This window comes from Rhizobium sp. CF080 (genome assembly GCF_000282095.2).
Classification (GTDB): Bacteria; Pseudomonadota; Alphaproteobacteria; order Rhizobiales; family Rhizobiaceae; genus Neorhizobium.
Window position 1 is genome coordinate 115,344 of sequence record NZ_AKKC02000014.1, and the last position, 111,571, is coordinate 226,914.

Sequence of the window (111,571 nt, forward strand, 5' to 3'; positions counted from 1 at the left end):
GCTGCAGCAGGTTTCCGAGAGCGCCATGCGCGAAGTCGTCGGCCGGCGCCCGGCGCAGGACATCTTCCGCGACAACCGCGAGGGCATTTCGACCGAGGTGCGCAACATCATCCAGGGCACGATGGATACCTACGGCTCCGGCCTGTCCATCAATGCCGTACCGATCGAGGATGCAGCTCCGCCGCGTGAAGTGGCCGACGCCTTCGAAGAAGTACAGCGTGCCGAACAGGACGAGGACCGTTTCGTCGAAGAGGCGAACCAGTATTCCAACCAGAAACTCGGCCAGGCCCGCGGTCAGGCAGCCCAGGTCCGCGAAGAGGCGTCCGCCTACAAGGACAAGGTCGTCAACGAAGCACAGGGCGAGGCGCAACGCTTCGTCTCGATCTACAACGAATATGCCAATGCGCCTGAAGTGACACGCCGGCGAATCTTCCTCGAAACCATGGAAACGGTCCTGAAGAACTCCCGCAAGGTCATTCTGGACAACAAGGACGGCGTCGTTCCCTACCTGCCGCTCAACGAGATGATCAAGCCGCAGACGAACCAGGGAGGCACACGATGAACTCCAATCGACTCCCCGCGATCCTGATCGGCCTCGCCGTTCTCCTCGTGCTCATCTATTCGTCGGTTTTTGTGGTCAACGAGCGCGAACAGGCGATCGTCGTCCGCTTCGGCGAGATCCAGGACGTCAAGCGCGCGCCGGGCATCTATTTCAAGCTGCCGTTCGCCTTCATGGACGCCGACCGCGTCCAGTATGTCGAAGACCGGGCGTTGCGCTTCGATCTCGACAATATCCGCGTCCAGGTGCGCGGCGGCGCCTTTTATGAGGTCGACGCTTTCGTCGTCTATTCGATCACCGATCCGCGCCTCTTCAGGGAAACCGTCTCGGGCGACCGCGACTCGGCCGAATCGCGGCTTCGTACCCGCCTCGATGCGGCGCTGCGCCGCGTCTATGGTTTGCGCAATTTCGATGCAGCCCTCTCCAACGAGCGCTCTTCGATGATGCAGGAGGTTCGCACGGACCTCACCGCGGCTGCGGAAACCCTCGGACTCGCCATTCGCGACGTTCGTATCCGCCGCACCGACCTCACCCAGGAAGTCTCGCAGCAGACCTTCCAGCGCATGAAGGCCGAGCGTCTTGCCGAGGCCGAGTTGATCCGCGCCCGCGGTAACGAGCAGGGCCAGCGCCGGCGGGCGATCGCCGACCGTCAGGTCGTCGAGTTCGTCTCCGAAGCCCAGCGTGATGCGGAAATCCTGCGCGGTCAGGGCGACGCCGAACGCAACAAGATCTTCGGCGAAGCCTTTCAGCGTGATCCGGCCTTCTTCGAGTTCTACCGCACCATGCGTGCCTATGTGGCAGCACTTGCCGACAACGGCACGACCCTGGTGCTGTCGCCGGATTCGGAGTTCTTCCGGTTCTTCAACTCGTCCGCAGGCCAGGCGCTTGCGCCGATCCAGACGCCTGTTCCGCGGGCACCGCCCGCCGCACCCGCAGCGCCGGCGAACTGATCCGAGAAGCTTGGGGCGGCGCAAAGCCGCCCCTTTCATTGCAAGACCATCCACAGGCGTGACCGGCAGAGGTGCAATCCTCACGAAAAGGTAATTTCCACCGTCGTCATTCCGCCTTATGCTCTGCCGAAACTCCGCCCGATTCAAAGGCTCCTATGGCCGACCCGGGTCGAGGGCCGCTCTTCCGGGGTGATGCGGACAATCCAACAGCGAGGATGCCAGATGGCTCATTCGGTTCGATCGACCTTCAAGCTCACCGTCACGCTTGCGGCAACGTTTGCCCTGCTGGCGGCGCCCTTGCAGGCGATTGCCCAGACCCCGGTGCCTGCCGCGCCGGGGCAGACCGCAAATCCACCGGCCGGCTCTCCGGGGCCGATGCTGCCCGCTCCGCCGACCCCGTCTCCGAGCATAAACCCGCCTCCGGCCCCGGGGCCGCTGGCGGGTGGCGGCCCCGCATCGATCGCCGATCTCGCCGAGGGCCTGCTCGATGCGGTCGTCAACATCTCGACCTCCCAGAGCGTCAAGGACCAGGGCGCCGGCCCGCAGCCTCAGATCCAGGAGGGTTCGCCCTTCCAGGAATTCTTCGAGGACTTTTTCGACGGCCAGGGCAACCCGAACGGCAACCAGAAGGTTTCCTCGCTCGGCTCCGGTTTCGTGATCGATCCTTCCGGCTACGTGGTCACCAACAACCATGTTATCGAAGGCGCCGACGACATCGAGGTGATCTTTCCGAACGGCACCAAGCTGAAGGCCAGGCTGGTCGGCACTGACACCAAGACCGACCTTTCGGTGCTGAAGGTGGAGCCCAAGGCGCCGCTGAAGGCCGTGCGCTTCGGCGATTCCCGCCGCATGCGGATCGGCGACTGGGTGATGGCGATCGGTAATCCGTTCGGCCTCGGCGGGTCGGTGACACTAGGCATCATCTCGGCCCGCGGCCGCAACATCAATGCCGGCCCCTATGACAATTTCATCCAGACGGATGCGGCGATCAACAAGGGCAATTCAGGCGGCCCGCTGTTCAACATGCGCGGCGAGGTGATCGGCATCAACACCGCGATCATTTCTCCGTCGGGCGGTTCGATCGGCATCGGTTTCGCGGTGCCGACGGAGCTCGCTGAGAACGTCGTGCACCAGCTCACCGAATTCGGCGAGACGCGCCGCGGCTGGCTCGGCGTGCGCATCCAGCCCGTCACCGACGACGTGGCGGCCAGCCTCGGCCTCGACAAGGCTCGCGGCGCGCTGGTGTCCGGTGTCGTCAATGGCGGCCCGATCAAGAACGGCGAGATCAAGGCCGGCGACGTGATCCTCACCTTCGACGGCCAGCCGGTCAACGAGATGCGCGACCTGCCGCGCATCGTTGCGGAAAGCCCGGTCAACAAGGAAGTCGACGTGGTGATCCTGCGCGACGGCAAGCAGCAGACCGTCAAGGTGACGCTCGGCCGCCTGGAAGACAGCGCAGAGCCTGAGGAAGACGACGACCAGCCCGCTCTGCCGGAAGGCCAGGGCGAGAACAAGACGCCGAACAACAATGCGCCCGGCGACCAAAAGGGTGAGCTGAGCCAGGATCCGGCTGCCGCCTTCGGCATGACGCTCGCCGTGCTCGACGAGGAGCGCCGCAAGAGTTTCAGCATCGTCGAAAGCGTCGAGGGTGTGCTGATCACCGCCGTCGCCCCGAACTCGCCCGCCGCCCAGAAGGGGCTGAAGGTCGGCGAGGTGGTCGTCGAAGTGGCGCAGGATTTCGTCGAAAGCCCGGCCGACGTCGTCAAGCGGATCGCCGTCCTGAAGTCCGAAGGCCGCCGCAACGCGCATGTGATGGTGTCCGATCCTTCCGGAAACCTGCGATTCGTGGCGCTGCCGCTGGAGTAGGCTGAAAGCGAACGGTCAGCGGGTGCGCCCCGCGGCCGCTCTCTGGCGCTGCCACTCGTCGCGTGTCACCGCATAGACCACATGCGGTTTCAGATGAGGGTGCGTATCCGGCACTCGCGGGTGATCGAAATCCATGCCGGTGATGCGGTGCAGGCCGAGCCGTTTCATCACGGCGGTCGATCGCCTGTTTTCACTGACCGCGAAAGACACGACCGCATCGAGATGCTTTTCGCCGAAGGCGAAGTCGAGCAGCGCGCGGGCGGCTTCCGTGGCATAACCATTGCCCCAGAACCGGGTCGCGAGCCGCCAGCCGATCTCCACCGTTTCCACCGGGAAAATATCCGGCATGTTGGCGAGCGACAGGCCGCAGAAACCCATGGGCTCCCGGGTTTTCTTCAGCTCCAGCGCGTAGAAGCCGAGCCCGGTCTCGGTGATCGCATCGTTGAGCTTTGCAAGAAAGGCATCGGCCTCTTCGTAGGTGCGGCGGAACGGGAAAAATTCCATCACCTTCGGATCGGAGTTGATCTCGCGAAAAAGATCGCGGTCGCTGTCGATCCAGCTTCTGAGGCGCAGGCGTTCGGTTTCGAGGATGATCCGTGGGGGTATGTCGCGGCGCAACATCAGGCGGATTTCTTTTCGTGCTGCGCGACGTGTTGGCGAAGCACGCTGTTTATCTCGGTCTGATAGCCGCCGTCTGCCGCGTGGTCTTTGAACCACTCGATGACATCGGCATCCAGGCGGATTGTCACGGACTTCTTCAAGGGGCGATAGAGATCGCCGCGCCTTGCCAGACGCCATTGCTCCTCGGTGATTTCCGATATGTCGCTTGTGTCGATGGCATCGTCGGAAAGTTTTTCGATGGCGTCGAGCTCCTGGTGCTGCTGGTCGCTAAGGCCTTTCTTGCTCATAGTGTCTCCTCTCGTGAGCGGTCGCTTTTCGGGCACTGATGATCCGGACGACTTCACCGAGATCATCGTCGCGATAGACATGGGCGGCAACCAGCACCGCCACCGGACCAACCGACCCGATTGCCAACCACCGTTCCTCGCCGTCGTAGACGGTATCCGGAATGATCATATGCAGCGGATCGTCCCAGATATGCTCCGCAAGTTCAAACGAGACCCCGTGTTTCGCCTTATTGATCCGCGCTTTTTGCGGATCCCATTCGAACCTCGGCATGCCTACTCCCATTGTACATACAGATATGTAAATATCAACAGGAGGAGGCGTCAGCCGGCCGTCACGAAATCCGTCTTGCGATAGCCCTGGATATAGAGGAGGGCGGTCAGGTCGCCGTGGTCGATGCGCATCTTGGCTTGGGCGGCGACGGTGGGCTTGGCGTGGAGCGCGACGCCGGAGCCGGCGATGCCGAGCATACCGAGATCGTTGGCGCCGTCGCCGACGGCGATCGTGTCTTCCGGCGAAATTCCGAGCTTTTCGGTGATGGCCAGTAGCGCGTCCACCTTGGCCTGTTTGCCGAGGATGGGTTCGGCGACTTCGCCGGTAAGGATGCCGTCATTTTCGAGAAGAATGTTGGCGCGGTTTTCGTCGAAGCCGAGGGTCGCGGCGATGCGGCTGGTGAATACGGTGAAGCCACCGGATACGAGGGCTGCGTAGTGGCCCCTGGCCTTCATGGTGGCGATCAGTTCCTGCCCGCCCGAGGTCAGCGTGATGCGCTGGGCGATAACGTCGTCGACGACGGTGATTGGCAGACCTTTCAGAAGTGCCACGCGTTCGCGAAGGGCGGGTTCGAAGGCGATCTCGCCGTTCATGGCGCGGGCGGTGATGGTCGCGACCTTGTCCTTCAGCCCGACGACATCGGCAAGCTCATCGATGCATTCCTGGCCGATCATGGTCGAATCCATATCGGCGATCAGGAATTTTTTCCGCCGCGTATCCGCGTCCTGAATGACGAGATCGATGGGGGCACTACCGATGATGGCCTTAAGATCGGCCTCGGCCGCTTCGCTATCGGAGCCATCGCGCAGCGCGATATCGCAGGCGATCCCGTCCGCCAGCCAATAGAGGCCGGAGGCTTTCACCGCCTCCGCCGCTTGTTCTCCGAGCATGTGCGTGAGAACTGGGTTTGACGGATGGGCAATGAGCGTGGCAACGAAAGCCATATGAGCGACCTTATCGACAATTTTGATGCGATCCTGATAACCGGACCGACGGCCAGCGGCAAGTCGGCGCTTGCATTGCGCCTGGCCCGCGAGAAGAACGGCGTGGTCATCAATGCCGACAGCATGCAGGTCTACGACACGCTGCGGGTTCTCACGGCGCGACCGGCCGAGGACGAGATGGAGGGCGTGCCGCATCTGCTCTATGGGCATGTGCCGGCGAAGCGCGCCTATTCGACCGGCGAATGGCTGCGCGACGTGACGGCACTTCTGCCTGATCTGAAGCGCGAGGGCCGGCTGCCGGTCTTCGTCGGCGGCACGGGGCTTTATTTCAAGGCCCTGACGGGCGGCCTGTCCGATATGCCGGAAATCTCGCAGGATATCCGCTGCGAGGTTCGGCTGCGGTTGAAGGAGGAAGGACCGGAGGCGCTGCATGCGGAGCTTTTGGCACGAGACGCGCCGGTGGCGGCAAGCCTGGAGCCTAAGGACGGACAGCGGATCGTCAGGGCGCTGGAGGTTCTGGCGGAGACTGGCCGCTCGATCGCCGAATTCCAGGGCAGGCAGGGGCCGATGGTGATCGATCCTTCGCGGGCGAAAAAGCTTGTCGTGCTGCCGGACCGAAAAATCCTTCACGAGCGTATCGACCGCCGCTTTGAGACGATGCTGGAGACCGGTGCCGTGGATGAGGTGAGGGCGCTGCTGGCACTCGATCCGGCGCCCGACCTGTCGGTCATGAAGGCGATCGGCGTCACCCAGATCGCAGAGATGCTGGGGGGACGCATGAGCCGGGACGATGTGATCGAACGTGGTTCGGCGCTGACACGGCAATATGCCAAGCGCCAGATGACCTGGTTCCGCAACCAGATGGACGAGAGCTGGGAGCGGCTGGCCTGAGGCCGGCGCTCAATCCTTGTCGTAGAGGCTGCTCAGCGGTTTTTTCAGCAGGCTTTCGCGAAGCGAACCCTCACGCCTGAGCAATGGGTTGGGGCGTGGTGCGCCTTCGGGCGTCGGCGGGCGCTGGAATGTCGGGGGCGGTGCAGGCTGGTAGCTCGGGGGCTCCGACGAACGTTCGCGGCGCAGCTCTGCGAAACGGTCGGGGCGGGGCGCTGCGGCTTGTTCCGGTGCTGCGACGCGGGGGAGCATGTCGGGCCTGTAGGGTTCCGGCTGCGGGTTGCCTGCGATGGAGGGAGCCGGATTGATCGTCACATGGCCCGTCGTGCGGATCTCTCGGTTCCAGCGTTCGAGTTCGGCATCGCTTGCCGGCGGGAAATCGTCATCCGTCTCCTCTTCGCCACCGGTTGCGCTTTCGGGAAATGGTACCGTCGTTGCGCCGTAACTCTGCTGGAAGGCGGATATATCCGGCCCGCTGACGGCGCGCATGCGGGCGACCACGGTGCGCAGATCGACGGTGTCGGGCGTATCCTCGCTGCCCTTCTCGGCGACGCCATTGGCCTTGGGCAGGTATTTTTTCTCGACCCGGGAAAACCGCATGCGCATCGGCACGGAGATCGCCTCGCCGAAGGCGATCGCCTCGCCATTGCCTATCGACGATAGAAAACTGGTCGTCGAGATCGACGAATTCGGGATCGCCGACTTGATGATTTCCTGGTCGCGGTCGTTGGAAAGCCGCATGGCGAACACCGTTGAGCACTGCGACAGGATCGTCTGGTCGAGTTCGCCGGGGCGCTGGGTGATGACACCGAGCGAGACTCCGTATTTGCGGCCTTCCTTGGCGATGCGCGAGATGGCCTGGCGGGTCGGGAAGAAGCCGAGCTCGCGGTCGGCCGGCACGTAACGGTGCGCTTCCTCGCAGACGACCAGCATGTGAATGGCGCCATTGCTCCAGAGCGCCAGTTCAAACGCCATGCGGCACAGGATCGAGGCGACGGAATTGACGACCTCCGAGGGGATACCAGCGAGCTGGAAGGTCGAGATCGGCCGGTCGTCGCCCGGAATGCGGAAGATATAGGCGATCGTCTCCATGATCGTGTCGTTGATCGTATTGTTGGAGAACATGAAGTGATAGCGCGGATCGTTGATCGCCGACATGATGCGCATCTTGAGCGCCCGCAGGAACGGTTTCTCGCCGCGGCCTTCCAGCCGGCCGATCCGTTCGTCTATCAGCGCCAGGAGGTCGGCCATGCGGTAGGGCACCGGCGTGTCGGCGGTAACCGAGCTCTTTTCGCTCGACCGACGCATCAGTGTCGTTTCATTGCCGCGGAAGGCGCGTTTCGCCTCCGGGATGAGGTCGCGCAGGATGTCGAGCTCTTCGGCCACCGCCGGACGGCCGCGAAACACCACTTCGGAAAACTCTTCGAGCCGCATCAGCCAGAAGGGCAGGTCGAGCGTATCGGTATCGATGACCACCGCGTGCTCGGGAAAGGCTGCGGCAAATTCGTTGTGCGGATCGAGAATGAGGACGCGCAGCTTCGGGTCGGTCTCGATCGCCTTGTGGAGGAGCAGGGAGACGGCGGTCGACTTGCCGACGCCGGTCGAGCCGACGATCGCGAAATGTTTCGACAGCATCGACGGGATATGGATCGTCGCGTCGATGGTTTCGTCCTGGGTCAGCTTGCCGACCACGCAGGTGTCGTTCTTGCCGGTGTCGTAGATGCGCAGCAGGTCGGCGGCGCGAATGCGGTGGGCGACGGCGCCGAGATAGGGATAACACGAGATGCCGCCGGAAAATTCGTCGCGGCCGTCAGGTCCCTTGCGCACTTCGCCGAGCAGTTCGGCCTCGATGTGGAAACTGGTGTTGCCGCCTTCGCTCCATTCCTTGCCGCCGGTCTGCATCGCATAGGCGAGCGCCACGACACGGTTTTCGCCGACGCTGATAGAGATCAGCCGGCCGACGGACCACAGTTCGGTGAGATCGGTTTCCCCGTGTTCGGCAACGGCGGAAATCGTGGCGTGCGAGCCGTTGCAGGCGACCACGCGGCCGAGCATGCGGTTGCCAGGCTTCTGGATATCGCGACGATCCTGCTCACCTGCAGACGCGGAACGGTGCAGATCGTTGTTCAACAAACTCGGGCCCCTATCATTGGGGTGGCGGATCGGGTCATGGCTCATCCGTCGGGTCGCTACCCTCCAAACACCGAGACTATATTGTGCCGGCCTTAACAACTCGTGTAAGAGATCGGGTCACCGATCGCATGGCAACGGACGAGCAAAATAAGGCTGATGGCGATTTTTGGTGCATGCCCACGTTGACGAACGACATTTATCTGGCTAACACTTCGCGCCATGAAGATCTCGATCGCTCTTATTGTGGTGGGAACGCGCATGGGCAGGACGGTGTAACCGTCCGGCGACAGCCACCCATGCGCGGAAAGACAGGCTCCTCCAGGGGGCCTTTTTTTATGCCTTCAAACCGGCTCGGAGGAGCCGCCGGTAAAAATCCAGCAGCGAATGGACCAAGACAATGACGGATACCAACAATCAGACGCCAGATAACCAGATGCCAGATAACCAGATGACCGGCGCGGAGATCGTCCTGAAGGCTCTGAAGGACAACGGCGTCGAGCATATCTTCGGATATCCGGGCGGTGCCGTCCTGCCGATCTATGACGAGATCTTCCAGCAGGACGACATCCAGCACATCCTCGTGCGCCACGAGCAGGGCGCCGGCCATGCGGCCGAAGGTTACGCCCGCTCCACCGGCAAGGTCGGCGTCATGCTGGTGACGTCCGGTCCAGGCGCCACCAATGCCGTCACCCCGCTGCAGGATGCGCTGATGGATTCGGTGCCGCTGGTCTGCCTGTCGGGTCAGGTTCCGACGACGCTGATCGGCTCGGACGCGTTCCAGGAATGCGATACCGTCGGCATCACCCGCCCGTGCACCAAGCACAACTGGCTGGTCAAGGACGTCAACGAGCTGGCCGGCATCATCCACGAGGCTTTCCGCATCGCCCAGACCGGCCGGCCAGGCCCGGTCGTCGTCGATATCCCGAAGGACATCCAGTTTGCGACCGGAACCTATACGCCGAAGCCTGAGGTCGCCCAGAACACCAGCTACCGGCCGCGGACCCAGGGCGACATCAACGCCATCCAGGCGGCCATCGAGCTGATGGCCTCGGCGCGCCGGCCGGTCCTTTATACCGGCGGCGGTGTCGTCAATTCCGGCCCGGGCGCCTCGCGGCTGCTGCGCGAGCTGGTCGAGCTCACCAATTTCCCGATCACCTCGACGCTGATGGGCCTCGGCGCCTATCCGGCGTCCGGCAAGAACTGGCTCGGCATGCTGGGCATGCACGGCTCCTACGAGGCAAACATGGCGATGCATGACTGCGATGTCATGGTCTGCATCGGCGCGCGTTTCGACGACCGCATCACCGGCCGCATCAATGCATTTTCGCCGAACTCGCGAAAGATCCATATCGATATCGATCCGTCCTCGATCAACAAAAACGTGCATGTCGATATCCCGATCCTCGGCGACGTCGGCAGCGTTCTCGAAGACATGGTTCGCCTGTGGCGTGCCCTGCCGAAGAAACCGGCCAAGGCGCAGACCGAGGAATGGTGGACCCAGGTCGACCGCTGGCGGGCGCGCAAGAGCTTTTCCTACAAGCATTCCAACGACGTCATCATGCCGCAATACGCGCTGCAGCGTCTGTTCGAGGCGACCAGGGGACACGACACCTACATCACCACGGAAGTCGGGCAGCACCAGATGTGGGCGGCGCAGTTCATCGAGTTCGAAGAGCCGAACCGCTGGATGACCTCGGGCGGCCTCGGCACGATGGGTTACGGCCTGCCGGCGGCGATCGGCGTTCAGGTGGCCCATCCGGACGCCCTCGTCATCGACGTGGCGGGTGACGCCTCGATCCAGATGTGCATCCAGGAAATGTCCTGCGCCATCCAGCATAACCTGCCAGTCAAGATCTTCATCCTGAACAACCAGTACATGGGCATGGTCCGCCAGTGGCAGCAGCTGCTGCACGGCAACCGCCTGTCGAATTCCTATACGGAAGCGATGCCGGATTTCGTGAAGCTCGCGGAAGCCTACGGCGCCGTCGGCATGTATTGCGACGATCCGAAGGAGCTCGACGGCAAGATCGAGGAGATGATCGCGGTCAAGAAGCCTGTCATTTTCGATTGCCGCGTCGCCAATCTCGCCAACTGCTTCCCGATGATCCCTTCGGGCAAGGCACATAACGAGATGCTGCTGCCGGACGAAGCCACCGACGAAGCGGTTGCCAATGCCATTGATGCCAAGGGTCGCCAGCTCGTCTGATATGAGCTGTGATCCCTTCAACAGAATTCTGAGGAAATGGACCTAAGACCATGAATGCGCATCAGCAACCGACCGGTTCCGCCTATTTCATCGCGCCCGAAACCGCCAAGGCCGAAAGCCATACGCTTTCGGTTCTCGTCGCCAACGAACCAGGCGTGCTCGCACGGGTGATCGGCCTATTTTCCGGCCGCGGCTACAATATCGAGAGCCTGACGGTTTCGGAAACGGAACACGAAGCGCACCTATCCCGCATCACGATCGTGACGCGGGGCACGCCGACGGTGCTCGAACAGATCAAGGCGCAGCTCGAGCGTATCGTGCCGGTGCACCGGGTCGTCGACCTGACGGTGCGCGCCCACGCACTCGGCCAGGAACGGCCAATCGAGCGCGAGGTGGCGCTGGTCAAGGTTGTCGGCCAGGGCGACCGCCGCGCCGAGACGCTGCGGCTTGCGGACGCTTTCCATGCCAAGGTCGTCGATGCGACGGTCGAGCATTTCATCCTGGAAATCACCGGGAAATCCTCCAAGATCGACCAGTTCGTGGCGATCATGAAGCCGCTCGGCCTGGTCGAAGTCTGCCGCACCGGGATCGCGGCGATGAATCGCGGCCCGCAGGGGATGTGACGCCCGCTTGGGCAGCAGGCGGAGGGGACGGCAATTGCAGAAGGACTGGCTCCCTCCACCCGGCACGCGCATCGGCGCCACCTTCTATGTCCGGCAGTCCCAGCCGTGGCTCAGCCATTATTTCGGCATTGACCGGCTTGAGCCGACGCTGATGCCCGGTATCGGCGGGGTGGTGTTGTGGGGCGGACGCATTCCGGCGAGGACAGCGCGTTTCATCGCCGGGATGCGCAGGTTACGTTCTTGGTTTCTGGAGGATGGTTTTCTGCGCTCCGTCGGTCTCGGCAAGGACATGACCTTGCCGATTTCCATATCGATCGACGATCTCGGCATGCCGGTGGATGCGTCGAGGCCGTCGCGGCTGGAGCGGCTGATTGCTGACGCCGCGGAGATGGACGTCGCGTGCAACGGGGCGCAGATCCGCGAGGCGATCGTCCGGCACCGGCTTTCGAAATACAACAACCTGCCGCATCGCGAACCGAAGCTCGAACCGACGAGCCGGCGGCGCGTCCTGCTGGTCGATCAGGTATTCGGCGATGTCTCCGTGCCGATGGCGGGCGGCTCGCCCGAGAGTTTTTCGCGGATGCTGGAAGATGCGGTGGCGAGCGGCGCGCAATGCGTGGTGCGCACTCATCCGGATGTGATGGCCGGGTTCCGTAAGGGATATCTGACAGAGCAGGCCGCCTGGACGCCCGGCGTGATCCTGCTGGCGGATGCGGTTTCAGTTGCCTCCGTGCTGGACGCTATCGACGAGGTGTGGACGGTATCGAGCCAGTTCGGCCTCGACGCTTTGATGCGTGGTATTCCGGTGCGCTGTTATGCGGCGCCGTTCTATGCCGGCTGGGGGTTGACGGATGACAGGCTCGGCGAGAAGTCGCGGGCGATGCTGCCGCGGCGCGCGGTGCGTCCGAAGGTCGACCAGCTCGTGGCGGCGGCGTTCAGTCTCTATCCGTCCTATCGCGATACCAAGACCTGGGAGGCGATTGATGTCTTTCGGGCGATCGACACGCTGGTCTCAGAACGCAGGACGCTCGATCTCGACTAGATCATTTCGAGCGGCTGCTTGCGCGCCGGCGGCGGGAAGGCGGCGTCGAGCGCTGTCCAGTCCTCCTCGCTCAACTCCAGTTCCACTGCTTCGGCGTTTTCCGCAACCCGGTCCGGATTGGCGGATTTCGGGATGGCGATGACGCCGTCGCGTTCCAGGAGGAAGGCAAGCGCCACCTGCGCCGGCGTCGCCTGATAGGCCTTGGCGATGCGGATCAGTTCGCTGCTCTTCGCAAGCCGGCCCTGTTCGATCGGCGAATAGGCCATGACTGGGATGCCGCGTTCCTGGCACCAGGGCAGAAGATCGTATTCGATGCCGCGGCGGGAGAGGTTGTAGAGCACCTGGTTGGCGGCGCAGTTTCCGCCATCCGGCACGTCTATCAGTTCCAGCATGTCGTCGAGGTCGAAATTCGAGACGCCCCAGGCGCCGATCTTGCCGGCGCGGCGCAGTTCCTCGAATCCGGCGACGGTTTCCGCCAGCGGATGTTCGCCGCGCCAGTGCAGGAGATAGAGATCGAGGCGGTCGGTCTTCAGCCGGGAGAGGCTGCGCTCGCAGGCTTCGATAACGCCCTTGCGGCTGGCATTCCAGGGATAGACCTTGCTGACCAGAAACACCTCGTCGCGGCGGTCGGCGATCGCTTGCGCCGTGATCTTTTCGGCGCCGCCGTCGCCATACATTTCCGCCGTGTCGATCAGCGTCAAGCCGAGGTCGAGGCCGCGCTTCAGGCTCTCGATTTCCACACCGGCCTTGCGGGTGTCCTCGCCCATCATCCAGGTGCCGAGGCCAAGCGCCGGGACCGAAATGCCGGAGGGCAGGGTGACTTTCGGGATATCGGACATGGCGGGCCTCGATCTGTCGCTTCTGGAGAAGTCCATCCTACTCACATATGGCTTTGATTAAAGCTGCCAAGTTCCGCTTGAAGATCATGTCTAACGACCTTATCACCGGAACAACAGGCCGTCCGCGAAACGAGATGGTCGAGGCAACCGGGGCGGATTGGCGCTAGGAGAAAATATGTCGCTGGAAACCTTTCTGGCCCTCGTCCTGTTCGCCTTTACCACCTCGATCACGCCGGGGCCGAACAATATGATGCTGTTCGCATCGGGCGTGAATTTCGGCTTCCTGCGGACCGTTCCGCATATGCTCGGCATCGGTACCGGCTTCCTGTCACTCTTGATCGCCGTCGGACTGGGGCTCGGCGCGCTGCTGCATTCGGTGCCGGTCGTCTACACGGCGTTGAAATTTGCCGGCGGCGCCTATCTGCTGTGGGTCGCCTGGAAGATCGGCACATCGCGCAGCCTGTCGGACGGCAAGGCCGGTGCGCAGCCGATGACATTCATCGGCGCGGCGGCCTTCCAATGGGTCAATCCGAAGGCCTGGGTGATGGCGGTCACCGCCATGGCGACCTATACCAACCCGGACTACTACCTGCCGACCGTGATGCTCGTCGGGCTCGCCTTCGCCGCCGTCAACGTGCCGAGCGTTTCGACCTGGGCCGGCTTCGGTTCGGCGCTGCGCGAATGGCTGTCGGTGCCGGCGCGGTTGAAATGGTTCAACATCACCATGGCGCTCTTGCTTGTCGCGAGCCTGTGGCCAATGTTGCGCTGATGGACGATATCGGCGATTTCCTGTCTTCCCTGGCGACCGGTGTCGGCTTCGTGGTGGCGACCGTGGCTTTGGTGCTTGCGAGCTATTTCCTGGCCCGCAAGCTGCTGCATCCGGGCGTCGAGGGCGACCGCACATGGGATGTTGCGAGCAATGTGGCGGTGCGGGTTGCAACCCTGCACGGCCTGATCCTCGGCCTCGTCTATGCGCAGGAACTCGACGACTACAAAGGCGTGCGTGCGACGCTGACCGACGAGGCGATAGCGATTTCCGACGTCTACAACGACGCACGGCGTTATGGCGGGCCGATCACCCTGCCGGTGCAGGAGCAGCTTGCGACCTATCTGAAGGTGGTCGTCGACGAGGAATGGGATAGCCTTGCCCAGCATCAAGGTCTTTCGCCGAAAGCCTGGCAGATCTGGGAAAGCGTCTACAACCAGCTTCTCGGACTGATGCCGGCGACCGATCGCGAACATTATCTCGGCAACCGGATGCGTGATCGCATTACCGCCGTCGCGCGGTATCGCCAGCTTCGCGAGGCGGCCTCGACCAGCCGCTTCTCGGGGCTGTTCTGGGGACCGGCGCTGATCGGCCTCGTGCTGGTGTCGGCGACCTTCTACATCTACCGGCCGAAGCGGACGCATCTTGCGCTGTTTTCGCTGTTCGGCGCCTATTCCGGCGTCATTCTTTTCTTTATCTTTGCCTTCGCAAACCCTTATGCGAACCCCGGCAAGCTGGAGCCGCGGCCGTTCCAGCACCTGCTGGAAGGCGATATCGGCAGAAGCCTTACCAGCCGTTGAGGATGCACAGACATGCACGACGATCATCATCACCACGATCACGACCATGATCATCACCACCACGACAATCGCTACAGCGACATGCAGGCGCGGGTGAAAGCGCTGGAAACGGTGCTGGCGGAAAAGGGATTGATCGATCCGAAAGCGATCGATGCGATCGTCGAGACATATGAGACGAAGATCGGCCCGCGCAATGGCGCCCGGGTGGTCGCCAGGGCCTGGAGCGATGCCGGCTTTGCCGAATGGCTGAAGACGGATGCGACGGCAGCGATCGCGAGCCTCGGTTACACGGGCCGGCAGGGCGAGCATATGCGGGCGGTGTTCAATACGCCCGACACCCATAATCTCGTCGTCTGCACGCTCTGCTCCTGTTACCCCTGGGCGGTGCTCGGCCTGCCGCCGGTCTGGTACAAGGCGCCGGCCTATCGCTCTCGCGCTGTCATCGATCCGCGCGGCGTGCTGTCGGAATTCGGGCTGACCCCGCCGGAGACCAAAAAGATCCGTGTCTGGGATTCGACCGCGGAACTGCGCTATCTGGTGATCCCCGAACGGCCGGAGGGCACGGACGGCTTGGGCGAGGAAGCGCTTGCCGACCTCGTCAGCCGTGATGCGATGATCGGCACGGCAGTCGCCGGAGTTAAACCATGAACGGGCCGCACGATCTCGGCGGGCAGATGGGTTTCGGGCCGGTGGCGCCGGAAAAGGATGAGCCCTATTTCCATGCGGAATGGGAAAAGCGGGCGCTGGGGCTGACACTGTCGAGCGGTGCCTTTGGCGCATGGACGATCGACGAAAGCCGGCATGCGCGAGAGAATATCCCCCCGGCGGAGTATCTGGGCGCCAGCTATTACGAGATCTGGACACGGGCGCTGGAAGTGCTGCTGGAACGCCATGGTTTCGCGACCAAGGCGGAAGTCGATGCGGGCCACAAGCAGATGGAACCGGCCACACCGAAGCGCATCCTGAAGGCGGACATGGTGGCAGGCGTGCTTGCCAAAGGCGGCCCCTGCGACCGACCGGTCGAGAGCGAACCGCGGTTCCAACCGGGCGACCGGGTGCGGACGCGCAACTTCAACCCGGAGACCCATACGCGGCTGCCGCGTTATGCCCGCGCCAAGACCGGTGTCGTCGAGGCCGTGCAAGGCTCCTTTGTGTTTCCGGACGACAATGCGCACGGCAAGGGCGAGAACCCGCAATGGGTCTATACCGTCGTGTTCGACGGGCGTGAGATCTGGGGCGAGGGTGCGGATCCGACGTTGACCGTCTCGATCGATGCCTGGGAGATCTATCTTGAGCGCGTGTGAGCCCCCCTCGGCATTGGTGCAGTCACCGGGATTGCCGAAGTCACCGGAGGGTGATCCGGTATTTCCGGAGCCCTGGGCGGCGGAAGCCTTCGCGATGACCGTGCATCTGCACGAGCGCGGACTGTTCACCTGGAGCGAATGGGCCGAGGCGCTTTCGGGCGAGGTACACAAGCCCGGCCGGGCCGAGGATGGCAGCGACTATTTCGATTGCTGGGTCGCGGCACTCTCCAGCCTGCTCGTCGGCAAAGGCGTGGCGGACAGCGAGACGATCCTCAAGCTGCAGCAGAGCTGGCAGCGGGCCGCCGAGGCGACGCCGCATGGCAAGCCCATCGAGTTGGCCAACGATCCGCTGAGCTAGAGATCTAGCTCGGAAACTGCCGGTAGCACTCTTCGGCGATCCGGCGCAGCATGTCGCGGGAGATTTCGCCGGTGACCGCATAGCCGAGTTCGCCGTCGATCCAGTAGAAGGTCTCGACAGTGTTGACAGAGGCGAAGCGGAAGCTTGTCGTGCGGTTCTCCTTGTTGCGGCCGACGAGCACCGTCAGGCGCTGGCCCGTCTGGTCCTCGTACATGAACATGGCGCCCGGCTTGCCGCCGACCGGCAGGAGGCGGCCGCCGACCAGCTTGAAGCCTTGTCCTTGCAGGTTGGGTACCTTGAGATTGGCGATCGACAAGCGCTTGCCGAGCCAGGTGGCGAGATGCGTCTCCTCGTTGGCGAACACTTCCACCGGATGGCGCACTTCGCTCGCGTAGACCAGGAAGGCAGTACGGGCTTCGCGCGGCAGAATTTCCGCATAGGCGAGCTGGATATCCGGACGCTGGAACAGAAGCGGGCCGTAGTGGCCGCCGAGCGCGCCGGCTGCGAAGATCAGCACCGCGGCTGCAGCGAACGCGTAGCGGCGCGACGACCGGGTGCTGTCGCGTGCAACGCCGCCGGACAGGAGCCGGATGTCGGAGGGCTTCGATCTTTCGTGGCCGGCGAAGGCGGCGCGCAGCGCGTCGTTCTGCTCCTGCCAGTCGGCCACCATCTGCGCGGCTTCCGGGTTCTCGGCCAGAAAATCTTGCACGCGGGCGCGATCGGCCTCGTCGAGGAAGCCATCGGCATAGGCGTGCAGTTCCGCTTCGGATACGGATCTGGCTTCGGTCATCGTGGTCTCCGCAATTGTATGACGTTTTCCTCCCGCATTTTCTCCCGCAAGGCCTGGCGCGCCCGCGACAGGCGCGACATCACCGTGCCGACCGGAATGTCCAGCATGTCGGCGACTTCCTGATAGGCGTAACCTTCGACGACCACCAGCATCAGCACCGCGCGCGCCTCCTTCGGCAGCGTCTCCAGCGCCTGGACGAGGCGGTTCTTTTCCAGGGGATCGTCGGCGCTCGTGCTTGCAGCCACGGTCTCGGCCTCCTCGATGCCGACGGAGGGACGCCGCGCGACCGACCGGCGCGCGTTCAGATGAAGATTGGTCATGATCCTGTAAGTCCAGGACTTGAAATTCGAACCGCGCCATTGGGCACGGCTCAGCAGCGCCTTTTCGACGCAATCCTGCAGCAGGTCCTCGCTCTCCGTGTCCGAGCGCGTCAGGCTGCGCGAATAGCGCCTGAGGGTGGGCAGGAGCGCGAGGATCTGTGCCTCGAAGGAAAGCGGCGCGGGGGCCTGTGCCTCACGCGCCGTTCCGGACGTGGGTTGATCAGGGCTTTGCGACATCCCACACGCCGTTCACGCCGTCACCGGTGGTGTCGCCTTCCTTGGTGTCCTTGACCCAGTAATAGAGCGGCATGCCATCCTTCGCCCACTGCTTGGCCCCGTCCTTGCGGGTCACGATGGAGTATGCACCATCGGCCTTCGCATCGGAAGCGGCCATGACCGGCGGCCAGTTCGTGGCGCACTTGTCGTAGCAGTTGGACGTGCCAGGCTTGTCGTTCTTGAAGGTGTAGAGCGTCATGCCCTTTTCACCGACAAGGACGTCGCCCTTGGTGGAGGTCTTGACGGTCTTGAACGGGCCGGCGGCAAAAGCGACCGAGGTCAGCGCTGCGAGCGCGAAAGGCACGAGAATGAAGGTCTTCATGGATCGTCTCCCTGGGTTGATGGCGGCCTGCATCGGGTCACCAACAGTCAAGACACCGGCAGGGCCGGATTTATTCCCTCGCTCCGCAAAGATTTTTCAAAATGATGATATTTATCTCTTCAGTGAAGTGTTTTGCCTCATGGGAAACTATTCTGGCGTCAGAACAACGGGATATCCGGCTTGGTCAACATCAGCCAAAAAATCGCGATGACGGCGAAGAAGGCCGGAAAACCGCAGGCGAACCAGATCCGGTAGAGCCGGAACCATTCGGGCGGCAGCGGCATGGAGTTGTCATGGGCGGTGCGGGCAATATCGCGCAGCCGTATCTGGATCCACACGACCGGCAGCCAGAACAGTCCTGTCACCACGTAGAGAACGAGCGACAGGGCAATCCAGCCATCCGTCAGCGACCAGCCGATGCTTCTCGCCAGCAGGTAGCCGGTGATCGGCTGCAGGAAAACGGCGGTGGCGGTGAAGACGGTATCGGCAAGAACGACCGTGCTGGCGGTATGGGCGATCAGTTTCGGATCTTCCGTCCGCCGGGCGACGACCATGAAAAAGGCGATGCCGGCGCCGGTTCCCAGCAGCACGGTGGCGCCGATGACATGGATGAGCCGCAGCAGGCTTTCGGCATCCATCAGCGTTCGTCCAGAATGGCGAGGGAAGCGAGGTTGAGGGCGATCGACGGCAGAACCTTCACGAAGACCCCAAGCGGATCGAGCCAGAGCTGTGGTTCCAGGAGCGTGCCGCCGGCCAGATAGGCGAGACTGGTGACGATCATCCCGAGCATCGCCCTGCGGGCATGGGGACGGATGAGGACGGCGGATCCGAGCAGGATATCGAGGAGGCAGGTCGCGACCGTCATCGCCAAGGCGAAGGAGACCGGCATGGCAGGTGGGAAATGGGCGGCCGCGGCCCCCACATCGAGCAATGGGATCAGGCCGGACAGCAGCCAGAACAGCGACAGCGTGAGGATGACCACGGGTTTCAGGAGATAGAGCCGCGCGAACCAGAGGTCCTGGACGCCGCTCGGATGGGCGGCGAGCGTCTGCGTTGCGTCTGCGAGGACGAGGCCGGGCGGTTTCGGCCTTGTGCTCCTGACGCCTTCCGACATCACCGTCATCGCGGTCGAGCGAAGCGGCGAGTGCCAGCCGAGCCGGCCGGCGAGATCGGCGGCCCAGGCAACGGGCTTGGCGAATGGCGCCGGCAGAGCGACGGTGCGGGCGGTGGGCAAGCCGAGCCAGGCGCGATGCTGCTGCACGAGGTCCGACAGCGTCAGGGGCGGTTCGGCGGCGAGATCGAGATCGCTACCGGCGGGGATAGTGCCATCGACCGTAAGGGAAACGGCGGTCGCGACGTCGTCGAGCGAGACTGTTTCGACCGGGCTTTCGGCGTGGATGAGCGGCAGCAGGCCGGGAAAGCTTGCGAGTGACCGCAGAAGCGCCGTGCCGCCATGGGCATTGAGGCCGATAACCAGCGCCGGCCGCAGGATGACAAAGGGCAGGCCGCTTGCCGCTAGCGCCTCGTCGGCACGGCGTTTGGTGGCGAGGAAGGGCAGGTCGGCCGCTGCGCCATCGGTGCGGGCGGAGATCTGCACGATGCGCCTGCCGCCCAGCGCCTGTGCCGCCTGGTAGAGCGCCAGCATGGCCTTTTCCTGGGTGGCTGCAAGATCATCGGAAAGACCGTCCTGAAGGGCGCCGGCGCAATTGACGACGACATCCTGATCCTCAATCAGAGCACGCCAGGCGGTGGCGGAGAGTTGCGAGAGATCGGCTTTGACCCATCTGGCCGACGGCCATTTCAAGCGGGCTCTGTCCGGATTTCGCCCGAGGCCGGTTATCTGATGGCCGTCGGCAGCGAGCCTTTGCAGGATCGCCGAGCCGATAAAGCCGTTTGCGCCGAGAATCAGGATTTTCATACAGCGATCATAGGGAGCGATGATGAAAACTGAACAGCGGCAATTCCCGCCGGGCGGATATGCGAGCGGGAAGGTCTCGGCGGTCCTTAGGAAGAGGGAGAGCAGCCTTCATCCCGGCCTTTGATTCATCTTTCGTTCTTTTTCGGTTGCGCTTGGCCGCAGAATCCTGCCAAGTCCCGCCATGCAATTTGCACCGCAACAGGACGAGGCCCTCAAGGCCGTTTCACAATGGCTGAAAGAGGGCCGCAGCCAGGTCTTCCGGCTGTTCGGCTATGCGGGCACCGGCAAGACGACGCTTGCCAAACATTTCGCCGAAAATGTCGATGGCGACGTGCTGTTTGCTGCCTTCACCGGCAAGGCGGCGCAGGTGCTTCGCTCGCGCGGGGCGCGCAATGCAAAAACCATTCATTCGCTGATCTACCGGCCGCGCGGCGAGGAGGCGGTCGAGGACGATGCCGGCAAGACGTCGATCGCGCCGATGTTCTCGATCAACCGCCAGAGCCCGGTCGCCAAGGCAGCGTTGATCATCATCGACGAATGTTCGATGGTGGACGAGGCGCTCGGCAAGGACCTGATGAGTTTCGGCACGCCGATCCTGGTGCTCGGCGATCCCGGCCAGCTGCCGCCGGTGACCGGCGGCGGGTTCTTCACCGAACAGGAGCCGGATTACCTGCTGACGGATATCCACCGCCAGGCCCGCGACAACCCGATCATCCAGCTCGCCATGAACGTGCGCGAGGGCAAGGAGATCATGTATGGCGACTACGGTACCGCCAAGGTGATTTCCCGCAACGAGGTGACCCAGCCGCTGGTGATGGAGGCGGACCAGGTTCTGGTCGGCACCAACAAGACCCGCAAGCGCTACAATCAGCGGCTCCGGGAGCTGAAAGGTTTTACCGCCGACTATCCGCAATCCGGCGACAAGCTGGTCTGCCTGCGCAACGACCCGGCCAAGGGCCTGCTCAACGGTTCGCTCTGGCAGGTGATGAGTTCGTCGCGCGAGACGGTGAAGCCCGGCATCAACCTGATGATCCGGCCGGAAGACGACGACATGGATCGCGGCGCGGCCAAGATCAAGCTTCTGAAACAGGCGTTCGAAGAGCAGGAAGGCGAAATCCCCTGGTCGACCCGCAAGCGCTATGACGAATTCGATTACGGCTATGCGCTAACCGTGCACAAAGCGCAGGGTTCGCAGTGGAACAATGTCGTGCTGTTCGATGAAAGCTGGGCGTTTCGCGACAGCCGGGAGCGCTGGCTTTATACCGCGATCACCCGTGCGGCCGAGACGCTGACCATCGTTCGATAGGAGTTTAGCGTCCGCTGAAAGCTCGTCGGCCGATCAATTCGGCACGAAACCGAGCAGCATTGCCTTGGCGACCGCCTGAAAGCGGTTGGTGGCCTGGAATTTCTGAATGATGCCATCCTCCATCCGGCGCAGCTCCTCGAAATCGAGATTGAGGGCGCGGGCAAGCCTTGGCGCCGAATAACCCTCGGCCATCAGTCCCAGGCACTGTTTCTCGATGTCGCTCAGCACCAGCGACATGGGTTTCGGGCTAACGAGCGCCGGGCCTTCATCCTCGGCGACCAGCAGGCTTTCGATCTGCTGCATCTGCCGGCGGATGTTGGAAATGTCGGCTGTGAGCTCGCGCTTGCGCCGCGCCAGCATGTTGTGGAACATCTCGTTGGCTTCCGTCTCCGACGTTGCGCCGGAAAGCTCTTCCATCAGTTCCTGGATGACAGCAACCGGAATGCCGATTTCGCGGCAGGCATTGATGACCGCCATGCGATGGATCTGCACCCGATCGTAGACCCGCATGCTGCCGGAGCGGCGGGCGGTGATCAGGCCCTTTTCCTCGTAGAAGTGAAGCGTGCGATGGGTGACGCCGAAGAGATCTGCCATCTCGGCGATCGCCACCGGCTGGCCGGGCATTTCAAAGGGGAGGGAAACCTGGGGAAGAGGAGGGCAATAATGGGCCGCTCCTGCCAGGGGCGAATTTTCGGTCATTGCCGGTATGGCGTCGCTTCGCATCGAGTCCCCTTGCGCCTACGTCTGGCGTCGTGGTCAGATATGCATCTTTAGATTGTAATTTCTCTGTCAAATCTAAAGATGGAGCCTCGGTACTGAAAATGCGGACCCGATTGAATTGGATGGCAGAATTCGCTGTTCAAACCGTATTCCGCCGCCTTTTGGCCTGCCCGGCGAACTCTGTTACATATAGATTAGCTAAAACTTTAGGAAATGGTAGCCCCGGTTGCCTCGTGAATTCTCGTCCATCAAAACTCTTTATAGGTGCATTTTCCTAAACCTGGTGGCCTTGTGAAGGCGCATGGCCTAAAAGCAGGTCGACTTTTCAAAGACTGGGTATTGCCATGCCGACCAAGCTTTCCGTGAACATCAATGCCATCGCCATGTTGCGCAACCGCCGCGATCTTCCCTGGCCGAGCGTCGAAGGGCTTGGGCGCATCGCGCTTCAGGCAGGAGCGGCCGGCCTCACGGTGCATCCGCGCCCCGACCAGCGCCATATCCGCTTTACCGACCTGCCGGTGATCAGGGCCTTGATCGACGACGAATTCCCGGATGCCGAGTTCAACATCGAAGGCTATCCGAGCGAGGATTTCCTGGCGTTGTGCGAGGCGACCCAGCCGGAGCAGGTGACGTTGGTCCCGGACGATCCCGCTCAGGCGACCTCCGACCATGGTTTCGATTTCCGGGCCACCGGCGAAATGCTGAAGCCGATCGTGGCGCGCCTCAAGAAGGGCGGTATGCGCGTGTCGCTGTTTGCCGATGGTGATGGCGATGTCGAGACGGTGAAGCTTGCCAAGGCGACGGGTGCCGACCGTATCGAACTCTATACCGGGCCCTATGGCGGCTGTTTCGACAATCCGGAGCGCGCCGCCGAGATCCTCGAAAAACTGGGGCAGACGGCTGATGCGGCACTCGCCGAAGGACTCGGCGTCAATGGCGGCCACGACTTGACGGTCGCCAACCTGCCGGCACTGGTGAAGCGCATTCCGAAGATGGCAGAAGTCTCGATCGGCCATGGCCTGACGGCGGATGCGCTGGAATACGGCATGGCGGAGACGGTACGCCGCTTCCGCCGGGCCTGCGGCCAGACGGTCTAGCCCGAGGAAAGCTTTGCTTCGCAGAGCGCGAGCTCCCAGGTCTGGCCGACGCATTCCGGTCCGAACAGGTTGTGCCTTTCCTCCGCGACGAGCTTGAAGCCGGCCGTCTCATAGATGCGGATCGCCGCGCTCAGGCAATCATTGGTCCAGAGCGACAGCTTTTTGTAGCCGGCGAGCGTCGAGAATTTGATGCATTGTTCGACCAGCGTCCGGCCAAGGCCTAGACCTCGGGCTGCCGGATCGAGGTAGAGGAGGCGCAGCTTGGCGGTATCGCCGCCGCCATCCGCCACGACCACCGAGCCGACCCGCTTTCCCCCACGCTCGGCGATCCAGCAGCGCTCTCGCTCGGGGTTGAAGTTGGCGATGAACTTGCCGGCAACTTCCGCGACGAGGCCCTCGAACTTGTCGTTCCAGCCGTATTCGCGCGTGTAGGCGACCGCCTGGGCTTCGATCAGCCAGCCCATGTCGCCGGTCCGGTGCGGGCGGATGACGACCGGCGGGGCGGGCGGGGCCGATTGCGGGTCGAGAATGGTGCGGATCGCCTGCATCGAACCGATCAGCCTTTCGTGGCCGAGCGCATCGACTTCCCTGAGATCGCTGGCGATCTGTTGGCGGGAGCGTTCGCCGAGCGTTTCGTATTCTGCATGTCCTTTCCCGGTGACAACGAGGATCTGGCTGCGTTTGTCGTCGGGATCCGGCTCGCTGTCGATGAAGCCCGCCTCGCGGAATTTCTTGAGGAGCCGGCTGAGATAGGCGGGGTCGAGGCCGAGATCGCGGTTGAGCTCGGTCGCCGAAACCCGTTTGCGGGCGCCCATCTCATAGAGGATGCGCGCCTCGGTCAGCGTGTAGTCGGTGTCGAGATAGCCCTTGGCGAGAATGCCGAGCTTGTTGGTGTAGAAACGGTTGAAGGCGCGGACAGCGTCGAGAACGGCAGGATCGGTCATCGGCAGAATCTCCTTTACGGAGACTCCGTCATATATTTATTGGACTGAGTCAAATAAATTTATGCTGCAACCTGCTTTGCTGCCGACTGGCCGAGGGCGAAATCGACTGCTGCCGTGGCGTGGATGGTGGTGGAATCGATGCCGGGCAGGGGCAAGCCGGCCGGATCGAGCAGAAGGCAGATTTCCGTGCAGCCGAGAATGATGCTGTCTGCGCCTTCAGCCTTCGCCTTTTCGATCATGGCGATGGCGCGCAGGCGGGAGGCATCGTTTACCGTGCCGGCGCAGAGTTCGTTGAAGATGATGTTGTGGATGTCGGTGCGGTCGTCGGCATCCGGCGTCATGACGTCGATGCCCAGCGCCTTCATGTGATCGGTATAGAAGCCATGCTCCATCGTATAGCGGGTGGCGAGCAGGAGAGGGCGCTTCAGGCCTTGCGTTTTCAACGCCTTGGCGGTCTCGTCGATGATATGGATGAGGGGAATGTCGATCGCGGCCTGCACCTGCGGCGCCACGAGATGCATGGTGTTGGTGCAGATCAGCACGCATTCCGCGCCGGCTGCCTTCAGTCCGCGAGCGCTGTTCGAGAGGTGCTCGGCCGCCAGATCCCAGCGGCCGGCCTTCTGCATGTCGACGACTTCGGCGAAATTGACCGAATGGAGCAGGAGATCGGCGGAGACAAGGCCGCCAAGGCGGTCGCGCACCATCTCGTTGATCAGCCGATAGTAGACCGAAGTGCTTTCGAAACTCATCCCACCAATCAAGCCAATACTGCGCATTTTTTCTCCAAACGAGATGGAATTTAGTAACTCCATCTCATTATCGTGAAATTTGGAGATTTGCAATCCACAAGATTCTTAGGCGGCGAGCGCTGCCTTCTGCGTCTCGAAATAGGCCGCGAGCGTCTGCGGCTTCTGGCCGGTCAGCGTCTCGTAGTCGCTCGTCAACTGTTCGAAATTGCCGGCGCGGATATTGGCATCCGCCGAGACCAGCATGGTAACGACGAAGGCGGGCAGTCCGGCGCCGGTGAGGCCATGGGTGAGCTGTTCGTCGGTGACGTCAACGACCTCAAGCGGCTTGTTGGTCGCGGCGGAGGCGCGGGTAGCGATTTCTGCGGCCGTCAGGGATTCCGGGCCGGTGAGGGTGAAGGTGCGGCTTCCGGCCGGCGGATTGGCAAGGGCTGCGGCTGCGGCACGAGCGCAGTCGTCGCGGCTGATCGTGGTGATCCTGCCCGTACCCACGGACGTGTACCATTTGCCGACCTGAAGATTGTGCGGCATGCCCATCAGATAATTGTCGTGGTACCAGGAATTGCGCAGGATCGTGTAGGGGACGCCGCTCGCCTTGATCGCCTCTTCGGTGCCGAGGTGGTCCGGCGCGAAGGTGACAAGTGAATTGTCCGGGTTCGGCATGGACGTATAGACGACGTGCTTGACGCCGGCCTTTGCCGCGGCCGAAACGGCGTTCCTATGCTGCGTGATACGCTTGCCGGGTGTGGCCAGTTCGTCGGTGGAAATGATCAGCACGCGGTCGACTCCCGTAAAGGCTTTTACGAGTCCGGCTTCGTCGTCGAAATCGGCCTTGCGGGTTTCGAAACCGCTGGCGGTGAGGTCGGCGAGTTTGTTCGGATCGCGGCTGGCCGCGATGATATCGGCCGGTGCGACCTTGGATGTCTCCACCAGGTGATGCAGGACTGCGCGGCCCAGATGGCCGGCGGCGCCGGTGACGAGAAGTTTGGTCATGAGGTCTTCTTTCCTTGCAATGGCCGGCTTGTCGGCGCGGCGATTATTGTTGGTCTCAAAAAGAGACTAGCGCTAGAATAGGAATTGACTTCGATCTGTAAAGGAGGCAGTTTCGAGGGAGATCGTTACTTCAAGGGAACCACCGTCATGGTCCTGAATGCCAATCGCAAGCCGATGCTGGACGGCCAGGAATGCGAGACCTCCGGCTGGGACATGGGCAATTGCCCGGTCCGGGACGTCCTCGACCGGATCGCCGGCAAATGGTCGACGCTGCTTCTCGAGGCCTTGGCGCGCCAGCCCTATCGCTTCGGCGAGCTTCGCCGGCTGGTGCCGGATATCTCCCAGCGGATGCTGACCCAGACTTTGCGCGACCTGCAGCGCGACGGTTATATCGAACGCGAGGTGTTTCCGACCAAGCCGCCGAGCGTCGAATACCGGATGACGGAGCTCGGTCGCTCGCTCTTCGAGCCGCTTTCCAAGGTGCTGCAATGGGCGGAAGCCAATCATCCGTCGGTCAAGGCCGCCCGGGTGAAATACGACGAGAGCGAACTGGCCTGAACGTGCCCGGACGCCAAGCCTGAAGGAGACGGCTATGGAGCAAGGCCTTTCGGGCATATTGATCGCCGGAAGCTCGCATGTCGGCAAGACCACGCTGGCGAAACGTCTGATGGAAGCACTCGGCTTGAACATGATATCGACCGACGGCCTCGCGCGGCATCCGGGCCGGCCGTGGCCAAATGTCCGGCCGCCGGTGGCCGAGTATTATTCGCGCCTCTCGCCGGAGACGATCTACTGGTTTCTGAAGGTGCATCACGAAAACATGTGGCCGGGCCTCAAGCGGATGATCGAAGACGAGATCCGGGCTCAAAGGCCGTTCGTGCTGGAAGGATCGGCGCTACGGCCGGAATTCATCGCGCCTGTCATTTCCAACACCGTCGTCGGGCTTTGCCTCCATGCCGATGCAGATGTCCTGGCGGAGAGAATGCGGGCTGAGGCGGGATATCTACAGGCCGGGGAGGCCGAACGCGGCGTGATCGACAAGTTTATCGAGCGTTCGCTCCGCGACAACTCGGAAATGCACAAGGCGGCCCAGGAACACGGCCTTAGAATTGTCGATGCCGCCGATCCGCTTGCCGTGGCCGATCTTGTCGACGAACTGGTGCAGCGTGCTTCGTCTGTGGGTTCGGCCACCTCCGTCACGTTGCGGGGCTGACGGCTGGTAACCCGCGTGGTGTCGGGGCGGCCCGTGAGCCGCCCTTCCGTTCTTCCGATCAGGCCGCCAGCGAGGCGATGTCGATGACGAAGCGGTAGCGCACGTCGCTCTTGATGACGCGTTCGTAGGCTTCGTTGATATCCTGAATGTTGATCTTCTCGATTTCGGACGTGATGCCGTGCTCGCCGCAGAAATCCAGCATTTCCTGGGTTTCCTTGATCGAGCCGATCATCGAGCCCGAAAGGCTCTTGCGGCCGCCGATGACCGAGAAGGCATGCACCGGGACCGCATGTTCCGGGACACCGACCAGCACCATCGAGCCGTCGAACTTCAGGAGGCCGAGATACGCGTTCCAGTCGATCGTCGTGCCGACCGTGCAGATGATCAGGTCGAACGTGCCGGCGAGCTTGGTGAAGGTCTCGGCGTCGCTGGTGGCATAATAATCCTTGGCGCCGAGCCTCAGGCCGTCTTCTTTTTTCGACAGCGTCTGGCTGAGCACGGTGATATCGGCGCCCATGGCCGCACCGAGCTTGACGCCCATATGGCCGAGCCCGCCCATGCCGACGATCGCGACCTTCTTGCCGGGGCCGGCCTTCCAGTGGCGCAGCGGCGAGTAGAGCGTGATACCGGCGCAGAGCAGCGGGGCGCCGGCGTCGAGCGGAATATTGTCCGGGAAGGACAGGACGTAACCTTCCTTGACGACGATCTGATCCGAATAACCGCCATAGGTCGGCGTCGTACCGTCTGCCTCGACGTCGTTATAGGTCTGGATGAGGCCCGGCAGGAAATGTTCGTAATCGAGATCGCGGGTGGCGCAGCCGACGCAGGAATTCACGAAGCAGCCGACGCCGACGCGGTCGCCGACCTTGAACTTGGTGACGCCAGAGCCGACGGCCGAAACGACGCCGGCCACTTCATGGCCGGGCACCATCGGGAAGCGCGAATTGCCCCATTCGTTGCGGGCCTGGTGGATGTCCGAGTGGCAGACGCCGCAATACTGCACGGCGATGACGACGTCGTCGTCATTCGGTTCGCGGCGCTCGAAGGTAAACGGCGTCAACGGTTTCGACGCGTCGGTAGCGGCATAGCCTTTTGCAATAGCCATGGGAGCTCCATTCATCTGTTGGGTTGGGAGGGAATTGGACGGGCGGACTATGCTCCCGGGCCTTACAACAGCGTTAGAGCGATCCTGCGAGCTTTTTGCACGATCCTGCAAAAGTGATGGCCCGCCTGTTGGTTTCAGGGGCAAGTCGGCATAGGAAAAGCACTCACTTGCTCACCCCGGAGGCTCCATGACATTGCCCTTCAATCCCTATCGCGAGGCGGCTTCGATTGCCGCTCGCCACGTTCAGAAGGATGGGGAAGTGTTCACGGTCATCGGAAATCTCGTGCTCAGCCGGCGGTCGATCCCGACCGCGCCGCTCTACATGGATTATCGGCCCTGTATCGGCCTGGTTCTGCAGGGCACCAAGAGCGTCAAGCTCGGCGACGAGGTGATCGACTACGGCGTCGGCGATTATCTTCTCACCTCGATCGAACTGCCGGTGACATCGCGCGTTACGGTCGCAAGCCCTGACGTGCCACATCTGTGCTTCGTTCTCGCCATCGATCCGGACCGGCTTTCCGCCCTCCTGGAACGGGTCGACGTTCCGCGGCCGGGTTCCGATACCGATGCCATGCGCGGCATCGTTTCCAATGTCGCGCCGCCAGAACTGCTCGATGCCGCGACAAGGCTGCTTCGCCTCCTGGATCGGCCGGCGGATATTGCCGCCATGGCGCCGCTGATCGAGCAGGAGATTCTTTACCGCGTCCTCTCCGGGCCGGATGGCGCGCGGCTCCTGCATATCGCCACATCCGAAAGCCGCAGCAACCGGATCGCCCGCGCCGTCGCCTGGCTGCGCGCCAATTTCCACCGCACGCTGCGGATCGAAGACCTGGCCGACCATGTGGGCATGAGCCCGTCTTCGCTGCACCACCATTTCAAGTCGGTGACGGCGATGACGCCGGTGCAGTTCCAGAAGAAGCTGCGCCTGCACGAGGCGCGGCGGCTGATGCTGCTGGAAGGACTCGATGTCGGCAGCGCCGGCCACCGGGTCGGCTATCAGAGCCCGTCGCAGTTCAGCCGCGAATACAGCCGGCTCTACGGCGTGTCACCGCTGCGTGACGTGGATGCGATCCTTGCCGCTGCGGAATAAGCAGACCTGACGATCAGCCGGGGAATTTCAGCGCCTTGTCGTTGCGGCACTGGGCGAGCTTGAGCTGCTTGAACGAATAGATCCTGGTGATCTGCCCGTCGTCGTCCGTATCGACCTTCATGCAGGCGCAGGCGTAACCGTAGCTGCCGTTCGTGCGGACATAATCACGTTCGGAAATATCGGTGATGAGATCCATGCCTTCCGGTCCGTCCTCGCTTCCCTGGGTGCGGATCGTCCAGGTATCCTCGGCATCATCCAGCCACCAGTTGCCAGGGGTGGGGTTCTGGATCCAGCCGCAGCGGTTTTCGGCCGCCTGTGCCAGAGCCGGAAGGAGGAGGAGAGCGAAGGCGGCAAGAGCGCCGGATATTCGGGTCATGATTGTTTCCCTCGACGAGACGGCAGCTACCATATCCGCTTTCACTGAAGGAAAAGTTGCCGTAAAAATAGACTTGACGCCCATATCCGATGCTTTATACGAGCAGAACCGTACCGTACGGTACGATAGAGGATTTGATCGTGAGAGCCGACGCCACCGACATGCCCGAATTTTCGCCGCGCCAGAACGCCGTTCTGGAACAGGCGCTTCGGCTGCTCGTGGAAGGCGGCGAGAAGGCACTGACGACGTCCGGTCTGGCGCGCGCCGCCAATTGCTCCAAGGAAAGCCTCTATAAGTGGTTCGGTGACCGCGAAGGCCTTCTGGCGGCGATGATCGCCCATCAGGCGAGCAAGGTGCGCACCTTCGAGCGTTCGGGCGAGCGGCTGACCGCTGATCTCCTGCGCGATCATCTCGAACTTTTTGCACGCGATCTGCTGGAAGTTCTGGCCGGCGACGTCTCGCTGGCGCTCAACCGGCTGGCGATCGGCCAGGCGAACCGCGAGGGCTCGAAGCTCGGCAAGCTCTTGCTCGAACACGGCCGCCGGCAGATCGACCGCCGTGCCATGGCGCTGATCGACCAGGGAAAAAGGGCCGGGCTCCTGCGTTTCGACAACGCGGATGCCGCCTATCACACGCTTTACGGCCTGATCGTTTCCGACCTGCATGTCCGCATGCTGCTCGGCGAGCTCGGCCTCAAGGACAATGTGCGCCAGGCGGAGAAGGCTGTCGCAGCCTTTCTGTCTCTGCATGGCACGCAAAAACAATCGGCGGACGCGCTCGGCGTCTCCGCTGGACGATGAAAATCATCAACAAACCTCACGCATAGGGAAGGGAAAAACGATGCGCGTTTATTATGATCGGGATGCCGATATCAACCTCATCAAGGCGAAGAACGTCGCGATCATCGGCTACGGTAGCCAGGGTCGTGCGCATGCGCTGAACCTCAAGGACTCGGGCGCCAAGAACGTCGTGATCGCGCTCAAGGCCGGTTCCGGAACCATCAAGAAGGCCGAAGCCGACGGCTTCAAGGTGATGACCGTTGCCGAAGCCGCCAAGTGGGCCGACCTGATGATGATGGCGACCCCGGACGAACTGCAGGCCGACATCTACAAGGCCGAAATCGCCGGCAACATCCGCGACGGCGCTGCAATCGCCTTCGCACACGGCCTCAACATCCATTTTGGTCTCATCGAGCCGAAGACCTCGGTCGACGTGGTCATGATCGCGCCGAAGGGCCCGGGCCATACGGTTCGCGGCGAATACCAGAAGGGCGGCGGCGTTCCCTGCCTCGTTGCCGTTCACCAGAACGCTTCGGGCAACGCGCTTGAACTGGCGCTCTCCTACGCCTGCGGCGTCGGCGGCGGCCGTTCGGGCATCATCGAAACCAATTTCCGCGAAGAATGCGAAACCGATCTCTTCGGCGAACAGGTCGTTCTCTGCGGCGGTCTCGTGGAGCTGATCCGCGCCGGTTTCGAAACCCTGACCGAAGCCGGTTACGCGCCGGAAATGGCCTATTTCGAATGCCTGCACGAAGTGAAGCTGATCGTCGACCTGATCTATGAAGGCGGCATCGCCAACATGAACTATTCGATCTCCAACACGGCCGAGTGGGGCGAATACGTCACCGGTCCGCGCATCATCACCGAAGAAACCAAGGCCGAGATGAAGCGTGTCCTCAAGGACATTCAGACCGGCAAGTTCACTTCGGACTGGATGCAGGAATACCGTGCAGGCGGTTCGCGCTTCAAGGGCATCCGCCGCATGAACGACAGCCACCAGATCGAGGAAGTCGGCGCCAAGCTGCGCGGCATGATGCCCTGGATCGGCAAGAACAAGCTGGTCGACAAGAGCGTCAACTAAGCTTTTCAGGTTCGGGGGTGGAGCTAACGTTCCGCCCCCGGCTTCTGCACGTAGATGACATGCGGCAGGTCTTCAAAATGCTTGTCGCAGGTCAGAAGGTCTGAATCGCTAAGACGGGCGGTCGCATAAATGATCGCATCGGCTGTCGACAGCTTGAATTCGACTGACAACCTTGCCGCTTCCTTGGCTATATTCGTATCCAGGACGAAGACTTGCCCGAATGTCGTATAGGCCAGGAAGCCTTGGGCCTCGCTCGTGTTGCGCTCCCGCTCCAGCCATTTGAAGACCTCCAACTGCACGATTGTCGGCACTATGCAGTCGGAAATCTGAGGAATCTGGGCGTTCATCTGAATGCCGGTAGCGGTCTTGGAAAGCCACTCGATCCACGCCGAACTGTCGATGACGCGAGCCATCAGTATCGATCGTTCCTGTCACGGTAATTCGAGGTGTCGGCGCCTTGGGCCATGCCGTAAAGTTCCTCGCGGGTCGGCACCGGCACGAGAATGACCCCTTTGCCTTGCGGGATGAAAGCAAATTGCTGCCCAGCTTGCCAATTATGCTTTTCGCGGATTTCCTTGGGTATGGAAATCTGGAATTTCGAGGATAAGGTTGCTGTCGCCATGATCTTACCTTCTTTGGATCGATAGATCATGCGTAAGATAGCGTCGTTGCAGGCAAAATCAAAGGTCAAAAAAATTGGCCGTAACCCGATAGGTCAGTCTTGCTGACCTATCGGTGTTTGTGTAAAATCGGACAAAGAAAATTGAAATAAGAGGAAACATCCCGTGCTTGATTGGGAACATATCTTCGCGACGCGCTCCAGCCGCATGCGCGCGTCTGAAATCCGTGAACTGCTGAAGCTGCTCGACCAGCCCGATATCATCTCCTTCGCCGGCGGCATTCCGGATCCGGCGCTGTTTCCTGATGTGGCGTTCAAGGAAGCCTATTCGGATATTTTTTCCGGCGCACAGGTGAACGCGGCGCTGCAATATTCCGTAAGCGAGGGTTACAAGCCGCTGCGCGAGTGGATCGCCCGCGACGTCGCCAAGATCGGCGTCGACTGCACGCCCGACAACGTCTTCATCACCTCGGGTTCGCAACAGGCGCTTGATTATCTCGGCAAGCTGTTCCTGTCGCCGAAGGATACGGCCCTGGTCACCTGGCCGACCTATCTCGGCGCGCTTTCGGCCTTCAATGCTTATGAACCGAATTACGACCAGCTTTCGCTGAACGGCAATCGCACGCCGGAGGCTTACCGCGACACTGCGGCCAAGACCGGCGGCAGCGTCAAGTTTGCCTATCTGTCTGCGGATTTCTCCAATCCGACCGGCGAGACGGTTGACCTGGCCGGCCGCGAAAAGCTGCTGGCACTTGCCGACGAGCTCGATATCGCAATCCTCGAGGACGCCGCCTATCAGCATCTTCGGTATGACGGTGAGGCCATTCCGCCGATCATGGCGCTCGACATCGCCCGCAAGGGCGGCATCGAGAACACCCGCACGATCTACAGCGGCAGCTTCTCGAAGACTCTGGCGCCCGGCCTGCGCGTCGGCTTCGTGGTCGCGGCGATGCCGGTCATCCGCAAACTGGTGCTGATGAAACAGGCCGCCGACCTGCATTCCTCGACGATCAACCAGATCGCCATCGAACATGTCGCCTCGCGCGGCTTCGACGCCCAGGTCGCCAAGATCAAGGCCGTCTACAGCAAGCGCCGCGATGCGATGCTGGCGGCACTCGACAAATACATGCCGAAGACCGCCACCTGGACGCGCCCGGAAGGCGGCATGTTCGTGTGGGTGACCCTGCCTGAGGGCATGGACGGCGCCGAACTGCTGGCAAAATCGATCGCCACGGAAAAGGTCGCCTTCGTTCCGGGCAAGGCGTTCTATGCGGACGGCAGCAATGCCAATACGCTGCGCATGAGCTTCTCCTGCGCCGACGAGGCGATGATCGACGAGGGCATCAAGCGGCTCGGTCGCCTGATCTCCAGCGCGATCAAGGCCGCTGCCTGATCCGTCGAAACGTTCGAGCATAAAAAAGCCTGCCCCAGAACGGCAGGCTTTTTGTTTGCCGGACCTGCTTGTTCGGCTGTCCGTCAGTCGGCGGCCAGGACGATAAGCATGTCGCCATCGGCATAGGTGGTCATTTCGGTGCGGGGCGGATTGACGACGACGCCGCCGAGGTTTCTGGCATCGGCATCGCCCGGGCGCTGGCGGCGGTGGCCGATGGCGATTTCGCCACGGCGAAGGGCTGCGAGCGCCACGGTGAAGAAGTTCACCGGCTTCGAGATGTCGACATAGTCGCCCATCGGCCGCATGTAGATTTCGGAACCGGCCTCATCCAGAAGCTCGTCGAAAATCGCCGCCATCGATTCGTTTTCGGAGGCCTGGGCAAGCATCAGGCTGACCAGCTTGTTGCTGACGACGAAATCCTCGGCGCGGGTGACTTCCGCAAGCTCGCGGTTACGTACGTCGATCATCTCGCTGACGACGCTGATATGCTTTCCGGCCGTCTCGCCGATCTTGCGGAGTTGCAGCAGGGTGATCAGCGTGCGGGTGTCGGCCGATTGCGCCATCATGCTGTCGCTGTAGCCGAGAACCAGGACGTGGTCGTAGGAGGGGATGTCGAGTGCGTCCAGTGCGGAGCGGCTGCTGGTGTCGATCACCCGGTGTTCGACGGCGAGCAGAGCCTTGTCGAGGTCGAGCGATGCGATTTCACCTTCGAATTCCGGCGTGTCGGCAGCAATCGTCAGCCGCGAGCCAGGCGCCACGTAGCGGGCAAGCTCGGTGGCGATGATCGGTCCGCGGCGGTTCCAGCCGAGGATCAGGGTGCGTTCTGCGGTTTTGCCGCGCTTGACGATCGCCTTGATGGCGTTCTTGTCGATGCCCATCTCACCGGACCAGGTTTTGATCGCACCATCGTCTTCGGCGATGATGACCGCGCGGTCGCTGGCGACGATCACTTGGTTCGGGTTGGGGTTGAGGTGTATGGAGCCTTCCTTGTCACAGAGGCCGATCAGCGTGCTGTTCTCGTAGGCGAGGACGGCATTGCCGAAGGATTTTCCGACGAGATCGGGCTGTTCGAGCGTGTAGATCTCGCAGCCGTCGAAATCGAGCAGTTCGGAATAGACCGCACTCAGGCCGGCCTGGCGGCTGGTGTGAACAACGATGCGGGCGATCAGGTCGTCGGCGAGCACGAGCTGCATCTCGCCGCCGCCGACGATCCTTGCCACCTCGGCATTGTCGGCGTTGCGGATTTCCGCGGCGATCATGTATTTCTCCGCCCGGCGGTTCGGATCGTTGACCAGTGCCAGCACGGTCTTGATCACCTGCGGGTCCGCGTCCTCGCCTTCCGGGGAGAGGACGATGATAGAACGGGATGTCTGCGGGTTGACGATGCCGAGATCGTAGAGATCGGTCGGATCGCCGCTGCGGCAGATGATCTTGGTGTTCTTGCGATCGACGACCTTGGTGGCGATCTCGTCTTCCATCTCCACCTTGTCCTTGTTCGCCATAATGACGATGCGGGGATTGCGGCGGCTCTGGTTGGCGATGACGAGTTCCGAGATGACGTCGAAGATCGAGGGCGACCAGTTGAGGATGATCGTATGTTCGGTTTCGAGCACCCGCGAGCGGCCCTTGCGCAGCTCGTCGAGCTTTTCCTCGAGGCCGGACGAGATGACGCCGATCAATGCCGAGAAGACGAAGATGCCGGCGAGCGTGACCAGCAGCATGATGATGCGGAAACTCCAGCCTTGGTCGGCGCCCATGGTTCCGGCGTCGAAGGTTCGCATCAGCGATTCCCATGTGCCTTCGATGAAGCCGAGCGACTCGCCGCCTTCCGGCGCAATCCCGGTGACCGCAAGGATCGCACCCGCGATCATGATCACGATCAGCGATATCAACGCCAGCCAGCCGATCAGCGCGACCGCGCCGCCCGCCATGCTCTTGTCGAACCCATAGCGCAGTCGCGCACCCAAGTTTTCCCGTTTTTTCATCTTGTGTCCCCGAACTATACCCTGGTGCAGGGGATGGCAGGATTAGGTTGCGAAACAATTGAAGAGGCGGGTTTTGCGCAGTCGTTGTGCCGGAATGATCCGAGCACAGTAAATTTAGTCTTCGAATTTTGTTTGCCGCTGTTAAAACACGCCGCAAGATCGGCCTTGCCCGCCTGCCTGTCACATGGCTGTCAAGCAGGAATGCTTATCGTCCGCAGCTTATGTTCGAACAGGGATGCTCCGATGAATAACCTTCTTTCCGCTTTCACCGCCCTCGTGGCCTTCGGCATGATTGCCGGCGCCGCTGAGGCCGCCGATCTCGTGCTCTATACCAGCCAGCCGAACGAGGACGCCCAGGCGACCGTCGATGGGTTCAAGGCTGCCAATCCGGGCCTCGACGTGCAGTGGGTGCGTGACGGGACGCCGCAGATCATGGCCAAGCTCAATGCCGAGATCCAGGCCGGCAATCCGGCGGCCGACGTTCTCCTGATCGCCGACACGGTGACGCTCGAGCGCATGAAGCAGGCCGGGCAACTGATGGCCTACAAGTCGCCGGAAGCGGCCAATTACGACAAGGCGCTCTATGACGCCGACGGCTTCTACTATTCGACCAAGCTGATCACCACCGGCATCATCTACAACACCCAGGCCGCCATGAAGCCGACCAGCTGGGCCGACCTTGCCAAGCCGGAAGCAAAGGGCCTCGTCACCATGCCGAGCCCGCTCGCTTCGGGTGCAGCGCTCATCCACGCACAGACGCTCGCCGGCGTTCCCGGCCTTGGCTGGGACTACTACAAGAACCTCAAGGCGAACGGCGCGATTGCGGCCGGCGGCAACGGCGCGATCCTGAAGTCCGTCGCTTCGGGCGAGAAGGCCTACGGTTTCGTCGTCGACTACCTGCCGATCCGCGAAAAGGCGAAGGGCGCTCCCGTCGAGTTCGTCTTCCCGAAGGAGGGCGTGTCTGCCGTGACCGAGCCGGCCGCGATCCTTGCCTCCACCAAGCACGCCGACAATGCCAAGAAGTTCATCGACTACGTCCTTTCCCAGAAGGGCCAGGAAGGCTTCCTGAAGCTCGGCTATATCCCGGCCCGCAACGGCATGGCCGTACCGCCCGGCTTCCCGGCCCGCGAGACGATCAAACTTCTGCCGATCAATGCCGCCGATGCGCTCAAGAACTCCGAGAAGGACGTCAAGGGCTTCGCGGATATCTTCGGCATCAAAGGCTGATATAAGCGCCTCATGACGCGGCCTCAGAATCGGGGAAACAGCCAGCCACGCTGGCTGTTTCCCTTTGTTGTAACGGTGATCTTCTGCCTGAGCGTGCTGCCGCTCGGCCGGCTTGCCGCAACCGGAATCATGTCCGCCTTCCGGGGCGGGGCAAGTGAACTTCTGTCCGACCCCGGCTTGTGGCGGTCGGTCTATGACACGCTGTCGACCTCCTTCTTCGGCATGATCGCGGCCGTCCTCCTGGGCGGCGGCTTTGCGCTGCTGCTGACATTGTTCGACATCCGCGGCAAGGCTCTCCTCGGTTTCCTGTTCATGCTGCCGACGATGATCCCGCCGCAGGTGACGGCGCTGTCCTGGATCGGCATGACCGGGCCGTCGAGCGCGCTCCTGAAGGCGATCGGGCTTGCCCCGCCGCTCGGCTCGCCGCAGCCGCTCTATTCGATCGGTGGCATCGCGCTGCTCTATGGCGTGCAGAATGCGGCGCTCGTCTACCTGTCGCTCCGGGCCGGACTTCTTGCGCTGCCGCGCGACGCGGTCGAGGCGGCGAGGCTTTCCGGCGCATCGTCCTTTCAGGTCCTGAAGGACGTCATCCTGCCCTTGTCACTGCCCGGTTTTGCGGCGGGTGCGGCAATCGCCTTCGTCTCCTGCGTCGGCAATTTCGGCATTCCGGCGATCCTCGGGATTCCCGCCGGGATCTATACGCTGCCGACCCTCATCTATTCGAAATTTGCGGCTTTCGGTCCCCGCACATTCGCGGATATCTCGGTCCTGTCCGGGTTGATCGCCATCCTGTCGGTCATCGGGCTGATGGTCGAGGCACGGGTGCTGCGCGGCCGCGACTATCGCGTCATCGGCCTGTCGGGGCAGGTCGCCGTCTTCCGGCTCGGCGCCTGGCGCTGGCTTGCCGAACTGCTTTTGTGGCTGACGATCTTCCTGATCCTCGCCATGCCGCTGATCGCGCTCGTCGCAAGCTCCCTGGCGCCGGCCTATGGCGTGCCGCTCAGCCCCGCGACCGTCACCATCAAGGCCTATGAGGAAATTCTCGTGCGCCAGGCGGCGACGCGCATCGCGTTCACCAATTCCCTCTCGCTGTCGCTTGCCACCGCCTTCGGTCTCCTGGTGGTGACGGTGCTGACCGGCTATTTCCTGGTGCGCAGCAAGAGCCGCTTCGTGGGCGTCATCTCGGCGCTGGCGGAAATCCCCTATGCGCTGCCGGGCATCGTGCTGGCGGTTGCCTTCATCCTGCTGTTCGCCGCACCCATTCCGGTGATCGGCATTTCGATCTACGGGACGATCTGGATCATCCTGATCGCCTATTTCTCGAGCTTCTTCGCGGTCAGCCTGAAACCGGTGGTCAGCGCCTTCCGCCAGCTCGATCCTTCGCTGGAGGAGGCGGCTCGGCTTTCGGGCGCGGGTTTTACGCGCCGGTTGGCCGATATTCTCGTGCCACTGGTTGCGCCGGCTGCCGGCGCTTCGGTGATCCTCGTGTTCCTGATCGCCTGCAACGAACTGACGGTTTCGGCACTCCTCTGGTCGGCAGGCACGCAGACGCTTGGCGTGCTGATCTACAATCTCGATGACAGCGGCAGCTTCAACATCGCAGCGGCATTGTCCGTCCTCGTGGTCATCATGGTGATCGCGATGATGGTGGCGCTGGAATTGATGGCGAAACGGCTGCCGAAAGGTGTGGTCCCGTGGCGAAGCTGATCCTCAACCGTCTTTCCAAGACGTTCGACCTGGGTGGGCGGGCGGCCGTCAACGACGTGTCCCTGACCGTGCGCGAAGGCGGCTTCCTGGCGCTGCTCGGGCCCTCGGGATGCGGCAAGACGACGGTGCTCCGGATGATCGCCGGCTTCGAACAGCCGAGCGACGGCTCGATCCTGCTCGGCGAGCGGGTGCTTGCGGATGCGAGCGAGATGGTGGGCCCGGAACATCGCAACATGGCGATGGTCTTCCAGTCCTATGCGCTCTGGCCGCATATGAGCGTGGCGGAAAATGTCGGCTACCCGTTGAAGGTGCGCGGCATTTCTGGCGAGAAGCGGGAGCGCAAGGTCAGGGAAGCGCTCGCCGCCGTGCATCTCGAAACCCATGCGGACCGCCGCCCGGCGGATCTTTCCGGCGGCCAGCGGCAGCGCGTGGCGCTCGCCCGCTGCCTCGTCACCGAACCTGACGTCGTGCTGCTCGATGAGCCGCTCGCCAATCTCGACCGGCATCTGCGCCAGGAGATGGAGGAAACGTTCCGGGAGTTTCACGCCCGGTCGGGCGCGACGATGATCTATGTCACCCACGACCAGGCGGAGGCGATGGCGCTGGCGACCGACGTCGCGGTGATGTCCGAGGGCAAGCTGCTGCAGGTGGCGACGCCGGAGGAGATCTATGCGCGGCCGGAGGGCCGGCTGGTCGGCGGCCTCGTGGGGCAGGGGGCGATCCTGTCGCTTCCGTCACCGATCGGTGACAAGCGGCTTCTCGACTGGCCGGTCGTGCAAGGGATTCTGGGCAACCGCCAAGAGGGACCGCGCACCGATATTCTCGTGCGCCCGCAGGATGTCGAGATCGCTGCCGAAGGAGCCGCTGTGACCGTCCTTTCGGTCCTGTTCGAAGGGGAGCGCTATGCGCTGCGCCTTGCCCTGCCGGATGGGCAGACACTGCGCGCGTTCAGCCGCCATCCGGTCAAGGTCGGGGATAGGCTCGCCATCGTCATCCGTTCAGCCTGGCGTCTTTGAGTGGCTACCGGGCGCCAGAACATTGCCAGCGGATGACCTGGCAGCCGTGGCTGTTCTGTCGGCAGGAGCCGATCGCCTGGTTTTCCGCTTCGCGGCGGCTGTAACCCCAGCCGGAACCCCAGCCATCGGGACCCCTGGCGACAGCGCCGCAGGCCTGGTCGAACCAGATTGCGACCCGGCAGTCGCTGGCGTCGCAATTGGACTGCGCGGCTCGCTCGGCGTTCCGGCGGCTCGTGTGATCGTAGGACCAGCCGAGCGCGCCGGTGCGCGGCGAATAGGCGATGGCCCCAAAACTGTCCGCCATCGACTGGCCCGCACCGGCGAGCAGGATGCAGAAGGACAGAGATGCCAGAATTGTGCGTTTCATGTACCGAGCCCCCGGGCGGCAGACCGTATCCCCCGATCGAAAGAATGCCGCTGGCCCGAAGGTCGCACCGGTTCCGCCTTTCTGCAACCGACTTTGCGGGTTGCCGACAACAGGGACTTAAATTTCTCGATTCATTCGTTTTTATTAAGAGCCTCGCCGGCTAAGGTGGCCGCTGCAGCAGGATGGATTTGATGTCTCTACGTCTCGGCACCTTCAATATCGAAAACCTGATGACCCGTTTCGATTTCTCCGGCTGGCGCAACCAACTCCGGCAGGACCGGGTGCTGCGGCTCTACGACGTGCAGGACAAGGCGGTTTATCAGCAGCTGGAACAGGCCCGTCTGATCGCCGAGACTGACGATACGCGCCAGCTCTCGGCACTGGCGATTGCCGATGCGGATGCCGACATCCTCTGCCTGCAGGAGGTCGACAACATGCCGGCGCTGCAGGCCTTCGAATACGGTTATCTCTACCGCATGGTCGGCAACGGCTACCGCCAGAAATATCTGGTCGAGGGCAATGATTCGCGCGGCATCGACGTCGCCGTGCTGATGCGTGAGGAGACCCGCAGCGGCGAGAAGATCGAGGTGCAGGACGTGCGCAGCCACGCCATGCTGACCTACCAGGATCTCGGCCTCTTCAACGATGAACTGGCGCTCAGCAACCAGGCGCATGACAAGATCTTCAAGCGCGACTGCCTCGAACTGGAGCTGACGATCGGGGCCAAGCCGTTCACGCTGTTCGTCGTGCATTTCAAATCCATGGGCAATGCGCGCGACGGCCAGGATGGCCGCACCGGCACGATGGCGATCCGCATGGCGGAAGCGAGGGCGGTGCGCCAGATCGTCGAGCGCCGTTTCGGCAAGGGACGGACGGCCGACAAGAACTTTGCCATCTGCGGCGACATGAACGATTACCAGGAGAAGGTGCAGGTGATCGGCTCTCGCCGCGAGGGCTACCGATTCGAGCCGCGGCGCGAGGAGGTCAGCGCGCTGAATGTCTTTACCGACGATGGCTTCGTGGTGAACCCGATCATCCGCCGAGACGTGATGGACCGCTGGACGCTCTATCACGCGCGGGGGCCGGAGGAGCAGCATCTCTGCCAGCTCGACTATATCTGGCTGTCGCCGGCGCTCGCCGGGCACAACCCGGGCAGCGTGCCGGAGATCATCCGTGGCGGCCAGCCCTATCGTACCGTCTTTCCGCCTGGGCAAGAGGTGGAACGGTTTCCGCGCATCGGCTGGGACCGGCCTAAGGCATCGGATCATTGCCCCGTCGTAATGTCATTGGAGCTCAGATGACCGTCCTGCCGACCGGCGGCTGGCCAGCCGAGAACACGGCCTTCGAGGTCGAGGCTTTCGATCTTTCAGTCCTTCCCGGACAGCATCCCATTTTCATCGCGCACCGGGAGGAGATCGAGGAGAACTGGGGGCAGGAAGCGGCAGCCAATCCGCATCTCTTCAACGGCCAGATGGTGTTGCAGCATCGGCTTTCATTCCGGGATGGGGTGATCACCGGCGAGGCGCATGTCATCCCCTATTCGACGCTCTTGTGGTGGCGCAAGCAGCCGGATCCGGCGGGCGCCTTCCATCTCTTCGGTTTCGCCGTGCCCGTCTCGTCCGACGGCGCGATCATCGCCATCCAGATGAGCGAGAGGACTGCCAATCCCGGCCAGGTCTATTGCGCCGCCGGCTCGCTCGATCTTCTCGACATCATCGACGGCAAGCTTGATCTTCCGGCCAATATGCGCCGCGAGGTGCTGGAGGAGACCGGCCTCGATCTTTCTTCCGCCAAACCCGATCCGCAGTTTTTCGCCAGCCACAGCAGGCACCGGGTCGTCGGCTTCCGCTTCTATCATTTCGACCTGACGGCGGAGGAAATGCTGACGCGCATCGCCGCCCACATGGTGCATGACGAGGAAAAGGAGATCGCTGGCGCGGTGGCGATCCACTCGGCCGATCGCGGCGCGCATCCCTACAGCCCGTTGATGTTTCCGATTCTCGACCTGTTTTTCAAAGATTCGATGCGCTGAACAGGGGTTGCTTTGAGAGGACCGGTCGGGCAGTTTGGCGCCATCGAAACACGGGGAGGTGTGGTTGGCCCGTCGCTACAGCATCTATGACGTCTTCACCGACAGACGACTTGCCGGCAATCCGCTGGCCGTAATCTTCGACGGAAACGGCCTTGACGACGACAGCATGCAGGCGATCGCCAGGGAGATGAACCTCTCCGAGACGGTGTTCGTGCAGGCCTCCGCGAATGCCGCCTACGCTGCGCGCCTGCGCATCTTCACGCCGGGCAGGGAACTGCCCTTCGCGGGCCATCCGACCGTCGGAACGGCGGTGGCGCTCGCCGAACTCAATCACGGGTCGGAAGACGCCGATAGGGATCTCGTCTGCGTGCTGGAGGAGAATGTCGGGCCGGTGCGTTGCGCCGTGCGGCTTCGCGCCGGCGAGGCTGGTTTTGCCGAATTCGACCTGCCGAGACGGCCGTTGCAGATCGAGCTTCCGCTCGACCGGCAGGGGCTCGCCGATGCGCTGAGCGTCAAGTCGACGGATATCGGCTTCGAAAACCATGTCGCTTCCATCTGGAGCGCCGGCGTACCCTTCCTGATGATTCCGCTGCATAATCTCGCGACGGTCCAGAACCTCGAATTCGACACGGCTTTGTGGGAAAAGGCGGCGCCGTTCGTGGAGGGGGCGCTCGCATCGGCTTACGTCTATTGCCGCAGCGGCGTGAACCACCAGGCGAAATTTCATGCCCGGATGTTCTCGCCGGACATGGGGATTTCCGAGGATCCGGCAACGGGTGCTGCGGTTGCCGCACTCTCCGGCGCGATCCGGCATTTCGACGCGCTGCCGGACGGCCATCATCCCGTGCTGGTGGAACAGGGAGTGGAGATGGGACGCCCGTCCTTCATCCACCTGCATATCGACGTGAAGGAGGGGGAGATCGCCAGAGCACGGATCGGCGGCCAGGCGATCAAGGTCGCCGAAGGTATGCTGCATCTCTGAATTTCGGAGCCTTGTCGAAGGTTGCGATATTGTGACGCACTAAAGTCTTGAAATTTCTGGTTTTGAGCCGTTTTCGGGATTGCCGCGATGTTTCGATTGGGTGGGAAATTTGGCCCGGATGATTTTTTGCCCGGTCAGTCGAATAATTTTGGCCAAGCCGCTAGACAAGCCGAACGATCCCCTTTATACGCCCCTCACACCGCTGGCGAGCACGCCTCGCACAGATGGTTCTTGGGTGATTAGCTCAGTTGGTAGAGCAGCTGACTCTTAATCAGCGGGTCGTAGGTTCGAGCCCTACATCACCCACCATCTCCTCCTTTGAAGAGTTGGTTTTGTCGAGGCGCATGTCGCCCTGTCATCATCCGTGATCTCCAATCCCGTTTCTTTTATTCCTCCGGCGGGAACTCCGGCACCTGATTCGGCATTTGGTGCGAAACGGAAATCGGAGCGCGGTCGTGAAGCCAATTCTTTTGCTCTTGGGGAGCCTTGTCCTGCTCGTCCTGGTGTTCCTGAGCGGTGTGATCATCACCGCCAACGTAATCGCAGAACCCGAGCCCCATAAATTCGCCCATATAGACACGCCGGATCTGTGGACCTCCCAGCCGAAGGCTGTCGATGCCGCCCGCCAGGATTATCAGCGTCTGCCCACTGTGACGCCTCCGGTTTCAGTTGCGGCCGATGCACCGAAGGCGCCCGCCGTCCAGGAGATCACCGCAGGTGCGACCGTCGATCATGCCGCGACCGCGTCCATCACTCCGCAGCTGCCGGGCGACATGCCCAAGCCGCAGGAACAGAGGAACGCCATGGTCGAGCCGGCGCAGGCCGACTGGTGCTACGCGCGATACAAGTCCTATCGTATCGAGGACAACAGCTACCAACCCTTCAGCGGCGGTCCCCGGCGGCAATGCCAGGCACCAGGCGCTTCACCGGTCGAAACTGTTTCTGCCGCACCTATGCCTGACCAGCCGCAAGCCCCGCAGATACAGAATGAATTGCAGCCGCTTTCGGAGAACCCCGCCGCGCGTGTCAATCAGCGGGCCGACGAGGGAGCGGCGGGCTATGCGCAGTCGCAGGCAGTCAGTATCGGCACGCCGGCCGGATCCCATGAGGAATGGTGCTTTGCCCGATACCGGTCCTACCAGGTCGAGGACAACAGCTATCAGCCCTTCGCCGGCGGCCCGCGCCGCCAGTGCCAGTCGCCTTTCGGCTGACCGCGGGCTTCAGGCCGCGCGGTCGACCAGGGTCTTCGCCATCATCATATGTACGCCCTTGCAGCCGTTGACGGTCTGGGTGATGCGCAGGTCGCCGGCGAGACTGCAGAGCGTATAGGCATCTTCCCGCGACAGGCCACCCTTTTCGCCAAGCAGCACGATCATATCGCGCAGTGCCATGACGGCGCATTGGTCGAGGTCCGGATCCATGCCCATGGTGATGTAGTGCGTCGGCGTCTCTGCACGGGGATAGGTGAAATCGAGGTCCTCGCGCACGGTGAGCTGGAAAGTGCCGCGCAATGCCGTTTCGATGGCGGTGATGCAGACCTCGCCGTCCCCTTGCGCGCCATGGCCGTCGCCGCAGGAAAACAGCGCGCCTTCGTTGAAGATCGGCAGATAGAGGGTGGTGCCGGCGACCAGTTCCTTGTTGTCGATATTGCCGGCATGCGAACGTGGCATGATCGAGGTGATGCGGCCCCAGTTCGGTGGCGGAGCGACACCCATGACCCCGAAAAAGGGCGCCAGCGGCAGGTCGAGACCCCAGGGCAGGCGGCCGACATTCTTCTGCTTGTCGAGCGGGATGGTGATCATCCGCGGCGTCTCGAAATCGTAGGGAAGGGTGCCTGCAAGCGGGCGGATGACGTTATAGCCCCAGTCCTGGCGCAGCTCGACATCGAGGATCTTCACCTCCAGGACCTGGCCGGGCTTGGCGCCGCGCACGGCAACCGGACCGGTCAGGATATGGCCTTGCATGATCGGCCGGCAGTTTTCGTGAATTTCGAGATGTTCGGGAAGGATGGTGAACCCTTCCTTGGGCAGAACTTCCGCCGGGCCGGAGACGGAATCGATCACCACGGTGTCGCCGCTGTCGATTGTCAGCACCGGTTCCAGGGCAGCGTCGAAATAACCCCAGGCGCAGGTTTTCGAAGACGCGGCGACGTGATGCTTCATGGTCTAGCTCCCCTTGTTTGATCAAAAAGAGACTATTCGATTCCGCAGGCTGCACCAGTCCGCAAATCCAGCCTATTCGCCTTCGCGGCGATTGATTTCATGGATGAGATCGACGAAAGCGCGCAGCTTGGCAGGCAGATGCCGGCGGCCCGGATAATAGAGGCAGAGGCCGGGATAGGGCGGTGTCCAGTCGCCGAGAACCTGAATCAACCGGCCGGCCGCGACATCGTCGGCCACCTGCCATTCGTTGAGATAGGCAAGCCCAGCGCCTTCGCGGGCCGCGCGCAGCATCAGGTCGCTTTCGTCGAGGATGAGCGGGCCGGGCACGTCGATCGTAAACGCCTCGCCGCGCTTCTCGAATTCCCAGCGATAGATCGAACCACTCGCCATGCGGGCGCGGATGCAGCGGTGGGCGTTGAGATCGGCCGGCACGAGCGGTTTCTCGCGGCCTTCGAAATAGGCAGGCGAGCCGACGATGGCGGGCCGGATCGTCCGGCCGACCGGAATGGCGATCATGTCGGGCGGCACGGTTTCGAGGATGCGAACGCCGGCATCGAAGCCTTGGGCGTTGATATCGACGAGCGCGCCTTCGGTGAGGACCTCGACATTCATCTGCGGATACCGGTGGAGGTATTCCAGCACCAGCGGTGTGAGGATCATCCGCGCCGCGCCGAGCGCGGTGTTGATGCGTAGCGTGCCGGAGGGCTCGGAACGGTGTTCGTCGGCAAGGTCGATGGCGCTGCGGATTGCCGCAAGCGCCGGCGTCACCTCGGCGACGAACTGCTCGCCGGCGGATGACAGGGTGACGCTGCGGGTGGTGCGATTGAAGAGGCGGATGCCGAGCCGGGCTTCGAGCGACGCGATCTGCTGGCTGAGGGCCGATGAGGAGACGCCGAGTTCGCGGGCGGCGGCCCGAAAGCCGCCGCGGCTCGCGACAGTCACCACCGCTTCCAGTTCGGCCAAGCTTCCCCGCATCATTGTCCGTATTTCCTTATCAGCTTGCGACGCTTTGGGCAGCTTATCAGATCAATCGCGGGGTGCCAGATAAGGCCCATCGAACACAGGAGAAAACCGATGCGCACTATTACCCAAATCTATATCGACGGCGCCTTCGTCAGCCCACATGGCGAGGAAACGGCCGACCTTTTCAACCCGTCGACCGAGGAGAAGATCGGCACGGTCCGGCTTGGCGATCGCCAGGATGCCCGGGCCGCGATCGCCGCTGCCAAGCGCGCTTTTCCGGCCTTTTCGAAGACCAGCAAGGCCGAGCGGATCGACATGCTGAAGCGGCTCAGCGCCGCAGTCTCTGCCCGCACCGAGGAACTGACGGCCGCGATGGCCGAGGAATACGGCGCGCCGCATTATTTCACCGGCTTTTCCGTGCTGCATGCCGCCTCGGCCTTCCTCAACATGGCCGAGACGTTGGAAGGCTATGATTTCACCCGGCAGATCGGCCGGGCCGAGGTGACCATGCAGCCGCTCGGCGTGGTGGCGGCCATCACGCCGTGGAACAGCAATTACGGCTTCATCTGCGGCAAGCTTGCCACTGCCATCGCCGCCGGTTCGACGATCGTCATCAAGCCGAGCGAGATGAGCGCCATCCAGACTCAGTTGCTCACCGAATGCCTGCATGCGGCGGGTCTCCCCAAGGGCGTCTTCAACATCGTCAACGGCCGCGGAGATGTGGTGGGGGCGGAATTCAGCGTCCATCCGGATATCGCCAAGGTGACCTTCACGGGCTCGACCGCTGTCGGCAGGCAAATCCTCAAAGCCGGCGCCGAGACGCTGAAGCGGGTTACCCTGGAACTCGGCGGCAAGGGGCCGAACATCATTCTTGCGGATGCCGATCTCGGTCAGGCAATCCCGACGGTGCTGATGATGGGGCTCGGCAATAGCGGCCAGGCTTGCGTAGCCGGCACGCGCATCCTGGCGCCGGCGAGCCGGTTGACGGAAATTCTCGCAGGCCTCAAGGCCGGCATCGAGGCGGTGAAGACCGGCGATCCGAAGGACCCACAGGTGCGGGTCGGGCCGATGGTCAGCCAGAAGCAGTTCGACCGGGTGCAATCCTATATCCGGCTTGGGCGGGAAGAGGGTGCCGAGATCCTTGCCGGCGGCGAGGGGCGTCCTGATGGGCTGGAGCGCGGCTGGTTCATCCGGCCGACGATCTTTACCAGCGTCACCAATGAGATGCGGATCGCCCGCGAGGAGATTTTCGGACCTGTCCTGGTGGTCATTCCCTACAAGGACGAGGAGGATGCGATCCGGATTGCCAACGACACGAGCTACGGGTTGCAGGCCTATGTCCACAGTAGCGATCTCGACCACTCCAGGAAAATCGCTGACCGGCTGGAATCCGGGCGGGTGGTGATCAACGGCGCGCCGCATGAGCCGCTGGCTCCGTTCGGCGGCTTCAAGCAATCGGGGATCGGCCGCGAATATGGTCGCTTCGGGCTCGAAGCGATGCTGGAGCCGCGTGCGGTTCTGGTCTGAGTTCGAGGATGAAGCGGAGGGTGGCAGTAACCGCCCTTCTCACGCCGTTCTGGTGGTCTCGTGGCTTGTCGCGGCGATGCGGCGTTCCGTCTGGCGCAGGCAAAGCGCCAGAACCAGGCCGAGCCCGGTTGCCGCGGCGATATAGAACGGAGCGCCCTGCCAGCCCGATGCTGCGACGATCGAGGCGAGCATCATCGGTCCGAAGACCTGGCCGATATTGGAGCCTTGCATGACGAAGCCGCTGAACGTTCCGACGAGATCGCGGCGCGGCGCATAGACGGGCAGCGAGCCCATGATGGTTGCCGGCAGCACGCCGCCCGACACGGCATAGAGCACCGAGGCCCCATAACGCACCCAGAGCGGGAAGCTATGGCCGAAGACGATAAAGGCGGTCAGTGTCAGCATCACGCAGGGACCGCCGATCAGCACCCAGCGCGGGGCGCCCCAGCGGGCGAAAACGCCGCCGAGCACGTTGCCGACGCCGTTCGCGAGCACGGCAAGCGCCGTCATGATCGAAGCTGCGGTCAGGCCGATGCCCATTTCCTCGATCAGCAGCGTCGGCAGGAAGCCGAAGACCGACATGAAGCTGGCGCTGTAGGCGACGAAAATGCCGGACAGGATCCAGGATACCGGCCGGGACGCGGTGAGTTTAACGGCCGTCAGCAGCGACGTTGCGGGATGTCCGACAGTCTGCGGCTTGGGAACGCGCATCAGCAGCAGTGCGATCATCGGGATGACACTGAGCATGGCGGCAAAGATCCAGGAGCCCTGCCAGCCGAAGCTCGGCAGCAGGAAGGGCGAGATCATCATCATCACCGAAACGCCGACCGGCATCCAGATGCCCCATATCGCGAAAGCCAGCCCCGTATCGCGCGACGCCACCGAGGCGGCGATCAGGCCGGGGGCTGCGACCGAGACCATGATGAGGCCGACGCTTTCCAGCACTCGGCTGGCGAAGATTATCGTTTCCGAATGAGTGAGGGCGCCGATCAGGCTGCCGGCGATCAGCAGTGCGAGGCCGAGAATCATGGCACGGCGGTGCGTCAGGTAGTCGGTGAAACGGCCGATCAGGACACCGCAGACCGCGCCGAGCGCGCTTGAGAGACCCATCAGCCAGCCGGCGGCGACGAGATCCATGCCGAGTTCGGAGCGCAGCGTGGGGAGGGCGGGCGGTACCTTGCCAACATGCAGGGCCGCGGCAACGCCACCCAGAACGGCGATTGTGACATGTCCCCAACGCGTCATGCTGTCTTTATTCCAGTCATCGAACAAACATCCGACCGCTTTATCACCCCCCTGCGAGTCGAGGCATAAATTCCATCGCGGAGGGCATGATTTCTTGGCCGACGCAGCAAACGGTGATGGAAGAGGGCTGGCCCTGATTGCCCTGTCGCACGGTGCAGCGTCGAGACAATGGCTCCACGGTCCCGCAAGGCACGATCGATATCAGAGCCGTCGCCACGTCACTGGCAAGCCAAGCCTAACTTGCCTTGCGCATCTGTTCGCGGCTTTCCTCGACCTTGAGGTTCTGAACGAGCTTCGCGAGCCAATCGACGAAGACCCGCACCTTGTTGGAGAGGTGGCGGGTCTGCGGATAGACGATGTAGAGGGGCAGGGATTCGCAGTGCCAGTCAGGGAGAACTTCGACCAGTTCGCCCTTCTCCACCATCTCCTTCACCATGAAGCGCGGCGATTGAACGATGCCCATGCCGGAAATTGCTGCGTTCACATAGGTCCGACTATCGTTGACCGAGACGATGTAACGCGGATTGACCTCGATCTCCTCCTCGTCTCGGCGGAAATGCATGGGCATCACGCGGCCCGATTGAGCGTTGAGGTAACCGACGCAGAAGTGCTCTTCCTCCAGATCCTTGGGACGCTCGGGGGTGCCGAAGTTGCGGATATAGAGCGGTGCGGCATAGGCATGCATGCCGATTTCGCCCACCTTGCGGGCAATCAGCGACTGGTCGGTCGGTGTGCCGGCGCGAAGCGCGCAGTCGACGTTTTCGGCGATATAGTCGACCAGCCGGTCGCCGACGCCGATGTCGAGCCTGATCTGCGGATAGCGCTTATGGAAATCGCATAAATTCGGGATGACGAGCAGGTCGGCGAAGGCGCCCGCCATTTCCACGCGCAGCCGCCCGGACGGCTGGGTCTGCGAATTCGACATGCTGCCGTCAAGCTCGTCGATCTCGGAGAGGAGCTGCATGGCCCGTTCGTAATAGAGCGCGCCGTCGGTCGTCACCATGACCTTGCGGGTCGTGCGGTTGAGCAGCGTCGTGCGCAGATGGCCTTCGAGGCTCTGGACGAGATTGGTCACCGTCGTTTTGGGCATATTGAGAGTGGCCGCAGCCCGGGTGAAATTGCCGGTTTCCACGACGCGGACGAATACGCGCATTGCCGAAAGCTGATCCATTGTCTTGATTCCTGCTGCGCCGCAACATTGTTCCGAAATATGGAATAGTGTTGTCGAATGCCGTTAGCTTGTGTGTTTTCACCCGAATAATAATATCAGGTTCAAGATAGACGGCAAGCACCCCGCTTTTACTAGGGGTTTGGCCGAGGGTTTTTCAATGATCGCGCAATGGGAAAATATCGCGTTTGACAAGTCGGCCAAGCCGGCTGTCCCGATGCGCGTCTATGAAGGAGCCGCCAAGAGCAAGGTTCCGCCGCTGGTGCTTTACCTGCGGGGCGGGGCGTTTCTCAACGAACAGCGCGACGAAAACGAACGCCCGGTCGCCAAGGCACTGGCCGAAGCCGGGGCTGTGGTGCTCGAAGCTGATTATAGCAGCGTTTCGCAGAACATGTTTCCGCAGGCGATGGAATGTGCTTTCGCGGCACTTCATTGCCTTGCCGGCCGGCGCAAGCAGTTCGGCAGCGCGAAATCGCTGCTTTTCGTGGCGGGCGACGAGGCGGGCGGCAACGTCGCGGCTGGCGTGGCGCTGAAGGCGCGCGACCTGATGCCGGGCGAGCTGAGCGGCCAGATCCTGCTGTCGCCGATGATCGACCCGATGATGACGACGCAATCCTTCCGCAAGGCGGACGCGATCGGCATGGGCGAACGCTGGGCGGAGGGCTGGAGCCATTATCTCGGTTCCCATTGCGGGTTCCAGCATCCTTATGCGGCCCCTTGCCTCTGTTCGCGGCTTTCGGGTGTCGCACCGGCACTCATCGTGACATCGGAAGACGATCCGTTGCGCGATGAAACGCTCGGTTATGCGGCTCGTTTGAGTGAGGCCGGCGTTTCGGTCAGGCAGAAGATTTTCCCGGCCAGCTGCGGCTGGACGGGCATTTACAGAGAAGGCGACGGCAAGTGGATGAAGACGCTCTGCGCCGAGTTCACCGATTTCGTCCAAGAATTAAGTTCGAAGCATAGCATATTTGAAGGTAAATAACGGCCGACTCCCAAGGCCGTAAGGAGACTACAGATGACATCGAAGATCAAAAGCTGGGCCCTGTGGGGCACTGGACTGAGCACGGCTGCGCTGATCGCCGGCGCTTCGGTCTATCTCGATCTGCCGCAGGGCGCCCAAGCCGCGCCTGCGACGGCTGCTGCAGCGGCGCCGGCCGTCCCCGTGACGGTCGCCACCATCGAGCCGCGTAATGTTTCCACCTGGCAGGAATTCTCCGGGCGGTTGGAAGCCGTCGACCGCGTCCAGATCCGGCCGCGGGTCGCCGGCACCATCCAGTCGGTGCATTTCCGCGAAGGCGGGTTGGTGAAGCAGGGCGACCTGCTCGTCAGCATCGATCCGGAGCCCTATCAGGCGGCGGTCGCTCAGGCTGAAGGCCAGGTGGCCTCGGCCCAGGCGAGGGTCGAACTTGCCAATACCGAACTCGATCGCGGCAAGAACCTCGTCTCCAAGAATACCATCTCGCAGAGCGATCTCGCCCAGCGCCAGAGCGCCCAGAGCGAGGCGCTGGCCAACCTCCAGTCGGCGAAGGCAACCTTGAAGACGGCACAGCTCAATCTCGACTATACCGAGATCCGGGCACCGATCGCCGGCCGGGCCGGCAGGCTGGAAATCACCGTCGGCAATCTGGTGGCGGCAGGTTCCGCGTCCGCCCCGCTGACGACGCTGGTTTCCGCCGATCCGATCTATGCGAGCTTCGACGCCGGCGAGGAACTGGTGTCTCGTACGCTCGCCGATCTTCCGCTCGTCGACGGTGCGCCTGATATCGAACAGGTACCGGTCGAGGTGAGCACGCTTGCCGGAAAGGACGCCCCGATCCGCGGCAAGCTGCAGCTCATCGACAACGAAGTGAATGCCTCGAGCGGCACGATCCGCGTGCGCGCCGTCTTCGACAATCCCGGTGGCAAGCTGATCCCCGGCCAGTTCGTGCGGGTCCGCATGGGCCAGCCGAAGGCGCAGGATCACCTGATGGTCAGTGAAAAGGCCGTCGGCACCGATCAGGACAAGAAGTTCGTCTTCGTGGTCGATGCGGCCAATACCGTTGCGTACCGGCAGGTGGAGCTGGGCACGGCGGTAGACGGCATGCGGATCGTCGAAAAGGGTCTCAATCCGGGCGACCGGATCGTCGTCAACGGGTTGCAGCGGATCCGTCCGGGCGCCGTTGTCCAGCCCGAGGAAGAGGCGAAAGTCGCCAACAAGTAATGCCTTGAGCGGCGGCTAGTCCGCCGACTCCTTACACTCATCCAGTTCCGGCTCCTGGAGCTTGCAGCCATTTGGCTGCGAGCCGGGACCGTTTCGCCTCTTGTTCAACCCCGGAGAGAGGGCTTTGACATGAATATTTCCAGGTTTTTCGTCGACAGGCCGGTCTTTGCGGCCGTGCTGTCGATCCTCATCGTGGTCGCAGGTCTGATCGGCATGCGGTCGCTGCCGATTTCCGAATATCCCAATGTGGTCCCGCCTTCGATCGTCGTGCGTGCCGTCTATCCTGGCGCCAACCCGACGGTCATCGCCGAAACGGTCGCGACGCCGCTCGAAGAGCAGATCAACGGCGTCGAGGACATGCTCTACATGTCCAGCCAGGCGACCTCCGACGGCGTGATGACGCTGACCGTCACCTTCAAGCTCGGCACCGATCCGGACAAGGCGCAGCAGCTCGTTCAGAACCGCGTGAGCCAGGCCGAACCCCGCCTGCCGACAGAAGTGCGTTCGATCGGTCTGACGACCGTCAAGAGCTCGCCGGACTTCATCATGGTGGTCAACCTCGTCTCCGACCGATACGACATCACCTACCTGCGCAACTATGCAACGCTCAACGTCAAGGACCGGCTGAACCGCATCCAGGGCGTCGGCCAGGTGCAGGTGTTCGGCGCCGGCGACTATTCGATGCGCGTGTGGATCGATCCGCAGAAGGCTGCCGAGCATTCATTGGCCGCAAGCGACATCTCGAACGCCATCCGCAGCCAGAACGTCCAGGCGGCGGCGGGCATTATCGGTGCCTCGCCGAACCAGCCGGGGGTCGACCTGCAGCTCAACGTCAATGCCCAGGGGCGCCTGCGCACCCCTGAAGAGTTCGGCAACATCATCGTGAAGAGCGGTCAGAACGGTGAAATCACCCGGTTGCGGGATGTTGCCCGCATTGAGCTTGGTGCTGCCGATTATACGCTGCGCTCGCTGCTCGACGGTCGTCCGGCCGTTGCCATCGCGGTTCTCCAAGCGCCGGGTTCGAACGCGATCGAGATCGCCGACAACGTCAAGGCGACCATGGACCAGCTGCAGTTGGCGATGCCGCAGGGCGTGAAATACGAGATCGTCTACGATACGACCAAATTCGTGCGCGCATCGATCGAGAAGGTCATCGACACGTTGCTCGAAGCCATCGCGCTCGTCGTGCTCGTGGTCATCATCTTCCTGCAGACCTGGCGTGCCTCGATCATTCCGCTGATCGCCGTTCCCGTCTCGATCATCGGCACGTTTGCGGTCATGTATGCGTTCGGCTTCTCGATCAACGCGCTGACGCTGTTCGGCCTCGTGCTGGCGATCGGTATCGTCGTCGACGATGCGATCGTCGTGGTGGAGAACGTCGAGCGCAATATCGAGGGCGGCTTAAGTCCGCGTGATGCGACCTACAAGGCGATGAAGGAAGTCTCCGGTCCGATTATCGCGATCGCGCTGGTTCTGGTGGCGGTCTTCGTGCCGCTCGCCTTCATCAGCGGGCTTTCCGGGCAGTTCTACCGGCAGTTCGCGCTGACGATCGCGATTTCGACCGTCATCTCGGCGATCAACTCGCTGACGCTGTCGCCGGCACTTGCTGCCTTGCTGCTCAAGGACCATCACGCCAAGAAGGATTGGCTGACCCGGTTCATGGATGCGATCTTCGGCTGGTTCTTCCGTGGTTTCAACCGCGTCTTCGGTGCGGCTTCTAACGGCTACGGCCGCACGGTCGGCGGGTTGCTCTCGCGCAAGAGCTTGGTGATGATCATCTATCTGGCTCTCGTCGGTGCGACCTACAGCATGTTCAATGCGGTGCCGGGCGGCTTCGTGCCGGCACAGGACAAGCAGTATCTGATCGGCTTTGCCCAGCTTCCGGACGGCGCCACGTTGGACCGCACCGAAGACGTGATCAAGCGGATGAGCGAGATCACCCTCGCACAGCCTGGCGTCGAACATGCCATCGCTTTCCCGGGCCTGTCGATCAACGGTTTCACGATCGGCTCGAATGCCGGCATCGTCTTCGCAGTTCTCGACGACTTCGAAAACCGCAAGACACCGGAGCTTTCGGGCGGTGCGATTGCCATGCAGCTGAACCAGAAGTTCGGCGCCATCCAGGACGCCTATATCGCCATGTTCCCGCCGCCGCCGGTCAACGGCCTCGGAACGACGGGCGGGTTCAAACTGCAGATCGAGGATCGTGCCGGCCTGGGCAACCAGACGCTCGATGAGGCCACCAAGGCGGTTATCGCCAAGGCCTACCAGACGCCGGAACTCGCCGGCATCTTCTCGAGCTTCCAGATCAACGTGCCGCAGCTCTATGCCGATCTCGATCGCGCCAAGGCCGAACAGCTTGGAGTGTCGGTGACCGACGTCTTCGAAACGCTGCAGGTCTATCTGGGTTCGCTCTATGTCAACGACTTCAACGCCTTTGGCCGCACCTACAGCGTCCGGGTTCAGGCGGATGCACAATTCCGCGCAAAGCCGGAGGATATCGGCCAGTTGAAGGTCCGTTCGCAGTCCGGCCAGATGATCCCGCTTTCGGCCCTCCTGAAGGTGGACGCGCAGACCGGCCCGGAACGCACCACGCGCTACAACGGCTTCCTCTCCGCCGATATCAACGGTGGTCCGGCACCGGGATTCTCGTCCGGCCAGGCAGAGGCTGCGATTACGAAGATCCTCGACGAGACGCTGCCTTCCGGCATCGAGTTCGAGTGGACGGACCTGACCTACCAACAGATCCTCGCCGGCAACTCCAGCATAGTGGTCTTCCCCCTGGCGCTGCTGCTCGTCTATCTCGTGCTCGCTGCCCAATATGAAAGCCTGACGCTGCCGATCGCGATCATCATGATCGTACCGATGGGTGTGCTCGCCGCCCTGACCGGCGTCTGGCTCACCGGTGGAGACAACAACATCTTCACTCAGATCGGGCTCGTGGTGCTTGTGGGTCTCTCGGCGAAGAACGCGATCCTGATCGTGGAATTCGCCCGGGAACTGGAGTTCCAGGGTAGGACGCCGTTCCAGGCGGCGGTCGAGGCAAGCCGGCTGCGCCTGCGTCCGATCCTGATGACGTCGATGGCCTTCATCATGGGTGTCGTGCCGCTGGTTGTCTCGACCGGTGCGGGTGCGGAAATGCGCTCCGCCATGGGTATCGCGGTGTTCTCCGGCATGATCGGGGTGACGTTCTTCGGCATCTTCATGACGCCGGTCTTCTACCTGCTGGCCCGTTTGCTTACCGGCAGCCGTCCTCTGCGGCAGCACGGTACGGAGGAGGCGGCTCCCGCTCTCTCTCCAGCGGAGTAAGGTCTACCTCCGGCGCCGCGCGGGTTCTTTCCACCGGGAACCCGCGCGGTATTTTTGTGTCTAGAGGGCACCGCCGTCGATGATCATCGTCTGGGCCGTCATGGCCGCGGATGCATCCGAGGCGAGGAACAGGCAGGGACCGACCAGGTCTTCGGCCACCAGCACCCGCTTGAGGGACTGGCGCGCGACCATCGCCGTGATGCTGTCGTCGTTCAGCCAGAGCTTTTTCTGCCGTTCGGTGACGATCATGCCGGGCAGGATGGCGTTGACACGGATGTTTTCCGGCCCGAGCTTTCCGGCGAGGCTCTTCGTCAGGCCGATAATCCCGGCCTTGGCCGTCGCGTAGGCGGGAAGTCCGCCCATGTTGAGCAGGTAGGCAATCGACGAGAAATTGACGATCGCGCCGCCGTCGGCCTGCCGCAGGTGAGGGACCGCCGCCTGCGATACGAAGAACATCTGCTTGATGTTGATGGCCTGGGCGTTGTCCCAGTACTCTTCGGTCACCGTCTCGAATTCGTGGCGGTCGTCCCATCCGGCATTGTTGACCAGAACCGAAAGCGTCCCGAATTCTTGCGCCGCCTTGTCGACGGCGGCTTTCGTGTCGGCCACATTGCGCAGATCGGCCTTGAGGTAGAGGACCCGATGGCGGGCGGTCTTGGACAGCCGTTCCACCAGTTCGAGGCTCGGCTCGTCCGCAATATCGATGAATGCGACCTTGGCACCCTGGGCCGCAAAGCCTTCTACCAATGCGGCGCCGATGCCGGAGCCGCCGCCGGTGATCAGCACGCCGCGATCGGCAAGATCCGCGTGCCTTACGGAAATTTCGGCCAAAACACCCTCCCTGTCCGGCTTGGTCGCCAAGTTCTATCGCTTCGATGCGGGAAGACAAGGACGCTCGACAAACTCTCGCCATCTGAAGGCGCAATGGTCGTGCCATGACCATTGCGACAGGAATAGCCGTCGGCGTCGGGCTTGGTACGCTGCTCGGAACAGCCGTTTTCGACAATATCGGCATCGGCGTTGCCGTGGGCATCGCGCTCGGCGTTGCCCTTTCCCAGTTCATGCACTCGCGAACGAAATAGCGACGGCGGGCTGCATTCGCTCACGGAGAATTGCCTTCCGGCATCAGAGCCATTACTCGGAAGGGCAACGTTTCCGGCCATATCCCTCTGAGTCGGAGCCTGACGACAAAGGAACTCTCTGTGGCCCTTCCCGATGCCGAAATCTCTCTTCCCGAAAAGACCTATGCCGCCTTCCTGTTCGATATGGACGGCACGATCCTGAATTCGATCGCGTCTGCCGAACGCGTCTGGGGCCGCTGGGCGGCGAAGATGGGGCTCGACGTGGAAAAATTCCTGCCGACCATGCACGGCAAGCGCGGCATCGACACGATCGGGGCGCTGAATCTGCCAGGCGTCGATCCCGTCATCGAGGCGGAAGGCATCCTGCGCGGCGAGATCGAGGACGTCGAAGGCGTCGTGCCGATCCCGGGCGCGGTGGAGTTTCTGTCCGCGCTGCCGCCAGAACGCTGGGCGATCGTCACGTCGTCGCCGATCGAGCTTGCCAAAGTCCGGCTTGCAGCAGCCGGCATTCCCTTGCCGCGCTATATGGTGACCGCCGAAGACGTGACCGTCGGCAAGCCCAATCCGCAGGGCTATATCCTTGGCTCGGAGCGGCTCGGCTTCAGCCCGTCTGATGTTCTGGTGTTCGAGGACGTGCCGGCCGGCATCCAGGCGGGCGAGGCGGCCGGCGCCGACGTGATGGTGATCACCGCCACCCATTCCCATCCGATCGCGACCGAGCATTCGAAAATACCCGGCTATCTCGATCTGGTGCCGCATATCGGCGAGGACGGGCGGCTTGCGGTCCGTCTCCGGGCCTGAAGCTCAGGCGGGCTGGTTCGATGTCCGCATGATGCTGACCGTTGCGACCCAGAGCACGACGCCGAGGCCGAGCAGGCAGGCGGCGATCAGATACTGGACCGGATCGCGGCCGGTCCAGGGGCCGGCGAGGAATGTGCAGGAGATGGCACCCAGCACCGGCAGGATGGTCGGTGTGCGAAAATGCTTGTGCTCGACCGTGTCCTTGCGCAGGACCAGCACTGCGACGTTGACGATCGCGAAGACGCAGAGAAGCAGCAGCGCCGTGGTGCCGCCGAGCGCCGGGACGCCACCGGCAAAAAGGATCAGGCCGACCGCAAGCAGCGACGTGAAGCCGATCGCGATATAGGGCGTGCGGCGGCCTAAATGGACCTTGCCAAGCACCTGGGGCAGCACGCCCTCGCGGCTCATGCCGTAGATCAGTCGGCTTGCCATCATCATGTTGATCAGTGCGGAATTGGCCACTGCGAACATGGTGATGACGGCAAATATGCCGATCGGGAAGTCCGGCGCGCCGGCCTGCACGACCTTCAGGAGCGGGGTCTCGCCCTGGCCGAGTTCATTGGCCGGCACAAGCGTGATTGCCGAAATTGCCACTAGGACATAGATGAGGCCGGTGACGCCAAGTCCGGTCAGCAGCACTTTCGGGAACATCCGGCTCGGCTCCTTGCATTCCTCGGCCATGTTGACCGAATCCTCGAAACCGACCATGGCGAAGAAGGCGAGGGTGGTGGCGGCGATCACCGGCCAGAAAACGCCGCCGTCCGGTGCCGCAAACGTCCAGGCGCGCGAGACATCACCCTGGCCGCCGGCGATTGCCCAGAAGCCGATGCCGATGATGATCAGCAGGCCGGTCAGTTCGACGACGGTCAGGACCACGTTCATCTTGACGCTTTCCCCGACGCCCCGAAAATTGATGGCAGCCACCAGGGCGATGAAGCCGACCGCGATGAAAGGCACACCCCAGGCGCCGAGATCGAGGCTGAGCGAGGTGGCGAAGTTGGAGGCGAAGGCGCGCGATGCGGTCGCCGCTGAGGTGATGCCCGACGACATCACCGCGAAAGCCACCAGGAAGGTGACGAAATGGATGCCGAAGGCTTTGTGGGTGTAGAGCGCCGCGCCGGCCGCACGCGGATATTTGGTGACCAGTTCAAGATAGCTGAAAGCGGTGAGGAGAGCGACCAGGAAGGCTATGAGAAAGGGCAGCCAGACAACACCGCCGACCTGAGCGGCGACCTGGCCGGTCAGGGCATAGATACCTGTGCCGAGGATATCTCCGACGATGAACAGCATCAGCAATCCGGGACCCATCACCCGGTGCAGTTCCGTCTTCTGTTCGCCCGATTGTGTGACCGGCTTTTCCATAAGTCCCTCCTGAAGCGACCAAATTCTCTCAGCAAATTGCTCAATGGGAACAAGCGGCGGTTGTTCCCCAGAAAAACGCAAGGTTTCAGGCCGTTCTCCTAGGCCAAAAGGCTAGGCAAATTTTCGTGACAATCTTGCACTCGGTGCAAATATTTCCTAAATGTGGTGATATGGACGTTGCACTGCACAAAATTGCCGTCAACAGGCGTATTTTTCATAACGGAGGTTCCCATGCCTTGGAATTGCCATGCGGGCTGTCAAGGTCGGCGGAATACTCGAACGCATTTTCAAACCGGTGAGTCTCTGACCATGACAGCAGATGCCGCATTCTCCGATTTCCTGCATTTCTTCCGTTCCTGGATCAGCAATCCATTGCGGGTTGCGGCGGTGGCGCCGTCCGGTGACTCGCTGGCCAAGCTGATGACCCAGGAAATTGCGCCGATGGACGGCCCCGTCATTGAACTTGGGCCGGGCACCGGCGTCTTCACCCGTGCGCTGCTTGCCCGTGGTGTCGCGGAATCCGATCTGACGCTGATCGAATACGGGCCGGAATTCGTGCCGGGCCTGCAGCGGCGGTTTCCGGAAGCGCGGGTTCTGCAGATGGATGCAGCCAAGCTCGCGCACGAGGATATTTTTGAAGGCGAACCGGTCGGCGCTGTCATCAGCGGTCTGCCGCTGCTCTCAATGTCACCGCGCAAGATCACAGCGATCCTCGGAGGCGCCTTTACCTATATCCGCCCAGGCGGTTCCTTCTACCAGTTTACCTACGGCCCGCGTTGCCCCGTGCCGCGTCCGATCCTTGACCGGCTCGGTCTCAAGGCCGTCCATATCGGCCATACCGTGCGCAACCTGCCTCCGGCCGCTGTCTATCGCATCTCCCGCCGTAAGCCGCTGGACCTGACGCGGGAGCGTTCCCGGTATCGCGCCGAGGCAGAGGCCAGCCCGATCCAGAATGCCGACGAAATGGGCAGCTAGACAAAACCGGGTGAAATGACCAAGACGACTGATGGCGCGACGGGAGGCCGGCGAGAGGTCAAGCGCCGGCAAACCAGAGAACGCATCGAGGAAGCGGCGATGAGCCTGTTCCTCGAACGGGGCTTCGACACGACGACGATCGAGGAGATTGCCGAACGCGCTGAGGTCTCTAAACGCAGTTTCTTCGATTATTTTCCTTCCAAGGAAGAGGTCGTGTTCGCCTGGCAGGACGGTTTTGCCGACCATCTGATGGCGGCGATCGCGTCGAGGCCGGCCGACGAGCCGGCGGTCAAGGCCGTGCAGCACGGCCTCGTCAGCGCCCTCGTTTCGGCGGCTGACGAAAGGGCGATGGCACTCGGAGAACTGATCCGCCGCACGCCGGCGCTGAAGGCCCGCGACCAGCTCAAATATGCCAAGCTCGAAGTGAAGCTCACGGAAGCGCTGAAGGCTCGGAGCCGGAGCGACGAGGAGCGGCTGCGCATGCGGCTGCTGGCGGCCGTGGTGATGGGCGCACTGCGGGCCGGTGGAGAGATCTGGAACGAGCCGCCGCCGGGCACCTCGCTCGAAACCTTCGCGCATCAATTCTTCGGCGATTTCTGGAAGGCGCTTGCCGATTTCGGCAACGAGGGGCAGGGGCGCTGATCAGATCACGCTGAGGGTCGCCGCGGCGAGCACCACGTAGCGCAGCGCCTTGCCGACGAATACCAGGATCAGGAAGGTCGGCAGCGGCTCCCTGAGCACGCCGGCCGCGACCGTGATCGCATCGCCGCCGATCGGCAGCCAGCTGAGCAGCAGCGACCATTTCCCGTATTTCCGATACCAGGCCTGCGCCGTTTCCAGCTTTTCCTCGCTCACCGGAAACCATCGGCTGTCGCGGAACCGCTCGACGCCGCGACCGAGTAACCAGTTTACCGCGGCACCCGCCGTGTTGCCGACGGAAGCCACCAGCAGAAGGCCGGCAAGCGAATACCGGTCGGCCAGGATCAGGCCGACAAGGATCGCCTCCGACTGCATCGGAAAGATCGTGGCGGCGATGAAGGCGGCGGAAAACAGCCCCGCATAGGCGGCGAAATCGAACATGGTCAGCCTATAGCGGAGCCAAATGAAAAAGGGCGGATGAAAATCCGCCCTTCCTTGCATTTCAGGTTCGCGGATCAAGCCTTGGTGGCGTTTTCGACCTCTTCCGCAGCCGTTTCCACCTTCTTGGCGTGGCGTTTGCGCCAGTCACCGAGGAAGAGCAGGATCGGAGCCGCGATGAACACCGACGATGCGCCGGCGACGAGAATGCCGAACGCCATCGGCACCGCGAAGCTTTCCACCGCGCTGCCACCCCAGATCGCCATCGGCAGAAGCGACAGGAAGGCGGTGGCATTGGTATAGAGGCTTCGAGCCAGCGTTTCGTTGATCGACTTGTCGATCAGTTCGCGCAGCGGCATTGACTTGTAGAGCCGCATGTTTTCACGCATGCGGTCGTAGACGACGACCTTGTCGTTGACCGAATAACCGACCATCGTCAGCACCGCGGCGATCGCCGTCAGATTGAAATCGAGGCCGGTGATGGCAAAGAAACCCACCAGCTTGGTGACGTCCAGCACTAGGGTGACGATGGCGCCGACCGCGAACGGCCATTCGAACCGCACCCAGATATAGATCAGCATGGCGACGCTGGCGATGAAGACCGACAGGAAGCCGGCAACGGCAAGTTCGCCAGAAACCTTCGGACCGATGACATCGGTACCCTGGACGGTGGCGGTGGAGTCGATCTTGGCGACTTCGTCCTTCAGCTTGGTGACCGCGGCGGTCTGGGCCTCTTCGCCGCCTTCCTGACGCTGGGCGCGCACCAGGATAGTGTTCGGATCGCCGAAGGACTGCAGCGTGATTTCGCCGAGGTCGAGCGTGTTCAGACCTTCGCGGAACTTGGCGAGGTCGGCGGGACCTTGCGTCTTGACGGACATCTGGATGCCGCCGCGGAAGTCGACGCCGTAGTTCAGCCCCGGATAGAAGAACAGCCCGACCGAGGCGAGCGACAGGATGGCCGAGACCGCCACGCCGAAGAAGCGTGCCTTCATGAACTGGATGTGCTTGTCGTAGGGGCTGAACCGGAACATCGACTGGATGTTGATGATCTTCAGCTTGTAGCGGCGCGCAATGGCAACCATCGTGACGCGCACGAAGGCAACCGACGTGAACATCGAGATGATCAGGCCGAGACCCATTGTGACGGCGAAGCCGCGCACCGGGCCCGAACCGAAGTAGAACAGGATGGCCGCGGCGATGAGCGCAGTCATGTTGCCGTCGACGATGGTCGAATAGGCGCGGTTGAAGCCGACGTCGATGGCGGCGAAGGCGCCGCGGCCTTTACGCGTCTCCTCACGGATACGTTCGTTGATCAGGACGTTGGCGTCGACGGCGAGGCCGATGCCGAGCACGATACCGGCGATACCGGGCAGCGTCAGCGTCGCGCCGACCAGCGTCAGTGCCGAGAAGGTCAGGATCGTGTGGATCAGCAGCGCGACGTTCGCCAGAATGCCCCAGGTGCCATAGAGGACCAGAATGAAGACGGCGACGAGGACGAAGCCGACGAGGCCGGAATAGAGGCCCATCTGGATCGCGTCCGCGCCCAGGTCGGCGCCGACGGTGCGTTCTTCGATGACGGTAAGCTTCGCAGGCAGTGCACCGGCGCGCAGCAGTGCGGAGAGCGTATTGGCTTCCGAGACCGAGAAGCCGCCGGAGATCTGGCCCGAACCGCCGGTGATCGGCGTGCGGATGACCGGCGCGCTCAGCACCTTGTTGTCGAGCACGATCGCGAAGGGACGGCCGACATTCTGCTGGGTGATCTGGGCGAAGCGGTTGGCGCCGGCCGAGTCGAAGCGGAAGTTGACGACCGGCTCGTTGGTCTGCTGGTCAAAGGCGGCGCGGGCGTCGGTCAGGCGGTCGCCGGAAAGCTCGACGCGGTCGAGGACCGGATACTGGTTGCCGCGCTCGTCGGCGAGCATGGTCACGCCGGCCTCGCCCTGCTGGCCGAGCAGATGGAAGCTCATCTTGGCGGTCGAGCCGAGCAACTGGCGCAGGCGTGTCGGATCCTGTTCGCCCGGAAGCTGGACGAGAACGCGGTCCGAGCCGATGCGCTGAATGGTCGGTTCGGCGACGCCCACCTGGTCGACGCGCTGGCGGATGATTTCAAGCGACTGATCGACGGCGGCGGTGATATGCGAATTGATGCCGGCTTCCGTCTGGGCGACCGAGATCGTGTTGTCGGAAGGCGTGGTGATGGCGAGGTCGCTGCCGCCGATGGTCGTGCCGGCGTTTACGGGGTTGGCCAGCGTCTGGAGCTCGGTCACGGCTGCACCGCGCTGGGCCGCGTCGCGCAGCGCGACCGTCACGGTATCGCCCGTGCGCCGGATTGCCGTGGTCGTGATGTTCTTGTCGCGCAGAACGCGGCGGGCATCCTGCAGCAGGCTCTGGACGCGTTCGTTGATCAGGTCGGCACGATCGACTTCGAGGACGAGATGCGAGCCGCCGCGCAGGTCGAGGCCGAGTGCGACGCGGCTATGCGGCAGCCAGGCGGGAAGGCGGTCAAGCGTCGACTGCGGAATGACGTTCGGCAGCGCCACCAGAATGCCGAGGAAGATGATGACGAGATAGGTCGTCACCAGCCACGGGGAGTTTCTCATGTTTTTAATCCTGCTGAGCCCATGGCGCGCGGGGCGATCTGCATGGGGACTTAATTCGTGATCATGCGGGCGCCATGAGGCGCGGTCGTCTTACGCGCCAGCCGGCGGCGCACGCGGCAGCGATCCGTGCCAGAACGGGTAGATTGCCGGATCGGAGGACGGTTTCGACGCGACGGCCGAAACGAAAATCGGGAAGCTGATCTCGATGGCGCGGGCTTCCAGTGCGCCGTCGCCCGTATGCCACTGGGCGCCTGTTCCGTCCTTGCGATCCATGGCGGCAAGGGCGCGCAAGGGCTCGCGCTTGCTCAGATGCGGGGTGTCGCCGCTCTTGTCGGCCGAGACGGCGCCGCGCGGGAATTGAACGTCCTTGACGACGCCCGACAGCAGGCCGAACAGGGCGGCGATCAGCAGAGCTGCGGCAAAGACCGGCCAGCGCGACAGGAGGCTCTCCTGTTCACGTCCGTCTCTCATCCGCTTGTCCTGCGGAAACAGCGCCATGCGCATCAGCTCCGGAGCGTTAGAAATCCCGAAGTCCTTGCTTCGGAACGGAATGCCGCCTTCTAAAGGAGAGGCTTACCGTGGTCAATCTCCAGTCGCGGCGAGCGTAAAGGCAGATTGCGGCGGCATTGGCGCCGATCGCAGCATCAAGGGTCTGAACCGGTGCTTTTGTCGGTCTGCTTACCTGCGACCATGAAGACGCTGCTATTTGTGGATCGGGTCCTTCCACAGGACTTCTTCAGGCTTCTCGATAGGTTCGATATCGAGATTCACCACGACTGGATCCTGGCCGGAACGGCAGAGCACGCATTCCAGCGTCTCGTCGGGGCTCGCATTGATCTCCTGGTGCGGCACATAAGGCGGCACGTAGATGAAATCCCCGGGGCCTGCCTCCGCCACGAATTCGAGATTGTCGCCCCAACGCATCCGCGCTCTTCCCTTCAGCACGTAGATGATGCTTTCGAGATCGCCGTGGTGATGGGCGCCGGTCTTGGCGTTGGCATGGATGGTGACCGTGCCGGCCCAGATCTTTTCGGCGCCGGCGCGAGCGTTGTTGATCGCAGTCGCACGGTTCATGCCGGGGGTCTGGGCGGTGTTGGGATCGAGCGAATTGCCGGGAATGACTTTCACGCCGTGCTCGCGCCAATCGACGTGGGAATGACCGTCATGGTCATTGTCATGAGGGTGATGATGATCGTCGCGGCTGTGGCTCAAGATCGGTTCTCATTGACTGGGACGGGGCTCACCAACTCTTGCGAGTGGGGGTCCGCGAGCCCCTAACCGGCATCATGCCGGCTGGGGCCACGTAGCTTTGCTTCGGGAACATGATCAATGGGAACGTCACAAATGTCAAAGGCTTGGTGAGGAAAGGGTAACTTTCCTGTTTCAAATCAACACACTACCCAGTTTTGAGGGCGCCCCTTGCCCCCTCACGCGTCAGCGGCAGATCGAACCGCCGCTTGCTGGTTGCATGTCGAATGGGGCGATGACGGGCGCCGAGGTCGACCCCTGACGGAGCCTTATACGCCCTGAATGAGTGGGAGGACTTCGATCGAGCCCTGATAGATCATGTCCAGCGCCACGTAGACGATGACGGCCAGGCCAAGATAGGCGATCCAGCGGAAACGGGAGAGGAGTTTGGCGACGAAGTTGGCCGCGACGCCCATCAGCGCGATCGAGACGACCAGGCCGATGATCAGCACCGTCGAATGCTCCTTGGCAGCGCCGGCGACGGCCAGCACATTGTCGAGCGACATGGAGACGTCGGCGACGACGATCTGGGTGGCGGCCTGGAAAAAGGTCTTTTCGGCGGCCCTTTCCTTCGCTTCGGCGGCGGCATGGGCATCGTCACCCTGGCCTTCGCGCAGTTCGCTCCACATCTTCCAGCAGACCCAGCCCAGCAGCAGTCCGCCGGCGAGCTGGAGCCCCTTGATCGCCAGAAGGTAAGTGGCGATCACCGCAAACACGAGGCGCAGTACGGTTGCTGCGGAAATGCCGAAGAGGATCGCCTTCTTGCGGAGCGCGGCAGGAAGACCGGCTGCAGCAAGGCCGATGACGATGGCATTGTCGCCGGAAAGGACGAGGTTGATGGCGATGACCTCGAGGAGTGCCGCAAAGCCGGCTGCGGTGAAGAGTTCCATCATGAAGTGTGAACCTGAGTCGGGAGTGGATGAAGGTGGGAGGATAAACTGATCGTCTAGTCACATCTTGTGGCGATTGGTACAGGATATTTCAGGACACTTGGCAAGCGGATTTTCATTCTGTCAAACGGCATTGTCCATTATTGAAGCAGATGGCGCCCATGGAGAAGACAGGCGATCCGAATAACAGCTTTTTAGCCCGGCTCAAGTTCCACTTGTCGCGACTCACCTGTCTCCTATATGGGCTCACGGCGGAGCACGTCCCCAATGCCGCTTTGTGGCGCGGATTTTTTGCCTGCGGAGGCCATGGGGCAAGCATCCGAAGGATGAAGGAGACGTTCATGGCGCAGAAAGCCGTTGTCCTTGTCGTCGAGGATGAACCGCTGATCCGATTCACCACGCTCGACGCGCTGGAGGAGGTCGGACACCAGGTGCTGGAGGCAGGCAATGCCGACGAAGCGATGGTGCTGTTCCGCAACCGGTCCGATATCGACATCGTCTTCACCGACGTCAACATGGCGGGCTCCATGGATGGCATTCAGCTTGCCCAGCGCATCCGTGCCATCCGCCCCAGCATTGGCATCATCATCACATCGGGTGTGGTGAGCCTCGATCCGATGCTGCTGCCGACCAACACGGTCTTCCTGCCGAAACCCTATCAGCACGACATGCTGCTCTCCTCGATCCACGAGATGATGCCAGGCTGAAGACGCGCCGGCGGAACCAAGTGGCATGCCTTCCGGTTATTTCTTCCGATCAACCCGGAGGAACCTTCAGATGCTGACGAAGCTCATCGCGTTTTCCGCCATTTCTCTGTTTGCCGCACCCGTCCTGGCCCAGACATCCGGCACGGGCGCCACGACCACATTACCCGGTATCACAACGACCACACCCGACGCCAATTCCGGCGTCCCGACAGGCACGACGCTTCCCGGCGTCACCGATCCGACGACGACCAACAGCACGACCGGCACCGTCGATCAGGAAGATCATTGCCAGCCGCCGGGGACGCCGAGCAATACCAATCCGAGTGCCGGCATGCCGACGATGCCGCGGCCTGAACAGGCTTGCAACTGAGCCCTTGAGAAAACGTCTTTACTCTTCGTCAATCTCTATTAAGTTGGTAGAGATTGAAGCGACTGCCGGAAACAGATCGAAGACATGTTTCCGGTGGCTTCCAGGACAACCTTTCGCCCAAAGCAACCAAGGACGAGGAGTGTGTGCTTGATGACCTATGATGTCGCCGTCGTCGGTTCCGGTTTTTCCGCAATCGCCCTTACCATCAACCTCCTGCGCTTCCTGCCGTCTTCCGCTTCGATCGCGGTGGTCGGCGACGATCCTGGTTTCGGGCGGGGCACCGCCTATCGCACCGAATTCTACCTGCACCGCCTGAATGTTCCGGCGGCGCGGATGAGCGTGTTTCCGGATCGGCCGGACGATTTCGTCGAATGGCTGCGCCGTCAGGGCAGGGCCGCCTTTCCGGAGGATTTTGCCTCGCGCGGTGATTACGGCCTGTATCTGCGCGATACGCTGGCTTCGCTGCTGAGGCCCCGCGAGCGGCGCGCGCATGTGGACTTCATCCGAGCCAAGGCGACCGCCTGCGTCCAGTGCGAACAAGACGGGCTCGTCTTCCATCTCGACAATGCCGGCGCACTGCGCGCCCGCACCGTCATCCTGGCGCTCGGTGTCGGCAATGCCGACCTGCCTTTGCCGAAGGATCGAATCGATTCCGGCCTCAGTGCCCGCATCATCGACAATCCCTGGCGGCTGGGCTGGCTTTCGCGCGTCGGCCGCACCGACGAACTCTGTATCTTCGGCTCCGGCCTGACGATGATCGATCAGGTCCTGTCGCTGCGCGCGCAGGGCCATCGCGGCCGCATCCATGTCCTGTCCCGGCGCGGATTGGTGCCGCATCCGCATCCGACCCGGCGTGCCGCTCCCGTCGCGCCGGACCTGCCGGACAAGCGAGAGATCAGCGCCCTGCTTCACGCCTTGCGCCAGCAGGCTGAGAATGGCGCCGACTGGCGGGGCGTGGTCGATGGCCTGAGGCCGCAGACCCAGGCCCTGTGGCAGAGTCTCAGCGCCGACCAGCGCTCCCGTTTCCTTCGGCACGCGCTGGCCTGGTGGAACATCCACCGCCACCGTATCGCGCCGGAGGTGTTCGCCCGCTTCAATGCGCTCCTGAAGGACGGCACGGTGACCGTGCATGCCGGCTTCCTCCGCTCGATCGACAGGGATGGCGAGGGCGCGAGCGTCCGGTTCAGGCGGCGCGGCACGCAGGACGTCGCCTCCTTCCATGCCGAGTGGATCGTCAACTGCACCGGCATGGAACGCGCCGGGATCGGCCATTCGCCGCTGCTGACCGAGATGCGGAACCTTGAGATGATCGCCATGGACGAACTTGGACTTGGCATTTCCGTCGACGGGCAGTCTCGCGTTCTCGATCCGGATGGCCGGCCACAGCCCGGCTTGTTTGCCGCCGGAGCGCTCACCGCCGGCCAGTTCTGGGAGATCACGGCGGTGCCGGATATCCGTGTGCAGGCGAAGGCGCTTGCCGAGACGATCGTGGCCGAAATCGCTCGGACGGCGCCGCGGCCTGCCCGCATCGCGTGATAGGGCGCTCCATGAGCATGATTTTCTCCTGAGGGGATATCTGCGGCAGGTTCCTTGCTTTCATGCCGCGCCATCGACGCTAATGTTGAGCAAGTCATTGCGCCGAAAGGAATTTACATGGCCCTGAAACTTGTCGGTCTCGCGGGCAGCTATAATCGTCCCTCCAAGACTTTTGCGCTGGTCCATCACATCGCCTCGATCGCAGCGGAGCGTTATGGGTTCGACACCCGGGTGCATGACCTGGCCGATGTCGGGCCGTCTCTCGGCCAGTCGCAGCGGCAGGGCGATCTTGACGAAGCAGCCGCCAAAGTGCTGGCCGATGTCGTCGAGGCCGACTTCCTGATCGTCGGTTCGCCGACCTACAAGGGTAGCTATCCCGGGCTCTTCAAACATTTCATCGATCTGATCGATCCGGAACAGCTCCGCGCCAAACCGATCCTGATCACCGCGACCGGCGGCGGCGACCGGCATGCGCTGATGGTCGAACATCAGCTTCGGCCGCTGTTCGGCTTCTTCATGGCCCATACTCTGCCGACGGCCGTCTATGCGTCCGATCGCGATTTTGCCGATTACCGCGTCGTCTCCGAGGCGCTGCAGCAGCGGATCGGCTTTGCCGTCGACGAACTCGCCGCCTTCTTTCCGATCCGCGAACTCGCCGCCGCGGAGTAACTTTACTTTCGGTCGCTTTGTCGTCATCAATCCCCTCGCAACCGCAATGCGGAGGAGAATGCATGACCATCGAAGAAGACATGACAAAGATCGCCGAGCAGGAGAAGGCGCTGGTCTTCGACCGGTTCGATCTCACGACTGCCTGGGATCTCGGTTCGCTGCTCCGGCATATGGCGGTGGAGCGAGGCCTGAGCGTCGTCGTCGACGTGCAGCTGCATTCGATGTCGGCCTTCTACACGGCCCTTCCGGGCACTACCGCCGACAATGAGAACTGGGTGCGCCGCAAGCGCAATCTCGTGCTCCGTTTTTTCCAGTCCAGCTATGCGATCGGGCGGAAGCTCGAGCTCCAGGGTGACACGGTTGAAAACCGATACGGCATTTCCTCGGCAGACCACGCGCCGCATGGCGGCAGCTTCCCGATCAAGGTCGCCGGTATCGGTTGCATCGGGGCGGTGACGGTTTCCGGCCTGCCGCAGCGCGAGGATCATAATATGGTCGTCGAAGCCCTTGCCCGGATGACTGGAAGGGATATCTCCACACTCCGTCTCGACTGAGGAGATATTCCATGGCGCAGGCCGACATAAAGACTCCCGAAGAAGTTTTCACCTTCTGGTTCAAGGAGCTAACCCGCAAGGACTGGTTCGAGAAGAATGATGCGCTCGACGAGGCGATGCGCAGGCATTTCGCTGCGACCCATCTTTCGCTCACCCGGGGCGAGCTCGATGCGTGGCGGACGTCGCCGGAAAATCGGCTCGCGGCGGTGATTGTCCTCGACCAGCTCTCCCGCAATCTCTATCGCGGCTCGCCGCTGGCTTTCGCTGCGGACTGGCTGGCTTTGCGAGAGGCGAGGCAGGCGATCGAAGCGGGCGCGGATATGGCCGTCCTGCCCGAGCAGCGCGGCTTCTTCTATCTCCCCTTCGAACATTCGGAAACCCTCGCCGATCAGGATCGTTCGGTGGAACTCTTCACGTTGCTGGGTGATGCGGATTATCAGGATTATGCAGAACGTCACCGTGCGGTGATCCGGGAATTCGGCCGCTTCCCGCATCGCAATGCGCTGCTCGGCCGGGAATCGACCGCCGCCGAGCTGGAATATCTGGCCAAGCCCGGCGCCGGTTTCTGAAACTTGAAGTGCTAACGGCGGAACATGCGTGCGACGGCAATCAGGATGCACGCCCCGACGAAACCGGCAATCAGGTAGCCGATCCAGCCGCCGAGCACGACACCAAAGACGCCGAGAATGGCATTGGCTATGATGGCGCCGACAATGCCCAGGATGATGTTCATGATCAAGCCCATGTCGCTTTTCATGAACTTTTCGGCGAGCCAGCCGGCAATGCCGCCGATGATGATGGCTGCGATCCAGCCGATACCTGCTTGTTCCATGACTTACCCTCAGTGGATTGTTGGGACGGGGAAAACGCGAGGAAATGTTCCAGGTTCCACGAATTGTTCCAATTCGTGGCCCGGCACTACACCATTCCTTTTCTTCGCCCAGAAGTCACTCTATTTTCGCGCGCGAATCCGATCGAAAGACAAAGAGCAGACATTTGGCAGAACGTATCACGACCGGCCCTTCGACCATTCAGCGGATGGCCCGCATGGTCTTCGCAGCACTTATGATCGCCGCAGCCCAGCTTGGCTCATCGTCGCATGCGATGGCGCAGGCGCAGCAGCAGGCCCAGGGACAGCGCCAAGAGCAAGTGCCGCCCGACGTCACGGTCGATTCCATCAATACGAACATGAAGGGCAAGATCGACGCGATCCGCCAGCAGCTCGATTCCTTCCGCAACCGGATACAGAGCGACGCCGACGACGATGCGCGCCTTGCGGAACTCAGGGTTCAGGCCGAAGCGATCGTCGGTGAAATGCGCTCCACGTCCGATGCCATGCGCACGCGCGTCGAACAGATCCAGGCCCGCCTCAAAAGTCTCGGCGAGCCGCCCGCCGCCGGTCAGCCTCCGGAAGCGCCTGCGGTTGTCGAAGAACGCAACCGGCTGCTGAACGAGCGGTCGGAGCTCAACATCATCGTTGACGACGCCGGCCAGCTTTCCAACAGCGCGACCCAGGTCGCCAACACGATCACCAACCTGCGCCGCACGCTGTTTACCCAGACGCTCTTCCGCCATACCGAGCTTTCGGGCGAATTGTTCGCCGATGCGGGCAATGCGCTGGTTGCGGAGGTACGCAACTTCGGCTCGACCTTCAGCAGCTGGATCAGTTTCGTCTGGAAATTCAAGAAGCTCCAGCTATTGGGAGCGCTGGCGCTGTCGCTCGGCGCGGCCATGCTCTTCCTGTCCGGGGGCTACCGGCTGTTCGGGCGATTCATCCGGCGAAACGACCACGAACATCCATCCTACATCAGGCGGTTGTCGGTGGCCTTCTGGTCGACGGTGATCCAGACCGTATCGCTGGCGGCCTTCCTGGTTGCTTCCTTCCTGTTCCTTGACGGCTTCAATGTGCTCAGGACGGATATCACGCCGATCATCGTGACCTTTTTCGGCTTCGTGTGGTTCGTCAATTTCGTCTGGAAGCTCACCTATGGCGTATTGGCGCCGGGTGAGCCGGAATGGCGGCTCGTCCGCATCACCAATCGCGGTGCGCGCCTGCTGACGCTTGCCGTGCTCGCCATGGCGATCGTCAACGGGCTCGACTATCTGCTCGGCGCAATCAGCGAGGCGCTCAATTCCCCGCTGGTTCTGACCATCGTCAAGAGCCTGCTCGCCTCTGTCATCATCGGCCTGATCCTGATCGCCATCTCCTTCATTCAGCCGCGGCTTGTCGAGGGCGAGGATCCGGAAAGCCCGGGGCATCGCTGGCCACGCTTCTTCCCGCTGTTCCTTCGTGTGACGGGTCTGCTCCTCATCCTGTCGGTGCTGACGGGATATGTGGGGCTTGCACGGTTCGCTTCGACCCAGATCGTGCTGACCGGGGCGGTGATCGTGCTGATCTATATCGGACTTCTGTCCGGCAGGGCGATTTCGAAACAGGGGGCGTTCACCGACACGGCTGTCGGCCGCCGGCTTGCCGAACGCTTCCAATTCGGGGAGGTGTCGCTCGACCAGGCGGGGCTCGTCGCGGGACTTGGCATCTATGCCTTTGCGCTGATCCTCGGGATCCCGCTCATTCTCCTGACGTGGGGGTTCCAGATTGCCGATATCGAGGCCTGGATCTACAGCTTCTTCACGCAGATTCGGATCGGTAACATCTCGATCTCGATCGTCGGCATTCTCGGCGGCATTCTGCTTTTCGGCCTTGGCTTCATCGTCACGCGCTGGGTGCAGAAGTGGATCGACGGCAATGTGCTGGCGCGCAGCCAGGTCGACCTCGGCGTCCGCAATTCGGTCAAGACCGGTATCGGCTATCTCGGCATCGGGCTTGCGGTGATCGTCGGCGTTTCGGCCGCCGGCATCGACCTGTCGAGCTTCGCGCTGGTCGCGTCCGCCCTGTCGGTCGGTATCGGTTTCGGCCTCCAGAATATCGTGTCGAACTTCGTGTCCGGGCTGATCCTGCTCGTCGAGCGGCCGTTCAAGGTGGGCGACCATGTGGTGACCGGGGCGACGGAAGGCATCGTCAAACGCATCTCGGTGCGCGCCACCGAGATCGAGACGTTCCGCAAGCAATCGATCATCGTGCCGAATTCCGACCTGATCAACTCGCCGGTCGGCAACTGGACGCATCGCAACAAGATCGGGCGTTCGGAAGTGCCCGTCGCGGTGAGTTCCCACAGCGATCCACAGAAGGTGATGGATATCCTTCTGGAGCTGGTCGATCAGGTACCGGAAGTATTGCGCAATCCGGAACCGCATGTGGAGTTCCTGACCTTCGGCGCCTCTTCGCTCAATTTCGAATTGCGGTTCCATCTGGCCGACATGGGCGAGGGCCTGAGGATCCGCAACAATCTGAGGATCGCCATTCTCAAGCGGTTCAAGGAGGAGGGGATCGAGATCCCGTTCCCGCAGCAGGAAATCGTCTTCCACCGAGGCAGGCCGATCCTGCCGGAGGAGGGCGACGCAAGAGGGAGTGCGTAACTATCCCTCCGCCCAATACGCGCGCGGCCATTCTGATGACCGTCGCGGGCTGGCTCTCGGCATGTCGTAATCAGGCGTTTGGCTCGCCTGCCGGAATTGCATAGTCCCTGCAGTTTGCGAAGAGGCCGCGCGAGGCCGAGAAGGGGTTCATTCCATGAAGACACATGCACGGGCGGTGGTGATCGGCGGCGGCGTGGTCGGTGTTTCGACGCTTTATCATCTGGCAAAAAAGGGCTGGAGCGACGCGGTCCTGATCGAACGCAAGGAATTGACCTCCGGTTCGACCTGGCATGCCGCGGGGCTTCTGCCGCTCTTCAACCTTTCCTATTCGGTCGGCCAGCTGCATAAATACTCGGTGCGGTTCTATCAGGAACTGCAGGAAGAGACCGGCATGAATGTCGGTTTCTCGAAAGTCTCGAACATCCGGCTCGCCCGCACCAGGGACCGCTGGGAAGAGTACATGTATTACGCCGGGATCGCCGAGACGATCGGCGTGAAGGTCAATATCCTGACGGCAGAACAGGTGAAGGAGATCTGGCCGCTCTGCGAGACGGACGGCATTCTCGGCGCCATCCAGCATCCGGACGACGGTTACATCCAGCCGGCCGACCTCACCCAGGCGCTCGCCAAGGGCGCGCGCGACCTCGGCGCCACGATCTACCGCAACACGACCGTGACCGCCATCGAGCAGCAGCCGGACGGGCTCTGGAAGGTGACGACCGACAAGGGCGAGATCACCGCCGAGCACATCATTTCCTGCACCGGCAATTTCGCGCGCAAGACCGGCGAGATGGTCGGCATCAACATCCCGGTCATCCCGGTCGAACACCAGTATATCGTCACCGAGCCGCATCCGGCGATCCAGGAGCGCAAGGCCAAGGGCCTGCCGGAAATGGGGGTCCTGCGCGAATCGGACTCATCCTGGTACATGCGCGAAGAGAATGGCGGCCTGCTGCTGGGGCCCTACGAAGTCGGGGCACCGGTCTGTTACGTCGACGGTCCCTCGGACGAGAGCGAATACGAGCTTTTCAACGAGGATCTCGACCGGCTGATGCCCTATATCGAGACCGCCATCGTGCGCGTGCCGGCCTTCGGCGAAGTCGGCATCAAGAAGGTCTATAACGGTGCGATCGCCTATACGCCGGACGGCTCGCCGATCGTCGGGCCGGCGCCCGGCCTCAGGAATTTCTGGCTGAACGAGGGCCATTCCTTCGGCATCACGGCTGCCGGCGGTGCCGGCTGGCAGCTCGCGGAATGGATCGTCGACGGCGAGCCGACCGTCGACATGATGGGCGTCGATCCCCGGCGCTTCGGGCCTTACGCAACGGAAGGCTATCTGATCGAGAAGAACGAAGAGGCCTATGCCAATGTTTTCACGATGCATTATCCGGATGAAGAGCGTTCCGCCGCGCGTCCCTTGAAGACGACGCCGGTCTATGATCGGTTGAAGAAGATGGGTGCCGTGTTCGGCTCCGTTTATGGCTGGGAACGCGCCAACTGGTTCGCGCCGGAAGGTTACGAAGTGCCGAAGGAAGAGCTCGGTGTCGGCGTCGACGTGCTGACCGCCCATAATCATGCGCCGGCGCTGGAAGACGGTCGGATCGTCGAGAAATGGTCGTTCCGCCGTTCAAACTACTTCGACCATGTCGGCAACGAAATCAAAAACGTCCACGAGAATGTCGGCGTGCTCGACATGTCGGCCTTCGCCAAGATGGAAGTGTCCGGCCCCGGTGCGCGCGCTTTCCTTGATTCGATTTTCGCCAACGCGATCCCGAAGAAGCGGGGTCGCATCGCTCTCTGCCATCTTCTCACCCGGCAGGGCGGGGTTCGCTCCGAATTCACCGTCTATGAATGGGCGCCGGATCGTTTCTATCTGGTTTCGGCCGGCGCCTATGAGGCACATGACCATGATTACCTGCGTAAGCTCGCGCCGACAGATGGCTCGGTCAAGCTCACCCAGATCACCCAGAAGTTCGGCGTTCTGGTTCTGGCCGGCCCGAAGTCCCGGCAAGTTCTGAAGAAGCTCACCCGCAGCAGCCTTGAAAACAAGGATTTCCCCTGGCTTTCCGGAAAGGAGATTTCGGTTGGCACGGCTTCAGCCCATGCGCTGCGCGTCAACTTCGTCGGCGAACTCGGCTGGGAACTGCATCACCCGATCGAGATGCAGAACTATATCTTCGACAAGCTGATGGAAGCCGGCGCGGAGTTCGGCATCAAGCCCTTCGGCATCCGCGCCATGCTCTCCATGTCGGTCGAGAAATCCTACCGGCTCATCCCGCGCGAAATGTCGATCGAATACAATGCCTATGAATCCGGCCTTGACCGGTTCATCAAGACCGACAAGGAATTCCTCGGCAAGCAAGGCCTGCTCTCGTACAAGGAGAAAGGCCTGAGGTGGAATTTCTGCACGCTGGTGGTCGAGGGTAGCAACGACGTCGATGCCCGCGGGTCGGAGGCGATCTACAACGAAGCCGGCGAACTGATCGGCCGTGCCACCAACGGTGCCTACGGCTGGCGAATCGGCAAATCGCTGGCGCTGGCGATGGTAAAGCCGGGTTATGCGGAGGCGGGCACGCGGCTGAAGATCAAGATTCTCGGCAATCTCTACAGCGCCAGCGTCGTTGCAGAGAGCCCGTTCGATGCCGACAACGTCGCATTGCGCGCCTGAACCTGGCTAAAAGTAAGAGATCATTGACAGTAACGGGCGGTCTTCGGGCCGCCTGTTCCATTTTTGGACGAGAGGGCGTCTCGGATTAACGGTTCTGCAAAGCGTTTGTAATACCGCTAGCAGAGGGGATAACTATTTATCGACAGGGGCAACATGACATTCCTCGGCATTTCCGGGATGCAGTATTCCGGCCAATCACTGGCAAACTCCCGCATCCTGCTTGCGGAGGATTCCAACGTCTTTACCTCGATGATCGGTACCCGGCTCATGGAGCTGTTCGGCATCGAGGTCGAGATCTGCCGCAATTTCGAGGAATTGCAGTTCGCCTATGACCGCTCGAGCGAACCGGTGACGCTGGCGATTTCCAACATCAACCTGCCGGGGGCGGAAAACGGCGAGGCGCTGGAATATCTCGTCGATCTATCGATCCCGACCATTGTCTTTACCGGCACGTTCCACGAAGAGACCCGCGACAAGCTGCTGACCAAGGACATCGTCGATTATATCCTCAAGGACAATGTCTTTGCGGTCGAGATGCTGGCCGAATCGGTCTGCCGGTTCCTGACCAATCATCGCCACCATGTGCTGATCGTCGACGACAGCCCGACCGCCCGGGCGCTGCTCTCGAGCCGCCTGAAGCGCTACAATTTCCGGGTCAGCGTCGCGGAGAACGGTGCCAAGGCGCTGGAAATCCTCAAGAAGAACCCGGATATCGGCCTCGTCGTCACCGACTACAACATGCCCGATATCGACGGTTTCGAACTTACCCGCCGCATTCGCTCGGTGCGCGGCTCGCACGAGCTCAGAATCATCGGCGTGTCGTCCTCTTCGAACCGGCTGCTTTCGGCCCGTTTCCTGAAGGCGGGCGGTAACGATTTCATGCTGCGGCCGTTCATCGACGAAGAGTTCTACTGCCGCGTCAACCAGAACCTGGATACGCTGATCCAGATCTGGTCGATGCAGGCAAAGCGTCAGGAAACGGCGGTCAAGAACGTTGCCTGACATTTAAGGATTTTCGCATGCCCTACCTTCAAAGCCAGCACTTCCGGGAGACGGAGCGCCTGACCTACGGTTGGGCCGCGCCGTCGCCGGTGCAGATGGAGGTGGCTAACCTGACTGCCGATCCGTTGACCGGTTTTGCCAACCTGAAGGAATTTTATCGGGTTGGCCCGCCGCTGGTGGGGACGTGCCTTTCCGAGGGGACGACCTGCGCCGTGGCGATCGTCGACATCGATCATTTCCGGCGACTGAACGACACCCATTGCGAGGAAACGATCGCCGAGGTCCTGAAGGCGACCGCGGCCAGGCTGGAGGCTGCGTGCAACGGCGGCCGGCACCTTCCTGCCCGGCTGGACGACGAGGAGTTCGGGTTGTTGCTGGTTGGCTTCGACGGGGCGGCAGCGACGGATTTCTGCGAAAAGCTGAGGCTCGAGATAGCCGGCATGCGGTTCGGGTCCGGCGACAGCGACTTTTCGATCACCGTCTCGATCGGCCTTGCCGAAGTCTGCGGTCCGGAGACCTTCGACAATTACCTGAATGCCGCAGAACAATTCCTGTTCATGGCGAAGAGCTACGGTCGCAACCAGGTGTTTTCGGATTATACGATCGTGCTGCAGGCGGCGGGCTGATCCGTTGCAACGCCGAGACTCAGACCACGACTCCGGTGCGCGACGTGTTCATGTTGAGCTTGCGTTCGGCACGTTCCTGCTGTGGCGAACGGTTATAGACTTCGCGATAACATTTCGAGAAATGCGAGGCGGACACGAAGCCGCAGGCAACAGCCACCTCAACCACGGGCATCGACGACTGCACGAGCAGGTGGCGCGCCCGGTCGAGCCGGATCTCCAGATAATAGCGCGCCGGCGAACGGCCCATTTCCTGGCGGAACAGGCGTTCGATCTGGCGCCTTGAGAGGCCAGCATCGTCGGCGATCTCCACCAGCGACAGCGGTTCGGAGAGATTGTTCTCCATCACCTCGATGATCGACAGGACCTTGGCGTTCTGGACGCCGAGGCGCGCCCGCAGCGGCAGGCGCTGGCGATCGTGCGGATTGCGGACACGGTCGGTCAATTGCTGTTCGCAGACGCGGTTTACGAGGTTCTCGCCGAAATCCTGGCCGATCAGGTTCAGCATCATGTCGAGCGAGGCGGTGCCGCCGGCACAGGTATAGAGGTTCGAATCGACTTCATAGAGATCCGCATAGACCTCCGCCTGCGGGAAGGCTTCGGCAAAGCCCGGCAGGTTTTCCCAATGGATCGCGCAGCGCTTGCCGTTCAACAGCCCTGCCTGGGCAAGGACGTGGGCACCGGTGCAGAGGCTGCCCACCGCGATGCCGCGATTGTAGGTCTCGCGCAGCCAAGCATTGACCGACTTGTTGTTGAACTCCTCCACATAGATGCCGGAGCAAACCAGAACCATGTTCGGACGGTTTTCGCCGGAGAGGTTGCGGCGTTCGTCGGCAAGCGACGAATTCACCTCGATACCGATGCCGCTGGAGGAGTAGACTTTTTCGCCGTCGGCGGAACAGAGCCGCCACGTATAGGCCGAGTATCCGAGCATACGATTGGCGATTCGCAAGGTCTCCACCGCCGCTGCAAACGGCAGCATAGTAAAGTGGGGAACCAGGAAAAAGACGAGAGAACGCTTCGCTGCCGGGCTTTTGCTCATCACATTCATGCCGTCGTTCCCCTTGTCATGGCCGTACGTTGCGGCCTGGCTTTTCTTCAAAAGCGACATTGGCACGGGAAAAGGCGGCGGAGAAGGACTTTCGACGACAGGCAAATAACAATTTTGCGACATTGAAGGGTCGCAGGAACGATTGTTATCGGGGGATGAATGTTACCGCGGGCGGTTCGAGAACGACATGGCCCGCTTCGCGCTATCGCTCACGGGCCATGAGGTGGGAGGTTATCGGCGCTGCGGCGCTGCATTGCTCGTCGGCCATCCGATGTCCTTGCGGATTTCTGCCGGCAAACCTTCGAGCATGCGTTCGGTCTGGCGGCGATGCCATTGATCGCGAAGTCTTGCCGCCACAGTCAGGGCAGGGCGGATGAGCGAGGCGAACGATGACGACTGAGGCCGGGAGCGATCGCTCTCCTGATAGGTGATCATGGTCATGTCGGTTCTCCTTGGTATGGAACATGCGCTCAGCCGGGACGATGAACGCTGTCAATCCATCAATCAATCGGATGCAAGTTATGCGTCCCATGAAATTCTGTTTGGTATGGACGCTCGCTTCCGATGCTTTTGACTATGCCTCCCCTTTGACATTCAATCAAACGAAATGATATGGTGCTTAAGTTCATAATTATTGATAGAGGCTGATATGACTGTTCCATTTCGCCCACCGCTTCCGCTGCTCGATAATGATGTATTGCGCACGTTCGTGGCGATTGCCGAAACCGGCAATTTCTCGACCGCCGCCGATGCGGTTCTGCGCACGCCCTCGGCCGTTTCGATGCAGATCAAGAAACTGGAAGAGCAGTTGAAGACGACGCTCTTCCTGCGCGACGCCCGCTCGGTGTCGCTGACGCAGCATGGCGAGATGCTGCTCTCCTATGCGCGGCGCATGCTGGCGCTCTCCAACGAGGCGGTGTCGCGTTTCGTCATGCCGGAACTCTCCGGCGTAGTGCGCCTCGGCGCGCCGGACGACATCGCCGAGCGCCTGCTGCCGAAGGTGCTCAAGGATTTCGGCGAGAGCTTTCCGGGCATCATGGTCGATGTCACTGTCGACATGAGCCTGGCGCTCAGGAAGCGCATGGACGAGCAGCGGCTGGATCTGGCGCTGATCAACTGTGCCACCCGGCCTTTCGCAACGGCCGGCGAGATGATCCATACGGAACGACTGGTCTGGGCCGGCGCGAAATGCGGTACGGCCTATCTGCGCGATCCGCTGCCGATTTCCGTCTGGGAGGATGGCTGCGTGTGGCGCCAGGATGCGATCGCCCAGCTCGAGAAGCACAAGCGGACCTATCGTATCGCATATGCGAGCGCCCATACGATGGCTCAGCGCGCAGCCGTGCTGTCCGACCTCGCGATCGCGCCGTTCCCACGCTCCTATGTGACCGAGGACATGCAGATACTCGGGCCGAAGGAAGGCCTGCCGGAATTGATCAACTTCGATATCCGGCTGTTGACGGCGCCGCAGCTTTCTGTGCCTGGCAAAGCAGTGGCCGAAAGTATCCGCGAGGCCTTCGGCTCCCTGGTCGCCGCTGCTGCCTGATGTTACTCGCGGCCGCGGCGACGCCTGCGGCCGCCACCGTCTCCCGAGGCATCCACGAGCGCCTTGCGCTCCGGCAAGGTCAGAACCGTGCCGAGATGCGGGAAGGTATCGACCTTGTTCGGTAGTGCCATAGCATAGACGAAATGCTCCTGGAATTTCGGTTCCAGAGCCGTCTCTATCTTCTCGATCCTGCGGACGGTTTCCTCGATCTCGCGCCGATAGCTGCGATTGAGAAGGCACATGCGCGCGCCAGTCCCCGCAGCATTGCCCACCGACTTGACGCGGGTCAGATCGCAATCGGGAATGAGGCCGAGCACCATCGCATATTTGGGATCGATGAACGTGCCGAAGGCGCCGGCCAGCCCGATCCGATCGACATGATCGACACCCTGCTTGTCCATGAGCAGCTTGACGCCGGCATAGAGCGCCGCCTTGGCGAGCTGGATGGCCCGCACGTCGTTCTGGGTCACGGTGATGCGCTGCTCGCCGTCATGGACGAGATAGGAAAAGGTCCGGCCGTTCGGAAGGATACGCGGGCTGCGTTCCGCCATCGCACCGTCCACGACGCCATCCTCCGAAATCAATCCAGCGAGGTACATTTCGGCAATCACTTCGATAATGGCGGAGCCGCAGATGCCGGTAATGCCGGTCACGGCGGCAGCTTCTGCAAAACCGGGCTCGTCCGACCAGAGCTCGACGCCGATTACCCGAAAGCGCGGTTCGAGCGTGTGAGGGTCGATGCGGATGCGCTCGATGGCGCCGGGTGCCGCGCGCTGGCCGGATGAGATTTCGGCACCTTCGAAGGCGGGACCGGTCGGCGAGGAGGCGGCGACGACGCGCGCCGAATTGCCGAGCACGATTTCCGCATTGGTGCCGATATCGACCAGCAGCATCATCTCCTCCTGCCGGTGCGGACCTTCCGACAGGGTTGCCGCCGCGGCATCGGCGCCGACATGGCCGGCGATGCAGGGCAGGAGATAGGTGCGGGTACCCTCGTTCATCGGCAATCCGATCTCGGAGGATCTGACCTGCACCGCGCCGGAAACGGCAAGCGCGAAGGGGGCTCCGCCAAGTTCGGTCGGATCGATGCCGAGGAAAAGGTGGTGCATGATCGGATTGCCGACGAAGACGCTGTCGAGAATGTCGATCCGCGATACGCCGCCTTCGGTGCAGACCTTGTCGATCAATCCGTTCAGCGCCTCGCGCACGGCCAAGGTCATCGCCTCGCGGCCATCCGGGTTCATCATCACATAGGAAACGCGGCTCATCAGATCCTCGCCGAAGCGGATCTGGGGGTTCGACGTGCCGGCCGACGCTACCGTGCGGCCGGACAGCAGCGAAGAGAGATGCAGGGCGATCGTCGTCGAGCCGATATCGCAGGCAATGCCATAGGCCTCGTTCTTGAGGCCAGGATAGAGCGCGATGAGGCGGGCACGGTCGTCGTCCCGATCCTTATGGATCGCCGCGGTGACCTTCCATTCGCCTTTGCGCAGGATCTGCTGGACCTTGGGGATCAGATGGAAATCGACGTCGAGATCGTCGAAGTGCCAGTCGCTAGCAAGTGCCGCCTTCAGCCGGTCGAGATCGCCGAGCGGCTTCTCCATGTCGGGCTCTTCCACCTCGACATAACACATGCGGATCGCCGGATTGCGGTCGAAGACCCGTTCGTCGGCCGCTTTGCGGACCACCTGGGCATTGATCACCGTATCCTGGGGAACATCGATGACGAGATCGCCGAGGATCTGCGCGGAGCAGGAGAGGCGGCGACCCTGGGCAAGCCCGCGCACGCGTTCGTAACGCTCCTCCTTCGGGCCGAACGGCGACAGATGATCATCGGACGAGGTGATGCCGTGCTTGGCGAAATTGCCTTCCTGCACCGAAATCTGGCAGCGCCCGCAGGTCGCCCGCCCGCCGCAGACGCTCTCCACATAGACGCCGAGCTGACGAGCGGCATCGAGCACCGGCGTGCCGACCGGAAACCGGCCGCGCTTACCCGACGGCATGAAGAGGACGAGGGGATCTCTCTCGGAAATATCCGCCATGATACCTGTACTTACTCCATCCGCGCGCCGGCGCCAGCCCGTGCGGCCCGGCCGCCACGTCGACCGCTCGCCGCCGACGTTGCCGGCGAGGCTACAGCTGCGCCGCCCTCGGTCGGCTTGTGGTCGCGATAGGTCATGATCCAGTTGCCGCAATTCTGGTCCGTGCCGTTCAGCACGTTGGCGGCGCGGACCGCTTCCATTTCCTGCGGCCGGCAAGGGTTCATGATCGCGGACGTCATGCCGGCGCCGATCACCATCGGGATGAAGCCGGCATTGATGCCGTGGCGGTGCGGCAGGCCGAAGGAGATGTTGGAAAGCCCGCAGGTCGTGTTGACCTTCAGCTCTTCGCGCAAGCGCCGCAGCAGGGCAAAGACCTGCAGGCCGGCGGTTCCGAGCGCACCGATCGGCATGACCAGCGGATCGACGACGATGTCGTGTGGCTTGATGCCGTAATCGGCAGCGCGCTCGACGATTTTCCTGGCGACCGCGAAACGGACGTCGGGATCCATCGAAATGCCGGTTTCGTCGTTGGAGATCGCGACGACCGGCACGTCGTATTTCTTGCAGAGGGGCAGGATCGCCTCGAGTTTTTCCTCCTCGCCGGTCACCGAGTTGACGAGTGGCCGGCCCCTGGCGACCTTCAGCGCCGCCTCGATCGCCGCGGTCACGGAACTGTCGATCGACAGCGGCACGTCGACGAGGCCCTGAACGATTTCGAGCGTCTGGACAAGCAGGCCCGGTTCGGTCTCGTTGGGATTGACGGAGGTGACGCCGGCGTTGACGTCGAGCATGGTGGCGCCTGCCGCCACCTGTTCCAGCGCATCCTTGATGACCGTGTCGAAATTGCCCTCGATCATCTCGGCGGCGAGCTTCTTGCGGCCCGTCGGGTTGATGCGTTCGCCGATCACGCAGAAGGGCTGGTCGAAGCCGATCACGATCTCCCGGGTTGCAGATGCGACGATGGTGCGGGTCATGTCTTCCTCCAGGCGCGCGATGGCGCCGAAACGATATGGTTGTCCTTGAACGTCAAGCGATCTCGCGGCCGCCGGCCTTGACCAGCGCGACGAGTTTTTCCCGGTCATAGGCTGCTTCGAGCTCGGCCGCCGCCCTGTCGGCCTCGGCTTCGAGATCGTCGGAAACGGATATCGGATCGGCCTTGCGCCATTCGGCGAGGTAGTCGTCGGTGCCTGCGGCGCCGCTGCGCATCGCGCACATGTCGATCGCCTCTGTGAAGCGCAGCGACAATTCCCGCTTGGCGGTCTGGCGGCCTTTCTTGATGATCACCTGCGCCGGAATATCCCGCCAGAAGACGACGATGCGGTCTGCCATGAACTCCTCCGTGTTGAGACGCAGCATGCACGGGTGCGGTGGACAAGACTGCGCTTGCCACGACGTCGCACACGGCCAATTACGACGTGGAGATCAGAGGCGCCTTACCAGATGCGCTTGGTCAGCCCGTGGTAGACCCAGGTCCAGACCGGCGGAGGGAAGCGGAGCGCGGAGAGGCCCTGCGGCTGATACGGTCTGAGCGTGCCTTCGATGGCGTCCCTGAGTGCGCGAACGCTGATGTCGACGGATGAAGCGGTCATCAGCAGCGGATAGGTGGCGAGCGTATCGACGCGCGCCGGCGTCACACGGTTCTCGTAGAGCGTCCCGCCGGTATCGATGCCCTTGTCGACCAGATGTACGGTCGCCCCGAAATTCTTCTCGTCATCTTCGACGCGCGACCAGTAGCCACCCATCTGGCCGCGATACATGGGATTAATGCCGGCATGGAAGTTGATGACGGGGCAGGGGATCACCGCAAGCGTCGCGGGCGACAGGATACGGCAGGATATGGTGAAGATCGCTGCCGGCTTCAGGCCTGTCACCGCCGCGTGACAGGCCGGATCGTTGAGCGATGGCACATGCGTCACGGGGATAACCGGGTTGGGCTCGGCGGAATGGCCATAGTCGCGGATGATGTCTGCGGAACGCCTTGCCGCGACGCTCTTGGTAAGCCTGGAGACGATCATTGTCGCGAGCTGGCCGAGCGCGGTCACCCAGCCGAACCGCCGGGCGCGGCGTTTCAGCAGCGTGCCCTTCGATTCCGGCTGTTCCTCGATGACGTGCAGATCGGGAAAGTGTTTTGCCAGTGCGTTGATCATCACCTGCGGGTTCGCCCCGCCCGACGTCATCACGACGATTCGAGAATTCCGGTCCTGCATCGTTCCCTCCGCATAAGCGCAGGGCCGCACTCTTCCGCCGAAGGCCCGAAGAAACGGTTAAACCGAGCGTAACGCCTGCGTGAGGTCGCCATAGCCGGTGAAGCGGTACTCGTATTCCAGACCGAGATACTCGGCTGCCGCACGCGCCTTTTCCTGAAGGACCTCGTCTTCCTCCTGACTGAGGTAGACGAGCTTCCGGTAATTGCCGAAATACATGTCCTTCAGCTGCGGATGGCGGTCGAGGCCGAGCGGTTCGATGACGAAGGCCTCGAACTGGCGGGCGAGGAAATCGGTGAGGAAGAAGGAGAACAGGTCTTCGTCCGCTTTCGTGGCAAAGGCGTCATTGCCGGCAAAGAAGGAATAACAATGCGGACCTTCGATGCGGGCGATGCCCTCGCGCTCGCAGAGCCGGTCGATATCGCCGCCGGTTCCGCAATCCGCATAGGCGAAAAAGATCTTCTCGAAGCCGGCTTGCCGGGCTTCGGCGACGGCTTTTTCCAGACCCGGAACGATCTTCTGCGGATAGGCATGCCAGATCGCCGGCAGACAGTTGAGGTCGATATGGCCGAGGCCTTGCTGCCTGGACACTGCGAGAATTTCCCGCGCGATCGCTCCGCATGCGATCACGTGAACTTTTTCACGAGTTGAACGTTCCTTTGCCGGAAATTCAATTTCCGTCACAAATTCATCCCTCTTCATCGGAGTATTCTATCATGACGGCCAAGACAGTCACGGTGATCGCTGCACTTCTCGCGACGATGGTTTCACTCACCTCCTGCGGCAATACCATTCGCGGCATAGGCAAGGACACGGCCAATACCGTCAACGCCACGCAGGACGCAGGCCGCCGGGTCGATCGCGCTGCGCGCTAAGACGTTGCCGTCAGCCAACCGTCCGGCGCCTCAGGCGCCGGCAGCAAGGCTGTTGTGCTTGCGGCGGATATATTCCTTTGCCGTTTCGACGGCGACCGCCGCGTCGCGGCAATAGGCATCGGCGCCGACCGCCTTGCCGAATTCCTCGTTGAGCGGCGCCCCGCCGACCAGCACGATATAGTCGTCGCGCATGCCCTTTTCCTTCAGCGTATCGATGACGACCTTCATATAGGGCATGGTCGTAGTCAGAAGCGCCGACATCCCGAGAATATCCGGCTGCTCCCGCTCGATTGCTTCGAGATAGTTCTCGACCGGATTGTTGATACCGAGATCGACGACGTCGAAGCCGGCCCCTTCCATCATCATGCCGACGAGGTTCTTGCCGATGTCGTGGATATCGCCCTTGACGGTGCCGATCACCATCTTGCCGAGTTTCGGAGCGCCGGTCTCGACGAGCAGCGGCCGCAGGATGAACATGCCGGCCTTCATCGCATTGGCCGATAGCAGCACTTCCGGTACGAAGAGAATGCCGTCGCGGAAATCGATGCCGACGATGCGCATGCCCTCGACCAGTGCCTTGGTGAGTACGTCATAGGGCGTCCAGCCGCGTGCGAGCAGGATGTTGGTCGCCTCCTCGATCTCTTCCTTGAGGCCGTCATAGAGATCGTCGTGCATTTGCTGCACGAGTTCCTCGTCGGAGAGTTCGGAAAGGATGATTTCGTCGTCGGACATGCAATGCTTCCCTTCGTTCGAGGGGCCGGCCTTCGACCGGCAAATCAGACGCTTAACGTCATCGACTATCTGTACCTTTAATTCGCTTGGCAATTTCTTTCGTATGCGACAGCGGCGCGTCGGAAAAACGACGGAGGATCGCGGCGAGAATGTCTGTCCTGTACAAACCCGTGACGCAGAAAGGCGGGGCTCGGCTTGCGCTTGGGCCTAGCATGGCTCATCAAAGGCTTGAGGCGCTTGTCAAAGCGGAGGCGAGGAGCACATGGACGATTTGACCCCAGAGACGGAACCGACAGGCGGTGGAGCAAGACGCGGCCGCGGCGAACGGGGGGCGGCAGGCCGCCGGGCGGCGCGGGCAGGCAGCGGTCCTGGCCCATCCTTGCCCTATATCACCCGCAGAATAGGCGTCTATGAAGTGCTGGACGAGGAGGGCCTGGCTCTCATCGAGCACAACGCGGATCTCATCCTCGAAGAGATCGGCATCGAATTCCGCGACGACGACGAGGCGCTCGATCTCTGGGCCAAGGCCGGCGCGGACGTTCAGGGCCACCGGGTGCATTTCCCGAAGGGCCTCTGCCGCCAACTCCTCAAGACGGCGCCGAGCGAGTTTACCTGGCATGCGCGCAATCCCGAACGCAACGTCCAGATCGGCGGCAAGGCGACCGTGTTCGCACCGGTCTACGGCCCTCCCTTCGTGCGCGACCTCGACGGCAAGCGCCGTTATGCGACGATCGAGGATTTCCGCAATTTCGTGAAGCTCGCCTACATGGCACCGTCGATGCATTCGTCGGGCGGCACGGTCTGCGAACCGGTCGATGTGCCCGTCAACAAGCGGCATCTTGATATGGTCTACAGCCATATCAAATATTCCGACAAGCCGTTCATGGGATCGGTCACCGCGCCGGAACGCGCCGAGGACACCGTCGCCATGGCCAAGCTGGTGTTCGGCGACGAATTCGTCGAGAACAATTGCGTCACGCTGAACCTCGTCAACGCGAACTCGCCGATGGTGTTCGACGGGACGATGCTCGGCGCGCTGAAAGTTTATGCGCGGCACAACCAGGCCTCCGTGGTGTCGCCCTTCATCCTGTCCGGTGCCATGAGCCCGGTGACGGTGACGGGCACGCTGACGCAGATCCTTGCAGAGGTGCTTGCCGGTGCGGCGCTGACGCAGCTGATCCGCAAGGGCTCGCCGGTCCTGTTCGGCACGTTCGCCGCCTCGATCTCGATGCAGTCGGGTGCGCCGACCTTCGGCACGCCGGAGCCGTCGCTGGTCTCCTATGGCGCGGCCCAGCTTGCCCGCCGCCTCGGCCTGCCGTTCCGTACCGGCGGTTCGCTGTGCGGCTCGAAAGTGCCGGATGCGCAGGCGGCGCACGAATCGGCCAATACGCTGAACACGACGCTGCTTGCCGGCACCAATTTCGTGCTGCATGCGGCCGGCTGGCTGGAAGGCGGCCTCGTGTCGTCCTATGAGAAATTCATGATCGACCAAGACCAGCTCGGCATGATGCAGAAGATGGCGCAGGGCATCGATCTTTCCGAAGAAGGCCAGGCGCTCGACGCGATCCGCGAAGTCGGGCCGGGCAGCCACTATCTCGGCTGCGCGCACACCCAGGCGCATTTCCAGACGGCGTTCTACCGCTCCGCCCTGATGGACAATAATTCTTTCGAACAATGGGAGATCGAGGGCGAGAAGCGGATCGAACAGCGCGCCAATGCGCTCTGCCGCTCCTGGCTCGACACTTACGAGGCGCCGCCGCTCGACCCGGCGATCGATGAGGCACTGCTCGCCTTCATCAAGGACCGCAAGGATTCGATGCCCGACGCCTTCACCTGAAGAGAGCCCGATGCCGCCAGGGAGCAAGGCGGTGCCAGGCTGGTCGCCGATTTCATCCAGGAGGGGGTTTGGCGTCCTCACTACAAATATCAGGGGCCGCGATGAGCAGCCCTCCAGTCGCTCTGGCGGCGGCGGCCGGGGCCTTGGAGCGGCATGGCATTCTCATCCGCGGCGTGGTGAATTTCGGATCGGGTGAGGGGCCGTTGCTGAGTGACGGCTCCGTTGCAAATTCCGTCGTGTTGCTCGGCAATGTCGGCGGCTCGATCTGGCCGGCCTTCACCGAATGGCGAAAAAGCTACGGCTGTCCCGATCCGCTCGATACATGGTCGAAATCGTTGATCCGGCCTCTCGCCGAGCAACTCGGAGCCACCGCCTATTTTCCCTCCGATCCACCTTGGCAGCCTTTCCAGCAATGGGCGATGAGGGCCGAAGGTCTGAAACCTTCGCCGCTCGGCATCCTCATTCATCCGGAGTTCGGGCTCTGGCACGGTTATCGCGGCGCTCTCGGTTTTCCGTTTGCGATCGAGATGTCGTCGGAAGAGGCCGATCATCCTTGCGAGAACTGCACTGAAAAGCCCTGCCTGACGGCATGTCCTGTCGACGCGGTCAGCCTGTCGGGTTTCGACATTGCCCGATGTCGCGCCTATCTTGCCGGCGAGGCGGGCAGAGCGACGTGCATGGTTTCCGGCTGCGCGGCCCGTTATGCCTGTCCGGCCGGTGCACAATATCGCTATCCGCCGGAGCAGCTCCGGTTCCACATGGAAGCGCTGATGCGGTGAGCTCAAATTTTTTCTTGGCTACCCCCAAGGAATTTCCCGAGCGAAGCGTCTAAGCTCTCAAGAGACGGAAAAGCGGACGGATCAGTGAGCGCGGAAATCCTCGATAAGGCCTGCCAGGGTGATCGCAATGCGTTCTCAGCGCTCGTCGAGATGCATTACGATTTCATCCATGCGGTTGCCTGGCGCTGGTGCGGCACGCAAAGCGATGCGGAAGACATTGCGCAGGAGGTCTGCATCCGCCTTGGTAAAGCGATCCGCGGCTTCAAGGGGCAGTCGGCCTTCCGTACCTGGCTCTACACGCTGACGCTGAATGCGGTGCGCGACCATCAGCGACAATCCTCGCGACGGCGCCGCGATCAGGATCGGATCGCGAACGATCCGATCTTTTTCGCCCACGTTTCGCCGGAGGAAGACGAGCGCGGCGATTGGCTGTGGGCGGCCGTGCGGCGGCTGCCGGAGAAACAACGGGATGCGGTCCTGCTGGTCCATAGCGAGGGTCTGTCCCATGCGGCTGCAGCGGGAATTCTCGACTGCAGCGAAAATACGGTCTCCTGGCATCTGCACGAGGCGCGCAAACGATTGAAGGACCTTCTGAAGAAGGAGGCGGTTTGACCATGACGGACGAATTCGACCAGCTCGGCAATTCAGCCCCGGCGCCCCGCGCTTCCAATGCGGCGCGCACCCGTGCCCTTGCCGCCGCCATGCAGGCCTTCGACGAGACGGAAAAAAATGCGGCGCGCAGCAAAGGAAATTCCTGGCGGCTGCGTCAAAGCTCTGTTCTCAACAGGATCTGGAGCACTCGCATGGTCACCCAACACCGTTATCTCGCAGGTTCCGCACTCGCCACCCTTCTGATCATCCCGACGGCTGCCCTTCTCACCTTCGAAATCACCCGAGGCAGCCTGCCGAGTTCCGGGCAGGTGGCCTTGCCGCAGGTCATCGACGTGCCAAAGCCCGCGGCGGAAAGAGTGCCGGTGCCGTCAGTCGCGAAGCCGGCTGAACCGCAGCAGGAAGCGGATCGAAAGACGGATGCCGCACCGTCGGTTCAATCCTCGAAGCAGAGCGATTTCAGCGCGGACAATATTGCCCGTCTGCTGAACAAGTCGGAGGCCAGCGGCGGCGCGGCCAAGCGGAGCAGCGGGGCGCCTGCTGCTTCCAGGGGTACGGCTCCGATGCCTGCACCGACCCCGCCGGTTATGGCCGAGCGCGCGATGCCATTGGCTTCACCCCGATATGCGCCGGCGGAACGCGAACTCCTGCCGCCGCTCGACGAGAGCCGCGATCGCTTCGCCAATGCGGACACCAATCCGGTGAAAAGTGTCGCGGCCGATCCGGTCTCGACCTTCTCCGTCGACGTCGACACGGCATCCTACGCCTTCGTGCGCCGCTCGCTGATGGAAGGGCGGCTGCCCGATCCAGACAGCGTGCGCGTCGAGGAGATGATCAACTATTTCCCCTATGACTGGCCGCGGCCGCAATCAGCGGACGAACCGTTCCGCACCACCGTCACCGTCACGCCGACGCCCTGGAATACCGGCACGCGGCTGATGCATGTGGCGATCAAGGGTTTCGAGACCGCCCCGGCCTCGCAGCCTGCCGCCAATCTCGTTTTCCTGATCGACGTCTCGGGCTCGATGAACGCGCCGGACAAGCTGCCGCTGCTCAAGAGCGCCTTCCGCCTGCTGGTCGGCAAGCTGAAGCCGGAGGACAAGGTTTCGATCGTCACCTATGCCGGCAATGCCGGGACGGTGTTGGAGCCGACGTCCGCCCGCGAACGGGACAAGATCCTCGCGGCGATCGACAATTTGAGGCCAGGCGGTTCGACGGCGGGCGCCGAGGGTATCGATGCGGCCTATCGGCTGGCGCGCCAGGCCTTCATCCAGGGCGGCGTCAACCGGGTGATGCTGGCGACCGACGGCGACTTCAATGTCGGCGCTTCCAGCGACGAGGATCTGAAGCGGATCATCGAGCAGCGCCGCAAGGGCGGCATCTTCCTGTCGGTTCTGGGTTTCGGCCAAGGCAATCTCAATGACAGCCTGATGCAGACGCTCGCCCAGAACGGCAATGGTACCGCCGCCTATATCGACACGCTTGCCGAAGCCCAGAAGGCGCTGGTTGAGGAGGCCGGTTCGACGCTCTTCCCGATTGCCAAGGACGTCAAGATCCAGGTGGAGTTCAATCCGCAGCAGATCTCCGAATATCGACTGGTCGGCTACGAGACCCGGGCGCTGAAGCGCGAGGATTTCAACAATGACCGGGTGGATGCCGGCGATATCGGCTCCGGCCATGCGGTGACGGCGATCTACGAGGTGACGCCGAAGGGCAGTGCCTCGGCGCTCAACGACCCGCTGCGTTACGGTCCGGCAGCGCCCGCCGCGCCGGTTGCGGTCTCCGATGAAATGGCCTTCGTCAAAATCCGCTACAAGCTGCCTGATGGTGATGCCAGCAAGCTGGTCACCACACCGGTCACCGAGATGAATGCTGTGCGCGATTTCTCTGCGGCACCCCAGGATGTCCGCTTTGCCACGGCCGTCGCCGCCTTCGGGCAGAAACTGCGCGGCACCGATGCGCTCGATGCTTATCCCTACCGCCTGATCCTCGACATGGCGCGCAATGCTCGCGGCGAGGACGCATTCGGATATCGCGGCGGGTTCCTCGATCTGGTGCGGCTCGCCGAGACCCTGGATCGCCGATAAATCAGGCTTTCGGGTAAGCCCGCTCCAGTCCACCGGAGCGGGTCAGCCCGTCGCGAAAGGCGGCATAGGCCGGATGCTGGCTCGATTTTGCCGCTTCCATCAGCCGGATCTGCAGCCGGGCAGGGGCGGCATTGCCGACCCATTCGCCGCATTTCTGCAGCTTCAGCGAATTCAGGAATTTCGCTTCCGACGCCTGGTCGAGATAGAGATGCAGGCCGTCGAGCAGCAGATCGTCGGATGTCGGATTGTCCATCAGCAGCGTCAGCCAGGACTGGTTCTCGGCCGAGAAACTCGAAAGGCTCTCCGCCACCGTTTCCCGGCTGCCGATCGGGGATATGTTTGCCATGTCTTGTCCTCCAGCCTTACGCGTCAGCCGCGGCGGCGACGTCTTTCCCGGCCGGAATCTCCGCCCGATTCACTGGCGGTCTTATTGCGCAGCGGGCCGATCTTGTCGACGATTTCCTCGATCGTCGGCCTTGGCCGAGGGGTATAGTCGTCGAGGGCTGCCCGCATGGCGGCAAGGTGTTCGCAGGACGTGCCGCAGCATCCGCCGATGATTTTTGCCCCGGCATCGCGGGCAAGCCGCGCATATTCCGCCATAAGCGGCGGCGTGCCGGAATAGAAGATCTCGGAGCCGCGAAATTCAGGGATGCCGCAATTGCCCTTGACGATAGTCACTGCATGGGGATCGGCCGCCGTCATGTCCAGCAGGCTGGACAGGATGTCGGACGCGCCGACGCCGCAATTGGCGCCGACCGCGACCGGCCCTTCGCCAACGTCACTTGCGACGCCGTGGATCTGTTTGGGATCGAGGCCCATCATCGTCCTGCCGGCCGTATCGAAGGAACCGGTATAGGTGTAGGGCAGGCCAACCTTGACGGCGGCTTCGGCCGCTGCGCGGATTTCCTCCGGCGCGGACATGGTCTCGATCCAGGCGATATCGGCGCCGCCGGCTTTCAACCCCTCGATCTGTTCCGCAAAGGCCGCAACCGCATCCTCGTAAGTCATCGCGCCAAGGGGCACGAGCAATTCGCCGGTCGGGCCGACCGAACCCGCGACGATTACCTTGCGGCCGGCTCTGTCGGCAACCTTGCGGGCGATCTCGGCGGCGAGCCTGTTGAGCTCATGCACCCGGCCTTCCGCCTTGTGCAGCTTCAGCCGCTGGCGCGTGCCGCCGAAGGAATTGGTGAGAATGATGTCGGCGCCCGCATCGACGAAATCCTGATGCAGCTTCTCGATCTTCTCGGGTGCCGCCTCGTTCCACAATTCCGGCGCTTCGCCGGCCTCGAGGCCCATGGCGAAGAGGTTGGTGCCGGTCGCGCCATCGGCCAGAAGCACGCCCTTCTTGCCCAAAAGTTCGGTCAGTGCGTTGACGGTCGGCATGGCAGCGCTCCTTGCAATAGAAAGCATCATATAAAGAATTCTTTATATGATTTCAATTTGCAGCCGCGCGCCTCTTCGCGACGCCGGCGGCTCCAGCAACGCCGGCTCGAACGGCTCGCTCAGAGCGCCGCCTTGACCTTGTCGGCGACATCAGGCGCAACCCACTTGGTCCAGATATCAGGGCTAGTTTCGAGGAAATGTTTGGCGGCGGCCTCGTTGGTGCTCTTGTTCGCTTCCTGCCAGGCGAGCAGGCTGTTCACCGTCGCATTGGTCCACTTGCGCCGCTTGATATAGTCCAGCGCCACCTCCGCCTTTTGCGCAAACTGCCTGGTCACCAGGGTAAAGGCTTGGGAGGTCGGATAGGAGTTCACCTTCGGGTTCAGGCAGTTGGGCACTGCGGTACAGGCGTCCCAATCGGCCCTGTCATGCGGTACGCCGAAGGAGAGTTTTACCATCTCGTATTTGCCGAGGAAGGCGGTCGGCGCCCAGTAATAACCGAGCCAGCCGGTCTTCTTCTCAAAGGCGGAGGTGATTGAACCGTCGAGGCCTGCGGCCGTGCCGGTGTCGACGAGATCGAATTTCTTTTCCCCGGCGCCAAGCGCTCTGAACAGGTTGGCGGTCGAAACCTGGCAGCTCCAGCCGGACGGACAGTTGTAGACCGCGCCTCTGGCGGCGTTCTGTGGAGCGGGGAAGAGCTCGGGATGGGTGAGCGCCTGCGGCACGGTCTTGATATCCGGATGGGCGTCGGCGATAAATTTCGGAATCCACCAGCCTTCGACGGCGCCGTCGGACAGGATTTCGGCGCCGATCACCAAACGGTTTTCGGCAACGGCCTTGTCGAGTGCGGTGCGGACGGAGTTGATCCAGAATTCCGGCGCGAGGTCCGGCTGGCTTCTTTCGTTCATGGACGTGAAGGTCGGAAGCGTGTCGCCCGGGACGAGCTCGACCGTGCAGCCGAAACCCTGTTCGAGGATGATCTTGTCGAGATTGGCTGCAATGCCGGCCGAAGCCCAGTTCATTTCGGCGATCGAGACTGAACCGCAATCGGCTTGTGCCGAACCTGCAAAAGCATAGAGGCCGCCGGCGAAGACCATGGAAGCGAGGATTTTTTTCATTTTGGACCTCCCGGTCTTTTCCTTTCAGTGTCACTTCAGTGGTGGGCGAGATGGTGGTCGACCGATGGAAGCAGCCATCAGCGGGCTTGCGAAAGGGTCCGCCTCGACCGTTTGCCGCAGCTTTTCACAGATACTGCGCATTTATATGTCAGCTCAAATCACGGTATGGTTTCCACATCAGAAATCAATACGGGTGGCTCGAGATCATTTGTTCACGGCCCATTTTTGGTGAACCGCAAGGAAAGTCAGAAAAACGCGCAACTTACCGAGTTCACTAACCATCCGGTAAGAATGTCGCGTTATTGCTTTTCATGCGGGCGGTTAGCTCGCGCCTGGCGCCGGATCAGGTAGTGCGTACCGGTTGCCCTCGCTGTCCGATGGCGGGCTTGGTTTTTTGGCCCGCGGACGCTTCATCTTTCGATTGTTGTCGAATTCAGGATTGCCATATCCGAGGCCACAGGCCCCTTGGCAATCATACGGATTTGTGGCCGAAATCGGCTGACCGGACGCGGTCAGCCGAGCCTGCCTTCATCGATGAAGCTGGACTACGGCAAACGGGTGCCGGTTGACACGCGCGCTTTCTAACTGCACCATTTCCCGGTAATGCTTGAGCAGAGACATCATCACCAACAGGGCCGGACGCCTCCTTGTCTACGAATCGTCCGGTCCCCTCTGGTTCAGGCCATTTTCTCCCATGACACGCACCGGTCACGTCACCCTCGTCCTCGGCGGCGCCCGCTCCGGCAAATCCGGTTTTTCGGAAAGGCTTGCAAAGGAAAGCGGCCTGGAACGGCATTATATCGCCACCGGCCGCGCCTATGATGACGAGATGCATGAACGCATCGCCCGCCATCGTGCCGATCGTGGAGACGGCTGGGTTACGCATGAAGTGCCGGTCGATCTGGTGGAGCGACTGGCTGACATCGATGCACCGGGCAGGGTCATCCTTGTCGATTGCCTGACACTCTGGATCACCAACCTGATGATGGACGAGCGCGATATCGACGCCGCCGGTGCCGCGCTGGTGCGGCTGTTCGAAAACCTCTCCGCTCGCCTGATTCTCGTCTCCAACGAAGTCGGTCTCGGCATCGTGCCCGACAACAGGATGGCGAGGGAATTCCGGGATCATGCCGGCCGCCTGCACCAGCGGATCGCTGCGGTGGCCGATGAGGTCTTCTTCATCGCTGCCGGCTTGCCGCTCAAGATGAAGGGCTAGAAGCCGAGCCAGACGCGCACGGGATGGGCCGGATCGGCGATCAGCTTGCACGCCAGCGCGAGGCAGGAGATGACCAGTAGCGGCTTGATCAGCTTCGCGCCGTTCTTCATGGCCAGCCGCGAGCCGACTTGGGCGCCGAGGAACTGGCCGACGCCCATGATCAGGCCGACTTTCCAGAGAACCGAACCGGTTGCCGCAAACACCAGGAACGAGCCGAAGTTCGAGCCGAGATTGATCAGCTTGGTATGGGCGGTCGCCTTCAGCATGCCGAAGCCCGCCAGCAGCACGAAACCCAGCATGTAGAACGAACCCGCGCCGGGCCCGAATATGCCGTCATAGAGACCGACGAACGGCACAATCGTCACGCCGAAGACGAAGGGTGTCACCCGGCGGTGACTGTCCATGTCGTTGAGATTGGGCTTGATGGCAAAGAACAATGCAATCGCGATCAGCAGAAAGGGGATCGCCGCTGCAAGCCAACCTGCCGGCACGAGAGAGGCGAGGGCGGCGCCGACCGCCCCGCCTATGAGCGACATCCCGGCCATAGGCAACTGGCTCTTGAGGTTCACATGGCCGCGCCGCGCATAGGCGATCGTCGCGGATGCCGAGCCGAACTGCGACTGCAGCTTGTTGGTGGCAAGCGATTCGAGCGGCGGAATGCCGGCGATCAGCATGACCGGAATGGTGATGAGCCCACCGCCGCCAGCAATCGAATCGACAAAACCGGCAAAAACAGCAGCGAGAAACAGCAGGAAGAGGAATTGGAATGCGAGGTCGGGCAAGGGGAGGAGACTCTGTAAGCGGAAGCGCACCCGGACGGGTGCGGCGTGCTTCTCGCATCGAACAGTGAGGACTGCAACCACTTCCGGCTGGACCCCAGCCATGTCGCTTCCGGGATTGCGCATCATCGGTTTGGCGTTATTGTGCGCGGCTTTCGAAGAGCCGAACAAGGAAACGCATATGCACAAGGTCATTTTCGATACGGATCCCGGCGTTGACGACGCGATGGCGCTGCTTTTCCTGCACCGGCATCCCGAGATTGATCTGATCGGCGTCACCACCGTTTTCGGCAACGTGTCGCTTGATCTGACCACCCGCAATGCGCAGTTCCTGCATAGGGAATGGGGAATTTCCGCGCCGATTGCCAAAGGTGCCGACAGGACGATCGATCCGTTGCGCACCGATGATCGCGCCGCCTCCGTCGTGCACGGCCTGGATGGCCTCGGCAATATCGGCGTGCCGGAAGCGATCGACTGGCCGCTCGACCCGCGTCCCGGCTATCAGTTCATCATTGATACCGTGCGCGACAATCCGGGCGAGGTGACGTTGATCGCCGTCGGACGCATGACCAACCTGGCGCTGGCGCTGCAGGCCGATCCGGATTTCGCCGGCTTCGTCAAGGAAGTCATCGTCATGGGTGGCGCCTTCGATGTGAACGGCAACGTCACGCCGGCCGCCGAAGCCAATATCCATGGTGATCCGGAAGCGGCCGACATCATCTTCACCACGCCCTGGAAGGTCACCATCGTCGGTCTCGACGTGACGATGAAGACGATCATGACGGAGGAATACCTCGCCGACATGGCCAAGTCCGGCGAAAAGTCGGTGCAGCTGCTCTCCGATCTGTCGCAATATTACATCGACTTCTACAAGAGCCGGGTCGGCATCGCCGGCATGGCGGTGCATGACAGCACGGCCTGCGTCTACCTGGTGCGGCCGGACCTCTTCATCCTGCGCGGCGGTCCGGTGCGCGTCGTCTGCGGCGGCATTGCCGACGGGCAGACGATCCAGGCGCCCGACAGCGGCCGCAAGTTCATCGGCACGGCCTGGGACGGCCAGCCGAGCCAGTGGGTCTGCACCGATGTCCGCTCAGGCGAGGCGATCGAGGTAATTCGCGCCGCGCTGGTCGAGAGCCGGGCTTCCGGTGCCTAGACGATTGCTGTTTAGGCAACAGTTCCGGTGCAAATTTTCACGCGGGAACACGAGGCCATTGGCATTTGTGATCGATTTCCCTATGTGGGACCTTGATTTTGATATTCTGCAGAGGACATGGGCGTGACTGCTACATTCGACAAAGTTGCCGACATCATCGCTGAGACCAGCGAAATCGATCGCGAGACGATCACGCCGGAAAGCCACACGATCGATGACCTGGGCATCGACAGCCTGGACTTCCTGGATATCGTGTTCGCCATCGACAAGGAATTCGGTATCAAGATTCCGCTGGAACAGTGGACCCAGGAAGTGAACGAGGGCAAGGTTTCGACGGAAGAATACTTCGTCCTGAAGAACCTCTGTGCCAAGATCGACGAGCTGAAGGCGGCCAAGGGCTGATCGTCATCGATCTTCCCGGGCCGGCAAACGGATGCTGCTCGAATATTTCCAGATGATCGACCGCGTCGTGGCGGTCGATCTCACGGCTAAAGTGCTGAAGGCGCAGTCCATCGTGCCGTCCAAAAGTCCTGTCTTCGAGGGCCATTTTCCCGGAATGCCGCTGGTACCGGGCGTGCTGCTGATCGAGACCATGGCGCAGGCCTCCGGTTTCCTGGTGCTCGCCGCCACCGATTTCGCCGCCATGCCGTTCCTGATGTCGGTCGACGGCGCCAAGATGCGCTCCTTCGTCGAGCCCGACGCGGTGCTCGACATCGAGGCGTTTCTGGAACATGAGGGATCGGGCTACGCGGTCGCCAAGGCGAAGATCACCAGCGCCGGCAAGAAGGTCTGCGACGCGCAGTTGAAGCTGCGCACCATGCCGTTCAGCGAAATCCCGCTGGCGCCGGTCATCCGCAAGCGGGCGGAAGAAGTCGGCCTGATGGACGCGATTGCCGCACGCGCTTAAAAGCTCACCTTTCCAACCCGGTGAGTCAAAGAGGACATTATGAAGTCTGACAATGATGTCGTGATTACCGGTATCGGGATCGTCACCAGCCAGGGCGTGGGCAAGGAGCCGCATATCGCGCTGCTGTCGTCGGCAGAAGCGGGCGCCCCGAACGTCGAGACCGACCGTTTCGCACCCTATCCGGTGCATCCGATGCCCGAGATCGACTGGTCGGCACAGATCGCCAAACGCGGCGACCAGCGCCAGATGGAGAACTGGCAGCGGCTCGGCGTGTTTTCCGCGGGCCTTGCGCTCGACGACGCTGGACTGAAGACGGATGCGGAAGCCTGCGCCTCCATGGACATGATCGTGGCCGCCGGCGGCGGCGAGCGCGACATCAAGGTCGATTCGCTGATCGTCGATGAGGCACTGAAGCGCAACGACCGCGAAATGCTCTTGAACGAGAAGCTGACGACCGAGCTTCGTCCCACGCTGTTTCTGGCCCAGCTTTCCAACCTCGTCGCCGGCAATATCTCGATCGTCCATAAGGTCACCGGTTCGTCGCGCACCTTCATGGGCGAGGAAGCGGCCGGCATATCCGCCGTCGAGACCGCTTTTCACCGCATCAAGGCGGGGCAGTCGACCCATAGCCTGGTCGGCGGCGCCTTCGTGGCCGAACGCGCCGACATCATCCTTCTCGTCGAAGGTATTCGCGCGCATGCGACCGGCGGCTGGCATCCGCTGTGGTCGCGTTCCACCGAGGATGGCGGCGGCATGATCATGGGTACGGTCGGCGCCTTCCTGGTGCTCGAATCGCGCGCCCATGCCGAGGCTCGGGGCGCGCATGTCTACGCCGTCATCGATGCGATCGAAGGCGATCGCGGCAATCGAGACGAAGGTAGGCTCGAAAAGCGCCTCACCCGTCTTGCCGGCCATGCCTCCGGGATTTCCAAGGCCGATACGGTCGTCTTTTCGGGTGCCAGCGGCATGGTCGATCTGGCGTCGCGCGAAAAGGCGCTGCTGGAGACGGCGTTCCCCGGTGCGACGATCCGCGGTTTCGGCGGCGTCACCGGTCATGGCATGGAAGCGCAGTTCCCGCTTGGTCTGGCACTTGCCGCACTGACCTTGGATGGGGCCGCAAAGGTTCCCACATTCGATGCCCAGAACGAACGGCCGATGGCGGCGCCCGCAAAGCATGCGGTGGTGACGACGATCGGTTATACGCGCGGCGAGGGCCTTGCAGTCCTCTCGGCCGCGTAAAGGAGCTATGATGAGCGACAACCGCTTCAAGGATCATCTCGGCCGCCCGATCATCGCGATCACCGGCATGGGCGTCATCACTTCGCTCGGCCAGGGCCTTGCCGACAACTGGGCGGCACTGACCTCGGGCACGTCCGGCATCCACAAGGTGACCCGCTTTCCGACCGAAGGCCTGTCCACCCGGATCAGCGGCACGGTCGATTTCATCGCCGTTCCGGCCGAAAACTCCGTCGAACGATCCTTTGCCTTCGCTCGCGAAACCACGACCGAGGCGCTCGCCCAGTCGGGCCTTTCCGGCGATTTCGACGGCCCGCTCTTTCTTGCAGCGCCGCCGGTCGAGCCGGAATGGAGCGACCGTTTCGCGCTGGCCGACCGCGCCCCGCCGTCGAAGGCCGAGGGCGATGCCTATGACCGGTTCCTGGCTGCCATGCGCGAGCGTCCCGATCCGGTCTTCCTCGAAGCCGTCCAGTTCGGCTCGATCTCCGAGCGCCTCGCCGACAAGTTCGGCACCCGCGGTCTGCCGGTGACCCTTTCAACGGCCTGTGCTTCCGGCGTCACCGCCATCCAGCTCGGCGTCGAGGCGATCCGCCAGGGCCGCACCGACCGCTCGCTGGTGGTTGCGACCGACGGTTCGGTCAGCGCCGAAGCGCTGATCCGCTTCTCGCTTCTCTCGGCTCTTTCCACCCAGAACGACCCGCCGGAAAAGGCCTCCAAGCCGTTCAGCAAGGATCGCGACGGTTTCGTCATCGCCGAAGGTGCAGCGACGCTGGTGCTCGAATCGCTCGAATCGGCGATCGCCCGCGGTGCCAAGGTGCTCGGCATCATGAAGGGCTGCGGCGAGAAGGCCGACCATTTCCACCGCACCCGGTCCTCGCCGGACGGCGGCCCGGCGATTGCCACGATCCGCGCGGCGCTTGCGGATGCGGGCATGGATGAGAGCGGTATCGGCTACATCAACGCCCATGGCACCTCGACGCCTGAAAACGACAAGATGGAATATGGCGCGATGCTGGCCGTCTTTGGCGACCGGCTGAAGGAAATCCCGGTGTCCTCCAACAAGTCGATGATCGGCCATACGCTGACCGCCGCAGGTGCCGTCGAAGCCGTGTTCTCGATCCAGACGATGCTGACCGGCACGCTGCCGCCGACCATCAACTACACCAATCCGGACCCGACGATCATGCTCGACGTCGTGCCGAACAAGAAGCGGGATGGGCAGCCGAAGGCGGTGCTTTCCAACTCATTCGGTTTCGGCGGACAGAACGCCAGCCTTGTCATGACGCTGGAACCGGCTTAGAGACCGTCGCCAATCACGTTTGACGAATTGGGACGCCTCCGGGCGAAGGAAGACTATATGCGCGCTCTGCAACTGATCGATGACCGGAAGCTCGAAGCGGTGGACATTCCCGAACCGGAAGCTCCCGGTCCGGGCGAGGTCACCCTGCGGGTCAAGGCCGTTGCGCTCAATCATATCGACGTCTGGGGCTGGCGCGGCATGGCATTCGCCAAGCGCAAGATGCCGCTGACGATCGGCGCGGAAGCCTCTGGCGTCGTCGAAGCGATCGGTCCGGGCGTCTCGAACGTGCTGCCGGGCCAACTCGTGTCGATCTACGGTGCGCGCACCTGCGGGCTGTGCAAGCCCTGCCGCGAGAAGCGCGACAATCTCTGCGAACACGTCTCGGGCGTGCACGGGTTCCATCTCGACGGCTTTGCGCAGGAGAAGGCCAACCTGCCGGCCCGCCTGCTGGTGCCGGCGCCTCCGGGTGTCGATGCGGTTGCCGCAGCACTGGCGCCGGTCACTTTCGGCACTGTCGAGCACATGCTGTTCGACAATGCCAAGCTGCAGCCGGGCGAAACCATCCTGGTTCACGCAGGCGGCTCGGGCATCGGCACGGCTGCGATCCAGCTCGCCAAGAAGATCGGCTGCACGGTGATCACCACCGTCGGCTCGGACGACAAGATCGAACGGGCCAAGGCGCTCGGCGCCGATCACGTCATCAACTATCGCACCGACCGCTTCGAGGGTGTCGTGCGCAAGCTCACCAAGAAGAAGGGCGTCGACGTCGTCTTCGAACATGTCGGCAAGGACACCTGGGCAGGCTCGATGCTGTGCATGAAGCGCGGCGGCCGCCTCGTGACCTGCGGCTCCACATCCGGCGTCTCGACCGACATGAACCTGATGATGCTCTTCCAGCAGCAATTGAAGCTGTTCGGTTCGTTCGGCTGCCGCATGGAGAACATGGCAAATGCCATGCAGAAGATGGCCCAGGGCATCGTTCATCCCGTCATCGATACTGAAGTCACCTTCGCCGAGATCGACAAGGCGCTGGAGCGGATGGAAACCCGCCAGGTGTTCGGCAAAATCGTCCTCCGGATGGACTGAGGCACCCGCCCTTGAAGATGTTCCTGACCCGGATCGCTCTGGCGTTACTCCACTTCCAGCAATGGCTGGTGGCGCAGAGCGCGTTCGGGCTCCTCAACTTCCTGAAGATTTTTCCGGCGGATCCGGGCATCCGGTTTGCCGACCGGATGGCGCGACGCATCGGGCCGAAGCTTGGCCGCCACAAGTTGATGCTTGTCAATTTACGCAACGCCTATCCGGAAAAGACCGACGAGGAGCTGCAAGAGATCGCCATCGCGAGCTGGGGCCATATGGGCCGGCTTGCCGCCGAATACGTCTTCCTCGACCGGCTGTTCGATTTCGATCCCGAACAGGAGAAGCCGGGTCGGGTGGAAGTTTCCGGCGTTCCGATCTTTGCCGACCTGCGTGACAATCCGCGGCCGTTCATCGTGTTTACGGCCCATACGGGCAATTTCGAACTGCTGCCGGTCGCCGGCAATGCGTTCGGTCTCGAAGTGACGGTGCTGTTTCGACCACCGAACAACCCCTATATCGCCGACAAGGTCTTTGCCTTCCGCAGCGCTCGCATGGGCCAGCTGGTGCCTTCGCATGCCGGCTCGTCCTTCGCGCTTGCACGCAAGCTCGAAACGGGCGGCGGTGTCGGCGTTCTGGTGGACCAGAAATTCCGCAAGGGGCTCAAGACCACCTTTTTTGGCCGACCGGTGCAGACCAGCCCGTTGCTCGCAAAGCTGGTCCGGCAGTTCGATGCGGAAGTTTATCCGGCTCGTTGCATCCGTCTGCCCGGCAATCGTTTCCGGCTTGAGATCGAGCCGAGGATCGAACTGCCGCGCGACGCGAACGGCAAACTCGATCTCCAGGCCACCGGACAGATCCTCAACGACAAGGTGGAAAGCTGGGTTCGCGAATATCCCGAACAATGGCTCTGGTACCACGACCGGTGGCACATCAAGCGGTATCTGTAGTCGGATAATGTGTCAGGTTGTTCTGCATCTTTGGATTGCGAAACTTGACTTTCTACGTTAAGTCAACGGCCATAAATCAGGTCCGTTTCTGAGAGATAAATTAATCTGAATCGTATTGAATACTGGAAGCGCCGCTCCTCCAGAAAGGATCGGCGGTAATCTCCGGCCGAGGGGGAGGCAGTTTCTTGGAAGCGTTGATCGATCTGTTCTGGTCAAAATATGCCGATCTTCGGCAGGCGGTCGAACGCAATGACGCGTCCGCGACCGCTTCGCTCGATCGGGACCTCGATCCGCTTCTGCTCGCCGTCTTTTCGAGCCAGAGCAAGGATCCGGCGAGCATCCAGGCGCAATTCCGCTTCGCGCTCGACCTCCTGAACGAAGAGGCTGACGACCGCGGCTGCGTGCGCCGTAACGGGCATCTGCTGCAGATGCTCGTCGAACGCTACGTGGTTCCTGAAACGGGTCTGACGGCCAACCGCCGTCCGGAGCCGGAATCGCCGGAGCATGCGGTGATCGCCGATGCGACGGCAGACGGCTTTCTCGACGACGCGCTGCTTAACCGCATTTCCGACCGTATCGTCGTGATCGCGCCGGGCTATCGGATCTTCTACTCCAACGAGACCAACGCGCGCCGTCTCGACCTGACGCGCGACGAACTGATCGGCCGACATTTCGCGGAATTCGTCGGCCTGCACCGTTTCAAGAACGAGTTCAAGCCGAACCTCGACCGATGTTTTGCGGGCGAGAGCATCTCGCTTACCTATGCGGATCAGATCGACGGTCAGACGGTGGTGATCCGCTGCCGCATGTCGCCCTGTGTTTCCGGCTCATCGCAGTTGATCGGCGCGCTCCTGGTCATGCAGGAAACCGCCGACCGCCGTCGTCGCCCGGCAGCCTGATCTCTATTTGTCAGACCAGACGGCCAGTTCGTAACCTTGCCGATCGGCAAAGTGGAATCGCCGCCCGCCGGGGAACGAGAAGATCGGCTTGAAGACCCTGCCGCCGGCTTTTTCGACCCGCCCAAGGGCATCGTCCAGGTCGTCCGCGAAGAGAATGACGAGCGGGCCGCCTTTGGCTGTTACATCTGTCGATTTCGCAAAGCCGCCCGTCAGCCTTCCGTCCTGGAATTCGCAATAGTCCGGTCCATAGTCCGTGAAAGTCCAGCCGAAGGCCGAGCCGTAGAACGCCTTGGCGTCTTCGATGTTCTCCACGTTGAATTCGATATAGTCGATCTTGCGATCGGCTCCCTTGCTGCCCATCGGACCCTCCTAGTTCTTTTCTTCCAGCAGATTCTTCAGTGCCTTGAGATCCTTCCGCACATGGGCGGCATCTACTTCGAAGGCCATGTCGTCGAGGTCGGGGCGCTGGAAAAGCGTGAACATGACTTCCGCGCCATCGCCGTTCGCCACGACGCGCAGCGGGTTCTCGACGACAAGGCCGTTTTCCATCGTCACCGTGTGGTCCAGAATGCCGAACGGATTGTCATCGGAGAAACGCACGCGGACCAGGCCGACCGGTCCGCCGTCGCCGATCCAGTCGTCGCCGTCGCGGGTCAGCCCGGCGGTAAGGCCCGATGCCCAGAGCGGCATGTTTTCCGGACGACTCGCGAAGGCGTAAACGTGCTGCCAGGGCTTCTCGATGCCGATATGGATGATGCGGGCGGGCAGGGTGGTCATCATAGCCTCCTCGATTTTCCCTCGGTCTAACCGAAGAGAAGCGGCGGTTCTTGAACAAAACGGACAGTCAGCCGCAAATCTGTCCGCGGATCTCCTTTGGTGTCAAAGTCGTCAATTCCTTCACGTCGCGCGTCATATGCGCCTGATCGGCATAACCGGCTTCAAGCGCGAAAACCGCAAGGTCTCCGGGTTGGCGCACCAGGCGAAGAAAGCGCTGCAGGCGAAGGATACGCTCGAGCGTCTTCGGCCCGTAGCCGAAATGTTCGCGGCTGCGCCGGCGCAGCGTGCGTTCGCCAAAGTTGTTTCGCCCGGACAGTGCCGGAGATGCGTCGACGCCGAGAGAGTCGAAGAGCGCTTCCATGTCGCTCTGCGGATCAGCGACCCCCGAGGCCTCGTTTTCGGCCCACATCCGGAAAAGAGCCTGCCGGGCCAGCGAGCAGGTCTCTTCGGCAAGCCGCTCCTCGATGGTCCGGACGTCGTCTCGCAACTCCCGGAGCGGCACGGCCTTGCCGACCAGCTCGCTCAAAGGGACATCGAGCCAGCGCAGGGCCGCACCCGGCCTGAAACGCAGGCCCAGAACGGTTTCTCCGGCGGGGAGGGCCGGAAAAGCAGCAGTGCGGTCGGGGCCGATCACCATCAATCGGCCGCCGGCCCAGATCAGGTCGGAGCAACCGTCCGGCACGACCGCGACCTGGCCTTCGAAGTCATGGGGCAGCCGATGCGACCAGACACGGTAAAACAGTTTCGACACCGGCCCGATCGCCGGCCGCTCTCGGTAAGCACCGGCGCGCATGGCCAGACGCGGCCTGGCCGCCCTCGTATCTGCGATGTCTTTCATGCCCTCGTTTTGGCATCAGAAGGGGGCGTTCACAAGGCATGCGCATCGACGGAAATCGAGACTTTCGGGTCGCAGGCGTGTCATCGAAATTTAATCGTTTAGCGTCGCCATCGCCTTGCCGTTTCCCTATATGAATGCGACAACACCCTCGAATCTCAATATGGAGGCACATCCGTGGAACAGGCAGAAATCGGCCTTATCGGGCTCGGCGTCATGGGCTCTAACCTCTCCCTCAACATTGCCGAAAAAGGCAACAAGATCGCCGTCTTCAACCGGTCTCCGGAAGCAACCCGCAAGTTCTACGCCGAGGCCGGCGAACTGCAGGGACAGCTTATCCCGTGCGAGACGCTGGAAGAATTCGTTGCCTCCATCCGTCCGCCGCGGCCAATCATCATCATGATCAAGGCCGGCGATCCGGTCGACCAGCAGATGGAGCTTCTGAAGCCCTATCTTTCGGCCGGGGACATCATGATCGATGCCGGCAATGCGAATTTCCGCGACACGATGCGCCGCTTCGACAATCTGAAGGACAGCGGACTGACCTTCATCGGCATGGGCGTGTCCGGTGGTGAAGAAGGCGCGCGCCACGGTCCGTCGATCATGGTCGGCGGTACCGAGGACAGCTGGAAGCGCGTCGAGAAGGTGCTGACCTCGATCTCCGCCAAGTTCAACGACGAGCCCTGCGTTGCCTGGCTCGGCGAAAACGGCGCCGGCCATTTTGTCAAGACCATCCATAACGGCATCGAATATGCCGACATGCAGATGATCGCCGAAATCTACGGCATCCTGCGCGACGGCCTGGGTATGAGCGCCTCGGAAATCGGTGACGTGTTCGGCAAGTGGAACGAGGGTCGCCTCAATTCCTACCTGATCGAAATCAGCCAGACGGTCCTGAAGGCGGCCGATCCGATCACCGGCAAGCCGATGGTCGACCTGATCGTCGATGCCGCCGGCCAGAAGGGCACCGGCAAGTGGTCGGTCATCGAAGCCCAGAACATGGGCGTTGCCGCGACCGCCATCGAAGCCGCCGTCGCTGGCCGTATCCTGTCGTCCCAGAGAATCGAACGCTTGGCTGCCGAAAAGATCTTCGGACTGCCGAAGGTCGCGGAAGCGCCGAAGGACAAGGCAGCGTTCATCGCCGACCTCGAAAACGCACTGCTTGCCGCCAAGATCGGCGCCTATGCGCAGGGCTTTGCGGTCATGTCGGCAGCGTCGGCAGAATATAACTGGAACCTGCCGATGCCGACCATCGCCAAGATCTGGCGTGCTGGCTGCATCATCCGCTCGGCCTTCCTCGACGAGATTACCTCGGCCTTCACCAAGGATCCGCATGTGGCGAACCTGATCGTCACACCGGCCTTCGCGCAGATGGTTAAGGACACCGACGGGGCACTGCGCCGCGTCGTCTCGTTTGCCGCGCTCTCCGGTCTGCCGGCTCCGGCGCTCGCCTCGGCGCTCTCCTATTTCGACGCCTATCGCCGCGGTCGCGGCACGGCGAACCTTATCCAGGCCCAGCGCGACTTCTTCGGCGCCCACGGTTTCGACCGCCTCGACGGCGTCGACAAGCATCACGGCCCGTGGGGCAGCGGCCTCAGCGAATTTGCCTGATTCTTGATCCGAGCGATGCAAGCGCCCGCCGGATACGGCGGGCGTTTTTGTTTCAGTCCTTCGGCGCCATCTTCGACCAGGCGGGCTTTGCGACACTCTGCAGCAATTCCGGTCCGACGCCATCGATGCGCGCCATCAGCGCCTTGGCGAGCTCACGCCCTGCCTGGCGAATATCCTCGCTCACCGTATAGATCTCCGGGCGGATCCAGTTGAGGAAATCGGCCGACTGTTTCGATACCACATCGACGTCGCGCCCGAGTTTCTTGCCCGCCGCCTCCAGGCCGGCCACCAGCGCGATCGTCGCCGAGCCGCTGATCGAGACGATGCCGTCTGGCGGTTCGACCGAACGCATCATCCGTTCGGCATAGGCGCGGATCTCTTCGAGCGGCGTTTCGCTGGTCACCCGGCCCATCGGCACTTCGGTGGCGCCGAAGTCGGCGAGCCCGTGTTCGAAGCCGATGCGGCTGTGGACGTAGAAGGAGAAGCGGCTTCCCGGAGACAGGAAGGCTATTCGCCGACGGCCTTTTTCCACCAGCTTCTGAACGGCCTGGTAGGCGTAAGCCTCGTTGTCGTAGTCATGATAAGGATGGACAATCCCCATGTCGGTGCGGCCATGGGTGGCGAAGGGGAGGTTCCGCTCGGTCATCAACCGCACGCGCGCATCGTCGGGCTCGATGCGGGAGATGATCACCCCGTCGGCCGAGCCCGTATCGAGGATATAGCGCACCGGCACCATCGGGTCCTTCTGGAAGGAATGGGGCGTCACCACGAGGTGATATTGCGTACCGCCCAGGACTTCGGAAATCCCGTGCACCATCTGGCTGGTGAAACCCATCAGCTCCTCGTCGATGCTGAGCACGAGGGCGATGACATTGGTCTTGCCGGTGCGCAGGCGCACGCCTGCGCGGTTCGGCTGGTAGCCGAGTTGGTTGGCGACGAGGCGGACCCGTTCCTTGGTGTCGGCGCCGATATCCGGCGCATCCTTCAATGCCCGCGAAACCGTCGTGATGCCGAGGCCCGTCATGTAGGCGATCGTCTTCAAGGTAGGACGTTCGCGGATCGCCGTCTGCGTTCCGCCCGTCTTTGATCTTCCGCTGTCGTCCATTGTCTGCCGTCGCTGCCCGAGTCAGGTGGCCACTATAGAGGGCTGAAGCTTGCCCGGAAACGTCGCGACACCTCCCTTGCCCTTCACTCGAAATCAATAACTGAAACGATACAGGTAAAATGTCGAGCGGAATTTTGATCAATGCCAAACTTCCATATCCTTGGGTTGCACAACGCATGTGCGAAAAGTTTTTTTGCATGCGCGAAAATTCGGCCTCCTGATATTGCCTATTTTGCAGCCTTAGTAGAGCTGATCTCCTCAAAATCGACGGATTTTGGTCATCGCCGAATTCCGACTGATTCTTCTTATAATTGTATTTTCTCGACTCCAGATTTTTTTCGGGCAAAACAGGTTGCGTGACATAGAGTATTGGCCTAGGTTTTTACGGCAACGTTTCAGTGAGGGAGGAGACTCATGAATATTCGTGCTATCGCGGCTTTGTTGGCCGCAACCGTGGCGCTGCCGTTTGGTGCCGCTCACGCCACCGATCTCGAAGTGACCCATTGGTGGACCTCCGGAGGGGAGGCTGCGGCCGTCGCAGAGCTTGCCAAGGCCTTTAACGCCACCGGAAACAAATGGGTCGACGGCGCAATAGCCGGCTCCGGCGGCACCGCCCGCCCGATCATGATCAGCCGCATCACCGGCGGTGATCCGATGGCCGCCACCCAGTTCAACCATGGCCGCCAGGCCGAAGAATTGGTCCAGGCCGGCCTGATGCGCGATTTCACCGATCTCGCCAAGAAGGAAGGTTGGGACAAGATCGTCCGCCCTGCGAGCCTGCTGAAATCCTGCACGTTCGAGGGCAAGATCTATTGCGTGCCGCTCAACATCCATTCCTGGCAATGGCTGTGGCTTTCCAACGACGCCTTCAAGAAGGCCGGCGTTGCGGTTCCGAAGAACTGGGACGAGTATGTCGCAGCGGCTCCGGCGCTTGAAAAGGCCGGCATCGTGCCGCTCGCAGTCGGCGGCCAGGCCTGGCAATCGACCGGCCTGTTCAGCGTGCTAACGGTCGCGATCGGCGGCAAGGAGATCTACCAGAAGGTCTATGGCGACAAGGACGCAAAGGTCGCGGCCGGTCCGGAAATGGCCAAGGTGTTCAAGGCGGCCGACGACGCCCGTAAGATGTCGAAGGGCACCAATGTCCAAGACTGGAACCAGGCCACCAACATGGTGATCACCGGCAAGGCCGGCGGCCAGATCATGGGTGACTGGGCGCAGGGCGAATTCCAGCTGGCCGGCAAGAAGGCCGGTGTCGACTATACCTGCCTGCCGGGCCTCGGCGTGAACGAGATCATCTCGACGGCCGGCGATGCCTTCTACTTCCCGGTCCTCAAGGACGCAGCGAAATCGAAGGCACAGGAAGCGCTCGCCTCGTCGCTTCTTGACGCCAAGACCCAGGTGGCCTTCAACCTCAAGAAGGGCTCGCTGCCGGTACGCGGCGACGTCGATCTTGCGGCCGCCAACGACTGCATGAAGAAGGGCCTCGAAATCCTCGCCAAGGGCAATGTCGTCACCAGCACCGACCAGCTGATCACGCAGGATACGCAGAAGCAGCTGGAAGACCTGATGTCGCAGTTCTTCGCCAATACGTCGATCACGGCCGAGGAAGCTCAGAAGCGCTTCGTCGCTATTTTCTCCAAGGCCGGTTGATCCGACAGACAGCGATCCAACAGCCGGCTCCGCGTCCGCAAGGGGCGGGGCCGGTGGTGGCTTGCTTCCGGCAGCCTTTGCTATCCAGAGGAGTTGACCATGGCGGCGCACACTCAGCCCGGCCGACCCAACCAGTTATTCCGCAATCTCAATTCGAAGATTGCCTCGATCCCGATGATGCTGACGGCCGTGGTGATCTTCCTCGGCGGCACGATCTGGACCGTCGTTTATTCCTTCACCAATTCCAAGCTCCTGCCACGCCTGTCCTTCGTCGGCCTGGAACAGTATGAACGGCTCTGGGATACGCCGCGCTGGATCGTCTCGATCCAGAATCTGGCGACCTACGGATGCCTGTCGCTGATTTTCAGCCTGACCATCGGCTTCCTTCTGGCCGCATTGATGGACCAGAAGATCCGGTTCGAAAACACGTTCCGGACGATCTTCCTCTATCCGTTCGCACTGTCCTTCATCGTCACCGGCCTTGTCTGGCAGTGGATCCTCAACCCGGAATTCGGGGTGCAATCGGTCGTCCGCTCGCTCGGCTGGACGAGCTTCACGTTCGATCCGCTCTACAATTCCGATATCGTCATCTACGGCATCCTGATCGCCGCACTCTGGCAGGGGACCGGGCTCGTCATGTGCCTGATGCTCGCCGGGCTTCGCGGCATCGACGAGGACATCTGGAAGGCGGCGCGCGTCGACGGCATCCCGATGTGGAAGACCTATCTCTTCATCATCATCCCGATGATGCGGCCGGTCTTCGTCACCACGCTCGTCATCATCGCCAGCGGCATCGTCAGGATCTACGACCTTGTCGTGGCGCAGACGAGCGGCGGCCCCGGCATCGCCTCCGACGTGCCTGCCAAATACGTCTACGACTACATGTTCTTCGCCCAGAACCTCGGCCAGGGCTTTGCCGCATCCACGATGATGCTGCTCGCCGTCGCCATCATCATCGTGCCTTGGGCCTATCTCGAATTCGGAGGACGCAAGCGTGGATAAATCGCTCACGATGCCCGTCTCTGGGCCCGCCATTTCCGCCCAAGCCGGCTCCCGGCTGGAGGCCGGTCCGCAGGGAAAACGCCCCCGCAAAAGGCTCTCGTCGCGCAATATCATCGTCTATGGCGCGCTCGGTTTTGCGGCGCTCTATTATCTCGTGCCGCTCTACGTGATGGTCGTCACGTCGCTGAAGGGCATGCCGGAAATCCGCCTCGGCAATATCTTCTCGCCGCCCATGGAGATCACCTTCGAACCTTGGGTCAAGGCTTGGGCAGAGGCCTGCACGGGCTTGAACTGCGACGGCCTTTCGCGCGGCTTCTGGAATTCGGTCCGCATCACCGTGCCGTCGGTGATCGTGTCGATCGCGATCGCCTCGGTGAACGGTTATGCGCTCGCCAACTGGCGGTTCAAGGGCTCGGAGATCTTCTTCACGATCCTGATCGTCGGCGCCTTCATCCCCTATCAGGTGATGATCTATCCGATCGTCATCGTCCTGCGGGAGATGGGTCTTTACGGCACGCTCTATGGCCTCATCCTCGTGCACTCGATCTTCGGCATGCCCATCCAGACGCTGCTGTTCCGCAACTATTTCGTGTCGTTGCCGGAAGAGCTGTTCAAGGCGGCGCGCATCGACGGGGCGGGGTTCTGGCAGATCTATTTCCGGATCATGCTGCCCATGTCGCTGCCGATCTTCGTCGTCTCGATGATCCTGCAGACCACCGGCATCTGGAACGACTTCCTGTTCGGCGTGGTGTTCACCCGGCCGGATACCTATCCGATGACCGTGCAGCTCAACAACATCGTCAATTCGGTTCAGGGCGTGAAGGAATACAACGTCAACATGGCGGCAACGCTGTTGACGGGTGCGGTTCCGCTGATCGTCTATTTCGTTTCCGGCCGGCTTTTCGTCCGCGGCATCGCGGCCGGCGCAGTCAAAGGGTAAAGCCTGATGCTCAACAATGTTTCCACGCGCACTCAGAGCAGCGTTTCCATCCGGGACCTGTCGCTGTCCTTCGGCTCGGTCAAGGTGCTGGAAAACCTCAACCTCGACATTTATGACGGCGAGTTCCTGGTCCTGCTCGGCTCGTCAGGCTGCGGCAAGTCCACGCTGCTGAACTGCATCGCCGGGCTTCTGGAGCCGACCGATGGCCAGATCTTCATCAAGGACAAGAACGTCACCTGGGAAGAGCCCAAGGACCGCGGCATCGGCATGGTGTTCCAGTCCTACGCGCTCTATCCGCAGATGACGGTCGAGAAGAACCTCTCCTTCGGCCTGCGCGTCGCCAAGATTCCGAAGGCCGAGATCGACCGCCGCGTGGCCCGCGCCTCCGGTATTCTGCAGATCGAGCCGCTCCTCAAGCGCAAACCCTCCGAACTCTCCGGCGGCCAGCGTCAGCGCGTCGCGATCGGCCGCGCCCTGGTGCGCGATGTCGACGTCTTCCTGTTCGACGAGCCGCTGTCGAACCTCGACGCGAAACTGCGCTCCGAACTGCGCGTCGAAATCAAGCGGCTGCACCAGGCGCTGAAGAACACGATGATCTACGTCACCCACGACCAGATCGAGGCGCTGACGCTGGCCGACCGCATCGCCATCATGAAGAGCGGCGTCATCCAGCAGCTCGACGATCCGGTGACGATCTACAACAAGCCGAGGAACCGTTTCGTGGCAGCCTTCATCGGGTCGCCGGCGATGAATTTTCTCACTGGAGAGCTGGCGGAGGAGGGTGGTCGCGCCGTCTTCAGG

General features: G+C 62.1%; 114 protein-coding genes and 1 tRNA gene (2 of these 115 only partly in view). 66 read left to right on the top strand and 49 right to left on the bottom strand.

What is annotated here, in order from left to right; genetic code table 11:
• From hflK to PMI07_RS26285, 3 genes are all read left to right on the top strand, one after another.
• Positions 1-562, top strand: partial view of an FtsH protease activity modulator HflK gene (hflK, locus tag PMI07_RS26275; RefSeq protein WP_007753652.1) — the 3' portion only. Its footprint begins 536 nt before the window's first position; the window shows 562 of its 1,098 coding nt (coding positions 537-1,098); its start codon lies off the left edge, out of view; its stop codon occupies positions 560-562.
• A complete protein-coding gene (locus PMI07_RS26280; protein WP_007753655.1) occupies positions 559-1,509 on the top strand; it encodes a protease modulator HflC in 951 nt (316 codons plus the stop codon). Before hflK ends, PMI07_RS26280 begins: the two co-directional genes overlap by 4 nt.
• A 222-nt stretch (positions 1,510-1,731) precedes the next feature.
• Positions 1,732-3,375 (top strand): Do family serine endopeptidase, encoded by a 1,644-nt coding sequence (locus PMI07_RS26285; RefSeq protein ID WP_007753662.1) that lies wholly within the window; start codon positions 1,732-1,734, stop codon positions 3,373-3,375.
• Positions 3,376-3,390: 15 nt separating this feature from the next.
• On the opposite strand, the gene PMI07_RS26290 is transcribed toward PMI07_RS26285, so the two are convergent.
• From PMI07_RS26290 to serB, 4 genes are read right to left on the bottom strand one after another with little or no spacing between them, the layout of a single operon-like run.
• Positions 3,391-3,996, bottom strand: coding sequence for a GNAT family N-acetyltransferase (locus PMI07_RS26290; protein WP_007753663.1), 606 nt, complete (start codon positions 3,994-3,996; stop codon positions 3,391-3,393).
• The gene (locus tag PMI07_RS26295) at positions 3,996-4,283 is read right to left on the bottom strand and encodes a BrnA antitoxin family protein (protein ID WP_007753664.1); all 288 of its coding nucleotides are present in this window, start codon (positions 4,281-4,283) and stop codon (positions 3,996-3,998) included. The genes PMI07_RS26290 and PMI07_RS26295 overlap by 1 nt, the downstream gene beginning before the upstream one ends.
• Positions 4,264-4,554, bottom strand: coding sequence for a BrnT family toxin (locus PMI07_RS26300; protein ID WP_007753665.1), 291 nt, complete (start codon positions 4,552-4,554; stop codon positions 4,264-4,266). Before PMI07_RS26300 ends, PMI07_RS26295 begins: the two co-directional genes overlap by 20 nt.
• 50 nt (positions 4,555-4,604) lie before the next feature.
• Entirely contained in the window at positions 4,605-5,498 is an 894-nt protein-coding gene (gene serB, locus PMI07_RS26305) for a phosphoserine phosphatase SerB (RefSeq protein WP_007753666.1), read from the bottom strand.
• Here serB and miaA point away from each other — a divergent pair, their 5' ends adjacent.
• The gene (gene miaA, locus PMI07_RS26310) at positions 5,499-6,389 is read left to right on the top strand and encodes a tRNA (adenosine(37)-N6)-dimethylallyltransferase MiaA (RefSeq protein WP_007753667.1); all 891 of its coding nucleotides are present in this window, start codon (positions 5,499-5,501) and stop codon (positions 6,387-6,389) included.
• A gap of 9 nt (positions 6,390-6,398) precedes the next feature.
• Here the strand turns inward: miaA and PMI07_RS26315 are convergent, their stop codons facing one another.
• Positions 6,399-8,519: an ATP-binding protein gene (locus PMI07_RS26315; RefSeq protein ID WP_037088430.1), complete on the bottom strand. Its 2,121-nt coding sequence runs from the start codon at positions 8,517-8,519 to the stop codon at positions 6,399-6,401.
• Between the two features lie 433 nt (positions 8,520-8,952).
• On the opposite strand from PMI07_RS26315, the gene PMI07_RS26320 reads away from it, so the two are divergent.
• Genes PMI07_RS26320 through PMI07_RS26330 form a run of 3 tightly spaced genes read left to right on the top strand, consistent with a single transcriptional unit; the run spans position 8,953 to position 12,390 of the window.
• Complete coding sequence (locus PMI07_RS26320) at positions 8,953-10,725, top strand: acetolactate synthase 3 large subunit (protein WP_155956656.1); 1,773 nt, start codon at positions 8,953-8,955, stop codon at positions 10,723-10,725.
• A 50-nt stretch (positions 10,726-10,775) separates the two neighbouring features.
• A complete protein-coding gene (gene ilvN / locus PMI07_RS26325) occupies positions 10,776-11,348 on the top strand; it encodes an acetolactate synthase small subunit (protein ID WP_024164177.1) in 573 nt (190 codons plus the stop codon).
• Between the two features lie 34 nt (positions 11,349-11,382).
• A complete protein-coding gene (locus tag PMI07_RS26330) occupies positions 11,383-12,390 on the top strand; it encodes a capsular polysaccharide biosynthesis protein (protein ID WP_007768294.1) in 1,008 nt (335 codons plus the stop codon).
• Here the strand turns inward: PMI07_RS26330 and PMI07_RS26335 are convergent.
• A complete protein-coding gene (locus tag PMI07_RS26335) occupies positions 12,387-13,229 on the bottom strand; it encodes an aldo/keto reductase (RefSeq protein ID WP_007768297.1) in 843 nt (280 codons plus the stop codon). The two genes, PMI07_RS26330 and PMI07_RS26335, sit on opposite strands and share 4 nt — an antisense overlap.
• 175 nt (positions 13,230-13,404) lie before the next feature.
• Between PMI07_RS26335 and PMI07_RS26340 the strand changes: the two genes are divergently transcribed.
• From PMI07_RS26340 to PMI07_RS26360, 5 genes are read left to right on the top strand one after another with little or no spacing between them, the layout of a single operon-like run.
• Entirely contained in the window at positions 13,405-13,998 is a 594-nt protein-coding gene (locus PMI07_RS26340; protein ID WP_007768300.1) for a LysE family translocator, read from the top strand.
• Positions 13,998-14,795 (top strand): DUF4239 domain-containing protein, encoded by a 798-nt coding sequence (locus PMI07_RS26345; RefSeq protein WP_007768301.1) that lies wholly within the window; start codon positions 13,998-14,000, stop codon positions 14,793-14,795. Before PMI07_RS26340 ends, PMI07_RS26345 begins: the two co-directional genes overlap by 1 nt.
• Positions 14,796-14,807: 12 nt before the next feature.
• Positions 14,808-15,443, top strand: a complete 636-nt coding sequence (nthA, locus tag PMI07_RS26350; protein WP_007768302.1) for a nitrile hydratase subunit alpha — start codon at positions 14,808-14,810, stop codon at positions 15,441-15,443.
• A complete protein-coding gene (gene nthB, locus PMI07_RS26355; protein WP_007768303.1) occupies positions 15,440-16,099 on the top strand; it encodes a nitrile hydratase subunit beta in 660 nt (219 codons plus the stop codon). Before nthA ends, nthB begins: the two co-directional genes overlap by 4 nt.
• Positions 16,086-16,457, top strand: coding sequence for a nitrile hydratase accessory protein (locus tag PMI07_RS26360; RefSeq protein WP_037088432.1), 372 nt, complete (start codon positions 16,086-16,088; stop codon positions 16,455-16,457). Before nthB ends, PMI07_RS26360 begins: the two co-directional genes overlap by 14 nt.
• Before the next feature lie 4 nt (positions 16,458-16,461).
• Here PMI07_RS26360 and PMI07_RS26365 read toward each other — a convergent pair whose 3' ends face one another.
• From PMI07_RS26365 to PMI07_RS26385, 5 genes are all read right to left on the bottom strand, one after another.
• On the bottom strand, positions 16,462-17,247 hold the full coding sequence (locus PMI07_RS26365; RefSeq protein WP_007768309.1) for an anti-sigma factor: 786 nt from the start codon (positions 17,245-17,247) through the stop codon (positions 16,462-16,464).
• The gene (locus tag PMI07_RS26370) at positions 17,244-17,804 is read right to left on the bottom strand and encodes an RNA polymerase sigma factor (protein ID WP_007768312.1); all 561 of its coding nucleotides are present in this window, start codon (positions 17,802-17,804) and stop codon (positions 17,244-17,246) included. The genes PMI07_RS26365 and PMI07_RS26370 overlap by 4 nt, the downstream gene beginning before the upstream one ends.
• The gene (locus PMI07_RS26375) at positions 17,788-18,165 is read right to left on the bottom strand and encodes a hypothetical protein (RefSeq protein WP_007768315.1); all 378 of its coding nucleotides are present in this window, start codon (positions 18,163-18,165) and stop codon (positions 17,788-17,790) included. The genes PMI07_RS26370 and PMI07_RS26375 overlap by 17 nt, the downstream gene beginning before the upstream one ends.
• Positions 18,166-18,323: 158 nt before the next feature.
• Complete coding sequence (locus PMI07_RS26380; protein WP_007768320.1) at positions 18,324-18,803, bottom strand: DUF2269 domain-containing protein; 480 nt, start codon at positions 18,801-18,803, stop codon at positions 18,324-18,326.
• Positions 18,803-20,083, bottom strand: a complete 1,281-nt coding sequence (locus tag PMI07_RS26385; protein WP_024164178.1) for an SDR family oxidoreductase — start codon at positions 20,081-20,083, stop codon at positions 18,803-18,805. Before PMI07_RS26385 ends, PMI07_RS26380 begins: the two co-directional genes overlap by 1 nt.
• A 181-nt stretch (positions 20,084-20,264) precedes the next feature.
• Here PMI07_RS26385 and PMI07_RS26390 point away from each other — a divergent pair, with 181 nt between their 5' ends.
• The gene (locus PMI07_RS26390; RefSeq protein WP_007763332.1) at positions 20,265-21,389 is read left to right on the top strand and encodes an ATP-dependent RecD-like DNA helicase; all 1,125 of its coding nucleotides are present in this window, start codon (positions 20,265-20,267) and stop codon (positions 21,387-21,389) included.
• Between the two features lie 33 nt (positions 21,390-21,422).
• Here PMI07_RS26390 and PMI07_RS26395 read toward each other — a convergent pair whose 3' ends face one another.
• The gene (locus PMI07_RS26395; protein WP_007763335.1) at positions 21,423-22,112 is read right to left on the bottom strand and encodes a MerR family transcriptional regulator; all 690 of its coding nucleotides are present in this window, start codon (positions 22,110-22,112) and stop codon (positions 21,423-21,425) included.
• Between the two features lie 341 nt (positions 22,113-22,453).
• Between PMI07_RS26395 and PMI07_RS26400 the strand changes: the two genes are divergently transcribed.
• On the top strand, positions 22,454-23,206 hold the full coding sequence (locus tag PMI07_RS26400) for a pyridoxine 5'-phosphate synthase (protein WP_007763337.1): 753 nt from the start codon (positions 22,454-22,456) through the stop codon (positions 23,204-23,206).
• On the opposite strand, the gene PMI07_RS26405 is transcribed toward PMI07_RS26400, so the two are convergent.
• From PMI07_RS26405 to PMI07_RS26415, 3 genes are all read right to left on the bottom strand, one after another.
• Positions 23,203-24,150, bottom strand: a complete 948-nt coding sequence (locus PMI07_RS26405; protein WP_007763340.1) for a helix-turn-helix domain-containing GNAT family N-acetyltransferase — start codon at positions 24,148-24,150, stop codon at positions 23,203-23,205. The genes PMI07_RS26400 and PMI07_RS26405 overlap by 4 nt on opposite strands.
• Before the next feature lie 59 nt (positions 24,151-24,209).
• Entirely contained in the window at positions 24,210-24,926 is a 717-nt protein-coding gene (locus tag PMI07_RS26410) for an aspartate/glutamate racemase family protein (protein ID WP_007763342.1), read from the bottom strand.
• 78 nt (positions 24,927-25,004) lie between these two features.
• Positions 25,005-25,889 (bottom strand): SDR family oxidoreductase, encoded by an 885-nt coding sequence (locus tag PMI07_RS26415; RefSeq protein WP_024164179.1) that lies wholly within the window; start codon positions 25,887-25,889, stop codon positions 25,005-25,007.
• A 174-nt stretch (positions 25,890-26,063) separates the two neighbouring features.
• Here PMI07_RS26415 and PMI07_RS26420 point away from each other — a divergent pair, with 174 nt between their 5' ends.
• The gene (locus tag PMI07_RS26420) at positions 26,064-26,447 is read left to right on the top strand and encodes a helix-turn-helix domain-containing protein (protein WP_245277243.1); all 384 of its coding nucleotides are present in this window, start codon (positions 26,064-26,066) and stop codon (positions 26,445-26,447) included.
• Positions 26,448-26,481: 34 nt separating this feature from the next.
• A complete protein-coding gene (locus PMI07_RS26425) occupies positions 26,482-27,102 on the top strand; it encodes an AAA family ATPase (RefSeq protein WP_007761845.1) in 621 nt (206 codons plus the stop codon).
• Between the two features lie 58 nt (positions 27,103-27,160).
• On the opposite strand, the gene PMI07_RS26430 is transcribed toward PMI07_RS26425, so the two are convergent.
• Complete coding sequence (locus PMI07_RS26430) at positions 27,161-28,207, bottom strand: NAD(P)-dependent alcohol dehydrogenase (protein WP_007761847.1); 1,047 nt, start codon at positions 28,205-28,207, stop codon at positions 27,161-27,163.
• A 187-nt stretch (positions 28,208-28,394) separates the two neighbouring features.
• Between PMI07_RS26430 and PMI07_RS26435 the strand changes: the two genes are divergently transcribed.
• A complete protein-coding gene (locus tag PMI07_RS26435; RefSeq protein WP_007761848.1) occupies positions 28,395-29,297 on the top strand; it encodes an AraC family transcriptional regulator in 903 nt (300 codons plus the stop codon).
• Between the two features lie 13 nt (positions 29,298-29,310).
• Here PMI07_RS26435 and PMI07_RS26440 read toward each other — a convergent pair whose 3' ends face one another.
• Positions 29,311-29,673: a DUF4087 domain-containing protein gene (locus tag PMI07_RS26440; protein ID WP_007761849.1), complete on the bottom strand. Its 363-nt coding sequence runs from the start codon at positions 29,671-29,673 to the stop codon at positions 29,311-29,313.
• A 161-nt stretch (positions 29,674-29,834) separates the two neighbouring features.
• Here PMI07_RS26440 and PMI07_RS26445 point away from each other — a divergent pair, with 161 nt between their 5' ends.
• Together PMI07_RS26445 and ilvC are read left to right on the top strand one after the other, a co-directional pair.
• The gene (locus PMI07_RS26445) at positions 29,835-30,473 is read left to right on the top strand and encodes a TetR/AcrR family transcriptional regulator (RefSeq protein ID WP_037088472.1); all 639 of its coding nucleotides are present in this window, start codon (positions 29,835-29,837) and stop codon (positions 30,471-30,473) included.
• Between the two features lie 40 nt (positions 30,474-30,513).
• On the top strand, positions 30,514-31,533 hold the full coding sequence (gene ilvC / locus PMI07_RS26450) for a ketol-acid reductoisomerase (protein WP_007761851.1): 1,020 nt from the start codon (positions 30,514-30,516) through the stop codon (positions 31,531-31,533).
• 23 nt (positions 31,534-31,556) lie between these two features.
• Here the strand turns inward: ilvC and PMI07_RS26455 are convergent, their stop codons facing one another.
• Together PMI07_RS26455 and PMI07_RS26460 are read right to left on the bottom strand one after the other, a co-directional pair.
• Positions 31,557-31,946: a type II toxin-antitoxin system VapC family toxin gene (locus tag PMI07_RS26455; protein ID WP_007761852.1), complete on the bottom strand. Its 390-nt coding sequence runs from the start codon at positions 31,944-31,946 to the stop codon at positions 31,557-31,559.
• A complete protein-coding gene (locus tag PMI07_RS26460; RefSeq protein ID WP_007761853.1) occupies positions 31,946-32,155 on the bottom strand; it encodes an AbrB/MazE/SpoVT family DNA-binding domain-containing protein in 210 nt (69 codons plus the stop codon). The genes PMI07_RS26455 and PMI07_RS26460 overlap by 1 nt, the downstream gene beginning before the upstream one ends.
• Before the next feature lie 163 nt (positions 32,156-32,318).
• On the opposite strand from PMI07_RS26460, the gene PMI07_RS26465 reads away from it, so the two are divergent.
• The gene (locus PMI07_RS26465; protein WP_007761854.1) at positions 32,319-33,545 is read left to right on the top strand and encodes a PLP-dependent aminotransferase family protein; all 1,227 of its coding nucleotides are present in this window, start codon (positions 32,319-32,321) and stop codon (positions 33,543-33,545) included.
• An 83-nt stretch (positions 33,546-33,628) separates the two neighbouring features.
• Here PMI07_RS26465 and PMI07_RS26470 read toward each other — a convergent pair whose 3' ends face one another.
• Positions 33,629-35,530: a hypothetical protein gene (locus tag PMI07_RS26470; protein WP_024164180.1), complete on the bottom strand. Its 1,902-nt coding sequence runs from the start codon at positions 35,528-35,530 to the stop codon at positions 33,629-33,631.
• A 243-nt stretch (positions 35,531-35,773) separates the two neighbouring features.
• Here PMI07_RS26470 and PMI07_RS26475 point away from each other — a divergent pair, with 243 nt between their 5' ends.
• The 3 genes from PMI07_RS26475 to PMI07_RS26485 are packed head-to-tail and all read left to right on the top strand — an operon-like array spanning position 35,774 to position 39,480.
• Positions 35,774-36,757, top strand: a complete 984-nt coding sequence (locus PMI07_RS26475) for an ABC transporter substrate-binding protein (protein ID WP_007757465.1) — start codon at positions 35,774-35,776, stop codon at positions 36,755-36,757.
• Between the two features lie 12 nt (positions 36,758-36,769).
• Positions 36,770-38,464, top strand: coding sequence for an iron ABC transporter permease (locus PMI07_RS26480; RefSeq protein ID WP_007757466.1), 1,695 nt, complete (start codon positions 36,770-36,772; stop codon positions 38,462-38,464).
• Entirely contained in the window at positions 38,452-39,480 is a 1,029-nt protein-coding gene (locus PMI07_RS26485) for an ABC transporter ATP-binding protein (protein ID WP_007757468.1), read from the top strand. The genes PMI07_RS26480 and PMI07_RS26485 overlap by 13 nt, the downstream gene beginning before the upstream one ends.
• A gap of 4 nt (positions 39,481-39,484) precedes the next feature.
• On the opposite strand, the gene PMI07_RS26490 is transcribed toward PMI07_RS26485, so the two are convergent.
• Positions 39,485-39,847, bottom strand: coding sequence for a DUF4189 domain-containing protein (locus PMI07_RS26490; protein ID WP_024164181.1), 363 nt, complete (start codon positions 39,845-39,847; stop codon positions 39,485-39,487).
• Between the two features lie 191 nt (positions 39,848-40,038).
• On the opposite strand from PMI07_RS26490, the gene PMI07_RS26495 reads away from it, so the two are divergent.
• From PMI07_RS26495 to PMI07_RS26515, 5 genes are all read left to right on the top strand, one after another.
• A complete protein-coding gene (locus tag PMI07_RS26495; RefSeq protein ID WP_007775544.1) occupies positions 40,039-41,148 on the top strand; it encodes an endonuclease/exonuclease/phosphatase family protein in 1,110 nt (369 codons plus the stop codon).
• Entirely contained in the window at positions 41,145-41,879 is a 735-nt protein-coding gene (locus PMI07_RS26500) for a hypothetical protein (protein WP_024164182.1), read from the top strand. The genes PMI07_RS26495 and PMI07_RS26500 overlap by 4 nt, the downstream gene beginning before the upstream one ends.
• 64 nt (positions 41,880-41,943) lie before the next feature.
• Entirely contained in the window at positions 41,944-42,861 is a 918-nt protein-coding gene (locus PMI07_RS26505) for a PhzF family phenazine biosynthesis protein (protein ID WP_007773634.1), read from the top strand.
• 233 nt (positions 42,862-43,094) lie between these two features.
• Positions 43,095-43,170: transfer RNA gene (locus PMI07_RS26510), tRNA-Lys, on the top strand.
• A gap of 146 nt (positions 43,171-43,316) precedes the next feature.
• Entirely contained in the window at positions 43,317-44,072 is a 756-nt protein-coding gene (locus PMI07_RS26515) for a BA14K family protein (RefSeq protein WP_007773633.1), read from the top strand.
• A 9-nt stretch (positions 44,073-44,081) separates the two neighbouring features.
• On the opposite strand, the gene PMI07_RS26520 is transcribed toward PMI07_RS26515, so the two are convergent.
• A complete protein-coding gene (locus PMI07_RS26520; RefSeq protein ID WP_007775356.1) occupies positions 44,082-45,023 on the bottom strand; it encodes an acetamidase/formamidase family protein in 942 nt (313 codons plus the stop codon).
• A gap of 72 nt (positions 45,024-45,095) precedes the next feature.
• On the bottom strand, positions 45,096-45,998 hold the full coding sequence (locus tag PMI07_RS26525; RefSeq protein WP_197032566.1) for a LysR family transcriptional regulator: 903 nt from the start codon (positions 45,996-45,998) through the stop codon (positions 45,096-45,098).
• Positions 45,999-46,097: 99 nt separating this feature from the next.
• Between PMI07_RS26525 and PMI07_RS26530 the strand changes: the two genes are divergently transcribed.
• On the top strand, positions 46,098-47,513 hold the full coding sequence (locus PMI07_RS26530; protein WP_024164184.1) for an aldehyde dehydrogenase family protein: 1,416 nt from the start codon (positions 46,098-46,100) through the stop codon (positions 47,511-47,513).
• 39 nt (positions 47,514-47,552) lie between these two features.
• Here the strand turns inward: PMI07_RS26530 and PMI07_RS26535 are convergent, their stop codons facing one another.
• Together PMI07_RS26535 and PMI07_RS26540 are read right to left on the bottom strand one after the other, a co-directional pair.
• Positions 47,553-48,758, bottom strand: coding sequence for an MFS transporter (locus PMI07_RS26535; RefSeq protein ID WP_007752749.1), 1,206 nt, complete (start codon positions 48,756-48,758; stop codon positions 47,553-47,555).
• 235 nt (positions 48,759-48,993) lie between these two features.
• Positions 48,994-49,929 (bottom strand): LysR family transcriptional regulator, encoded by a 936-nt coding sequence (locus PMI07_RS26540; RefSeq protein WP_007752748.1) that lies wholly within the window; start codon positions 49,927-49,929, stop codon positions 48,994-48,996.
• A gap of 157 nt (positions 49,930-50,086) precedes the next feature.
• On the opposite strand from PMI07_RS26540, the gene PMI07_RS26545 reads away from it, so the two are divergent.
• From PMI07_RS26545 to PMI07_RS26555, 3 genes are all read left to right on the top strand, one after another.
• A complete protein-coding gene (locus PMI07_RS26545; RefSeq protein ID WP_007752747.1) occupies positions 50,087-50,908 on the top strand; it encodes an alpha/beta hydrolase in 822 nt (273 codons plus the stop codon).
• Between the two features lie 33 nt (positions 50,909-50,941).
• Entirely contained in the window at positions 50,942-52,126 is a 1,185-nt protein-coding gene (locus PMI07_RS26550; RefSeq protein WP_007752746.1) for an efflux RND transporter periplasmic adaptor subunit, read from the top strand.
• A gap of 129 nt (positions 52,127-52,255) precedes the next feature.
• Positions 52,256-55,435, top strand: coding sequence for an efflux RND transporter permease subunit (locus PMI07_RS26555; RefSeq protein WP_007752744.1), 3,180 nt, complete (start codon positions 52,256-52,258; stop codon positions 55,433-55,435).
• A gap of 60 nt (positions 55,436-55,495) precedes the next feature.
• Here the strand turns inward: PMI07_RS26555 and PMI07_RS26560 are convergent, their stop codons facing one another.
• Positions 55,496-56,266: an SDR family oxidoreductase gene (locus tag PMI07_RS26560; protein ID WP_007752743.1), complete on the bottom strand. Its 771-nt coding sequence runs from the start codon at positions 56,264-56,266 to the stop codon at positions 55,496-55,498.
• Positions 56,267-56,370: 104 nt separating this feature from the next.
• On the opposite strand from PMI07_RS26560, the gene PMI07_RS35125 reads away from it, so the two are divergent.
• Positions 56,371-56,517, top strand: a complete 147-nt coding sequence (locus PMI07_RS35125) for a hypothetical protein (RefSeq protein WP_007752741.1) — start codon at positions 56,371-56,373, stop codon at positions 56,515-56,517.
• 120 nt (positions 56,518-56,637) lie between these two features.
• Positions 56,638-57,318 (top strand): HAD-IA family hydrolase, encoded by a 681-nt coding sequence (locus PMI07_RS26565; RefSeq protein WP_007752739.1) that lies wholly within the window; start codon positions 56,638-56,640, stop codon positions 57,316-57,318.
• A gap of 3 nt (positions 57,319-57,321) precedes the next feature.
• Here PMI07_RS26565 and PMI07_RS26570 read toward each other — a convergent pair whose 3' ends face one another.
• Positions 57,322-58,680 (bottom strand): APC family permease, encoded by a 1,359-nt coding sequence (locus PMI07_RS26570; protein WP_007752736.1) that lies wholly within the window; start codon positions 58,678-58,680, stop codon positions 57,322-57,324.
• Between the two features lie 309 nt (positions 58,681-58,989).
• Here PMI07_RS26570 and PMI07_RS26575 point away from each other — a divergent pair, with 309 nt between their 5' ends.
• Positions 58,990-59,655, top strand: coding sequence for a methyltransferase domain-containing protein (locus PMI07_RS26575; RefSeq protein WP_007752734.1), 666 nt, complete (start codon positions 58,990-58,992; stop codon positions 59,653-59,655).
• A gap of 15 nt (positions 59,656-59,670) precedes the next feature.
• A complete protein-coding gene (locus PMI07_RS26580; RefSeq protein WP_037088438.1) occupies positions 59,671-60,297 on the top strand; it encodes a TetR family transcriptional regulator in 627 nt (208 codons plus the stop codon).
• On the opposite strand, the gene PMI07_RS26585 is transcribed toward PMI07_RS26580, so the two are convergent.
• The 5 genes from PMI07_RS26585 to PMI07_RS26605 all read right to left on the bottom strand — a co-directional run bounded on the left by PMI07_RS26585 (position 60,298) and on the right by PMI07_RS26605 (position 65,467).
• The gene (locus PMI07_RS26585) at positions 60,298-60,735 is read right to left on the bottom strand and encodes a YqaA family protein (RefSeq protein ID WP_007752727.1); all 438 of its coding nucleotides are present in this window, start codon (positions 60,733-60,735) and stop codon (positions 60,298-60,300) included.
• A 74-nt stretch (positions 60,736-60,809) separates the two neighbouring features.
• On the bottom strand, positions 60,810-63,329 hold the full coding sequence (gene secD, locus PMI07_RS26590) for a protein translocase subunit SecD (RefSeq protein WP_007752725.1): 2,520 nt from the start codon (positions 63,327-63,329) through the stop codon (positions 60,810-60,812).
• Positions 63,330-63,419: 90 nt separating this feature from the next.
• Positions 63,420-63,800, bottom strand: coding sequence for a hypothetical protein (locus PMI07_RS26595; RefSeq protein ID WP_155956651.1), 381 nt, complete (start codon positions 63,798-63,800; stop codon positions 63,420-63,422).
• Between the two features lie 231 nt (positions 63,801-64,031).
• Complete coding sequence (locus PMI07_RS26600; RefSeq protein ID WP_037088440.1) at positions 64,032-64,541, bottom strand: cupin domain-containing protein; 510 nt, start codon at positions 64,539-64,541, stop codon at positions 64,032-64,034.
• A gap of 305 nt (positions 64,542-64,846) precedes the next feature.
• Positions 64,847-65,467, bottom strand: coding sequence for a YjbE family putative metal transport protein (locus PMI07_RS26605; protein WP_037088477.1), 621 nt, complete (start codon positions 65,465-65,467; stop codon positions 64,847-64,849).
• Between the two features lie 341 nt (positions 65,468-65,808).
• On the opposite strand from PMI07_RS26605, the gene PMI07_RS26610 reads away from it, so the two are divergent.
• The 6 genes from PMI07_RS26610 to PMI07_RS26635 all read left to right on the top strand — a co-directional run bounded on the left by PMI07_RS26610 (position 65,809) and on the right by PMI07_RS26635 (position 69,872).
• Positions 65,809-66,174, top strand: a complete 366-nt coding sequence (locus PMI07_RS26610; RefSeq protein WP_007752715.1) for a response regulator — start codon at positions 65,809-65,811, stop codon at positions 66,172-66,174.
• A gap of 70 nt (positions 66,175-66,244) precedes the next feature.
• Complete coding sequence (locus PMI07_RS26615) at positions 66,245-66,544, top strand: hypothetical protein (protein ID WP_007752714.1); 300 nt, start codon at positions 66,245-66,247, stop codon at positions 66,542-66,544.
• Positions 66,545-66,694: 150 nt separating this feature from the next.
• On the top strand, positions 66,695-68,080 hold the full coding sequence (locus PMI07_RS26620; RefSeq protein WP_007752713.1) for an FAD/NAD(P)-binding protein: 1,386 nt from the start codon (positions 66,695-66,697) through the stop codon (positions 68,078-68,080).
• Positions 68,081-68,197: 117 nt separating this feature from the next.
• Entirely contained in the window at positions 68,198-68,749 is a 552-nt protein-coding gene (gene msuE / locus PMI07_RS26625; RefSeq protein ID WP_007752712.1) for an FMN reductase, read from the top strand.
• 62 nt (positions 68,750-68,811) lie between these two features.
• Positions 68,812-69,303, top strand: a complete 492-nt coding sequence (locus PMI07_RS26630) for a heme-degrading domain-containing protein (protein ID WP_007752711.1) — start codon at positions 68,812-68,814, stop codon at positions 69,301-69,303.
• An 11-nt stretch (positions 69,304-69,314) separates the two neighbouring features.
• Positions 69,315-69,872, top strand: a complete 558-nt coding sequence (locus PMI07_RS26635; protein WP_007752710.1) for a DUF924 family protein — start codon at positions 69,315-69,317, stop codon at positions 69,870-69,872.
• Between the two features lie 11 nt (positions 69,873-69,883).
• Here the strand turns inward: PMI07_RS26635 and PMI07_RS26640 are convergent, their stop codons facing one another.
• A complete protein-coding gene (locus PMI07_RS26640) occupies positions 69,884-70,135 on the bottom strand; it encodes a GlsB/YeaQ/YmgE family stress response membrane protein (protein WP_007752709.1) in 252 nt (83 codons plus the stop codon).
• Between the two features lie 164 nt (positions 70,136-70,299).
• Between PMI07_RS26640 and PMI07_RS26645 the strand changes: the two genes are divergently transcribed.
• The 4 genes from PMI07_RS26645 to PMI07_RS26660 all read left to right on the top strand — a co-directional run bounded on the left by PMI07_RS26645 (position 70,300) and on the right by PMI07_RS26660 (position 77,076).
• Positions 70,300-72,780 carry a mechanosensitive ion channel domain-containing protein gene (locus PMI07_RS26645; protein ID WP_245277239.1) on the top strand — a complete coding sequence of 827 codons (2,481 nt, stop codon included), beginning with the start codon at positions 70,300-70,302 and terminating at the stop codon, positions 72,778-72,780.
• Positions 72,781-72,934: 154 nt separating this feature from the next.
• A complete protein-coding gene (locus PMI07_RS26650; protein WP_007755636.1) occupies positions 72,935-75,448 on the top strand; it encodes an FAD-dependent oxidoreductase in 2,514 nt (837 codons plus the stop codon).
• A 153-nt stretch (positions 75,449-75,601) separates the two neighbouring features.
• Complete coding sequence (locus PMI07_RS26655) at positions 75,602-76,450, top strand: response regulator (RefSeq protein ID WP_007755633.1); 849 nt, start codon at positions 75,602-75,604, stop codon at positions 76,448-76,450.
• 17 nt (positions 76,451-76,467) lie between these two features.
• On the top strand, positions 76,468-77,076 hold the full coding sequence (locus tag PMI07_RS26660) for a GGDEF domain-containing protein (RefSeq protein ID WP_007755630.1): 609 nt from the start codon (positions 76,468-76,470) through the stop codon (positions 77,074-77,076).
• A 19-nt stretch (positions 77,077-77,095) separates the two neighbouring features.
• Here PMI07_RS26660 and PMI07_RS26665 read toward each other — a convergent pair whose 3' ends face one another.
• Both PMI07_RS26665 and PMI07_RS26670 read right to left on the bottom strand, forming a co-directional pair.
• Positions 77,096-78,115, bottom strand: coding sequence for a GlxA family transcriptional regulator (locus PMI07_RS26665; protein ID WP_037088483.1), 1,020 nt, complete (start codon positions 78,113-78,115; stop codon positions 77,096-77,098).
• 240 nt (positions 78,116-78,355) lie between these two features.
• Positions 78,356-78,565: a hypothetical protein gene (locus tag PMI07_RS26670; RefSeq protein ID WP_007755625.1), complete on the bottom strand. Its 210-nt coding sequence runs from the start codon at positions 78,563-78,565 to the stop codon at positions 78,356-78,358.
• A 208-nt stretch (positions 78,566-78,773) separates the two neighbouring features.
• Between PMI07_RS26670 and PMI07_RS26675 the strand changes: the two genes are divergently transcribed.
• Positions 78,774-79,670 (top strand): LysR family transcriptional regulator, encoded by an 897-nt coding sequence (locus tag PMI07_RS26675; protein WP_007755617.1) that lies wholly within the window; start codon positions 78,774-78,776, stop codon positions 79,668-79,670.
• A 2-nt stretch (positions 79,671-79,672) separates the two neighbouring features.
• On the opposite strand, the gene PMI07_RS26680 is transcribed toward PMI07_RS26675, so the two are convergent.
• The 5 genes from PMI07_RS26680 to PMI07_RS26700 all read right to left on the bottom strand — a co-directional run bounded on the left by PMI07_RS26680 (position 79,673) and on the right by PMI07_RS26700 (position 84,618).
• Positions 79,673-81,712, bottom strand: a complete 2,040-nt coding sequence (locus PMI07_RS26680; protein WP_024164186.1) for an ASKHA domain-containing protein — start codon at positions 81,710-81,712, stop codon at positions 79,673-79,675.
• An 11-nt stretch (positions 81,713-81,723) separates the two neighbouring features.
• Positions 81,724-82,686 (bottom strand): methyltetrahydrofolate cobalamin methyltransferase, encoded by a 963-nt coding sequence (locus PMI07_RS26685; protein WP_007773956.1) that lies wholly within the window; start codon positions 82,684-82,686, stop codon positions 81,724-81,726.
• A 52-nt stretch (positions 82,687-82,738) separates the two neighbouring features.
• Positions 82,739-83,041 carry a virulence factor gene (locus PMI07_RS26690; protein WP_007773958.1) on the bottom strand — a complete coding sequence of 101 codons (303 nt, stop codon included), beginning with the start codon at positions 83,039-83,041 and terminating at the stop codon, positions 82,739-82,741.
• A gap of 104 nt (positions 83,042-83,145) precedes the next feature.
• Positions 83,146-83,919: a formyl transferase gene (locus tag PMI07_RS26695; protein WP_007773960.1), complete on the bottom strand. Its 774-nt coding sequence runs from the start codon at positions 83,917-83,919 to the stop codon at positions 83,146-83,148.
• 57 nt (positions 83,920-83,976) lie between these two features.
• Entirely contained in the window at positions 83,977-84,618 is a 642-nt protein-coding gene (locus PMI07_RS26700; protein ID WP_051484268.1) for a DUF1638 domain-containing protein, read from the bottom strand.
• A gap of 59 nt (positions 84,619-84,677) precedes the next feature.
• Here PMI07_RS26700 and PMI07_RS26705 point away from each other — a divergent pair, with 59 nt between their 5' ends.
• A complete protein-coding gene (locus tag PMI07_RS26705; RefSeq protein ID WP_155956659.1) occupies positions 84,678-84,791 on the top strand; it encodes an entericidin in 114 nt (37 codons plus the stop codon).
• 30 nt (positions 84,792-84,821) lie between these two features.
• On the opposite strand, the gene PMI07_RS26710 is transcribed toward PMI07_RS26705, so the two are convergent.
• Positions 84,822-85,523, bottom strand: coding sequence for a B12-binding domain-containing protein (locus tag PMI07_RS26710; RefSeq protein WP_024164187.1), 702 nt, complete (start codon positions 85,521-85,523; stop codon positions 84,822-84,824).
• Positions 85,524-85,785: 262 nt separating this feature from the next.
• Here PMI07_RS26710 and PMI07_RS26715 point away from each other — a divergent pair, with 262 nt between their 5' ends.
• From PMI07_RS26715 to PMI07_RS26730, 4 genes are all read left to right on the top strand, one after another.
• Positions 85,786-87,360: a trimethylamine methyltransferase family protein gene (locus tag PMI07_RS26715; protein ID WP_024164188.1), complete on the top strand. Its 1,575-nt coding sequence runs from the start codon at positions 85,786-85,788 to the stop codon at positions 87,358-87,360.
• A 101-nt stretch (positions 87,361-87,461) separates the two neighbouring features.
• Positions 87,462-88,139, top strand: a complete 678-nt coding sequence (locus PMI07_RS26720; protein WP_007756393.1) for a 4Fe-4S dicluster domain-containing protein — start codon at positions 87,462-87,464, stop codon at positions 88,137-88,139.
• A gap of 84 nt (positions 88,140-88,223) precedes the next feature.
• Positions 88,224-88,751 carry an RNA polymerase sigma factor gene (locus PMI07_RS26725; protein WP_007756390.1) on the top strand — a complete coding sequence of 176 codons (528 nt, stop codon included), beginning with the start codon at positions 88,224-88,226 and terminating at the stop codon, positions 88,749-88,751.
• Positions 88,748-90,835, top strand: coding sequence for a VWA domain-containing protein (locus PMI07_RS26730; protein ID WP_037088443.1), 2,088 nt, complete (start codon positions 88,748-88,750; stop codon positions 90,833-90,835). Before PMI07_RS26725 ends, PMI07_RS26730 begins: the two co-directional genes overlap by 4 nt.
• Position 90,836: 1 nt before the next feature.
• Here the strand turns inward: PMI07_RS26730 and PMI07_RS26735 are convergent, their stop codons facing one another.
• From PMI07_RS26735 to PMI07_RS26745, 3 genes are all read right to left on the bottom strand, one after another.
• Positions 90,837-91,181: a hypothetical protein gene (locus PMI07_RS26735; protein WP_007756384.1), complete on the bottom strand. Its 345-nt coding sequence runs from the start codon at positions 91,179-91,181 to the stop codon at positions 90,837-90,839.
• Between the two features lie 23 nt (positions 91,182-91,204).
• On the bottom strand, positions 91,205-92,218 hold the full coding sequence (gene bmt, locus PMI07_RS26740) for a betaine--homocysteine S-methyltransferase (RefSeq protein WP_007756377.1): 1,014 nt from the start codon (positions 92,216-92,218) through the stop codon (positions 91,205-91,207).
• A 119-nt stretch (positions 92,219-92,337) separates the two neighbouring features.
• On the bottom strand, positions 92,338-93,333 hold the full coding sequence (locus tag PMI07_RS26745; protein WP_007756375.1) for an ABC transporter substrate-binding protein: 996 nt from the start codon (positions 93,331-93,333) through the stop codon (positions 92,338-92,340).
• 694 nt (positions 93,334-94,027) lie between these two features.
• Here PMI07_RS26745 and cobU point away from each other — a divergent pair.
• Entirely contained in the window at positions 94,028-94,549 is a 522-nt protein-coding gene (gene cobU / locus PMI07_RS26750; protein ID WP_007756368.1) for a bifunctional adenosylcobinamide kinase/adenosylcobinamide-phosphate guanylyltransferase, read from the top strand.
• On the opposite strand, the gene PMI07_RS26755 is transcribed toward cobU, so the two are convergent.
• The gene (locus PMI07_RS26755; protein ID WP_037088444.1) at positions 94,546-95,331 is read right to left on the bottom strand and encodes a TSUP family transporter; all 786 of its coding nucleotides are present in this window, start codon (positions 95,329-95,331) and stop codon (positions 94,546-94,548) included. The two genes, cobU and PMI07_RS26755, sit on opposite strands and share 4 nt — an antisense overlap.
• A gap of 178 nt (positions 95,332-95,509) precedes the next feature.
• On the opposite strand from PMI07_RS26755, the gene PMI07_RS26760 reads away from it, so the two are divergent.
• The 8 genes from PMI07_RS26760 to PMI07_RS26795 all read left to right on the top strand — a co-directional run bounded on the left by PMI07_RS26760 (position 95,510) and on the right by PMI07_RS26795 (position 102,850).
• Positions 95,510-96,481, top strand: coding sequence for a nucleoside hydrolase (locus PMI07_RS26760; RefSeq protein WP_024164189.1), 972 nt, complete (start codon positions 95,510-95,512; stop codon positions 96,479-96,481).
• A gap of 117 nt (positions 96,482-96,598) precedes the next feature.
• Positions 96,599-96,883: an acyl carrier protein gene (locus tag PMI07_RS26765; RefSeq protein WP_092662234.1), complete on the top strand. Its 285-nt coding sequence runs from the start codon at positions 96,599-96,601 to the stop codon at positions 96,881-96,883.
• Positions 96,884-96,914: 31 nt separating this feature from the next.
• Positions 96,915-97,388: a 3-hydroxyacyl-ACP dehydratase FabZ family protein gene (locus tag PMI07_RS26770; RefSeq protein WP_007760289.1), complete on the top strand. Its 474-nt coding sequence runs from the start codon at positions 96,915-96,917 to the stop codon at positions 97,386-97,388.
• Between the two features lie 39 nt (positions 97,389-97,427).
• A complete protein-coding gene (locus PMI07_RS26775) occupies positions 97,428-98,627 on the top strand; it encodes a beta-ketoacyl-ACP synthase (RefSeq protein WP_007760291.1) in 1,200 nt (399 codons plus the stop codon).
• Positions 98,628-98,637: 10 nt separating this feature from the next.
• Positions 98,638-99,924, top strand: coding sequence for a beta-ketoacyl-ACP synthase (locus PMI07_RS26780; protein ID WP_007760294.1), 1,287 nt, complete (start codon positions 98,638-98,640; stop codon positions 99,922-99,924).
• A gap of 57 nt (positions 99,925-99,981) precedes the next feature.
• Positions 99,982-101,010 carry a zinc-binding dehydrogenase gene (locus PMI07_RS26785; protein WP_007760295.1) on the top strand — a complete coding sequence of 343 codons (1,029 nt, stop codon included), beginning with the start codon at positions 99,982-99,984 and terminating at the stop codon, positions 101,008-101,010.
• A gap of 11 nt (positions 101,011-101,021) precedes the next feature.
• Entirely contained in the window at positions 101,022-101,951 is a 930-nt protein-coding gene (locus PMI07_RS26790; RefSeq protein ID WP_007760297.1) for a lipid A biosynthesis lauroyl acyltransferase, read from the top strand.
• 185 nt (positions 101,952-102,136) lie between these two features.
• Positions 102,137-102,850, top strand: a complete 714-nt coding sequence (locus PMI07_RS26795) for a PAS domain-containing protein (protein WP_007760300.1) — start codon at positions 102,137-102,139, stop codon at positions 102,848-102,850.
• Positions 102,851-102,853: 3 nt separating this feature from the next.
• On the opposite strand, the gene PMI07_RS26800 is transcribed toward PMI07_RS26795, so the two are convergent.
• The 3 genes from PMI07_RS26800 to PMI07_RS26810 all read right to left on the bottom strand — a co-directional run bounded on the left by PMI07_RS26800 (position 102,854) and on the right by PMI07_RS26810 (position 104,465).
• Positions 102,854-103,210, bottom strand: a complete 357-nt coding sequence (locus tag PMI07_RS26800; RefSeq protein ID WP_007760303.1) for a VOC family protein — start codon at positions 103,208-103,210, stop codon at positions 102,854-102,856.
• Positions 103,211-103,219: 9 nt separating this feature from the next.
• Positions 103,220-103,627: a hypothetical protein gene (locus PMI07_RS26805; protein WP_007760306.1), complete on the bottom strand. Its 408-nt coding sequence runs from the start codon at positions 103,625-103,627 to the stop codon at positions 103,220-103,222.
• Positions 103,628-103,694: 67 nt separating this feature from the next.
• Positions 103,695-104,465 (bottom strand): helix-turn-helix domain-containing protein, encoded by a 771-nt coding sequence (locus PMI07_RS26810; protein ID WP_051484269.1) that lies wholly within the window; start codon positions 104,463-104,465, stop codon positions 103,695-103,697.
• Positions 104,466-104,639: 174 nt separating this feature from the next.
• Here PMI07_RS26810 and gndA point away from each other — a divergent pair, with 174 nt between their 5' ends.
• Positions 104,640-106,073: an NADP-dependent phosphogluconate dehydrogenase gene (gndA, locus tag PMI07_RS26815; RefSeq protein ID WP_007760312.1), complete on the top strand. Its 1,434-nt coding sequence runs from the start codon at positions 104,640-104,642 to the stop codon at positions 106,071-106,073.
• A 52-nt stretch (positions 106,074-106,125) separates the two neighbouring features.
• Here gndA and PMI07_RS26820 read toward each other — a convergent pair whose 3' ends face one another.
• Positions 106,126-107,178 (bottom strand): LacI family transcriptional regulator, encoded by a 1,053-nt coding sequence (locus PMI07_RS26820; RefSeq protein ID WP_007760318.1) that lies wholly within the window; start codon positions 107,176-107,178, stop codon positions 106,126-106,128.
• A 414-nt stretch (positions 107,179-107,592) separates the two neighbouring features.
• On the opposite strand from PMI07_RS26820, the gene PMI07_RS26825 reads away from it, so the two are divergent.
• From PMI07_RS26825 to PMI07_RS26840, 4 genes are all read left to right on the top strand, one after another.
• Positions 107,593-108,828, top strand: coding sequence for an ABC transporter substrate-binding protein (locus PMI07_RS26825; protein WP_007760320.1), 1,236 nt, complete (start codon positions 107,593-107,595; stop codon positions 108,826-108,828).
• 99 nt (positions 108,829-108,927) lie between these two features.
• Positions 108,928-109,830, top strand: a complete 903-nt coding sequence (locus PMI07_RS26830; RefSeq protein ID WP_007760323.1) for a sugar ABC transporter permease — start codon at positions 108,928-108,930, stop codon at positions 109,828-109,830.
• 10 nt (positions 109,831-109,840) lie between these two features.
• Entirely contained in the window at positions 109,841-110,770 is a 930-nt protein-coding gene (locus PMI07_RS26835) for a carbohydrate ABC transporter permease (protein WP_037088489.1), read from the top strand.
• Between the two features lie 6 nt (positions 110,771-110,776).
• A protein-coding gene (locus tag PMI07_RS26840; protein ID WP_007760332.1) for an ABC transporter ATP-binding protein crosses the window boundary here: on the top strand, positions 110,777-111,571 show its 5' portion. It continues 318 nt past the right edge of the window; only the first 795 of its 1,113 coding nucleotides appear in the window; it begins with the start codon at positions 110,777-110,779; the stop codon falls past the right edge of the window.

What these genes read in the sequence shown, in the direction of transcription:
- PMI07_RS26770 (WP_007760289.1), top strand. Translation starts at nt 96,915, where the DNA reads ATGCTGCTCGAATATTTCCAGATGATCGACCGCGTCGTGGCGGTCGAT.
- PMI07_RS26320 (WP_155956656.1), top strand. Translation starts at nt 8,953, where the DNA reads ATGCCAGATAACCAGATGACCGGCGCGGAGATCGTCCTGAAGGCTCTG.
- PMI07_RS26395 (WP_007763335.1), bottom strand. Translation starts at nt 22,112, where the DNA reads ATGCGAAGCGACGCCATACCGGCAATGACCGAAAATTCGCCCCTGGCA.
- PMI07_RS26425 (WP_007761845.1), top strand. Translation starts at nt 26,482, where the DNA reads ATGGAGCAAGGCCTTTCGGGCATATTGATCGCCGGAAGCTCGCATGTC.
- PMI07_RS26430 (WP_007761847.1), bottom strand. Translation starts at nt 28,207, where the DNA reads ATGGCTATTGCAAAAGGCTATGCCGCTACCGACGCGTCGAAACCGTTG.
- PMI07_RS26700 (WP_051484268.1), bottom strand. Translation starts at nt 84,618, where the DNA reads ATGAAGAGGGATGAATTTGTGACGGAAATTGAATTTCCGGCAAAGGAA.
- nthB (WP_007768303.1), top strand. Translation starts at nt 15,440, where the DNA reads ATGAACGGGCCGCACGATCTCGGCGGGCAGATGGGTTTCGGGCCGGTG.
- ilvN (WP_024164177.1), top strand. Translation starts at nt 10,776, where the DNA reads ATGAATGCGCATCAGCAACCGACCGGTTCCGCCTATTTCATCGCGCCC.
- PMI07_RS26520 (WP_007775356.1), bottom strand. Translation starts at nt 45,023, where the DNA reads ATGAAGCATCACGTCGCCGCGTCTTCGAAAACCTGCGCCTGGGGTTAT.
- PMI07_RS26460 (WP_007761853.1), bottom strand. Translation starts at nt 32,155, where the DNA reads ATGGCGACAGCAACCTTATCCTCGAAATTCCAGATTTCCATACCCAAG.
- msuE (WP_007752712.1), top strand. Translation starts at nt 68,198, where the DNA reads ATGGCCCTGAAACTTGTCGGTCTCGCGGGCAGCTATAATCGTCCCTCC.
- cobU (WP_007756368.1), top strand. Translation starts at nt 94,028, where the DNA reads ATGACACGCACCGGTCACGTCACCCTCGTCCTCGGCGGCGCCCGCTCC.
- PMI07_RS26420 (WP_245277243.1), top strand. Translation starts at nt 26,064, where the DNA reads ATGCTGGACGGCCAGGAATGCGAGACCTCCGGCTGGGACATGGGCAAT.
- PMI07_RS26605 (WP_037088477.1), bottom strand. Translation starts at nt 65,467, where the DNA reads ATGGAACTCTTCACCGCAGCCGGCTTTGCGGCACTCCTCGAGGTCATC.
- PMI07_RS26820 (WP_007760318.1), bottom strand. Translation starts at nt 107,178, where the DNA reads ATGGACGACAGCGGAAGATCAAAGACGGGCGGAACGCAGACGGCGATC.
- PMI07_RS26745 (WP_007756375.1), bottom strand. Translation starts at nt 93,333, where the DNA reads ATGAAAAAAATCCTCGCTTCCATGGTCTTCGCCGGCGGCCTCTATGCT.
- PMI07_RS26775 (WP_007760291.1), top strand. Translation starts at nt 97,428, where the DNA reads ATGAAGTCTGACAATGATGTCGTGATTACCGGTATCGGGATCGTCACC.
- PMI07_RS26595 (WP_155956651.1), bottom strand. Translation starts at nt 63,800, where the DNA reads ATGAGAGACGGACGTGAACAGGAGAGCCTCCTGTCGCGCTGGCCGGTC.
- PMI07_RS26535 (WP_007752749.1), bottom strand. Translation starts at nt 48,758, where the DNA reads ATGACGCGTTGGGGACATGTCACAATCGCCGTTCTGGGTGGCGTTGCC.
- PMI07_RS26735 (WP_007756384.1), bottom strand. Translation starts at nt 91,181, where the DNA reads ATGGCAAACATATCCCCGATCGGCAGCCGGGAAACGGTGGCGGAGAGC.
- PMI07_RS26530 (WP_024164184.1), top strand. Translation starts at nt 46,098, where the DNA reads ATGCGCACTATTACCCAAATCTATATCGACGGCGCCTTCGTCAGCCCA.
- PMI07_RS26380 (WP_007768320.1), bottom strand. Translation starts at nt 18,803, where the DNA reads ATGGATGCCGAAAGCCTGCTGCGGCTCATCCATGTCATCGGCGCCACC.
- PMI07_RS26610 (WP_007752715.1), top strand. Translation starts at nt 65,809, where the DNA reads ATGGCGCAGAAAGCCGTTGTCCTTGTCGTCGAGGATGAACCGCTGATC.
- ilvC (WP_007761851.1), top strand. Translation starts at nt 30,514, where the DNA reads ATGCGCGTTTATTATGATCGGGATGCCGATATCAACCTCATCAAGGCG.
- PMI07_RS26675 (WP_007755617.1), top strand. Translation starts at nt 78,774, where the DNA reads ATGACTGTTCCATTTCGCCCACCGCTTCCGCTGCTCGATAATGATGTA.
- PMI07_RS26285 (WP_007753662.1), top strand. Translation starts at nt 1,732, where the DNA reads ATGGCTCATTCGGTTCGATCGACCTTCAAGCTCACCGTCACGCTTGCG.
- serB (WP_007753666.1), bottom strand. Translation starts at nt 5,498, where the DNA reads ATGGCTTTCGTTGCCACGCTCATTGCCCATCCGTCAAACCCAGTTCTC.
- PMI07_RS26825 (WP_007760320.1), top strand. Translation starts at nt 107,593, where the DNA reads ATGAATATTCGTGCTATCGCGGCTTTGTTGGCCGCAACCGTGGCGCTG.
- PMI07_RS26765 (WP_092662234.1), top strand. Translation starts at nt 96,599, where the DNA reads ATGGGCGTGACTGCTACATTCGACAAAGTTGCCGACATCATCGCTGAG.
- PMI07_RS26540 (WP_007752748.1), bottom strand. Translation starts at nt 49,929, where the DNA reads ATGGATCAGCTTTCGGCAATGCGCGTATTCGTCCGCGTCGTGGAAACC.
- PMI07_RS26575 (WP_007752734.1), top strand. Translation starts at nt 58,990, where the DNA reads ATGACAGCAGATGCCGCATTCTCCGATTTCCTGCATTTCTTCCGTTCC.
- PMI07_RS26620 (WP_007752713.1), top strand. Translation starts at nt 66,695, where the DNA reads ATGACCTATGATGTCGCCGTCGTCGGTTCCGGTTTTTCCGCAATCGCC.
- PMI07_RS26630 (WP_007752711.1), top strand. Translation starts at nt 68,812, where the DNA reads ATGACCATCGAAGAAGACATGACAAAGATCGCCGAGCAGGAGAAGGCG.
- PMI07_RS26445 (WP_037088472.1), top strand. Translation starts at nt 29,835, where the DNA reads ATGCCCGAATTTTCGCCGCGCCAGAACGCCGTTCTGGAACAGGCGCTT.
- PMI07_RS26470 (WP_024164180.1), bottom strand. Translation starts at nt 35,530, where the DNA reads ATGAAAAAACGGGAAAACTTGGGTGCGCGACTGCGCTATGGGTTCGAC.
- PMI07_RS26685 (WP_007773956.1), bottom strand. Translation starts at nt 82,686, where the DNA reads ATGACCCGCACCATCGTCGCATCTGCAACCCGGGAGATCGTGATCGGC.
- PMI07_RS26550 (WP_007752746.1), top strand. Translation starts at nt 50,942, where the DNA reads ATGACATCGAAGATCAAAAGCTGGGCCCTGTGGGGCACTGGACTGAGC.
- PMI07_RS26690 (WP_007773958.1), bottom strand. Translation starts at nt 83,041, where the DNA reads ATGGCAGACCGCATCGTCGTCTTCTGGCGGGATATTCCGGCGCAGGTG.
- PMI07_RS26345 (WP_007768301.1), top strand. Translation starts at nt 13,998, where the DNA reads ATGGACGATATCGGCGATTTCCTGTCTTCCCTGGCGACCGGTGTCGGC.
- PMI07_RS26835 (WP_037088489.1), top strand. Translation starts at nt 109,841, where the DNA reads ATGCCCGTCTCTGGGCCCGCCATTTCCGCCCAAGCCGGCTCCCGGCTG.
- PMI07_RS26500 (WP_024164182.1), top strand. Translation starts at nt 41,145, where the DNA reads ATGACCGTCCTGCCGACCGGCGGCTGGCCAGCCGAGAACACGGCCTTC.
- PMI07_RS26585 (WP_007752727.1), bottom strand. Translation starts at nt 60,735, where the DNA reads ATGTTCGATTTCGCCGCCTATGCGGGGCTGTTTTCCGCCGCCTTCATC.
- secD (WP_007752725.1), bottom strand. Translation starts at nt 63,329, where the DNA reads ATGAGAAACTCCCCGTGGCTGGTGACGACCTATCTCGTCATCATCTTC.
- PMI07_RS26555 (WP_007752744.1), top strand. Translation starts at nt 52,256, where the DNA reads ATGAATATTTCCAGGTTTTTCGTCGACAGGCCGGTCTTTGCGGCCGTG.
- PMI07_RS26805 (WP_007760306.1), bottom strand. Translation starts at nt 103,627, where the DNA reads ATGACCACCCTGCCCGCCCGCATCATCCATATCGGCATCGAGAAGCCC.
- PMI07_RS26715 (WP_024164188.1), top strand. Translation starts at nt 85,786, where the DNA reads ATGGACGATTTGACCCCAGAGACGGAACCGACAGGCGGTGGAGCAAGA.
- PMI07_RS26545 (WP_007752747.1), top strand. Translation starts at nt 50,087, where the DNA reads ATGATCGCGCAATGGGAAAATATCGCGTTTGACAAGTCGGCCAAGCCG.
- PMI07_RS26365 (WP_007768309.1), bottom strand. Translation starts at nt 17,247, where the DNA reads ATGACCGAAGCCAGATCCGTATCCGAAGCGGAACTGCACGCCTATGCC.
- PMI07_RS26830 (WP_007760323.1), top strand. Translation starts at nt 108,928, where the DNA reads ATGGCGGCGCACACTCAGCCCGGCCGACCCAACCAGTTATTCCGCAAT.
- PMI07_RS26760 (WP_024164189.1), top strand. Translation starts at nt 95,510, where the DNA reads ATGCACAAGGTCATTTTCGATACGGATCCCGGCGTTGACGACGCGATG.
- PMI07_RS26455 (WP_007761852.1), bottom strand. Translation starts at nt 31,946, where the DNA reads ATGGCTCGCGTCATCGACAGTTCGGCGTGGATCGAGTGGCTTTCCAAG.
- PMI07_RS26615 (WP_007752714.1), top strand. Translation starts at nt 66,245, where the DNA reads ATGCTGACGAAGCTCATCGCGTTTTCCGCCATTTCTCTGTTTGCCGCA.
- PMI07_RS26710 (WP_024164187.1), bottom strand. Translation starts at nt 85,523, where the DNA reads ATGTCCGACGACGAAATCATCCTTTCCGAACTCTCCGACGAGGAACTC.
- PMI07_RS26680 (WP_024164186.1), bottom strand. Translation starts at nt 81,712, where the DNA reads ATGGCGGATATTTCCGAGAGAGATCCCCTCGTCCTCTTCATGCCGTCG.
- PMI07_RS26695 (WP_007773960.1), bottom strand. Translation starts at nt 83,919, where the DNA reads ATGCAGGACCGGAATTCTCGAATCGTCGTGATGACGTCGGGCGGGGCG.
- miaA (WP_007753667.1), top strand. Translation starts at nt 5,499, where the DNA reads ATGAGCGACCTTATCGACAATTTTGATGCGATCCTGATAACCGGACCG.
- PMI07_RS26390 (WP_007763332.1), top strand. Translation starts at nt 20,265, where the DNA reads ATGCAATTTGCACCGCAACAGGACGAGGCCCTCAAGGCCGTTTCACAA.
- PMI07_RS26495 (WP_007775544.1), top strand. Translation starts at nt 40,039, where the DNA reads ATGTCTCTACGTCTCGGCACCTTCAATATCGAAAACCTGATGACCCGT.
- PMI07_RS26785 (WP_007760295.1), top strand. Translation starts at nt 99,982, where the DNA reads ATGCGCGCTCTGCAACTGATCGATGACCGGAAGCTCGAAGCGGTGGAC.
- PMI07_RS26290 (WP_007753663.1), bottom strand. Translation starts at nt 3,996, where the DNA reads ATGTTGCGCCGCGACATACCCCCACGGATCATCCTCGAAACCGAACGC.
- PMI07_RS26650 (WP_007755636.1), top strand. Translation starts at nt 72,935, where the DNA reads ATGAAGACACATGCACGGGCGGTGGTGATCGGCGGCGGCGTGGTCGGT.
- PMI07_RS26400 (WP_007763337.1), top strand. Translation starts at nt 22,454, where the DNA reads ATGCCGACCAAGCTTTCCGTGAACATCAATGCCATCGCCATGTTGCGC.
- PMI07_RS26475 (WP_007757465.1), top strand. Translation starts at nt 35,774, where the DNA reads ATGAATAACCTTCTTTCCGCTTTCACCGCCCTCGTGGCCTTCGGCATG.
- PMI07_RS26490 (WP_024164181.1), bottom strand. Translation starts at nt 39,847, where the DNA reads ATGAAACGCACAATTCTGGCATCTCTGTCCTTCTGCATCCTGCTCGCC.
- PMI07_RS26405 (WP_007763340.1), bottom strand. Translation starts at nt 24,150, where the DNA reads ATGACCGATCCTGCCGTTCTCGACGCTGTCCGCGCCTTCAACCGTTTC.
- PMI07_RS26335 (WP_007768297.1), bottom strand. Translation starts at nt 13,229, where the DNA reads ATGTCCGATATCCCGAAAGTCACCCTGCCCTCCGGCATTTCGGTCCCG.
- PMI07_RS26570 (WP_007752736.1), bottom strand. Translation starts at nt 58,680, where the DNA reads ATGGAAAAGCCGGTCACACAATCGGGCGAACAGAAGACGGAACTGCAC.
- PMI07_RS26800 (WP_007760303.1), bottom strand. Translation starts at nt 103,210, where the DNA reads ATGGGCAGCAAGGGAGCCGATCGCAAGATCGACTATATCGAATTCAAC.
- PMI07_RS26580 (WP_037088438.1), top strand. Translation starts at nt 59,671, where the DNA reads ATGACCAAGACGACTGATGGCGCGACGGGAGGCCGGCGAGAGGTCAAG.
- PMI07_RS26435 (WP_007761848.1), top strand. Translation starts at nt 28,395, where the DNA reads ATGACATTGCCCTTCAATCCCTATCGCGAGGCGGCTTCGATTGCCGCT.
- PMI07_RS26280 (WP_007753655.1), top strand. Translation starts at nt 559, where the DNA reads ATGAACTCCAATCGACTCCCCGCGATCCTGATCGGCCTCGCCGTTCTC.
- PMI07_RS26300 (WP_007753665.1), bottom strand. Translation starts at nt 4,554, where the DNA reads ATGCCGAGGTTCGAATGGGATCCGCAAAAAGCGCGGATCAATAAGGCG.
- PMI07_RS35125 (WP_007752741.1), top strand. Translation starts at nt 56,371, where the DNA reads ATGACCATTGCGACAGGAATAGCCGTCGGCGTCGGGCTTGGTACGCTG.
- PMI07_RS26810 (WP_051484269.1), bottom strand. Translation starts at nt 104,465, where the DNA reads ATGAAAGACATCGCAGATACGAGGGCGGCCAGGCCGCGTCTGGCCATG.
- PMI07_RS26660 (WP_007755630.1), top strand. Translation starts at nt 76,468, where the DNA reads ATGCCCTACCTTCAAAGCCAGCACTTCCGGGAGACGGAGCGCCTGACC.
- PMI07_RS26705 (WP_155956659.1), top strand. Translation starts at nt 84,678, where the DNA reads ATGGTTTCACTCACCTCCTGCGGCAATACCATTCGCGGCATAGGCAAG.
- PMI07_RS26340 (WP_007768300.1), top strand. Translation starts at nt 13,405, where the DNA reads ATGTCGCTGGAAACCTTTCTGGCCCTCGTCCTGTTCGCCTTTACCACC.
- PMI07_RS26415 (WP_024164179.1), bottom strand. Translation starts at nt 25,889, where the DNA reads ATGACCAAACTTCTCGTCACCGGCGCCGCCGGCCATCTGGGCCGCGCA.
- PMI07_RS26385 (WP_024164178.1), bottom strand. Translation starts at nt 20,083, where the DNA reads ATGAAAATCCTGATTCTCGGCGCAAACGGCTTTATCGGCTCGGCGATC.
- PMI07_RS26525 (WP_197032566.1), bottom strand. Translation starts at nt 45,998, where the DNA reads ATGCGGGGAAGCTTGGCCGAACTGGAAGCGGTGGTGACTGTCGCGAGC.
- PMI07_RS26640 (WP_007752709.1), bottom strand. Translation starts at nt 70,135, where the DNA reads ATGGAACAAGCAGGTATCGGCTGGATCGCAGCCATCATCATCGGCGGC.
- PMI07_RS26370 (WP_007768312.1), bottom strand. Translation starts at nt 17,804, where the DNA reads ATGTCGCAAAGCCCTGATCAACCCACGTCCGGAACGGCGCGTGAGGCA.
- bmt (WP_007756377.1), bottom strand. Translation starts at nt 92,218, where the DNA reads ATGCCGACCGTCAACGCACTGACCGAACTTTTGGGCAAGAAGGGCGTG.
- PMI07_RS26665 (WP_037088483.1), bottom strand. Translation starts at nt 78,115, where the DNA reads ATGAGCAAAAGCCCGGCAGCGAAGCGTTCTCTCGTCTTTTTCCTGGTT.
- PMI07_RS26480 (WP_007757466.1), top strand. Translation starts at nt 36,770, where the DNA reads ATGACGCGGCCTCAGAATCGGGGAAACAGCCAGCCACGCTGGCTGTTT.
- PMI07_RS26655 (WP_007755633.1), top strand. Translation starts at nt 75,602, where the DNA reads ATGACATTCCTCGGCATTTCCGGGATGCAGTATTCCGGCCAATCACTG.
- PMI07_RS26295 (WP_007753664.1), bottom strand. Translation starts at nt 4,283, where the DNA reads ATGAGCAAGAAAGGCCTTAGCGACCAGCAGCACCAGGAGCTCGACGCC.
- PMI07_RS26720 (WP_007756393.1), top strand. Translation starts at nt 87,462, where the DNA reads ATGAGCAGCCCTCCAGTCGCTCTGGCGGCGGCGGCCGGGGCCTTGGAG.
- PMI07_RS26375 (WP_007768315.1), bottom strand. Translation starts at nt 18,165, where the DNA reads ATGAAGACCTTCATTCTCGTGCCTTTCGCGCTCGCAGCGCTGACCTCG.
- PMI07_RS26440 (WP_007761849.1), bottom strand. Translation starts at nt 29,673, where the DNA reads ATGACCCGAATATCCGGCGCTCTTGCCGCCTTCGCTCTCCTCCTCCTT.
- PMI07_RS26670 (WP_007755625.1), bottom strand. Translation starts at nt 78,565, where the DNA reads ATGACCATGATCACCTATCAGGAGAGCGATCGCTCCCGGCCTCAGTCG.
- PMI07_RS26410 (WP_007763342.1), bottom strand. Translation starts at nt 24,926, where the DNA reads ATGCGCAGTATTGGCTTGATTGGTGGGATGAGTTTCGAAAGCACTTCG.
- PMI07_RS26780 (WP_007760294.1), top strand. Translation starts at nt 98,638, where the DNA reads ATGAGCGACAACCGCTTCAAGGATCATCTCGGCCGCCCGATCATCGCG.
- PMI07_RS26635 (WP_007752710.1), top strand. Translation starts at nt 69,315, where the DNA reads ATGGCGCAGGCCGACATAAAGACTCCCGAAGAAGTTTTCACCTTCTGG.
- nthA (WP_007768302.1), top strand. Translation starts at nt 14,808, where the DNA reads ATGCACGACGATCATCATCACCACGATCACGACCATGATCATCACCAC.